Genomic DNA, 113,031 nt, shown 5'->3' on the forward strand with positions numbered 1-113,031 from the left:
CTGGCCTCGAACATCGTCAAACACGCCGGCGAAGGGACGATCACGCTCGTGCCCACGTCGTCGGACGACCATCACGGTATCGAGATTCACGCCGAGGACTCGGGGCCGGGAATCGGCGACGTCGATCGAGCGATCACCGACGGCTATTCGACGGCGGGGAGCCTGGGGTCCGGCCTCGGGGCGGTCGATCGCCTCATGGACGAATTCGAAGTCGTTCCTCGCCCCGATTCACACGCCGGCACACACATCGTCGCCAAACGCGAATTTCGGACTCGAACGCGTTCACAGAAGCCGTTTCCGCTCACGTTCGGAGCGGCGACGCGTCCCCGTTCGCGCGGCGATCCGAACGGCGACGCGTTCGTCATCAAACGGTGGGGACACAGCGCCCTCGTCGGCGTGATCGACGGACTGGGGCACGGACGGGATGCACACACTGCCGCGGCGGCGGCAAAACGGTACGTCACGAGCCACTTCGACCAGTCGCTCACCGCCATCTTTCAGGGCGTCGAACGGGTGTGTGCCAGGACGCGCGGAGTCGTCATGGCGCTCGCTCGTTTCGACTGGTCCAGAGAGACGATTTCGTACGCCAGCGTCGGCAATATCTCTCACAAGGTCGATGCCCCGGTGCCACTCGAGTTCGTGACTCGACGGGGAGTGCTCGGGAACGACGCCCCGGAACCGCTGATCAGGGAAAACGAGTGGGACCCCGAGTACGCCCTGGCGCTGTATTCTGACGGCGTACGGTCGCTCTGGAAGTGGGACGAATTCGTCCACCTCGTGGACGAACCGAGTTCGACGCTCGCCCACCGACTCCTGGCGGAGTTGGCAGACGAGAACGACGACGCGACCGTGCTGGTGGTCACGAGGGGGTCGCGATGAGCGGCCAGGACGGTGACGAACAGCCCTCGGACGCAGACCAGGACATGATCCAGGCGCTGCAAGCGGAACTCAGGGAGACGAACGAGGGGCTCCTCGCGCTCACCCTCGAGCGGGAGGAACACGAACGGACGCTGACGGCACTCCACGAATCGAGCCGGGAACTACTCCACGCCGAGACCGCCGAGGACGTGTGCGACCTCATCCTCGAGACGACGAACGAAGTCCTCGGCATTCCCGGCGCCGGGGTGTACTTCGCCAGCGAGGACGGAACCCGGCTCTCGCCAGCCGCGACGACCGAGTACGTCGAGAACCGGTTTGGAGCCCTTTCGCCCGTGCGTCCCGGAGACGACTCGGTCGCGTGGCGATCGTTCGCCGAGGGAGAGACCATCGTGATGGACGACGGTATGACCGACCGCGACGAAGGTCTCGAGGCGGCGTTTCCCAGCGGCATCTGGCTTCCGCTCGGGTCTCACGGCGTCATGGTCGCCGTCTCCGACCAGATTGGGGTGTTCGACGCGGACAAACGCCAGCTTGCCGGGCTGCTCGCGGCTACCGCCGAGGCGGCCCTCGACCGGGTCGAACAGGAGAAACGGCGACGCCGGCGTGAGGCGCAACTCGAGGGGCTCGTCGAGGCGACGGGGGAGTTGCTCGGAGCGGAGACGGTACGAGAGGTCTGTGATACCGTGGTCGAGACGGCCGAATCGGCGCTCGGCCTCCCGATTACGATGATCGCGGTCTACGATAGCGAGACGGGGACGCTCAGACCACGCGCACAGACGGCGATGGCCGAAACGATCGTCGACGCGGAGCAGATGTTCGACCCGCAGGCCGAACTGGCGTGGCAGGCGTTCGCCGAGAAACGGGTGACGGTTCACGACGAGATGGCAGTCGCCCCCGGGGCCGACGCCGACGCCGACACCTACGGCGTCGCGATCCTCCCGCTCGGGCGACACGGCGTGCTCGTCATCGGCTCGAGGACGAGCGACGACGTACACGACGAGCGACTGTCGCTCGCCCGGATACTGGCCGCGAGCACGGAACCGTCGCTGGCTCGCCTCCTGGCGACGAACGCCGAATCCTCGCTCGATCGGGCCGAACGGGAACGCCAGTTGATCGAACGCGACGAACGCCTGCACGAACAGAACGAGCGGCTCACGCGACTGAACCAGGTCAACGACGTCATCCGTCACATCGACCAGGCGCTGGTGGCGGCGGATTCGCGCACGGCGATCGAACAGGCCGTCTGCACCCAGTTGACGACCGCCGGACCGTACACCTTCGCCTGGATCGGCGAGTACGACGCGGTACACGACGCGGTGACTCCCCAGGAGTGGGGCGGCGCCAACGAGGGGTACCTCGATGCGATCGATCCGAGAAACGCCGACTCGAGCGAACGGGAACCGACGGAACTGGCGAACGAGACGCAGGAACCGCAGGTTATCGAGGACCTGCTGGGCGAGCCGCCACTCCCCCGGTGGCGTCGCGAGGCGCTCAAGCGCGGCTATCGCGCTTGCATCGCGATTCCGCTCGTGTACCGCGAGATGCGCTACGGCGTGTTGACGGTGTATTCGGACCAGCTCGAGACGTTCGGGGATCTGGAGCGTACCGTTCTCGTGGAGCTCGGCGAGACCATCGCCTATGCGATCAACGCCGTCGAGAGCAAGAAAGCGCTCGTGAGCGACGAGTTCGTCGAAGTCGAGTTCGAGATTCGGGACGACTCCATCCCGTTCCTCTCAGTGACTGCCGAGGTCGGCTGTGTCGTCGAACTCGAGAGCGTGGTCGCCCGCTCGAACGGTGGGTACCGCGTCTTCTTCACCACCCACGAGACGCCGCCGGAACCCGTCCTCGAGCACATGGAGCGAGCGTTCGCGGTGGACGACACGCGACTCATCTCGGAGAGCGACGAGGAGTGCCTCTTCGAATGTACGGTCGACGAGTCGAGTTTCTTCGGAACGCTCCTCGGTCACGGCGCCATCCCCCAGCGATTCAGGGCGAAAGGCGGCGAAGGAACGATCGCCGTCGCCCTCCCGGAGAGCGCGGACGTTCGGCTGTTCATCGACACGATCCAGGCGACGTACGACCACTCGGAGTTGCTGGCGCGACGCGAACAGCCCCGAGAGAGGGACCGCCGAACGACGAGCGGGTTCACGGCGGACATGGACGAGATACTGACCGACCGGCAGCGAGAGGTGCTCCAGACCGCCTACGAGAGCGGATTCTTCGAGTCGCCACGAGAACGCACTGGCAGCGAGATCAGCGAGGCACTCGGCGTCTCACAGCCGACGTTCAACAATCACCTCCGCGCCGCCCAGCGAAAATTCTTCGAACTCGTCTTCGAATCGGACTGAGACTCGAGCATCGGTTTTGCTATTCTAGCCACTGACAACGATTTGCATGGCTTCGTGACTAGCTACGCTCTCTTTTCCAGTAGAACCAGTACGTATAATTGAATTTCATGACTGGAATAGCAAACGAACGCGACCCAGACGATGGGCGATCTACCGACTTTGAACAAGCATCTGACACCGACACCGACACCTATCAGCCAGGGAGGCGGACGTTCGTGAAGGGTGCGGCCATTGCGGGTATCTCTGCGCTCGGTCTCTCTTCGACCGCCGCGGCCTCGGGCTCGTACACGAAGTACGACGGAGAGTACCGACACGTCGTCAACGTCGTCGAGGCCGGCGCCGACAACACCGGGAATCGATCGATCACCCCCGTACTCAGGAACATTCGGAACGACAACACGCTGTTTTACTTCCCCCCTGGGCGCTACGCGATGGACAGCCAGCTCCGGTTTACCGGCTTCGATAACGTCGCCTTCATCGGCAACGACGCGACGCTCGTGCCCGCGAACCACTACAACTTCGACGGCCCGAAGTACCGGCTCTTCCGTCTCGGCGTCGGCTACAGACCAGGACGGCGCCTGCGGTTCGAGGGATTCGACGTCGACCAGACGGCCCCCGACACCGGGATTCGCGTCATCGAAGCGCACGTCTCCGACCGCCTCGAGGTGCGCGACATCAACATCAAGGGTCAGCACGACAGTGGAACGTGGGGCCCAGGTCTGTTCAACGTCACCAGTTCGAGCGGCTACGGGATCGTCGAGCGCTTCAGCGCTCCCCACGGCGGCGAGTGGATAAACAATACCCCGACGGCTGGCGAACGCTGGCGCGGTCCGACCGGCATCCTGGCCAACCAGAACGCTGGTACCCTCGAGTTCAAACACTGTACGATCGGCGCGTTCCCGGACAACGGGCTCTACGCCGCCGGCGGCACCGGGAAGATCATAGTCAGCGGCGGCACCTACCGGAACAGCAACGGCGCGAACATCCGCGTCGGCGGCAACGGCAGCGAGATTAACTGGCCGACGGTCACCGTCGACGACACCCGTCCGGAGGACGAGGGCCAGCGCGGGATCCGCATCGAGAACGGCCAGAACTTGCGTATCAAGGGAGCGGCCGTCAACATCACCTCCCCGATGCCGACCAGTCACGCGATCTCGACGATGCCCACCTGTGAGAGTGCTCGAATCGAGCGCGTCCACATTGACATGCAGGGCAACGACGTTAATCACGGCATTGTCGTCTCCCCTAACTGTGGGGAGGTCACGATCGTCGATACGAAGATCAATCACGAAACCGCTGGCGGCTACCCGGTGTGGATCCGAAACACGAGCGCGACCGACCGCGTGCTCGCCGAATACCTCACGATCACCGGCAAGGCAGGCGACGCCTCCGGACTCCGCGACGGCATCCGCGTCGGGCGAGACAACTGCCGATTCAACGCGATCGAGGTTGACCAGCCCGGGCGGAATGGCGCCACCCGAAACGCGATCACGTCGACCGCCGACGACCTGACGGTCTGGGAGAGCACTCTTCGCGCAAGCAAGTTCCCCATCGTCGAACTCGGTTCCGATTCGCTCTACCTGGACGTTGACGCCGAGTCGACCGGCGGCAAACAGGCAGCCTGCCTGTACGATCAGAGTCACAATATCACCATGCGCAACAGTCGGCTGGTCAACGGCGTGCGCGACCTCGGCTCCTCGAGCCTCGAACTGTCGAACAACACGACCTACTGATCGCGCTGGTGAGGGTGCTGCGGTGCAGTAACCGCATCGAAGCGGCCATCTCCCCGTCGGAATTTTCGAATTGGCGTCGCTGTGGTGTTTTCTGATTCCCGAGACCCACCAGGGAAACACTTTACCTCTGTTCTTTCCCACGTAGCCCATGGAGCAGTTCGAGAAGTACGTCTCCTCGGCGACGCTTCGCGAGGAAAACGAGTCGATCAAGCAGTACCAGAACACGGTCGGTCTGGCGTGTCCGGCCTGCGACCAGCCGTTCGACGACATGGTCGTCTGCAAGGACGAACACACGAGCCTGAACCAGACCATCCCGCTCGACATCTGTACGGGCGTCGAGGACGGGAAGCCGGTGTTGTTTACCCACAAGCCCTAGTACCAGTCGACGCCTGGAAGGGGACTGGCCGATCACACCGTCGGCCGACGCCTCTCGAACCCCTTAAGCGATCGCCGTCGCCTACACCCACGACATGGACTTCGCCACGTTCGCCGACCACGCCGCCACCATCGAGGCCGAGCCTTCTGATCTCGAGACCGTCGCGCATGTCCGGTCGCTCCTCGAGGCGGCCAGCCCGGACCTCGAGGTCGTCGCCCGCTTCGTCCAGGGGCGGGTCTTCCCCGCCTGGGACGCCCGAAAGCTCGATATCGGCCCGCGGACGTGCTACGAGGCGATCGCTCGCGCGGCCGGGACGAACGTCGGCCCGGACGACGTGGAGGACGCCGTCGCCGAGATCGGCGAAATCGGCGCCGTCGCCGCGAGTTACGAGTTCGGCGGCCAGCGGGGGCTGGGGGCGTTCGCCGGTGGTGGTGGGGGTGACAATAGCGGCAGTGGCGGCGGCCAGGACGAACTCACCGTCGCGACGGTGTCCGACACGCTCACAAATCTGGCCGAAACAGACGGCTCGGGCAGTCACGACACGAAAGTCGACCTCCTGTTCTCGCTGTTCAACCGGTGTGAGGCCGACGAGGCCCGCTACCTCGCTCGCCTCGTCCTCTCGGAGATGCGCATCGGCGTCGGCGAGGGGACCGTCCGCGACGCCGTCGCGGAGGCGTTCGACGTCCCCGCCGACCGCGTCGAACGCGCGTTACAGGTGTCGAACGACTACGGCCTCGTCGCCCTCGTCGCGCGAGACGAAGGGCTCGAGGGACTGGACGCGCTCACCCTCGAGGTCGGGCGCCCGGTGCAGGCGATGCTCGCCCAAGCGGGGAGCGTGACCGACGCGCTCGAGGCCTGGGACGAGGCGGCTGTCGAGTGGAAGTACGACGGGGCGCGCGTCCAGTTACACTACGCGCCGGACGGCGTCGAGACGACGGGTGCCTCCAACAGGATATCGGGAGACGAACGCTCGACGACGCGCGTCTTCTCGAGGAACATGGAGGACGTGACCGACGCGCTCCCGGAGGTCGTCGAGTTCGCCGAGGCGACCCTCGAGGTGCCGACGATCCTGGACGGCGAGGTGGTCGCCGTCGACGACGACGGAAACCCGCTCCCGTTCCAGGAGGTGCTCCGGCGGTTCCGTCGAAAACACGACGTGGCGAAAGCGCGCGAGGATGTGGCCGTCCGGCCGGTCTTCTTCGACTGTCTCCACGCCGACGGCGAGGACCTGCTCGACGTCCCGCTCACGGCGCGCCACGGGCGACTCGAGGCGGTGCTCGCCCCCGGGGTCGACCCCAAAACGAAGACGGGCGCGTCCGAAGCGCCCGAGGACGCCGCCGAAACGGGAGCGACCGAGACGACAGGGGACGAGACGCCCGAGGGCCTCTCACTCCTCTGGCTCACCGACGACCCCGACGAGATCGAATCGATCGACGCCGACGCGCTCGAGGCCGGACACGAGGGGATCATGCTCAAGGACCCCGACTCGACGTACTCGCCGGGCCGGCGCGGTAAGCACTGGCTGAAGCGGAAACCCGACGTCGAGACGCTCGACTGCGTCGTCACCGGCGCGGAGTGGGGCGAGGGTCGACGGGGAACCTTCCTCGGCACGTTCCTGCTGTCCGTGCGGGCGACGGACGCCTCCGGAGATGGCGTGTTCGAGACCATCGGCAAGGTCGCCACGGGAATCACCGACGAGACCCTCGCGGACCTGACCGAGCGCCTCGAGCCGTACATTCGTGCCGAGGACGGCAAGGACGTCGACCTCGAGCCAGCGGTCGTGTTCGAGGTGGGCTACGAGGAAATCCAGACCTCGCCGACGTACAGTTCGGGCTATGCGCTCCGGTTCCCACGGTTTCTCGGGATCAGGGAGGACAAGACGCCGTCCGAGGCGGATTCACTCGAGCGCGTCGAACGGCTCCGGTCGCCGTGACCGAAGGCGTCTGTGGCCGGTCACGAAGTGTTTTCGGCGGTCCCCATCGACTCGCCGTCGATTGATACGGCGACGGCGTCAGGTTCCTCGCTCTCCTCGTCGGTAATTTGGATCGCAATCGAATGGACTGCGGCATCGTCGACGGTCGGCTCGTCCGAATCGGAGGCGATAAAGACGTGAATACCGTCTTCGGTTCGTTCGATTTCCTGGACCTCGAGCCAGTGCTGGCTCGACCAGGATCGTGCCACCACGATGATGAGATACGATCGGTCGAACTCGGTCTCCGCGACGAATTCCGTAATCTCGTCCTCGTCCTCGTTCTCGTTTCCGTCACCGTCTCGCATCCGCTCTCGAGCCGTCGGTCGGTCCGTGATAATCGTCTGATACGAGTGGGGTCGCTCTCCGGACGGGTCGAGACCGTCGTCAACCAGGTGACTGCCGACGCGATGGTGCGTCTCGACCGTCATCCCGTCAGGGAGGGCAGGGCTCTCTCCCGCCCCCAGACACCCCGCGACGCTTACCGACCCCATCGCGACCCCGGTGAGGAATCGGCGGCGGTTCATATCTCCCACTCTCGTCGGCCGCACATATGTTTTCCTGGTGACGTCTACTCCCGAGGTAGACGCTCGGCCGAACTGGGTTTGTTTCGACAGTGTGGTCAGCGTACGAGTACCCAGTTTCTGCGTTTCCGTGGTCTGATGTCTCGAGTGACCCCGAACCGGCATCCATTTGACCGTTCGTCCACCGAAGACGAGGTATGAGCGAACGAGAGGAGGGCCTCGAAGTAGGGTCGCCAGCGGATCGTGCCGCGGTCGCCGCTCGAGCGGCCGAGGCCGGGTCCAAGGTCGCCCACGACTCGTTCCGGAAGGACATTCCGGTCGAGTTGAAGGGCGGGAAGACTGACGTCGTCACGCAGGCGGACCGGGACGCCCAGCGGACGGTCATCGAGGTGATCCGGGAGACCTACCCCGACGATCCGATCGTCGGCGAGGAGGACGACGAGCGAAAGACGGTCCCGCCGGAGGGACCCGCCTGGATCATCGATCCCATCGACGGGACGAACAACTACGTCCGCGGGATCCGAATCTTCGGGACGGCTGTCGCCGCCGTTGTGGACGGCGAACCGGTCGGGTCGGCGGTCGTCATGCCCGCGCTGGGCGATACGTACTGGGCAGGGCCGGACGGCGTCACCCGCAACGGCGAGCCCATCTCGGTCAGCGACCGCGACGACCCCGAGACCTGCGCGGTCTGTCCGACCATCTGGTGGGACTTCGGCGAGCGCGACCAGTACGCTGCCGCGACCAGGGAGATCGTCCAGCGCTTCGGCGACATGCGCCGGTACGGCTGCGCGCAAGCGGCCCTCTCGATGGTCGCTGCGGGTGCACTCGACGGCGTCATCACGAACCTCAGGGCGAACCCCTGGGATTCCGTCGCCGGTGTCCACCTGATCAGAACGGCCGGCGGAACGGTCACCGACATCGACGGCAAACCCTGGCGCTACGATTCTCGAGGGCTGGTCGCCTCCAACGGAGAAGACGAAGTCCACGACGAGGTACTCGCGGCGACTCGAGCCATCGAGACGTAGCGACTTGCAATCGGCCTCGAGGGGCAGACTCGCTACCGTTCGACCGCCACGTCCGCAGAAGTGGGGAGTGAGACGGCGAGCGCGTTCCTGGTCAGGCTCCCCGTCGCGCGGCGCAACCGCTCGGAGACGGCGTTCGTTGAGATGTCGAGGGCCGCCGACAGGTCCTCGATCTGAGCATCACGAGGAACCTCGAAGTATCCCATCCGAAGCGCGGTCACGAGCACTTCTCGCTGTTCAGGCGTGAGGTCGTACTCGCGTTCTTTCGGCGCGGAACCGGGATACATCCGCTGGAGTTCGAACGCGTAGCCTTGCTCGTGAAAGAACATCTGGAACTCCTCGAGCGCCTCCCGGTCGACGAACTGAAGTTTGAGGTACCAGGTGCCGTTCGCGGCTTCCGCCTCCTGCATGACGCCGTGGCGGTCGACGATCTGGTCGACCAGGTGTTGGACGGGTTCGGCCCAGTCGACGTTGAAGTAGTGGACGTTCGAGTCCGAATCGAGCAGGGTGAGTTCATCGACGGAAGGATCGTTTCGAAGCGTCGTCTCCAGGGTCTCGAGGTCGTCTTCGTCAGTGGCCACCCACAGAAATGGCATCACCCACTCCCTGCTGTGGGTCGCGAGGCGTTCGACCTCCACGGTCGCGTCCGTGAGGGTCTCGAGCGTGTGCTCGAGCGCGAACGCGTTCGCAGGAACGGTAAACTCGGTGATAACGCTCATACGACGAATCTCGAGTGAACACCCATAAACAGGCCGACATTGGTCGAGTTGCGGATGTACAAAGAATTTTGTCGACCTGACGTCCATCGATAGTATGGACCTCGACGACACTGATCGGGCGATCCTCCGGATTCTACAGGAAAACGCCCGTACGCCGTTCAGCGAAATCGCCCGCCAGATCGACATGTCGAGCGCGACCGTCCACGACCGGGTCAATCGCTTAGAGGAAGCGGGCGTCATCGAGGGCTACCACGCGCAGGTCGAGCCGAAATCGATCGGGCTCGGCATCTCCGCGCTCGTCGGTCTGCGAGTCGAACAGGGGCGCGAACAGGACACCCTCGAGCGACTGACCGACATCGAGGGAGTCCAGGAGGTCCACCTCACGACCGGTGAGTGGGACGTCATGATGCGCGTCTACGCCGCCGACGCGGATGCCCTGCGCGAGTTGATGTTCAACCAGATCGCACAGATGGACGGCTTTTCGCGTTCGCAAACCATGGTTATTCTCGGGACGACCTACGACAGCCAGGAACTGCCGATCGCGCCGGACGGGAACTGACGCCGTCTCGGCCGACGTTTGCTCGCGCAGCGAAAAACCGCAAACGGTAAGCGACGACCACTCCGGTGTGGTGGTATGGAAGCGTACGTCGACCGCTACGGCGCAGGACGAATCTGGCTAGCGGTCGTGGGGTCGCTTGTCGCGTTGATCACGCTAGCGGCGGTGGTATTCCCGGATCGAGTCGCCGCCGAGATCCTCTGGCACTACTACTGGGGTCCAGTCGCCGCCGACGCCCAGAACTACGGCTGTATCGCCTGGAACGGTGGGTCACCGACCGAGTGCGGGCCGAACACGACTGGACCGGAGGCCAGCCCGGGCTACACCTGGCAGTCCTACGCGGGGTACATTCCGACCCTCGTGCTCATGCTCGTCGGGATCATCCTCCTGATCAAGCACCTCGAGATCGATCGCTACCGCGCGGGCTTCTACGGCCTGTTCCCATTCATGCTGTTCGGCGGGGCGCTGCGCGTCGTCGAGGATGCCAACGTCCGCGCGCTCGTCGAGACCGGTGAGATGCAGATGGAATTGCCGTGGGTAGCGGCACTCATCAGTCCCTTCATCTACGGGACCGTCTTCTTCGTCGCGGTGCTCGCCGTCGTCGTCTCGGTCTGGCTCGACCGAAACGGGTACGTCTCGGGCTACGAGTACCCCCTCGCCGGAATCGGGACGGCCGCGCTGACGGTGACGGTGGCCTACCTCGGCTACTTCGCAGCGACCTACGAACTGGCGAGTTTCCACCCGCTCATCCCGCTCATCACGCTCGTCGGGGCGACCGTCGTCACCGCCGTCACCTACGGGGCGATCACGCGGTTCGCACCAGATCTCAACCGGGGCACCGGATTCATGGGAGCGGTCGTCATCTGGGCGCACAGCGTCGACGGCATCGCCAACGTCATCGGCCTCGACTGGGCCAGCGCGTTCGGCCTTGGGTACGATCCGAAACACCCGGTCAACGCCTGGATCGTTGCCACGACCGAAGCGGTGCTCCCGGCGTCGATCGTCGACGTGATCGGCGCGGCGTGGCCGTTCCTCATCGTCAAAGTCATCGCTGCTGTGTTCATCATCTGGGTATTCGACGAGTCGATCTTCGAGGAGAGTCCCCGGTACGCCATCTTGCTGTTGATCACGGTGGTCGCCGTCGGTCTCGGGCCGGGAACGCGAGACATGCTTCGAGCGACGTTCGGGATCTAAGCCCTGCGGGTAGTTCGTTGACGGGTGATCGGGTCAGTATCCCGGTCCCGTCCGTCGCCAACACTCGTCGAAACTCGAGGCGAGGTCGGCGGCAATTCCGTCGTCCCGGAAGTTGACGACGGCGAGGAGGTCGTCGGCGTGAACCGGATCGAGGATCTCGACGCAGACCTCCCGGTCGTCGATGACGACGAACCGCTGGTGAGGAACAGTCTCCGTTCGACGAATGCGTACCCCGGAATCGAGCAACCGCGTGAACGGTGGTGAGGCCGGATCGAACTCGGTCGCGAGGAGTCGGACGTCGATCCCGTCGTCGAGACAGGCCTCGAGCTGTGTGACGAAGGCGTCGCAGATCTCCGACCGGAACGCGACCGAGTCGACGTAGATACGGATTTCGATGGCCGCCGATCCGAAGCGCTCGACGAGGAGATCGCGGGCGGCGACGTCGTGAAACGCGCTGGTCGCGAACTGTTCGGTCTGTACCTCCTCGACGAGCGCCGTCAGGTTCCGGCGGGCGCTCGAGGCCGTCCGTTCGTACTCGCCGCGTTTCGTCTCGAGTTCGTTTCGACGGCGCCCGAGGACGCGGTCGATCGCCATCGACGGCTCGACGTGGGCGTACGTCCGCGGGCGGCCGTCGTCCGCTCTGACGAGTGATCGATCTGCGAGGGAGTTGAGCACGTCGTAGATCCGCCCGATCGGGACGTCCGCCTCGGTCGCCACGTCGTCGACCGTCATCACGCCGTTTTCTACGAGAGCGACGTAGACTCGAGCCTCGTAACTCGAGAGTCCCAGTGTCGTCAACTCGTCGACGTACTCGTCCATGTGAACATTCGTGACGTTCTGCCTCGGGTGACTTAGGGGTTGCGTTCGCCAGTATCTCATCGAAAAATGCGTTCAGTGCGGTTTAGGTCGGTTGGAAAGAGGGCCGGGTTTTCGGTCGATCGCCGTCAGGTGCGTGGGACGAATTACTCGGCGAAGTGGGGCACGAACGAACGTCGACGGAATGAGCACGAACGGGACGCTCCACGAGTGAGCACGAACTAAACGCTCCACGAACGACGACCGCGCCCACGAGTTGAAAGAGTTAATCGGAACCGGCCGAAAGAGGAACCCATGAGTGGCGATGGGTGGTTCGTCGACGGCGATTTCGAGGCGTCTCGAGCGCGGATTCGGACCGGAACGGCCGCCGAACCGGCGGACTGGCCGACCGAGGCGGTGGCGTCAGGATTCGCCGCCGACCGGTCGGCGTACTACGACGCGCTCCACGAGGCGACCGTCGAGGCGACGACGGCGGCCGTCAGGGAACGCGAACGAGCAGACGACCAGCAACTAGTCCACGCGATCAGGGCGCTCGACGACTGTCGGCGGACGGCGAACGAACTCGCCGAACGGCTCGCCGAGTGGGCCGGGACGGTCGACCCCGACGCCGGGTCGGGCGTCGAGTACGCGCGGTCGCTGGCCGGAGATGAGCGTTCCGGGGACGACGTGAGCGATCCAATCCAGTCACTGGCCGCCCGCGTCACCGACTTGGCCGACGAAGCCGACTCCCTCGAGGCGTACGTCGAGCGCCGGGCACCGACAGTCGCCCCCAACCTCTCAGCGCTCGCCGGGCCCCTGCTCGCCGCCCGGCTGCTCTCGCTGGCCGGCGGCCTCGAGACGCTGGCGAAGAAACCTTCCGGGACGGTGCAGGTGCTCGGCGCCGAAGAGGCCCTGTTCGCCCACCTTCGGGGCCACGCCACATCGCCCAAACACGGGATCATCTTCACCCACGAAGCCGTCCGCGGGACCCGCCTCGAGGACCGCGGCTCGGCCGCTCGCGCCCTCGCCGGCAAACTCACCATCGCGGCCCGGATCGACCACTACTCCGGGGACTATCGCCCGGAACTCGAGGCCGAACTCGCCGAGCGGCTCGAGACGATTCGGGCTCGAGCGGAGGGCGACGGGGGTGGTGGTGGAGATGGAGATAGAGGTAGAGGTGAGGACGATGAGTGACGCGTCGCCACCACTCCCCGATGGCGTCGAACGCCGCGAGATCGGCGGCCAAGAACGGCTCGCGACGCGCGGCGAACCCGTCTATGGCGAGCCGACCGACGGCCCGTGGCGGGCCTGGGACCCGTCCCGGTCGAAACTCGGCGCGATGCTCGAGCTGGGCATGGACACGGGCCTCGAGGGTGGTGAGACCGTCCTCTACCTGGGGGCGGCCAGCGGCACGACGGTGAGCCACGTCGCCGACTTTTCGGGGCCAACCTACGCCGTGGAGTTCGCCCCGCGCCCGACGCGGGATCTGCTCGAGGCCGCCGCGTCCCGTCCGCGGCTCTTTCCACTGTTGAAGGACGCCCGCAAACCGGCGACCTACGCCCACGTCGTTGAATCGGACGTCGACGTCGTCGTCCAGGACGTCGCCACCCGCGGACAGGCCGACGTCGCCACGCGGAATCGCCGATTTTTGGCCGAGGACGGACGACTCCTCCTCGCGGTGAAAGCCCGGAGCGAGGACGTGACCGCGGATCCCGACGCAGTGTTCGACCGGGTTCGCGAGGAACTCGAGGAGTCCTACGAGGTGCTCGAGGTGCGACGCCTGGATGCGTACCACGTCGATCATCTTGGGGTCGTCGCCCGACCACGATTGGAGTGAGGGCCAGGATTCGGCCCTTTAGCGGGCTCGAAACCGAAACCGCCCCAGCGTGCCGACTCCAAACGGTATTTACTCCCGGATGGATAACAGTGGGGCAATGGAACGCGGGTCGCCGGAATCGTTCACGCGAATGGGGACGCTGGGGATCGAAGAGGAGTACTTCGTCGTCGACGATCGCGGGCGCCCGACGAGCGGCAGCGACGAACTGGTATACGAACACGATCCTCCGGACATACTCGAGGACCGCCTCGACCACGAACTCTTCAAGTTCGTCATCGAGACCCAGACGCCGCTGATCGAGCACCCCGCACAGGCTGAAGACGCCCTGCTCGAGGTGCGTCGGGCGCTCCTCGAGCACGCTCACGATCACGGCTTTCAGATCGCCGCCGCCGGCCTCCATCCACTTGCGCGCTGGCGCGAACTCGAGCACGCGGAGAAGTCGCGCTACCGATCGCAACTGGATCGCATCCAGTACACGCAACACCGGAACACGACCGCTGGCGTCCACGTTCACGTCGGCGTCGACGACGCGGACAAGGCGGTGTGGATCGCCAACGAACTGCGCTGGTACGTCCCGATCATGCTCGCACTGTCGGCGAACTCGCCGTTCTGGGACGGGTTCGACACCGGCTTGCACTCCGCTCGAGCCAAGATCTTCGAAGGATTGCCGAACACCGGCATGCCGACGTACTTCGAGGACTTCGAAGCCTTCGACGCCTACGAACGGCGGATGCTCGAGACCGATTCGATCGGGGACCGCGGCGAACTCTGGTTCGACGTGCGCCCCCACACGGGCCACGGGACGGTCGAAATTCGCACGCCGGACGGCCAGGCTGACCCCGACGTGGTAATGGCGTTCGTCGAGTACACCCACGCGCTCGTGACGAGTCTCGCCGAGGCCTACGAGGACGGCGACCCTGGCACGGCCCGCCGTCACCGGCGCGAACTACTCGACGAGAACAAGTGGCGAGCGATTCGCCACGGTCACGACGCCGCGTTCATCGACCGTAACCTCGAGGGAACCGTCTCGCTGGGCGAACTGGTCGACCGGGAGTGTGAGCGACTCGGGATCGACGGCATCCAGCGAGTGTACGACCGCGAGAGCGGCGCCGAGCGACAGCGGCGGATTCGCGAGGAGGAGGGTGCCGACGCGCTCTGTGAGTCGTTATTGATCGAAGCTTGAGCCGTCACACCGCCTCGCGCCTGCTCCGATCTGGACGCCATTCAGCTACTCTCGACCTCGAGACGGGAACGATTCGAGACCGTTCGTTCTGAGTGGTTACGCCACGGTCGCCTTCGTGAGCAAGTACTCCATCGAGACGCAGTTTCGGTGCTCATCGAAGTAGTGCTCGATCGTCTCGACGGTTTCGTCGCGAAGCACAGGACGGTCCGCCTGGTCGACGTCCTCGAGTGCGACGATGAACAGTCCGGACTCGGTCGTCGCGCGCTCCCAGTAGTGCGGCGGTGAGAGAGCGGGGATCACCACCGAGGCGGTTTCGAACGTAGTCTCGTCGACTCCGCTGCCAATTCGGTCGCGAACGACGGTGGGATCGCCCCACAGTGACGGTGAGTCCGGGGCGTTTGGATTCGGGGGGAGGTACTCGCGAATCACGGCACCCATCGCGGGGACGACACTCGAGGGCGTCCACGAGGTGAACCCGACGGTCCCACCCGAACGCGTGACGCGAAGCAGTTCGCGTGCGGCAGCGTCGGGCGGGTCTGCAAATACGTGGCCGACACAGGAGAGCGTCACATCGAACGCACCGTCTTCGAACGGCAGATCCGTTGCGGATCCCTCGTGCCACTCGACGTCGACGTCAGCGATCGTCGCGTTCTCTCGAGCCACCTCGAGCATCGTTGGAACGAGATCGAGACCGGTCACGGTCGCCCCGCGTCTGGCGGCGGTGAGGGCGACGTTCCCCGTTCCACACGCGACGTCGAGGATGGTATCGCCCTCGGTGACGGCAGTGGAGTCGACGAGGTGAGCCGCCATCGACAGGAAGTGTGGCGCGATGTCGGGATAGGAGCCCAGCGACCACACGCGCTTCGCTCGCTCCTCTGAGGGTAGTGGTTCTGTAGTCATACTCGACGTATGTGCTTTGGTAGCATAGAGCTGTGCCTCGAGTAGACGGAGTCCCGAAGCGGTGTCAATACCCCGCAAACGTTTAACAGCGCCGTGACCGTTGTCCTAGCCGAGAGGACACATGACTTCCGACAATACCGATGAGCGTCGGGTACCCGACGAATCCGACGCCCATCTCGAGGCGGGCGAGGGCGAGGCGACCGACGCGTCGCCACGGGACTCGACGGCGCCACCTGGCGACACCCCCCGGAGCGAAGCGGACGTCACGGATCGAACGAAGACCGCCGACGAAGTCGACCAGCGAATCGTCGACCTCCTCTCGTGGATTCTCGATACCGAGACACGAGCGAAGATTTACATTCACCTGCTGGCCAACCCCGGGAGCACGTCGGAGGAAGTGTCTCGAGGGACGGGACTGTACCCGAGTACGGTTCGCGAAGCGCTGGCGGAGCTGCACGACGAAGACCGCGTCAGCCGGCAGAAACGGGCGAGTGGCGGCGCCGGCAACAACCCCTACGAGTACACGGCGATTCAGCCGAGCGAACTCGTCGGCGGCGTCCTCGATCAGGTCCAGCGCGAACTCAACACGATATTCACCCTCGACCGTCTCCTCGACCGCGAGGGGGCGAACGACGAGGCGGTGACTGACCCCGTTACGATCGTCGTCGACGACTCGAGCCACTCGAACAACTCGAATAACTCGGACGAATTGGCCGACTCGAGCGACTTCGAAGGCAAAACGGGACGCGAGAAGCAGTACTCGAGTCTCGACGACGAACGCGCCCAGGACGGCGACGATATCGAGGACCGCGACGGGGACTCGAGCGGTGCGAATCCGGGGAACGGTCGAGAACGGACCGACGAGGGGGAGTGACGAGTCGCGATACCGTTCCTTCCGCGGTTCACTGTCCACCTCGCGTATCGTTCTCCTCGTGCGATAGCCCAGATCTCACGGCCTCGAGTCCCCGCTCTCGAATTCCCGTCTCACAATCTATTTCTGTCTGATCCCGGTACAGCCCCGTGATGCTCTCTGCCGTGTTAGTCGTCGGCGTCGTCGCCTCGTTGTTCGTCGGGTTCAACATCGGCGGGTCGTCGACGGGGATCGCCTGGGGGCCCGCCGTCGGTGCTGGACTGCTCAAGAAAACGACCGCCGCGGCACTGATGACGTTCTTCGTCTTTCTGGGCGGGACGACAGTCGGCCGAAACGTGATGGACACCCTCAGCGAAGGAATCATCACGACCGAGATCAGCCTCGAGGCCGGCGTCGCCGTGCTCTTCTTCATCGGCTTCGGCATCCTCGTGGCGAACGTCTTCGGCGTGCCCGTCCCCACGTCGATGACCACCGTCGGGGCCATCGCCGGCCTCGGATTGGCGACGGACACGCTCAATTTCGCGACGATCGGCGAGATCGTGACCTGGTGGATCGTCACCCCAGTCGTCGGCCTCTGGGTCGGGGCAGTGCTCGGCCGCTACGTCTACCCGGAACTCAATCGGCGGTACGCAATTCGAAAGACGCCGGGGCCGTTGCTCGCCCTGGACCGGAGCGGCTCGTTCCCCAAGCCCGCCCTCGGACCGAACACGACTCGGCAGGAACTGGCCGGGACGGTCGTCGTCTTCGTCGTGGGCTGTTACATGGCGTTCAGCGCCGGTGCCAGCAATGTCCCGAACGCCGTCGCCCCGCTCGTCAGTAGCAACGCTCTTCCGGACGACACCGCGATCATCATCGCCACGATCGCGATTGGGATCGGCGGCTTCACGATCGCCAGACGGACGATGGAGTCAGTGGGGAGCGAACTCAGCGACATCCCGCTGCTGGCGGCCCTGATCGTCATGATCACGGCCTCGACGATTACGACGACGCTGTCGTACATGGGCATCCCGATCAGTCTCGTCATGGGGTCGGTGATGACCATCGTCGGCCTCGGCTGGGGGCGAGCGACGCGTCCAATCGCCGCTCGAGACGTTATTCGCGGAGACACCGATGTCGAAATCGAGATGGGTGCGTTGACCGCGGAACCGGAGACGCCGGTGACGAAAATTGGCGAGCGAGAGCCCCCAGAGGTACTGAACGCGGGCGATCTGTTCAACCCCCGAGCGATCATGAAGTACGTCTCGATGTGGATCATCGGCCCGTCGCTCGCGACGATTCTCTCCTATCTGTTCTTCGTCCTGGTTCCGATTAGCACCTGATAGCGTTGGCTCCCCCTGAACGTGTCGACGGAACAATGTCAATGTATTTGATCGCCCGACTCGGGCGCCTTTTATCCGGATTCCCACCGTAGGATCGGGCATGATTTCGCGCATTCTCGTCCCGTTCGACGACTCAGAGATGGCCGAACACGCCCTCGAGCACGCCCTCGAGGTGTACCCCGACGCCGAGGTAACGGTGCTGCACGTCGTCGGCGAGCCGTCGCCGATGTTGGGGGGGGGGAAGCGGCCGGACTCGCGCTGGCTGACGACCTCGAGGCGGCCGCCGAGGCGTGTGCGGAACCGGTACTCGAGCGCGCGACGGCCGTCGCGGCCGACCACGGTCGAGAGATTACGACGACGGTGCAACTCGGCCATCCCGCGCGGGCGATCGTGAACCAGGCCGAAGACTACGACGTCGTCGTGCTCGGGAGCCACGGCGGGTCGCTCGTGGATCGAGTCATCGTCGGGAACGTCGCCGAGACGGTGTTCCGGCGGTCGCCGGTTCCCGTGACGGTCGTCCGGTGACTCGGTGAGTTCGAGGCTCGAGAGACGGCCAATAGAGGAGTGATTCAACCGGGACGTGGGTGAGCAGGGCCCAGTCACTCCAGAACCGTTCCGCGGACACGGCTTAAAGTCAGGACGAACGTTTATCCATGACATTGTGGTCGTGACAGCATGCGACTCGTGGAGCTTTTGATCCCGAAGCAAAAGCGTGAAGCCGTCGAGGAGACGCTCAAAGACGAAGATATCGCATTCACCCTCGTTGAGGAAGGGAGTCGTGATGAGCCCTCGGTCGTCATCACGTTCCCGTTGCCGGCTCCCGCAGTCGAATCTGTCCTCGATGAACTTCGAGACGTAGGGATCGACGAGGAGTCGTACACGGTGATCCTCGAGGCAGAAACCGTCGTCTCAGAGAAGTACGACGAGCTCGAAGAGCGGTACGCGCAGAACACCGCGCGCATCTCCCGTGAGGAGCTCCAGGCTCAGGCGAAGGACCTCACTCCCCGGTTTAGCACGTATCTCGTTATGACGGTTATGAGTGTGGTCGTCGCGACCGCCGGCCTGTTACTCGATTCACCGGCGGTCGTCGTCGGGTCGATGGTGATTGCGCCGTTGATCGGACCGGCCCTCGGTGCGAGCGTCGGCACGGTCATCAACGATCGCGCGCTGTTTCGTCGCGGGATCAAGCTCCAGGCGATCGGGCTTGGCATCGGCGTCGTCACGGCCGCCGTCTTCGCGTTCGTCGCCCGGACGACCGGACTCGTCTCACCGATGATCGAAATCTTCGAAATTTCGGAGATCCAGGGGCGGCTAAGCCCCGATATACTCTCACTCGTCATCGCGGCCGGCGCCGGGGTAGCGGGAGCATGGACGCTCACTGCAGGCACGTCCGCCGCCCTCGTCGGCGTCATGATCGCAGCGGCTCTCGTTCCGCCACTGGGTGTCGTCGGCATCGGTATCGCATGGGGCCTTCCGAACGTCGCACTTGCCGCAGGCGTCCTCGTTCTGGTCAACATTCTGGTGATCAATATCACAAGTCTCGCTGTTCTCTGGTACAAGGGCTATCGGCCGGAGAACTGGTTTCAGCAGGACGAAGCGCGCGTTACCACCAAAAAACGCGCCGTCGTGCTCGCCGTCACGATCGTCGTGCTTTCGGTGATTCTCGGCGGGGTAACCTATGATACCTACCGAACCGGGATGTACGAAGAGGACGTCACCAACGACGTGGCCGCCGTGCTCGATTCGCCCGAATATGCCGACCTCACGCTCATCGACGTGACGGTCGAATACACCGATCCGGTCCCACCCCGTCAGCCGGAACGCGTCGTCGTCATGGTCGGCTACCCGGTCGGCACCGACCCGCCACAGGTCGCCGAAGCACTGGAATCTCGAGAGAGTATCCACACCGAATCAGCGATACGCCTTCCGACGGGGTCGCTCGTCGAGTCCCAACGTACCGAAGTGGTGGTATATTACAGGGAGGAGGGGTAGACCCAACGCACTCGTTCTGCGAACTCGAGGCGCCTACGCGTCCTCATCGTTCGTCCGGTCGTCGTTCGCCTTGTCGACCGACTCCTCGATCAGTTCCTCGACCTGGTCCTCGCGCGGTCGCCGGTCGACGCGCTCTTCGACCGACTCGACCTGGGCCTGTACCTCGCTCACCTGCTTGCCGACGGATTCCTCGACGGCCGCCCCGACGCTCTTTTCGACCTGCTGGCCGACCTGCGCCTCGACTGTCTGCTCGACTGTCCGTTCGACCTGCGGAGTGACCGTTTTCTCGACGGTCTCCTCGAGCGACGCTTCGACTTGTTGGCCGACTTGCTGACCGACTGTCTCCTCTACTGTCTCGCCAACCGTCTGTTCGACCGTCTCCTCGACAACCTGGGTCATCCACTCGGGGTCGAACCGGGCCATCTTCCAGACGACGTGGATGACGTAGGCCACGAAGACCCCGATCCCGAACGCGATCCCAATTCGCGAGTTCTCGAGCATCGCGATGAGGGCGATCGCCAGGAAGATCAACACGCCGTAGGCGATGTCCACCGCGGCGTCGATTTGCGTCGGTCGCATCGTCACCGACCCTCCTCAACTCGAGCATTGGTCGTCGATGCGATGGGGGTAATCGGACGCGAGGCGACTCGCCCGGCGAGTCCGCGCTGCGGAGCGCGGCGACGAACACGGCGATTCATGTGCTCGAGACGAACGTCACGAACGGAGGAAACGTTTTGGGTATCCGTCGGGAGCAGGTCGTTGGAGCGGTCGACGTCGGTCGAAAGCGGCAGGCGAGGCACGGGCATCGAATTATTAGTATAGATTTTATAGTATTAAGGCGAGTCGAATCACCCCAATCTGTCGTTCACCGCCTCCGTGGCGTCGTGCGAGCGGACGATTTTTGCCCCCTGCCCGCCCACCTCGAGTGAATGCTGCGCAAGGAACTGCTCCGCGTCTCTCGGGCCGGCGGCGGCTACCACCTCCAGTTCGCCGACCGGGAACACCGTCCGCTGGCCGCCCGCGTCATCGGGACGTTCCAGGGTCACGTCGGGGAGCAGCGGGGAACGCTCGAGGACGCGCTGGCCGGTCTCGAGGCCGACGCACCCGACTTCAAACTCGTTCGGGGATTCGCTGCCCTGTGCGAGCGGGAGGCGACCTTCGAGACGGAGGCGCCCTTCGATCCCGAACGGCTTCGCCCGGCGGTGTTCGAGGCGGCCGAAGCCGTCGGCGTCGTCACCGAAGACGAGCGGGCGATGGCCCTCGTGGGCGCCGCGGAAAGTCGCGACGTGTCGGCGGACGACCTCGAGGCGGGTCTGTTCTCCGACCTCGAGGAGCGCCAGGTGCTCGCCGACCTGGACGTCCCGTGGGATCCGGACGGTCTCCTCGCCCAGTACAACCTCTCGCTGGCCCAGACGGCGTTGTTCGACGCGACCGAGGTCAACGTTCGGTCGTCCGATCCGAAGGCGCTGATCTCGGCGGTCAAGCGGCTTCGCCTGATGTACGAGATCGAGGTCCCCGATACTGGAAACCGGATCGTCGTCGTCACCGGGCCCACCGCACTCTTTCGAGCCACCAGACGCTACGGGACCCGATTCGCGCGCCTCCTGCGTACCGTTGCGAAAGCCGAGGCGTGGTCGCTCGAGGCGACGATCAACGACCGGGGAACCGAGCGGATGCTCACGCTGTCGGACGCCGATCCAGTTCGGGTGCCCGACGCCGACCCGGTCGCCGAGGTGTCCTTCGACAGCGGCGTCGAGGTCGACTTCGCCGCCCGGTTCACGAACCTGGACCTCGAGTGGGATCTCGTCCGCGAGCCCGAACCGCTCTCGACGGGGACGCGGGCGATGATCCCGGACTTCGCGTTCGACTACCGCCACGACGACTTTCGGCTCTACTTCGAGATCATGGGCTTCTGGACGCCCGAGTACGTCGAGAAGAAACTCGGCCAGCTCGAGGGCCTCGAGGACGTCGACATGATCGTGGCCGTCGACGAGTCACTCGGTGCCGGCGAGGCCATCGAGGCGAGAGACCACCGGGCGATTCCGTTTCGCGGAACGGTTCGCCTGAAGGACGTCGCCGACGTGCTCCGCGAGTACGAGACGGATCTGGTCGCGGCGAGCGCGGCGAGCCTCCCGGACGAACTGGTCCCGGACGAGGACGTGATCTCGCTGGCCGACCTCGCCGCCCGCCACGGCGTCGGGGAGGACGCCCTCAAGGCGGTGGCGTTTCCCGACCACGAGCGCGTCGGGCGGTCGCTCGTTCGTCCCGGCGTGCTCACTGAGCTGCGGGAGGACCTTGAGGCCGGGCTCTCGCTGGCCGAGGCGGAGACGGTCCTCGAGGGGGTCGGACTCGCGGAGACGAGCGCCGCCCTCTCGCGGCTGGGGTATCGAGTCGAGTGGGAAGGGCTGGGCGGTGGGGTATTGCGCCGAAGCGAGTAGCGTGTTGAGTCGGAGTAAGTGACGCGACTCACACGGGTTGCGCTGTCAGGCTGATCAGTCGTCGTCGCCGTCACCGTCGCCGGTCAACTCCTCGAGCGCATCGAGATACCGCTCGCGAGGCACCTGATACAGTTCGCGGAAGTCGATCTCGCCCACAGCAAAGCGCTCGGCGAGGTCGAGCGTGCAGTCGACGGCCTCTTCCCTCGTCGGGTATCTGTTCGTCTCCCGGAGGTGGACCTCTGGCTCGAGGTAGAGGGTGACGTGCCAGTCGCGTTCGGCGGACCGGTCGCCCGGATTGACACCCGGACGGCGCGACCGTTTACCGTGAGTGAGATACAGCGTCGGGAGACACGCCGCCGGATACTCGTCAGCGTCGAACACGTCGGGCCGATAGGCGAGGACGACTCGACCGTCGTCCTGGTCGCTCCAGACGACCCAGCCCTCGGGGAGGTCCGCGAAGTCGCTCATTGTCTCGGTGTACGCACACGAGCCCTAAAGCGGTACTGACACCGACCGGTGCTTGAACGCGGACTCGAGAGCGCGATGTCAGAGCGTGCGCGCGAGCAAAATTGGCTCACTGGCGCCTCTTTACTTATATACGGCTCGGCACTATTCGATCATGTTCCGTGTCAACATACAATCGTTCGTGAATAGAATTGCCGGAAAAAGGTCCTGGTAAATATCTTTTGGGGCTATGCTTAAGTGTCTCGAATACACACTCATTAAACACTATCGATATCCGACCGACGGATCGATTCACTTCACACGGTGCACTGTCGACACAGGCGATGAACGAGTCGCCGCGTCGACGGAGTGGTGAAGGTTCACACATGACAATCCCTGCGAACGCCGCCCGCGCGACTTCGCCCATCCGACCGGTACCGAGAGCGGCGAGTCTCGACGGATCGAAGCGCTGTCGTCGCCCGGGAGACGACCGACGACCGAGTCCGAACCCGAGTGCCGACCGCCGGTTTCGGTCGCCCAGTCGGACCGATCGAAACGTGAACCGAATCGGTGCAGACGGACCCGCCCGTGGTTCCCAGCCCAACACAATCCATGACTAGTGACATCGAAACCCTCGAGACGCTGAGCAGCGATTACAAAGCATCCGTGCCCGAAGACCTTCGGGAGACGCAATCCTTCGACTGGTACCTTGAGGCGTGCTACGAAGACCCGAAGATTACGCGAAACGCCCACCAGCGCGTCGCGGACATGTTCGACTTCTACGGCACGTCCTACGACGAGACCGAAGGCGTCGTCGAGTACCTCCTCGCGAGCGAGGATCCCCTCGGTGACGGCGAGAACACGTTCTACGGGACCGTGATCCACCAGTCGATCCACGAGTTCGTCAACAAGGTCAAATCCGGCGCCCGGCGTCTGGGTCCGGAACGACGGATCAAACTCCTGCTCGGCCCGGTTGGCTCCGGGAAATCGCACTTCGACAAACAGGTGCGCAAGTACTTCGAGGACTACACGCTCCGCGAAGAGGGTCGCATGTACACCTTCCGCTGGACCAACCTCGGCGACGTGATCCGCGACCAGGACCCGACCGACGACACGGTCCGTTCGCCGATGAACCAGGACCCGCTCGTCCTCCTGCCACTCGAGCAGCGCCAGACGGTGATCGACGACCTGAACGAGCGACTCGACGCGCCGTACACGATCCGCAACGAGCAGAGCCTCGATCCCGAGAGCGAGTTCTACATGGACAAGTTGCTCGCTCACTACGACGACGACCTCCAGCAGGTGCTCGCGAATCACGTCGACATCGTTCGCCTCGTCGCCGACGAGAACAAGCGCCAGTGTCTCGAGACGTTCGAACCCAAGGACAAGAAGAACCAGGACGAGACCGAGTTGACCGGCGACGTCAACTACTCGAAGATCGCCATCTACGGGGAGTCCGATCCGCGCGCGTTCGACTACTCTGGAGCGTTCTGTAACGCGAACCGCGGCATCTTCTCCGGTGAAGAGCTCCTGAAGCTCCAGCGGGAGTTCCTCTACGACTTCCTGCACGCCACCCAGGAGATGACGATCAAGCCGAAGAACAACCCCCGGATCGACATCGACCAGGTGATCGTCGGCCGGACGAACATGCCCGAGTACAAGGACAAGAAGGGCGACGAGAAGATGGAGGCGTTCAACGACCGGACCAAGCGCATCGACTTCCCGTACGTCCTCTCCTACGAACAGGAGTCCCAGATCTACGACAAGATGCTCGCTAACGCCGACGTGCCCGACATCAACGTCGAGCCCCACACCCTCGAGATGGCGGGCCTGTTCGGCGTCTTGACACGGATCGAGGAACCCGACACCGAAACGGTCGATCTACTCTCGAAGGCGAAGGCCTACAACGGCGAGATCGACGAAGGTGACGACCTGGACATCAAAAAGCTCCGCGAGGAAGCCGCCCGCAAAGCCGAAATCGGCGAGGGAATGGTCGGCGTCTCCCCGCGGTTCATCGGCGACGAGATTGCCGAGGCGATCATGGACTCCAAGCACCGTTCGCGGGGATTCCTCTCGCCGCTGACGGTGTTCAACTTCTTCGAGGAAAACCTCGAGCACCACGGCTCGATTCCGGAGGAGAACTTCGAGCGCTACTACCGCTACCTCGAGATGGTTCGCGAGGAGTACAGGGAGCGCGCCATCGAGGACGTCCGCCACGCGCTGGCCTACGACGTCGACGAGATTCAGCGCCAAGGCGAGAAGTACATGGACCACGTCATGGCCTACATCGACGACGACACCATCGAGGACTCCCTGACGGGCCGCGAGCAAGAGCCCGACGAGACGTTCCTGCGCTCGGTGGAGGAGAAACTCAACGTGCCCGAGGACCGCAAGAACGACTTCCGCCAGGAAGTGTCGAACTGGGTCTCCCGGCGCGCCCGCGAGGGCGACACGTTCAACCCGCAGGACAACGAGCGTCTGCGCCGCGCCCTCGAGCGCAAGCTCTGGGAGGACAAGAAGCACAACATCAACTTCTCCGCGCTGGTGAGCGCCAACGAGTTCGACGACGACGAGCGCAGCGCCTGGATCGACGCCCTGATGGAACAGGGCTACTCCGAAGCCGGCGCGAAGGAGGTGCTCGAGTTCGCTGGCGCGGAGGTCGCCAAGGCCGAAATTGAGGACTAACATGCGCGGCACCGACTACGTCGACGCGGCCGACCGCACGCTCGAGGAGACCTACGAGGAGCCGATGACCCTCGCGGCGTACGTCGACCGGATCTTCGAGACGCCGTCGACGGCCTCTCACGCCTCGAAGTACCTGCTCGAGGCCATTGAAGCCGCCGGAACCCGGGAGGTGATCGAGGAGGGCGAGGAGAAGCGACGGTATCGCTTCTTCGACGACCCCGGAAACGACGGCGAGCACGCGATCCTCGGCAATACCGAGGTGCTCAACGAGTTCGTCGACGATCTGCAGTCGATCGCCGCGGGCCGGGCGAAAGACGAGAAGATCATCTGGTTCGAGGGGCCAACCGCGACCGGCAAGTCTGAACTCAAGCGGTGCCTGGTCAACGGGCTTCGCGAGTACTCGAAGACGCCCGTGGGTCGTCGCTACACCCTCGAGTGGAACGTCGACGCGACCGACCCGGACGAGCGGGGGCTGAGCTACGGTGGCAATCCCGCGCCGTCCGACGACGACCACTGGTACGAGAGCCCGGTCCAGGTCCACCCGCTGGCCGTCTTTCCCGAGCCGGTCCGGGAGGAGCTGCTCGCGACGCTGAACGACCGGCTCGACGACCACGTCCCGATCTCGGTCGACACCCGACTCGATCCGTTCTCCAGGGAGGCCTACGACTACCTCGAGGAGCAGTACCGCCGCCGCGGCACCGAGGGGCTGTTCTCGGCGATCACTGACGAGAGTCACCTCCGGGTGAAGAACTACGTCGTGGACGTGGGATCGGGAATCGGCGTCCTCCACGCGGAGGACGACGGTCGCCCGAAGGAACGGCTGGTGGGGTCGTGGATGCACGGGATGCTCCAGGAACTCGACTCCCGCGGCCGGAAGAACCCGCAGGCGTTCAGCTACGACGGCGTCCTCTCGCAGGGCAACGGCGTCCTGACGGTGGTCGAGGACGCCGCCCAGCACGCCGACTTGCTCCAGAAGCTGCTCAACGTACCCGACGAGCGATCGGTGAAACTCGACAAGGGCATCGCGATGGACGTCGACACCCAGATGCTCATCATCTCGAACCCCGACCTCGAGGCCCAGCTCAACCAGCACGCCGACCGAAACGGCATGGACCCGCTGAAGGCACTCAAGCGCCGCCTCGACAAACACGAGTTCGGCTACCTGACGAACCTGAGCCTCGAGACCGAGTTGATCCGCCGGGAACTCACCGGCGAGACGACCATCTGGGAGGCCGAGGACTACGACGACGTGGCCGAGAAGATCAGGGCGCCGATCACCATTACAGTCAAGGAGAGCGACGGCGAGTTCCGGGAACGCGAGTTCGCTCCGCACGCGCTCGAGGCGGCGGCCCTCTACGCAGTCGTCACACGCCTCGACGAGGACGGAACGCCCGCCGGACTCGACCTGATTGACAAGGCGCTGCTCTACGATCGGGGGTACCTGCAGGAGGGCGACACCCGCCGGGACAAAGACGAGTTCGAGTTCGACGAGCACAGCCACGACGGTGAGCACGGGATTCCCGTCACCTATACCCGCGATACGCTGGCCGAACTCATCCAGCACGAGGCGGACCGCCATCACCCCGACCTCCCGGTCGCCGACGTGGTCATGCCGCGCGACGTGCTGAACGCGATGGCCGAGGGACTGGCCGACGCCCCGGTGTTCTCGACGGGCGAGCGCTCGGAGTTCGAGAACCGGGTCGTCCCCGTGAAGAACTACGTCTACGACCAGCAGGAGTCGGACGTCATCGAGGCCATCATGCACGAACAACGCGTCGACGAGGCGACCGTCGCCGAGTACGTCGAGCACGTCTACGCCTGGGAGACCGACGAGGCGCTGTATAACGACCGCGGGGAAGAGATCGACCCCGACCCGTTGAAGATGAAGCTCTTCGAGGTCGAACATCTCGGCCGATTCTCCGAGGAGGCCTACGAGTCGAACCTGCCGCGAGAGATCGTCAGGGAGTTCCGCCGCGAGAAGGTCATCACCGCACTCAACCGCCACGCCTGGGAGCACCGCGACGAGGACTTCTCCGTGTCTGACGTCGACCTCGCGTCGATTCCCGTCATCAGGTCCGTCCTCGAGAGCCACGACTGGGACGACGTCAGGCGGACCTTCGAGGACCTCGACCCCCACCAGTGGGACGACCCGCCGAGCGGCACCGAGACCGAGGCCGTCAAGGAGGCGACGCTCGAGCGCCTGGTCGCGGACTTCGATTACTCCCCGGCGTCGGCCGAGTTGACCAGCAGACACGTCATGGGACAGGTGAGTTACCGATGGGACTGAGAGACGACCTCGATCGATTCCGCGAAGTCGGCGAAGAGCGCCGCGAGGACCTCTCGGAGTTTATCCAGTACGGCGACCTGAGCGGTGGCAATCGAAACGACATCCAGATCCCGATCAAGATCGTCTCCCTGCCGGGATTCGAGTACGATCAGCGCGACCAGGGCGGCGTCGGCCAGGGCGACGGCGGCACCCCGGACGTCGGCCAGCCGGTCGGTCAGCCACAGCCCCAGCCTGGCGACGGTGACGATGGCGAGGAGGGCGAGCCAGGCGAGGAGGGCGGCGAACACGAGTACTACGAGATGGACCCCGAGGAGTTCGCCCAGGAACTCGACGAGGAACTCGGCCTGGACCTCGAGCCGAAGGGCAAGCGCGTCATCGAGGAGAAAGAGGGGCCGTACACGGACCTCACGCGATCGGGCCCGGACAGCACCCTCGACTTCGAGCGCATGTTCAAGGAGGGGCTCAAGCGCAAGCTGACGATGGACTTCGACGAGGAGTTCGTCCGCGAGGTCTGCAAGGTCGAAGGGATCACTCCCCGGGAGGTCTTCGAGTGGGCCCGCGGCGAGAACCTCCCCGTCTCGATGGCCTGGATCGAGGACGCCCACGCCGAGGCAGCCGACGCCCGCGGAAAATGGGCGTCGATCGAGGACGTCGAGGAAAACGTCGAGCGCGAGACGATCCACGAGCAGATTCGACGCGACGGCATCAAGCACGTGCCGTTCCGGCGCGAGGACGAGCGCTACCGCTACCCCGAGATCATCGAGGAGAAAGAGAAGAACGTCGTCGTCGTCAACATCCGGGACGTCTCGGGGTCGATGCGTGAGAAGAAGCGAGAACTCGTCGAGCGGACGTTCACCCCGCTGGACTGGTACCTCACCGGGAAGTACGACAACGCCGAGTTCGTCTACATCGCCCACGACGCCGACGCCTGGGAGGTCGAACGCGAGGAGTTCTTTGGCATCCGCTCCGGTGGGGGAACGCGCATCTCGAGTGCGTACGAACTCGCCCGGGAACTCCTCGAGGAGTACCCCTGGAACGACTGGAACCGCTACGTCTTCGCCGCTGGCGACTCCGAGAACTCGAGCAACGACACCGAGGAGGGCGTCATCCCGCTGATGGAATCGATTCCGGCGAACCTCCACGCCTACGTGGAGACCCAGCCCAGCGGGAACGCCATCAACGCGACTCACGCCGAGGAACTCGAGCGCCACTTCGGCGACACCGACGACGTCGCGGTGGCGTACGTCAACAGCGAGGAGGACGTCACCGACGCGATCTACCGTATCCTCAGCACCGAAGCGGGTGATTCAGATGAGTAATTCGGATCGATTCCACAAGCAAGCGGTCGCCGCCGACCTCGAGGAACCAGTCCGCGAGGCGCGCAACCTCGCGCAGAAACTCGGCCTCGAGCCCTACCCGGTGAAGTACTGGATCGTCGACTACGACGAGATGAACGAACTCATCGCCTACGGGGGCTTCCAGTCGCGCTATCCCCACTGGCGCTGGGGCATGCAGTACGACCGCCAGCAGAAGCAGGGTCAGTACGGCGGCGGCAAGGCCTTCGAGATCGTCAACAACGACAACCCGGCCCACGCCTTCCTCCAGGAGTCGAACACGACGGCCGACCAGAAGGCCGTCATCACCCACGTCGAAGCACACTCGGACTTCTTCGCGAACAACGAGTGGTTCGGCCTCTTCACGGGGGAGGCGGGCGACGGCGACGTCAACGCCGCCGCCACACTCGAGCGCCACGCCCGGGCCATCGCCGACTACATGGCCGACCCCGAGATCGACCGCGCCGAGGTCGAGAAGTGGATCGACAACGCGCTCGTCCTGGAGGACACGATCGACCAGCACGCGGTCTTCGAGCGTCGCCTCGAGATGGACGGTCCCGAGGAGGGCCTCGACGACGACCTCGCCGAAAAGCTCGACCAGCTGGGGCTCTCCGACGAGGTAAGAGGCGAGGTCTTCGACGACGAGTGGCTGGCGGGACTCGAGGATTCGGATGCGGGCGCCGAATTTCCGAGCGAACCGCAGTCCGATGTGCTCGCGTTCGTCCGCGAGTACGGCAAGCAGTACGACCAGGAGTCGGGGAAGGCCCGCGAGATGGAACCCTGGCAGCGCGACGTCCTCGACATGATGCGCACCGAGGCGTACTACTTCGCCGCCCAGAAGATGACGAAGATCATGAACGAGGGTTGGGCGGCCTACTGGGAGTCCACGATGATGACCGACGAGGGCTTCGCCGGCGACGACGAGTTCCTCAACTACGCCGACCACATGGCGAAGGTGCTCGCCTCGCCGGGGCTCAACCCCTACAGCCTGGGCATGGCCCTGTGGGAGTACGTCGAGAACACGACGAACCGACGGGAAGTGCTCGAGCGCCTGCTCCGCGTGGAGGGGATCTCCTGGCGCAACCTCGCAGACGTCGTCGACTTCGAGGACGTGCTCGAGGCGCTCGAGCCGCCATCCGCCATCGCCTCGATCACCGGCGACTCACTCGATGCGCTCGAGGACGTGCCCGAGTCCTGGGTCGACCGGGAGGCTCTCGAGGCCGCTCGCGACGGCGAGATCGACGTCGATCGCTACCCGTGGAAGGTACTGACCCACGAGGGACTCGCCCGGCGCCACTACTCGCTCGTGAAACCCCAGAATCGCGGGTTCCTGGCTCGCGTCAGCCAGAACGACCTCGAGTCGATCGGACGCTACCTGTTCGACGACGCCCGCTACGCGTCGGTCGAGGAGGCGCTCGCGGACGTCGACTTCAGTGCCGGCTGGGATCGAATGCTGGACGTCCGGGAGAGCCACAACGACGTCACCTTCCTCGACGCCTTCCTGACCCAGGAGTTCATCACCGCGAACGACTACTTCACCTACGAGCACTCGCGGGCGACCGGCCAGTTCCACGTCTCGAGCGTCGACGCCGAGGACGTCAAGAAGAAGCTCCTGTTACAGTTCACCAACTTCGGGAAGCCGAGTATCGCCGTCTACGACGGCAACTACGACAACGCGAACGAACTCCTGCTGGGCCACCGGTACAACGGCGTGATGCTCGACATTCCGCAGGCGACAGCCACGCTCGAGCGGGTGTTCGAGCTGTGGGGTCGGCCCGTGAACCTGCTGACCATCGTCAAGGAAGTCGACGACCACGACGTGGAGGTGGCCAGGCGACGAAATCGGGAGCCCGAAGCTAAAGAGGTGGGCAAGCGCATCCGGTACGACGGCGAGGAGGTGACGGTGGAGGACGTACCCTGGGAGGCCGTCGAGCACCTCACCGCCGACGACGTCGACTACGATACGAAGCCCGAGGAGTGGCTGGCCTGAGCGAGGACGAGGCTGGGACCGAAAACCGTCACGAACGGCGACTCGAGCCAGGGATCCAGCATCCGCAGCGGTGCCAATCTCCAGTCAATTGTCTCAGAGTTCGACACCCTACAACGAATCCCCGTAATACCGCTCACACAGTCTGAGGAACTCCTGCGACCGGTCGCGTTCGCTCCGTAGCGTTCGTGTCACTACTCTCGCGTACTCCGTGATGTGGCTATCACCCGGTTCCGGGATGCGATTCTGGACCACGCCGCTCAGCTCACGAACCGGTTCCCGAACGTTGCTGACGTCTTTCGACGGGAGCGGGCTGCGTTCGAACGGCTCGATCCGCTCGATGGCGTTCTCGAGATTGGTCACCTGTGCGGAGACGGATTCGTACCGCTCTCGCGAGACGGCTACCCCATTCGGCCGCGGAGTATTGAACACGTGAATCCAGACGGTTCCGTTTCGATGTTTCTCCTCGAATTCGTCGATTGTGTCGCAGTCGAAGGCATCGCGGCGGGTCACGTAGCCGCCAAAATTGTACCGTCGCCAACACTTCTCGCCCGCCACGTACACCGGATTCGTTCCGGTATCCGGTGCCAGCTGGATGGTCCCCGGTTTCGGGTCGGGTTCGTCACCGGGTTGCCAGCCCACCCACGCGTCGTCCCCGGCCTCGTCGGTGGCGAGTTCGCCACAGGCGCTACACACGGGATTTGCGTAGCCGACGGGCAGGTTGGTCGCGTCGTGTTCCTGAATTCCGCAGACGGCACATCGCAGGACTCGAGGTGGTGCCTCGTCGTCTGGTGGTCCATAGCGGTCGGACGAAATAATCTCGTCGGGGGGTTGGGCGTTGGCCGTCAATCCCTTGAAATCGAATCGTTCGAGATTCATAGTCGACCAGTCTTCTCCACATATTTCATTTCGGTATAAAAACTCTCGTTCGGGAATCGTGGTCGTGATCAGTCGAAGCTAACGGTCGAGGTGGGGTGATTTCAGCTCATCTATACCGAGAATCGCCCGCATCAGTGGTTGTAGCAACTGGCTCGAAGGAGACGTTGTGGGACGCGGACACCGCATCGGTCGACAAAGTTGCATAGTACCAATCTGGGTGCCGATTTCAAACCGAACGTCACAGCAATCGGAACGGTGTCGAACGTGTCTTCGAGAGAGACCCCTCGTTCAGCAATAGCGTCAATCACGTCGTTCTAGCAATCGCCGACATGTGGTCACAAGCCTTCGCCATCTGGTGGAATTCGCCTACCTGAACACGATGGTATGACCAGACCCTATTCATTCCGGTGAGTGCAGACACCAGTACTGCCACAGCAGGAAGGTTTTTAACCTTCGTTACAAAGTCAATAGTAGCAGTTCATCGCGTCTCTCGACGGCGTTGACCGGGCGCTCGGTACTCGATTGACCGATTCTTCCTGGCAATTTCGGCCAGTTGGCCCGTCGATCCCGAGTACGCCGCTGCCGTAGACCACCCAGTGGATTTCGGTCACATTGCGACGAGACAGCGATCCTCTCCCCTATGAGCGACGATACGACCCACTCAGACTTACACGAACGCATTGTCACGCAGGTGCCCTCACATCTGGACGTTACGGAAGTCCAGTACGAGGGCCCAGACCTCGTCATCTACACCGAGACCCCCCGCAAGTTCGCTGAAAACAGCGACCTCATCGGAGACCTCGCACGGACACTCCGAAAACGGGTGACGATACGGCCAGCGCCGGGGGCCCAGTCGAGCCCATCGGAAGCGGAGACGAAGATCCGTGAAATCGCTCCTGACGAGGCCCAAATTCGGGATCTCGAGTTCTATCCGACGATCGGGGAGGTGATCGTCGAAGCCGAGAAGCCAGGGCTCGTCATCGGACAGCGAGGAAGTACCCTCCGCGAAATCACCCGGGAAATCGGCTGGAACCTGGAAGTGGTTCGAACACCGCCGATGGAGTCCTCGACCGTCGACAACGTCAGGAACTTCCTGACCCAGGAACGCGGGGAACGACGCGAGTTCCTCGCAAAAGTCGGCGAGAAGATTCACGGAGAGCCCGAGAAGGACCTCGAGTGGGTGCGGATCACGACGCTGGGCTGTTGTCGCGAAGTCGGTCGCGCGAGTTTCGTGCTCCACACCCCGAATACGCGGATTCTCATCGATTGCGGCGACAAACCCGGAGCCGAGGGAGAAGTACCTTACCTTCACGCGCCCGAGGCGATGCCGCTAACGGGTATCGACGCCGTCGTGCTGACCCACGCTCACCTCGACCACAGCGCGTTGCTTCCGCTGTTGTTCAAGTACGGCTACGACGGGCCGATTTACACGACGGAACCGACGCGGGATCTGATGGGGCTGTTGCAACTCGACTACCTGACCGTTGCCTCGAAGGAGGGGCGAACCCCGCCGTACTCGAGCGAGCAGGTTCGACAGGCGATCAAGCACACGATTCCGGTCGAGTACGGCGACGTCACCGACATCGCCCCGGACGTCAAACTGACGATGCACAATGCGGGCCACATTCTGGGAAGCGCCTCCGCTCACTTTCACATCGGAAGCGGGTTCTACAACGTCCTCTTCTCGGGCGACGTTCACTACGAGCCGACTCGGCTGTTCAACGGTGCCGTGAACAACTTCCCCCGTGCGGAGGCGATGGTCATGGAGTCGACGTACGGTCGCCGTGGCGACTATCAGACGGACACCGAGGAGAGCGAAGCGAAGGTCCACGAAATCATCAGGGAGACGTACGAGGAGGACGGGATCGTCGTCATCCCCGCATTCGCGGTTGGTCGGTCCCAGGAACTCATGTTGGTCCTCGAGGAGGCGATGCGGGAGGGAACGATTCCGACGATGCCGGTCTATCTGGACGGGATGATTCGGGAGGCGACCGCGATTCACACGGCGTACCCCGAGTACCTCAGAGATGGGCTACAACAGCGCATTTTACACGAAGACGAGAATCCGTTCGTCGCAGACCAGTTCCAGCAGGTGGACGGTGGACAGGAAATGCGCGAAGAGATTGCGAGCGGTGAGCCCTGCGTGATCCTCTCGACGTCCGGGATGGTGACCGGCGGGCCGATCATGTCCTGGCTCGAACTGCTCGGACCGGACCCGGCGAACACCCTCATGTTCGTCGGGTACCAGGCCGAGGGGACGCTCGGGCGCAGAATCCAGGGTGGGAACGTGGAAATCACCCTTCCTGGACGGGCCGACCGCGCGAATCGCCTGACGCTCGAACTCAGGATCGAATCGGTGAGCGGCTTCTCCGGTCACGCCGACCGAGCCGGGCTCGAGCAGTACGTCGGCGAGATGAATCCACGACCGGAGACGATTCTGTGCGTCCACGGCGACGAACAGGCGACGGACCAACTCTCCTCTGCACTGTACCAGAACTACAACGTCAGGACCTATCAGCCGAAGAATCTGGAGACGTTCCGGTTCCCCTGAAACCCGCTCTTCGTTTTGAGGCGCTCAACAGCGCGAACCAGTAGTCAGCGTTCCCCATGAACTAGCCCGTACCCAACGAAATAGCCAAACCCAACCACTATCGTTCCCCACACCGCGATAATCGCAACAGGCACGATCGCTCCACTGGAGGGGACACCGTCGTTCGTCACTACGTGCGGCGGTACGAGGCCGAGCGTGAGTATGGCGTAACCCACCCCAACGAATCCGAGATAGACGCGGAGGGGATACATTCCACCTGATACACCGAGAAAAACGGCAAGAAAGATGCAATACGGCCACGCGATCAGGTTCGCTATAATAAGCTGGCCCAGAAAGGACTCCGACGATTTCCCAAAGATACCCGGGTAAAACGGTGCGACGAACAGGGCAAGGATACCGACGACAGCAAGAGCGTACGTGATCCGAAGACGAGACCACCGAGACATATTCTATTCATCTGTATAATGTGTGAATACTGTAATGGGTGTTTCGATGTAGAACCTTTCTCCAAAACCGTCACTCTGGGAACCGCTCACTACCGTGCAAGTGTGCTACTTGAGCTCCCGAAGTCGGTGCAACCAACGTTACTCGATCCACCGAATCTCGTACTCGAGTTCGTATCGCTGCTCGCTGGTTTCGGAATCGGTGAATCACTCGAGTTCGACCTCGAGCGTCGTCGTTTCGGGAATCGTCACGTGCTCGTCCTCCGTCGCACTCTCTAAGTGGACGGAGCCGGTTTCGATCTGTTCGGCAGCAGCAACGAGGGCCTCGGCGACCTCTCCTCGAGTTCGCGATTCCTCCGTTTTGAAGAGTTCTTCTTCGGGCATCGGCCGATACCACTTCGACCAGCGCGTGATAGCCCTTACCCACTTCCCACGTGCTGGAAACGGCATGTACTCGCGAGCCCCTTTCTGGTATCGGTGGAATGCACACCCTGCGATTATCGAAATGTCTTTACTCGGATCGTCAAAAATCAGGGTGTGGACGACAAACGAGCCCAATTTTGGGTGCTCTATCTCACACGGTTCGCGGAAGGATTCGGCTTCATTACGCTGATCACGCTGCTGCCGTACTACATCAACGCGCTCGATCCGTCGAGTACGACCATTCTCGGGATAACGATTAGCGCCGGTCTCATCATCGGACTGTATACGACCGGGTTCACCCTCGCACAGACCGTCGCCATCGTCCCGCTCGCCTGGGCGGGTGACCGCTTCGATAAACGGCTCGTCCTGCTCGTCGTCCTCGGCGTCGGCGTTGGCGTCTACGCGCTGTTTCCGGTCGTCGACTCGAGCGCTTCCTTCATCGCGATCCGTGCGCTGCAGGGGATCGCCGTCACGGGCACTGGTCTGATGACACTGTCGCTCGTCGGCCAGATTGCCGACGTGGGAACGCGAGCGAACTACATCGGAAAAGCAAACGCGGCGAGCTTTGGGGCGTCGATACTCGGCAGCATCAGCGCGGGCACGCTCTACGACGCGTTCGGGTTCGGTCCGATCTTCCTCGTCATCGTCTGCATTATGGTCGTCGCCTGGGTCGGAACGTTCTGGTACCTGGACCCGGACGAAACGCGGATCGAAGGATTCCCGTTTTCGGGTTTGGCACTCAATCGGCGCATCCTGACGCTCTCGACGTTTCGCTTTCAGTACGCGTTCGCTGTAACCCTCGTTCGGACGTGGGTGCCGATCTTTGCCGGTCTCTCCGCTGCTGAAGGCGGACTCGCCTACGGCGGCTTCGCCGTCGCGCTGACGGTCGTCGCTGAAAAGTTCACTAACATGTGCTGCCAACCGTTTACCGGACGGCTCTCGGACGGATACGGACGGGCACTGTTCGTCTTTGCAGGTGGGGCGGCCTACGGACTCATCGCGTTGGTCGTCCCTCTCTCACCATGGCTGGGGGCAATACTCGGACTTCCATCTGAACTCGTCGTAGCAGTTCCCGGTGTGCTCGCCGGAAGCACGCTCCCTGCGTGGCTGCCATACGACTCGGTTACCGATCAACTCGTCCTGATTGGCGAGGTATCTCCGGCATTTTTCCCGCTCGTTTTCCTCTCCGGACTCCTCGGCATCGCGGATAGCTTTCGTGAACCAGCAAGCATGGCGTTGTTCGCCGACGAAGGCACCGAGGAAGGTGGTGTCGCCTCGAGTTTCGGTATCCGCGAACTCGTCTGGCGTCCGGGAAGCGTGATCGCTCCGCTGCTCGGTGGTTGGCTGATGATTGAGGTGAGTATGGCGTCGGTCTTCTACGTCGGTGGTGCGTTCGCGCTGACTGGCGTGACGACGTTTCTCGTTATTCTCGTGCGTTTCCATGGACGAAGCGCGCTCATGGAGTGGTGAAGAAAATCGATTCGAATTCTCGTTGTCTCCCGTAGGAATCTTACAGGAGACCGTGAGATACTCTTGCAATTGACTGTATAGGTAGCTTGAAGAAAAGCAAGATCAGATGCCACTGAGTTGTTCGTGTACTCGCCGGTACTCCGCCGAAATTGAACCATCCGTTCGTTCTTCAATCCAGACGATTCCATCGACGATCTCCCTCAGTGCAGAGAGCGTGGCCTCGTCGTGTCTGGTGTACTCGAGACCGAGGACGACGAGCCCCGAGTCAGTCCGCCCCTCGATGAGGTGTTCGAGGACACTGATAGTGCGTTCCAGACCCTCGTCTACGAGTAGCGGCGTGAGTGATCGAATCCCAAAATGGGTCGTCCGGCTATCGCTCGCCATCGAGGCTTCTAGCTCCCAGAGTGCGAGTACGAGCCGAGTCAATTCGACCGAGTGCGGTAACGAGACGACTGGATACTTTTGAAACGGGGAGGAAGGATGGTTTTGCGGAGTCGCATCGACGACCCCGAATCGACCCGATTCAGGTGATGCGAGAGCTGTTTGCTGGCGGATCGTTCGTTCAGCAGAAATAGCCGTCGTGACGACAATTCGGCGTTCTTCGGGAGACGTATAACGATCCAAAATCCGGTGCGAGACGGCGTGCTCCTCCAGTGGAGCAGGTTTTGCGACGAGGATCACTGAATCCTCGGTAAGACTGTCTGGAAGTCCCTCGAAATCGATTGTTCGGAGGTGTTCGTCGGAGTTGGGTGTTGGCATAGGTGTTTTTCGAATCTGGGTTAGTCACTCACTGTTCGATTCTGGAGTCGATGACTGATCGAGCGTACGGAGTGTCTGTTCGGGGTAGTACCGTTCACCACTCGATTGGCATACTGTGACGACGGTCGAATCAGTCGTCGTCACTGAAGCCCCCGCTTCCAACGGGTCAACCATCGCTTCTTCGAGTTCACCCCCGCGGGCTGCACAGGGAAGGTCACGTTCTGAAGTCATGATTCACAAGATACGTCTGGTAGACCGCTCAGCGGAGATCAACGGAGCGGTCTCGAGCAAATGTGCGGCCAAACCGATCAGATCCGATATGGGGCAGCTACGAACGGTGAAGATAACCTGGCCGCACTGAAGCTGAATTCTAGTTTTCTAGCGACGCGTAAGTATTTTTCGTCCATTTTTGACGTCCCTTCATAACGACATAGTTGAACCGCTGGAACTATACCACTGGGCTCTCATCCTGTTACTATGGGTTTTGGAAGCTACGATGAGTCTGAGCAACAGCATCAAAACGCGGATACAGAAGATGACGAAGATGCTGCCGTGAGTGTCCACGAACACGAACACGAGGGAACGATTACTGTCGAAAACGGTAGTTCGACCGACGACCTACTCGGACAACTCAAAGACATCAAAGACAAGAAGGCACAGGACGACGAGTGAAGCCGCTGTTGGATCGGCCTACCGTTCAGTGAAACTATATTGCTAATTTACACAGCAATAAATATCGCCCGCAGATATTTCAGGAGCGAATCACTCGACCGGGTGGGTCGTGCTTCAATTCAAACGAGCTGGATGATATTCCCGTTCGACGTGACGTGAATATCGCGCCCGAGTGCATATCCTTGATTCGAGGCGAGGTCGACGTATCCGGAGAAGCCTTTGAGATCCTGGTGAGCGGGGATGATGTGCTGGGGCTGAAGTGCGTCGAGCATCGTGTAGTGGCCCTCCTGGCAGAGGTGACCCGACACGTGAATATCGGAATACACGCGGGCACCCTGCATGCCGAGCAGTTTCTCGGCCTGGTAGCGCTGGCCCTCGTTGGTTGGTTCGGGGATGACGCGAGCGGAGAAGACGACTTTGTCGCCGTCGTCCAGTTCGTAGGAAGTCTCGCCGCGGGCCATACGCGTGAGCATCGCGCGGGGTTCGCCCTGGTGGCCCGTCACGATGGGCAGGAAGTCCTCTTTGCCATCGTTCATGATCCGTTCGAACGACTGATCGATCGATCTGCGGTAGCCGAACATGCCCAGGTTGTCCGGGAAGTCGACGAAGCCGAGTCGTTCCGCGGTGCCGGAGTACTTCTCCATCGAGCGCCCGAGCAGGACGGGCTGACGGCCGATGTCGTCGGCGAACTCGACGAGGCTCTTCACGCGAGCGATGTGTGAGGAGAACGTGGTGGCGACGATGCCGCCGTCGTAATCCTCCATGCTGTAGAGGACGTCCCGGAGGTGTTCGCGAGCGACGTTTTCGGAGGGGGTTCGCCCCTTCTTGTTCGCGTTGGTGCAGTCCTCGATGTAACACAGGACGCCTTCGCCCTCGCGACCGATCTCGCGGAAGCGCTTCATGTCGATGGGGTCGCCGATGACGGGCGTGTGGTCCATACGCTTGTCCAGGCCGTAGACGATGGCGCCCTCGGGCGTGTGCAGGACTGGGTTGATCGCGTCGATGATCGAGTGGGTGACGTTGACGAACTCGAGTTCACACCCGTGGTCGCCGATGGTCATCGACTCGCCAGGGTCCATCTCGACGAGTTCGCTGTCCGAACTGAATTTGTCCTCGTCTTCGAGTTCCTGTTCGACTAACGCGAGCGTAAATGGCGTCGCGACGACCGGCGCATCGTATCGATGTGCCAGTTTGGAAATGGCACCGATGTGGTCGAGGTGGCCGTGGGTCGGGACGATCGCCTGGACGTCACCGTCGAGGTCGCTCATGACCCGATCGTCGGGGATGGCGCCCATGTCGATCAGGTCGAGGCTGTGCATGTTCTCCGTCTGGATGTTGTCGTGAATGAGGACCTTCGAGAGGTTCAGACCCATGTCGAAGATGACGATATCGTTTCCTGCACGTACGGCAGTCATCTGCCGTCCAACTTCCTCGTAACCGCCGATGGTTGCAATTTCGATTTCCATAGTTTAGCCGATCATAGCGGTCCAGCCACAGGGAATGGAATAGAGCGAGTACAGCGTCAGTGAGAGGCGTCGGTCGCGGTAACGAGCGTGCTCGTCGTCTTGACGGTCACCCGCATCCGTGTGAGGGACAGCGCGTCTTTCGGTTATATGGGTAGTGACTCCTCGAGCCTATATACTTCGGGGTTCGTGCTCGAGGAGCACACCCAATAGGCGACTGGCGCTCACTCGAGGTGGTTCTCATGGACGACGAACGGTTCTAAAGAGTCCGACGCCGTCTGGTCAAGATTACAGCGTGAGGACGGGGGTTGGACAGATTTGAACCGAAGGAAGACGTTCTTGCTCGCTCACTCCGTTCGCTGTGCGAACTGCGACTTTCAGGGTTCAAATCTACCCGTGACAACTTTTCAACGACGAGCGACTCGCTACACTCACGACTTCGTCGTTCGCATTTCCGTGGCGCTACGCGCCACGCTACGCTCGTCGCGTTGTGTCGCTGAAAAGTGGGTTGGGGCAGATTTGAACTGCATGAAAAGTCGTGAAATAAACCGCATTTCACGCCTTTTCTTACGTTCGAGGATCGCTCGCTCCGCTCGCTGCACCTCGAACTGCCGGGCCTCCCACGGTTCTCGGCGCTTGCGCGCCTGCGCTTCCGTGTCTGGAGGTGTATCGACCATCGCAGTTGACCAACCAGGCAGGCATCGCAGACCCGTGGCGATCACGCCACCGCGCGCTTGCACTCAATGCGGTCGAGTCACGTGGGTAATTGGGTGATGCCGTCGCAGCGTGGGACTCACAATCTCGTGGTCGCACGACCACTATGACACGACAGCTAACCCCGAAAGAAGCCGCGGAACGCTACATCAAAGAACGCGAACCCGACGTCGCGCGCGCCACACTGTACAACCACCGATCGCTCCTGAAGCAGTGGTGGCACTGGTGTGACGACCAGAACATCGAGTACGTGAACGACATCGACGGATTCGATATTTCCGATTTTCGACTTGAGCGACAGCTCGAGGTCGGCGAAGTCACGCTCTATAACCAGATGACCGTTCTTCGTGTGTTTGTTCGCTGGCTACAAAGCCGAGGATTGGTCACTAACGGTCTTGCCGATGGAATGACAGTCGCGCAACCCGACGACGCAAGTCGTAACTCGAAAATCACTGTCGAGACAGCACAACAAATCCTATCGCACCTCGAGAAATACGAATATGCGTCCCTTCGACACACCGCTTTTGCGTTCCTCTGGCACACTGGGATGCGACTCGGCGCGCTCCGATCAATCGATTTGGATGATTACCATCCCGAAGATCACTACGTGGAGTTGCATCATCGGCCCGAGACAGAAACGCCGCTGAAAAACCAGAAGAACAGTGAACGCGAAGTCAATCTGGCACTCTGGTGTTGTTCGTTCTTGGACGACTACATTGATGGTCGACGTGATGATGTCACAGACGACTATGACCGGACACCACTCTTCACTACTGAACAAGGAAGAGCGAGTCACTCAAATCTTCGAGATCATGTGAACCAGATCACTCGCCCATGCGATTACACCAATGAATGTCCTCACGATCGTGAAATCACTGAGTGTGAAGCCACAACACGTCTGCACGCCGCGCGCTGCCCGTCAAGTATTGCCCCGCACGATCTCCGCCGATCCAGTGTGACGTATCTGCTGGATGAGGGGCATCGGGAAGAATTGGTTGCAGATCGGGTCGACATGTCGGTGCGGACAATGAAGGAACACTACGATCAGCGTACAAAATCAGAGAAACGTAAGCTGCGACGAGAGGAATTTGGGATTGATGGTTAGCATCTAACCAGCACCTACTTACCGGGAAACACCCCATTCCTCGATAACTTGCATCCTCACGAACCAAACGAAGATATCGGCGAACTACTCGATACAAGACCTGAGGACGAAGACTACGCTCGACAGAAAGGAAAATCGTCGGTACAGTTCACAAGACGTTCGTCGAAAACGAGGGTAACAGTAGATAGTAGCACGATTTCGTTATTCAGTCTCGCACCTGAAACTGAAACAGGTGATTCGGTAACTATGTCTGCAAACTGACCGCTGGAATTCCTACCAATCAGCGTATCTCTTCGAGAAGTCGTGCTGAATAGACAGCGCGAATGTTGCATGGGATATAGCCCAGTTTACGAAGGGGTGATCGCTCAGTCCAGTAGTTTTATTTGACAGAAATTAATTGACATGGTATGGTCTACCCGGAAAAAAACGGCGACGAAATAGAATCCGAATTGAAAACCCGATTCGATCCGGATAGCTCCGCTCTTAATACCGTCATGGAGAAAATTAGAAAGGCCCAACAGATGGAAGAGTTCAGCAATTATTCTCACTGGGATGAGCCAGAGAAATTGGCTGATCATTTGAAGGGGTTCTCACAAGAGCAAGGAATAAAAGCAGGATGGAACAGGTGGATTAGTATGCAAGAAGGGTGCAAACCACATCTGAAAATAGATTGACCGCAGGCACGTATAGTGGGTCGATGATTCACTGATTTAATTGTACAACAGACGATGTTGTCATGCTGCATACACGCTCTACATTGATTTCGCTAACTGGGTTGTGGACTGGGCTGATGATCAGGTGTTCGATTTCGAATGAGGAAGAGAAGTAGAGCCTCGTAAACGAGGACGGCAAGTTTTTCGGCAGGTGATCTCGGATGTCATCCACACCGATAGCGTCTCACCGACCCCTCGATTTCTTGCATAGTATGCCCCACGAGAAGTTCTCATCCGCCGGCCAGCTCGTGCCGCCATGCCCGCCACCCAAACCACAGTACTCCGAGAACAAGCCCGGTCGTATGCGCCGACACCGCCACGCCATCAGGTCGTGGCTCAAGACCTACGAACCGCTGGACTGTAACCCAAGAGTCTGCGGTCAGGTAGACCAAGATGAGCAGAATTCCGAGTCCGACGGCCACTTCCCTGGCATCGAACTCAAAGGAGTCAATGTGCCCCACAAGGAGGACGAGCAAGACCGGAACAATGTATCCAGTCAACGCCATAGTCAGCCCGCTCGCACCTCTCGACAGTTCGCCGTACTTGAGCACTACTGGTAGATAGAGGGCGAGGTAGGGAATCATCACCGCGAAAAATAGGAACGTGACCCAGCCCACACGCCTCTCAACCCACGTACCGACCAGAACGAATACGAGTAGGTTCTGCCACAGGTGGTTAAAACTCGCGTGCATCCACGGGGCGAGAACAGTGTAGGAAAGAGGCGTGATAGCGGGCGAAACGAAATAGATGACCACCATCCCCAGCGTGAGGGCAAACGTGATCCACGGTATGTCGTCAATCGTCACTACCACGTTAATTGATTCATCCTTGGCAAATATTTCTCGGTCATTCTTTGAGCAGACTGCTATCTCGGTGAAGGCATGTTACCAGACAAAACCTCACTAGACCCAGCACTAGGTACTCAAAGTAGTCTGGAAAGTAAGTGGAGATCGCTTTTGTAGGTATTGACAAATATGGAATGGGTATTTAAGTTGGATGGGATAGATTAGGAAATTGAAGATGAAGAAAATACGGCAGAGTTAGTGGGAGAGGGGGTCAAAAGTACTAGTCGGTCGGGTGTGCTGTTAATACTTGTATCGAGAGTTTAGTCCGATAGATTTTGACAAAGAATTAACGCTGAAGTTTTCGAGAGGGATCAATCATCTTTGTCGGCTTGGCTGTGTTTGTTATATCAGCTGATTTTCGTTTTAATCTTTTTGAATACTCTATTCACAAACGTTTATATACTCATATATCTAAAAGATACTGTAGGCTGTCCTGCAAGGTAGAGAGAGGAGAGGTACGAACCGAAGGCTGCCTTCCGAGACGTTCTCCGGTTGCGTTATCCGAGATCTAGTTTTGGCGCGTGCGGTGCTGTAGTAGTCGGATTCCTGAGAACCCCCTGACCCCTCTGCCTACCTATTGGCCAGTATCTCCTTCATCTTCAGTTCTCTACCAAGTCCCATCTAACTTAAATAGCCGTCCCACTATCTCGTCCTACTTGAGTTGAATCAAGCGATGTAAGTGAGTTCAGATTATTCAGACAACTGTTTCAGTTCGGATACCTCATATAATGCCGGTCGTGAGTTGTGGGACACTAATGGGGTCGTTGAAGCGAGATTGAAACTGAGTGTCTAGTTGAGCATCAGTTGACGTTTGAAAGTCCTTATATTTGGTAGAAGGCTTGGTAGACTCGATTAGGTATGTCTGGAAAACCTAAGCGTCGGCGGATCTCCGCTGACGCTGCCGAGATCGTCGATACTCATGCTGAGCAACAGGGCTGCTCGAAACGCGAAATGCTTGAGAAGATGATTTCTGCCTATGACGACCGCGGCGAGCTACTGAAAATGAACCAGAGGCAGACAGAGCAGCTCGATAGACTATGTGAGGCACTACTGGACGGTACGGATACGGCCAGCACGAATAACAGTGCTGAGTCGAGTAAGACCGATGAGAGTAGGAATACAACGGGCAATGCTGATGGTGCCGAGCTGGAAATAGATCCAAACAAGCTGCCCGTCGATCACGACCTCGAGCTTGACCCCGACGCGCAAGATTGGAACGAGATAGTAAAGGAACGAAAGGAGCCGAGTGTGGCGGCTCTACGTGGATTTCTGCATCATCGGTTGGCGAACCTTGACACCATTCCGGAACGGTTCCTTGACGAGGCTATTGATGCTCTTGATCGGCATTCGTCGTCCAAGCGCCGGTACAAATTTCAGTATGGTGAGGATCTCGATGTTTGGTATCCGCACCCGTCGATTGATCCTGATTTCAAGCCGAACAAGGCTTATGATCGGATTATTGAGGAAAAACAAAAAGCGACGAGATTTAACAAGTCGAAAGTCACCGATGAGCATCCAGATTTGAAGTCGTGCTTCCCAAAAGCAACTGATGGATTGAATGATGGAGAAAAGGAATCACCTGTGGTCAAGAAAACCGTGTTCTATTCTAATATCGATAATCGTGACAGTATGTTGATTGGGATGGCCGACCGGACGACAAACTATATGACGACGCATGGATCAAAAAGAGCTGGCGTGATCTATCTCTCGTATCTCATTCACTTTGCGGAGGAGAAAGATATTGGAAACGAGTCCTGGCGTTCGTTAGTGCGAGATGAATGGGCTGACCACAAGTACTGGGTTGAAGACTGGTAGAACAGCGCTAACTGACGAGTGTTGGTTATTATTGACCTATGCTAAGAATATTCACTCGTCAAACGTTATCCTGGCGAGAAGTGGATATTCCATCCTCTGACGAAGATTGGTATCCAGCGCAGGCAGGAGCTCAATATTGGGATGAACTATGTCTATGAGGTTTTCAAGCACAACGGTGACCTGCCTGTCAGTAAGTTCTCGAAGGTCACCACCAGAAAGCAGCATCTTTCTGTCCATATCTGCGATCAAGTACTGGTCGACGACGTGAATGCTCTCCTCGTCCTTTCGATGCCTCTCTTCTAAATTGAGGAATTCCAACTCTGTTCGGCTTCGATACCACTCGGAAACAGTGTCAAGTTGAGCGCTTGTGAGCCACTCAACGGGCTCTCGGCCCGCTCGAAGGTCTCGTTGCCGTTGTTCCCTGATTGCCTGCTGGATAGCCTCCTGATCTGCTTCGGGGACATCGTACGACCAAGTCGTCCCAAAATCTTTGATTGCGAGTTCCGCATGATGGCGCTCGTAGGACTGGTCGGTCGTCTGAGCCACGTAGTAGTACGTTCGGTTGTTAACATCCGTCCGAGCAAGTTCGTAGGTGGTATGGTGGCCGATCGCTTTCGTTTCACCACCTGCGAGTGTAAGAGATGGACGATTCGATACGTGTGCCTTCCCAATTGACGTCGCCAAGGCCATTCGCTGATTACTAGCCGATTCTTCTCGCTCCTGCTCGTCAGAGGTTCGAGTGGTCTTTTCACCGAATTTTGATTCAGATGATTGCTGTGGATTCTCGGCAGCATCAGATAGTATTTGTTTGTGTTCAGCTCGCTCTCGAAGACTTGTTTTTAGCAAACCCTCGAAGGTCATCTCCGTCTCGGTACTGTACTTCCCGTCGTTTTCATCGGCGCTATCGTACGAGTCGTCAGTCATGAATGAGAGTCTATTCAAGAGTAAGTTCCTGGAACACGTCTGGGCGCCGATCTTGTGCCATTGCCCGGACGTTATCCGCGGTGTTCACTGAGGTGATGATCGGGCTTTGAAGCGTGGGGACAGTCCCATCTGAGGCCTCAAACACTCGTTGGAGACGCTCCATAGCACTGGTCGTACTCAAATCCAGTGCGTCACCCCACCCAGGATGGCCAGGTGGCAAAACGATTGCTCCATCCTGAACCAACGTGTGGAGCAGTCTGTTGACGTCCTGCTTACGATATACCACCCAGTCACTGTCGCCCGGGAGCGCCGCTTGAAGGCGAGCGTCATCTGTGACGTGGGCTCGGTCACCCGGTCGCATCTCGATCTCACAGGTTGCGTACACTGAACCGTTCTCGTTGTAGGCAACCATATCGTAGACTTTCTCTTCGAGGTTTTGAGAAACGTCCGCGACGTAGTCTGCTTTGACGTACGTTTCCACCCGCTTGCCGGAACCAACGTATGTATGTTCAGTAAGGCGGAGGATGTATCGATGGGCGATCCCTTCGTTCGCATCAGATCGGAGGGTAGCGGTTTCTTCATCAAACCCCCGAATCGCCTGCATGTCGAGGTGCTTCTTCGCCATCGGGCCCAAGTCCCAAAGAGTTCGTCGCGCAATTTTGTGACGAGGAACCTTGATCGATCCATCGTATATCGTCGGGGATTCGATGACATCCAAGGCTTCTGCCCGTTCTAATGTGCTTGGTGAAATGAGCTGATTTAGATCACTATGTCCTCGGGCGAGGTCAATAGTAGTGGTCTCAGCTTCGATTGTCGTGTATCCTCGTGCAAAGTGGTCTGCAATACATTCGGCGAGGAGACAGATGTTGACCGCTTCATCGGTGGTCGTTTTCTCAGCGAGAGTATTGAGTAGCCGTGCAAATCCGTCGAAGTCGTGTTGGCTGTCTTCCCAGAGTTCTGGCTGCCGATCTTGGGTCGTTGTTACCGTCGACAAACGATTTGGCCGTTCTGAAGCAGGTGGTTTGGAGGGACTATTCAGCGACATCTATTCAGATTAATACATCCGAAAATAAAACTCTTCTCTATGGAAACTGGTCATCCGGTTTCAGTCCAGCTCCTTTCACTCCTCGTGCTTTCACTACTGTATCTTGCTTTCGAGGGGGTTACATCCGTATTGACGCGATAAATCCGGATTTTCAGTCCAACAAGAATAGTGGTGTAGGAGTATCAAATGGAGACCGAATAACGATCAGTTACTGGTGGTGCTGGCGAATGCCGATCGCTCTTCGGGGTCGAAATTGCAGACGACCCTCTCGCTGACCTCGTCCGAACTTCGTGTCATGCGATGACGACTCTGCTGCTCTACAATCGTGTATTCGGAGAGTCCCTCAGGAATCGTCGAGCACGAAACCATCCAGTCATTCTCAATATCGCGGAGACAGTCGACGAAGACGTCATGGTCGAATTCCCCATTGTATTGATCTTCTCCACCAACATAAGGAGGGTCAGCGTAGTAGAGGACATCTACAGCGGAATCATCGTATTTCTCAAGGATTGCCTGGAAGTCCTGACTCTCGATAGTGACTTGATCGAACCGGCGAGCAAGTGAGTGGATTCGTTTTCGTGCATTGTCGAACGTACGTGCGGGTGACCGGCGTGCGCGTGTTTTGAAACCATTTGGTGTTGATGCGATGCCGAGAAACTGCATATAACGCAGTGAGAAGAATCGGCCTGCACGTGCGATTGGATCTTCTGGACGCACCCCGTTATAAAATTCTGCTACCCATTGCTCGTACTGCGCCCGTGAATACGGAACTGCCCGAAGCCATTCGGATAGTTCATCAGGTTGGTCTCGCAGGACTGTAAAGAATTGCGTCAGATCTTCGTTGTGATCGTTATAAATCTCGTACTTCGACCGGGGCTTGTTGAACATAACACCTGCTCCACCACCGAACACCTCGACGTACGTATCGTGAGCTGGCATCGTGTCGACAATCCAGTCGGAGATCCCTCCTTTCCCACCGGGATACGGAAACGTACCTGATTGGGTACTTTCTCGGGGCGTGTATCCAGAGCTCACCTCTGCTGGGCCAGGGTCTTGAGGATAGTATCGGTGTGGAGCGCTTCCAGTTCCACCTTCACTTCCGAGAAGACCCAGAGTTTCCATCGCATTGAGAGTGTTCCGCACTGTCCGTTCGGAAGGTGGCTCGCCGTCAATGGCGTCCCGAACATCAGAGGCGGTAAACGATCGTTGGAATTCAATCAGCTGTAGCGTCGTAGACCAGATTCTGTCACGGAGTGTTGGCAACCTATGAGTGGATATGTTCCAATAAGTAGGCGGTTTCGATCGAATCGCGATATCCTTTTCAGCCAACAGCTCCGGAATCCTGAACAGTAATTCCCTGTAGCTTTAATTGCATCATGGCGGGCCTCGTACCGGAGAGACTCGTTCAATCACGCCCTCTCGAATATTCTCCTGAAATTGGACTTTTTGCCAAGGAGAACGCTCAGGAAGCGTCTGCTGACCGTTTTCAAGATACCGACTTGCGTACAGTTCTTCGCTGCCGGGCTGGCGAAAGATCGCCACACGGTCACCATCGACCACGAAGTCACCATGGTCAAAACAGTCGACCCGTCGGTTGTAGGTCGGAACATACAGTTCGTGCCGCCCCAGCCATGGATCTGGTGAAGAGAATTCATCCCAGACAATTGGAGTGCCCAGCGCGAGTTCGCCGTCCGCAAGCGAGGCAACGCCCAGTGACGGCCTCGTGGTCATAAATTCGGCCAAAAGATCCTCTACCTCCCGTCGAGCTTCGTGAGCAGCTATAGTGAATACCCAGTAAACAGCGTATCCAAACCGGAGATGGTCAATAGTAGCTCGCAACCGATCTTTGTTCGACGCGGGAGTTTCGATCTCGACGACAAACCGGTGCGGCATATCGGGTGGAGACTCGGAGAGCTTACAGCGGATATCTCCAATCAAATCGGACGTTTTCTTCTCCGTCTCGATGGCACCCACGCAAGCAGGATCTGAATGGAGTCTGTCGCTGATTGCAGCCTTGATTGCCCAATGCTGTTGTGATTCGTTTTTTCGCTCGACAGTATGATCCAACTGTAGTGTTGGGTGAATATCGACCAACGAGGACATCTTATTGAGTATTGCCCTCCACCTGTATAGCTAGACCCGAACAAAACAATAGGTTGACATTTTTAGACCAACTCTATGTATCGAGGTCATCCTGTAATAACGCTTAGACCCATCGTATAGATACGCTATCGATACTAACCACATGTATGCCTTCGACTCCTCAACCAGCAGAACTAGTGATGCTCAAGATCGTCGCCCACTACGATCCAGTCGACTATCATAAGCTCAAGCGTCTCGTCGACAAGCGTCTTGATGGAGAGTACGATACCGAAAGACATCGCACCGTACTGAAAAACCTGAAAGAACTGGGCATGATCGAGCAACCTGGGATCGCCCACGAATATGTCCACATCACTGAGCGGGGTTGGTCTCACCTTGGTGGTAAGACTCCTCGACACCCCACTGATGTCGAGACACGGGAAGCAGCGGTTTGTGAGGTGTGCGCGACAGATGAGTTGGTCGAGTCTGGTTGGTGGAAAGAGTCTCCTGGTCTTCGCTTTTATACCAACGCATTGAGCAGTTGTGGATAGGAATCGCTTGATGCAACTGCTCAAACGCCTACGAGACGCTATCGAACCACAGCCTAACCAGTCAGCTAGTAAAATCGATCCTGCCTATGCCTACGACCTCCTCGCAAACGAGAGGAGGCGGCGCATCATCGAGTTTCTCGTTGAATTTGAACCTGGTACCATAGTCGATGTCAGGGACATCGCAGACGCCATTTCTCAGGGCGACAGAAATGCCTGTTACGTGTCTCTCATTCAGTCACACCTGACCAAATTCGACAATAGCGAGGATGACAACAGAAATTGTCTCCTCGAGTATGATGAACGAGCGAAAACAGTGAAAATCAGGCCTGAACTACATGCAGTGTACCGGGCTCACGAAGCGTTCGCCAACGAATTGGATTAGTACTTGTGGTCTATCGGATTCAAGACACATATCATCTGAGAACATTATTTTCCTACGATGATGTACCACCAGCATCCCAGTGTGTCTAGTTTTATGTATCCCTGGTAGAAGTTTAGCCCATGGATACACTCCAGCAGATTACAGCGAAGGACATCGCTGGCTGGGATTCGCTCTCCGATGTCGCCTCTACCTTCGAAAAACGTGGTCTGAAAGTCCGTGAAAACCTCGGTGAAGACAACGAACTCGTCCTCCAACTGACCGACCGAGAGTTCATTGTGCTCATCGAGGCTGGTGCGGGCGAATCTGCTTCAGATTTCAAACCAGACGACCGACGCCGTCGAACTAACCTCGTCGCCACCAACGACTACGAGGAGTTCACATTCCTCACTCGCATTCGAGCGCTCGACGGACAACAACACGGGCGCATCAAGCACCAGAAGCTCTCCTTCACGAAGGAACAGATGACCAGCGAAGGCGGCGAGAAGAACACAATCCTTCAGAAGCTCAACAGCCTCGAATACGGCTCAGCAGCTGCGATATATGACGACCTCTACGACACCAAGCAGGTCGTCAAGGAGTTCTACCAGCAGTTCGAGACCCTTCGAACCGACCTCGTGCAGGAAGTCGCCGGTATCCCTGACGACCGTGGTGACGCCAAGCAGCGGTACGTCCAGGTCACCCTCGACCGGATGATCTTCCTTTACTTCATCCAGGAGAAACGCCTGCTCGACCGCGACCCGAACTATCTCCACGACCACCACAATCAACGCGTAGACGAGGCTGAGGACGTCTACGAGGAGTTCTACGAGCCGCTGTTCTTCGATTTCCTCGCCGAGAACAAGAAGAGCACGGAGTTCGGGGCACTCCCGTACCTCAACGGCGGCCTGTTCTCGAAGAACCCAATCGAGGAGGAGTTCGAGGACGCTCGCCTCGGGGATACGACCGAGCGCACCAACGAACTGTTCGGTGACATCCTAGACTTCCTCTCGGACTGGAACTGGAACGTCGACGAGCGGCTCGACATCGTCGATCCGAAGAACCTCTCGCCGGCCATCCTCGGCCATATCTTCGAGCAGACGGTCAACCAGAAGGAGATGGGGGCGTACTACACGCCCGAGGAGATCACCGGGTTCATGTCCCGACGTACGATTCACCCGTATCTTCTCGACCAGCTCAACGAGGAAGTTGGCGCCAACTACGAAGAGATAGACGATGTGTTTGGGTTCCCCGCTCCGGACGCTGAGAGCTGCGTGGAGGCACTAGCCGATGGGGGAGTGGTCACGACGCAGGTTCCAACCGAGAACGTCGAGACACGGCACGTGGAGACGCTGTATCACGACTTCCTGAAGGAAGCTCGAATCCTCGACCCAGCGGTTGGGAGCGGGGCGTTCCTGCTCGCCGCTCAAGAAGTGCTGCTGGACATCTACATGCAGTGCATCGAGTTCTTCCAGCAGATGGACGACGAAGGGAAAACCTGGGAACTGGAGGAGCGCACTGTCGAGGAACTGGAGACGATTGGAGAGGGACACGGGGGTGCTTCCCTGTACGCGAAGCGATCAATTATCCTCAACAACCTCTACGGAGTGGACATCGACGACGGAGCGGTCGAAATCTGTAAGCTGCGTTTATGGCTCTCGATGGTTGCTGACATTGAGGATGAGCCCAGTGAGGTGGAGCCACTGCCCAACATCGACTTCAACATTCGTCAAGGGAACTCCCTGATCGGGTTCACCGATCTGCTTGAAATGACCGATGATGGAGATGCCTCGCTTACTAATTGGGGTGGGGGAACCGGAACTAGTGTTCAGGAGCTTTATGAGGACGTAATAGAGGCGATTGAACGTCATCGGAAGGCAACCAGTGGGACTGAAGCAATGAATGCACGGCACCTCGCAGAGTCGTGCATTGAGGCCCATAGTGAGGAATTAAACCAGAAAATTCTGGAGCAATTCCATTCTGCGGGATTAGAGAACGTTGGTCTAAACGAGCTTGCTGATTTCAACCCGTTCCATTGGGTGCTGGAGTTCGCTCCTGTTTATAAAGACGGTGGGTTTAGTGTTGTAATAGGAAATCCCCCGTGGGATCGCCTCAAGCCTCTTCGTGACGATTACTTTTCCAAGTTTGATGAAACGTTCCGGACACGACCGCCGGACGAGAAAGATAAGAAAGAGGAGGAACTTCTCTCTAACGAGGAGATTTCGGAGGGATGGCAAGAGTATCAGGAAGAAATGGAGACACGGGCAGAGTACTTCAAAAACAGCCCTGAATACACTCTTCAAAGGCCCGAAATTGACGGTCGTGTCAAGCCCAATCCAAACGACCTTTCGTCACTATTCTTTGAACGAGTGTTTAGCCTAGCTGGGGAATCCTCGTATGTCGCCCAGATTCTCCCAGGAGCCATTTTCAATGGCGCTTCGTGCAAAGATTTGCGGAACAACCTATTAAACAATACCAGGTTAGACGTACTGACTATCTATGAGAACCACGGTATTTTTGATCAAGTAGACAACCGGTACAAATTTGGAATCGTTACCTTCAAAAATCAAGGTTCGACCGACTCTGTTGCTGGTAAGTATTCAAAAGGAGACTTAAGCATTCTCGAGAGCTTCGATAGTAAAGCTATAGAAATCCCGCGAGCTGTGCTTGAACAGTATTCACCCGAAGCAGGCATATTTCCCTATATTGAGTCCGATCGTAAACTCGAAGTTCTACAACAAATCATTGAAAACCCCCCACTTGGAGACAGAGAGGCCTCAGGTTGGTACATGGAGCCATATCAGGGGCTTCGACGGACAAGCGACTCCGATCGCTTTGTTGACGAAGAGGAGGGTGAGTATCCCGTCTACGGAGGCAAAAATATCTACCAGTACAGCTACACCTCAGATTTCATAGATATCGCCACTCCCGAATTCTGGAGTGTGGAGGAGTCAACCGATCCAGAACGAAGTGCCAAGCAACGAATGCGTGAAAAGACAATTCGTGATCTCAAAACAGCCATCTACGAAGAATTCGATGGCACTGGCTCGCAGAAGGGATTTGTAAACCAATTACTGGAAGACCATCGAGACAAACCCCTTTCCGAAGATGATGTGCGGTTGGACTGCACGGAGTACCGAATCGTTCTTAGAGATATTACTAATGCGACTAACGAGCGAACCCTGATTGCAGCTGTAATTCCAAAGGGAGTCGTCTGCCACAACTCGCTTCGTACAATCCGGAACTATCGAATTGAGCCGTATGAAGAGGGACTTGGCGATGAGTATCTACACGAGTTCTACACGAAAATATTCACAGACCGTGAACTGTTTGCGGGCTTGGGATTGATTAACTCGCTTCCGTTTGATTACCTCCTGAGAACCAAGGTGGACACTCACGTTGTCACTTATAAATTTAAAGAGTCTCAGGTTCCTCACCTGACGGAGAGTGACGACTATTTCGAGTATATTTCCACGCGTGCTGCTCGTCTGAACTGTTATGGTGACGACTTCGCGGAGATGCGTGAACGACTCGGTGCCATTGAGCCTGCGACTGACCAACAGGAACGACATGAGTTGCAAGCCGAGATTGACGCTGCTGCATTCCATGCATACGGATTAGAACGACGGGATGTAGAATTCATTCTTGATGATTTCCACCGAGTATCGAATCCGCGCATGATGACCGAGGAGTACTTCGATATGGTGTTCGAGAAGTTTGATCAGTTAGAGTCGGACGGGCCGTTCAAATAAAACCAACAACAACACTGTTCACCAACGAATGGTCTATCATGTTAACAATGAAGGTGTCACAGCACTCGAACCCACTAGCTTCGGTGCCCTCAGCCTGACCGAGGCCGATATTGAGGAATGGATCATTAAGACGCCGTCGATACTCGGCGAAGACCTACTTGTGGTTGCCTCCCAGTACGCCAAGTTCGACCGAACTGCCGAACGCCCCGACGTGTTGGCGCTCGACCCTGATGGGAAGCTCGTCATAATTGAACTTAAGCGAGACAGTGCAGACAAGACGACTGACCTCCAAGCCATCAAATACGCGAGCTATTGCTCAACTATCAGTGCAGAGGAACTCCAGCAGGATTACCGGGCGTTCTGGAACAACCGCCGCGATAAGGACGACCAGCTCACACCCGAGGAGGTGGGCGAGCAGTTCAGGGAGTTCCTCGGTGAGGATGTCGCCACCACCGAAGACGGCTACGCCGACTTCGTCCTAGATGACCGACCACGGATTTTGCTCGCCGCGGGGAGCTTTGGCCCCGAGATCACAACCCCCGTCGTCTGGCTTGAACGCGAGTACGGCATGGACATCACCTGCATCGAACTAGACATCCACCAACGCGGCGAAGAGGCCTTCGTCAGTGCCCGTCAAGTGCTCCCCATCCCAGAGGCCGAGGAGTACATGGCCAAGCGCCGACAGAAGGAACGTCAACAGAGCCGGTCATCGAGTCGAGCCGAGAGGGCAATCACTGTCCTGCTTGAGGCAGGTCTCGTCGCGGAGGGGGACATCGTCCTGTTCGACGATGAAAGCCTACCCGACGACGCTGAGCGCGAGTACAACCCAAAGGACGACTTCTGGCGAGGCCGGATCACTGGGAAGACGGGACGGAGTGACAACGTCGAGTGGCTAGAAAACGGTGTAGAGTACTCGTTCACTGCTCTCGCCCAAGAAGTACTCGAACAAGCGACCGGTCGTGAATTCAATGTCAATGGATACCCGTACTGGCTACACTCTGGACACGAGATGAGCCTGTCCGAATCCGACGGTCAGAGGTTGGTGATATCGACTGGTGAGTTCGAGTATGCAAAGTATCAAAACTGGGGATAGAGTGCGAATTGATATCCCCGATAAGGACGATCCGGATTACCGGCACCACGGTGAGCATGGAGAAGTTACTGAGGTACTTCTGGACGATGCAGGCGCTTCCACTGGTGATGAGCGGGATTCGTTCCTCTACCGTGTTCAATTGGACTCAGGCGTACAGTTGGATTTTCGGTGGCGTGACTTACGACCGCCCCTTGAATAGAACCGTGTTTGTGCTACGTCCGAATCGTACAGTACTATCTTCCAGAAACACCCTCATCTGAGTCGTCAGAGGAAAGCCAGAGCCCCAGAGCACCCCCAATAGCAGCACCAACTGGCCCACCAGCAGCAAACCCTGCTAATGCTCCACCACCCGTTCCGAGAGCTTGTCGTTGTTCCTTGGGGAGCTTTTCGTGCGCTCCTTTCTCAACTACTCCACTCGCGTCACACTTTGGACACTGATTGAACTGGCCATTCTGGACGAGGGAACCACTCCCGTCGCACCGCGGACAGAGCTTCGTATCAGCCATAGTTATCGTTTGAGTGTACAGTGTTAAAGTTACTCCGCTGGACGTTCAAAACGCATTTTGCCATAGTTCCCACGACCAGGGCCTGTGTAGTAGATTCCTTCTAAGACTTCGCAATTGCCTTCTCGCTTCCGCTCTAAGTTCGCTGTACCGTAGTGCAGTACCATCTCCCCCGGTGTGTCTGGATCTGGTTCGTTTTCGTACTGGTATGATAGCGAGGGCCACTTCCCATCGTCCGTAAGAATCGTTGCCCCAGAACTATCCGACGACGAGGACTCAGTTTCCAACCGAACGTTGAGCTTACGCCAATTTTGATCGATTTCAATTGCCGCGGTCAGTTTGGTCATATCTGTCTCTGGGTTGTTCAACTCGTGGAGAGCAGCATCGGGGATGTCGTCTCCCTGGTATGATGTCTGAATGTATCCCTCCCAGCGTCCATTCAAATTGGGAACTCTGACGAGGTTAATCCAACGAGGTACGCGAGTCTTCCAACCCCAGAAATTAAAGAGAGCAAGAGCAACTCCGAAGAGGAGTGTCCAAGTTACACCAATGCCGGCTACGATAGGTAGGTATGCAGAGAGTTGTGTGATTAGCGATCCAACGAACCCGAGGGCAAGGTAGGCAGTGACACCGAGAATCGCGTATACCAGTGGCCGTTTGTCGTTGTCAGTAGAGTAGGTATGCATCGTCAGTCACTACCTCTGCCAAAGGTCAGTGAGTTTGTACACGAAGTTGTCTGCATGTTGAGTGCTCCATTTTGTATCCCCACTGCCGAACAGGTCTGTTACACCATTCTGGCATTCCCAATTGGAATAATCTGTGACCTGAAGATAGCTGAGAATCTTCTCAAATCGGTCGCGTTTGTCGTAGGTGTATCTTCCGTCTGGCACGTTGTAGAGCAAGTTCTCGAGGAAGTACGACGCTACGGTGTCTTTGTTGAGTTCGCTCTGCTTCACGAGGTAGTTTCTGGCACGTTTGAACATACGAACTGTTTCTTTAAATCGGCCTCCAGTGTCGGACTCTTTTGAACTGCCTCGTCCAATATGGCGCTTTGGATAATTAACAACCTGGTTTCCACTAGTATCCCAGAAAACGACACCCTCGTAGTAACCGGTAGGATATGAGTAGTACTTACGGTACTGTTGACAGACCAGCACGTCAGCGTTCAGGGGAAGCGCTGAAGTGTTCACCTCAATAGCCTTGTTGCCTTCTTTGATTGCACCCCTCCCATACCGATCTTCGAGCGTACCAACGACATCTGACCGGAACTCCTGCCAGCTGTAGCTCACCCCAGTTTTCTGGTTCTGCCATCGTTGTTTCTCACTGGCTGATAGCCCAGAGAGATCTGCCCGGTAGCTCGAGGTGAGCTTAGCCACTATATCAACGTCACTTGAGCCGCGCACAATGGTGTAGTTTCTGTACGAGCCTTGCAGGAAATCGTCGAAATCATTGCTATCCAGAGAACGGCTTCCATTGAGGACGTTTCGAATGCGCTGATGAGTCGTTTGAGCCGATTGTATCGCGCCGCTCTCGTAACTCGCCCACGAATCGAGTGTAGCGGAGTCTATTGTCATAATACCTTATAATTCGGCGGGGTGTATTAGAAACCTCGATACAGAGTGGAATTAGCCTCAAGACACAATGGCTGACTGAATCGCGAGTGCGCTACTGGCTACATTATTGGTATAAGTTATTGGCCGATAACGCCCCAACAAATGAGCCGAGCCTGGACGGCACTCTCACCCACAAGAGTGGTCTGGTACTCCGCAGATGCTTCGATATTGTCCTCGATGAATGCCCCTAGTTCGATGAGGAACTCTTCGACCGGCCAGTCGCCGAGCGAAGTGTAGTCGGGGTGTTCCCGGAAGGTCTCCCGCAATACTCTGTCTTCGTCTGTGTGTTCCAGCTTCACTCGATCGAGTTGGTCGAATAGCGCATTCGTCCACTCCCCAACCGTATCGTGCTCATCTACGGGTGCGGGTTGATCACCGTACTGTGGCAGGATTCGCATCTGCATCATATCGAGGAGCATCTCCTGCGTGGCGGACTGGCCACCGCCACTGAACACCTCCTCAACCTGGCCTTCACGTATCTCTTCTAACCGCTGGGAGAGATGCTCCTCGACCGACTCTCTGTTCGCAATCACTCTGTCGGTGTTCCCGGAAAGCTGCTCACCTTGGGTTTCCGGTGTGATGGCCAATGCACCAACAGGTCGCTCCTTCAGATCACCACTGAACGGCTTGTAATACAACGCTCGCCGCACACGCCCGAGCGGCGCATCTTCGGGTTCTCCAGTCTCTTCGTTCTCGAACCACAGATGGACAAGGCCGAACACACCCGGACGTGGGCCACTATTGTGGCCAATGGCATTCGTGTAGAGGAACTCTCGCTCGTCGGTCTGTTCCTCGAAATAGTCCTCCGCAAACTCGAAGTCTTCTGAAGAGAGCCCATAGTCGTCGTTCAGCTCTTCCTTGAGTAGCACACGCTCGAATGCCGCGTTCTCGTCACTACCGGCGTTCCGTAGCAGCGGATTCTTTGAGGTATCATCCAATTCGTTGTAGTCGGTCGCTTCACGGGACTCTCGAATTGACGACTCGATCTCCTCGATCTCCAGTTCCCCGATTGTCTTCTCCGTCTCGACCCCCGCCTTCTCCAGCACCGCATCCTCGTTCGGGTCGAGGATGTTGTTCTCCTTGCCCACGATGAGCGCGATGTCATTGATCTTCGCCTGCAAGCGCTGAAGGAGCTTAATTGCAGCCTCGATATCTCCGTCGGGGTAGAAATTGTGCACGTATTTGTCCGCCGTCGAACCAATGCGATCGACACGACCAACACGCTGAACAATTCGCATGGGGTTCCACGGCAGATCGTAGTTTACGACCACTGAGATATCTTGAAGATTCACACCCTCACTGAGAGTATCCGTGGCGACGACGTACTGCAACTCTGTCTCGTCACTTTCAGCCAGCGTCTGCTGGTATCCTGACGCCTCTGGAGCGAACCGTTTGATGATGTCTTGCTTGTTCTCGTCACCGCCCTTCACCACGGCACTGTTCTCCATCGTCATCGGTGATGACTCGTTGTCGACGAGTGTTCGGTGAACGTAGTCCGCAGTCGCGCGATACTGGGTGAAGATGAGTACCTTCTGGTCGTACCCGTTCAGGACATCAGCTAATCGGTCAATCTTGGGGTCACGGAACTCGCGGAGCGTGAATACGGCCTCGTAGAAGTCCAGGGTGGCGCTATCGGCTTCGCTCAAATCATGCCGGGGATAGAGGATAGGGTTTGGGTCGTCTTCTGGCACGTCTGGAAGAACCGCGGCACCATGGTCAGCGAGCCACTGTTCCAGCTCGACCTCCATGTCCGCTATCGCCCCGGAGTCGCGGGCTACACGACCGATGAACCGGGTGAGGAAGTACGCGAGGAGTGTCAGGTCTTCGCGGATGTACGTTTTTACTTCTCCCACTGTGGCATCGGCTAGTTCGTCGTCTGCATCGCCCCCATCTGCCTGGAGGGCACCACTATCGAAGCCGAACTCCTCAAGCGTTTGCTCCAGATCTTCAGCTGCGTCAGATCCTTCAACGAAATCCTCTAGCGTCGATCCAGGCTCGTCGGTGCCAAACGTACGTAGGACGTCGATATCTTCGTCCTCCGGTAACCCATCTAGGAACCCAAGGAGCGCCCGTTCACTCTCGTGGAGGGTCTGCACCGATTGGACGAACGCGTAGGTAGACGACTCAAGGCGTTTCAAGAGATTGAGTTTGTAGAGTGCTTTCAGTGTACCCCCTGCTTGTGGATTCTTGATGGTGATGTGTGGAAGGTGGAGCGCATCCATCACGTCCGGCAACATTCGATAAATGGGCTGGTATGCGGGAGGAAGCGAGTACTGTTCCTTGTGGAGTTCTGGCGGCTTGAAGCTCATATCGAACTCGTCTTGATCTGTCAGCGTCTCTTTGACGTGCTTTCGAGTTCGGAGAACCATCACCTCGTTTAGTATCTCGGATATCTCATCCGAGTGGCGCTTCAGTTGCTCTGTCATCTGGCGCTGCTCCTCCTCAGAGGCCTCCTCTTTTCCGGCAGCAACTCGCTTACGCTCCGCAGCGAGGTCGATATAGTCGTCAAAAGCACTGAATTTCAGCGATGCCTTGTTCATCAGCTCGTTTTCGTCGGTGAACAATCCGATGAGGTTCTTGAGGTCGCTAGCTGAGTTGTTGATCGGCGTCGCAGTCAGCATGATCATCGTGTTGTTCCGGAGAAGACGCACGTTCGCATGCCGACGAGTTCCCTTGTAATCGTCGTCGTCAACCGGGTTTGGTCGCCACTTCCCGTGGTTCCGGAATCGGTGTGCCTCGTCGATGAGCACTACATCGAATCGGTCGTCGAGAGTGGTCACTTCTTCATGGGTGAGGTTCTGGAATTTGCTGATGCTCATGACCTGCAAGTGTTTTCCGTCAACCTCGAGTCCGAAGAACGGGTCTCCGTCTTCGTCTGTCGCGTCTTGAAGGAGATCACGCCACTGGTCGGTCAGGTTGGCCGGGACGATAAGGAGACAATGGTCACCTTGTTCCCGGTAGTCGTAGAGGAGTTCGCTTCCGATGAACGACTTCCCTAGGCCGACAGAATCGGAGATGATGCAGCCGTCATATTGTGATAGCTTGGTTTTGGCACTTTCGTAGCCAAGCGTCTGGAAGTAGTAGAGTGGGCTGTCGCGGACACTGACGTTGCCGTTCAGCTCGTCGTACGCAAGGAGCTTGTACATCTCGAACGGTTCGAGATACGTTCCGAGATTTGCTTTATCCTCGACTTCATCATCGTCCTCATCCTGCTGTTCCTTCCACTGTTGGTAGCGATCGGTCTCCTCGATGATGTTGATGATTTCCTCGGAGAATTCCTCGCCGTTGGCCCATTGGTTGTCGTACCATTCTTCAAACGCTTCTGCGTCGCTTCCGTTCTGACTGGTCAGGTTGAGTTCAACATTGTGACGGTGGCCTGACTGTGAGAAGTTCGATGATCCGACGATAGTGACGGCGCCTCGCTGGTCGCGGTCACCGTTGCGTAGACTCGGGTCGTCCGTCGCACCGCGGAAGCAACCGCCTTTCGCATGGAAATATCCCGAGTCGGGATTTCGAACGCGAACATCAACGAGCCCCTCTGCAATGAAGTCTCGCAGTCGGTCAAGTCGTTCAATTTGCGCGTTGTTCAGATCTTCAACGTCTTCCTTCACTTCCTGCTCGAACTGCTCGTGTAGCGTTTGGCCTTCGCTGACTTCGTCGACGGTACGTTGGTCAGTCTTTCGCCCCATGAGGATACGAAATGGGGCTTGTTCGAGTTCTTCCGGATCACGGAGATTTTCGAGATCTTCTTTGAAGAGATCGAAGCCAGATAAGTAGAAGTAGCCCGTTGCGATGCGGATTTCCTCGCATTCGGGGACGACAGTCTTGTAAACGTCTTCGAGCGTGTTGTTCGAGTTATCTACAAGCGCGTCAAGCGAGGGTAACATCAGTTGAATAGTCTCTCTAATTAAGATGTCTTCATACTTTCCCTATTTCAGCACTATGTACGTGGTGTAGTTTCTGCATTTCATTACAGAAGCACAGGCAGCATAGCGAGTGTCTCTGACGAGCCATCAAAACCCTGTTTAAAATACATACAGGGGCTAACCGTCTACGCGTCACCCCAGTGCGTCCGGATAACCATAATCTCAATCACCAGAAAGGTTATGCCATATGAATTCCTCCTGCGGGCTATGCGGCGTAGAGACGTCCTTGCCACCATCACCGGCGTTGGCACGGCCCTCGTCGCTGGTTGCTCGGGAAGAGACGAAAATCCTGACACCGACATCGAGACGCCGGACATCGAAAAGCCTGATTTCGACATTCTGAGCAAGGAGACTGGCAAAGATCCTCAACTAAGCGATGTCATCGCCTCGCCAGTAGGCATCATTAATAAAAATCATCTCTCAGTCATCTTCTACTACGACGTGGCCGATCATTCCAAAGAATATACTGCCCACATACGAGTCGATTCCGACGAAGACACGAACGAGACTTCGAAACAACTCAAACAAGTCCGTGATTGGTATCCTGGCCTCGACGGGTTGGGAATCGAGCTCCCCAAGGGTGCAGAGGATACCTTCATGCCTACTTTATCAGTTACCCTTCTTGAGGACGGCGAAGAAGTGGACGTAGAGGAGGAACGGATTCGACTCTAACCCTGCTCGAGCGGCAACACGGTCTCCTCCTCAGAATGACACCCGCGCACTGTTGCCGTCCGATCGGCTCCTCGGGAGAACATCGGTTCCAGTGGAAGTTATGAGAACAGGCGGTACAGCAGAAGGAATCTGGGGTAGTCAACAACAGCCACAGCAGTCCGCGTATCAAATAGAATTCACATCAACCACCCAACAAACACACACAGAGTGTCACTTCCAGTCTGAGCGTTCTGAGAGGGGGTGGGGAGTGAGCCACGGTGGTTTTCACGTGCAAAGACCTTATTACAAATCACAACCAACGTTACCGTAGTGGGTAGAAACGAGCGTTAATTTCGCAGCTTGGTGCGTAGGTTGTTGTCGCTGACTATCCTGAGAAATCCTGCGGTGCACCCGCCCCCCTTCTGAAACTCCGCAGACTGGAACTGATACACTGTGTGTGTATCCTGATCCATAATCAACATAACAAAAAGAGATAGCGTTACAACCGCAACCAAATATATTGATTACTCACGCCTTGAAATTCGTCGACGACGAGTCGCCCACGCCGGGAGAGAGATCGGTATAGGTGTCAGGACTGGGCAGCAACCGGGGCTGCATATCCTCGATTAGCTCGACGACATCATAGACGTGGATGCCGGTTTTGAACCAGAGCACGTGATCAGCGGCCTCGCCGAAGTCCTCCTCGGCGCAGTCCAATCGCTCCGACACAGCGATCACCAAGTTATCGATATCAGCCGCTCGAATTTTCGATAGCTTCTCTTCACCATCACGCCAACCGAAGTACCCGTACGCATCTGGTCTGCCTACCAAAACTTCTGCGACAGGCTGGACAGCTAGTGCGACGTCTGAGACAGCCTGTGTTGTAGGTTATTAAAACGCAGTGACGAACCCTTTTACGTCCGGTATGGGCCTATAAATCCGGATGACCTACACCCAAAGCGTAGACAACGACAAAGCACACTGCGTCTGGACGAAACACATTCCAAGCAACATTGTCATCGCGGAATACAGCGAACCCGACTACCACCCGCACATCAACAGGGGCGACTTCTAATGCCGCGCGACCTCGAGTCTCTGATCCCGTTGTGGCACACGTGGGAAATCCAGTCAAAAACGCCTAATAAGCGTGTGTATGAGCATTCTGAACGGGTTGCTCGTATCGAACTGGATATGGATGGAGATCTGGTAACCCGCGCAAGTCTACACGAACGACGCGACGGTGAGTGGGTGCAATGCGCCCGCGTTCCTAGCAGAGAATTTGTTAATGCAGCACAGGATGACCACAAAAACGCGCTCGTGCACCATCTCGAAACGTCGTTCTCACTAGATAAGGATAGTTACCAACTCAGAGAATCGGAAACCGATGATACTGACGATAGCGACGATGTAAAAGAAAGCGAAGCTGATGACGGTGTGGTTAACGACAAGACGGAATCAAAGCAGGCAACGTTCGACGGCATTGAACACTTATCACACTAACGATGAGCGTGTCATGCAATAATTATCAAACAGAATAGAATGATGATACGACCGCTCTGAAACCACGCGTACGTCGACATGTCTCAAACCGCTACGTCGACCGACTCCTTGATGATGCTCTTGCGCTACTCGATGACCAATCTACCAACCAGGGGTACTTCCACGCACCGTACAACCTCGCGACAGTATGGTGGTGCCTGTGGCATCGAAGGAATCAAACCGGCCCACAACTACCCCTGCGTACTTCTCGACGCACTAGCCGACCTCAGAGGCGAATACGTTATTACTAACATCGGACAATCTGGATGATTCACCTGTGGTTGTGCCGCAATGGTCGGTTGTAGACGCTGATACCAGCGACGAGGTAAGCCGATTCAACAGCGATGACTTCGACAATACTGAAGACCTCCGCCAATGGCTAGATGAGCGATATATGGATTACTGGGGTAGATAACGCCAGTTAGGTTGGAAGCGGAAAAGCTACGAACCGGTATATTCGGAGTGGGGTACTTGTTGCAAGGATCGCCCTTTGACACAGATAGTCAGGACGAATGGTCATTACAGCAACGTTCTCTATCAAGAATGGTCAGAGAACCTATCTAACGGATTGGCGAAAGAACGTTCATCAACGAGAAACCCCGGGGTGGAGCGTTACTTGAGTCCGGCTTCATCCATCATTTCGACGGCCAGATGGTCGGGCTCTTTGCCGAGATAATTTCGACCGGAGGTGTCGCCGCCAGAGCGATTCAATCCTCTCCACGAATCCGGTTGTACACCAACGGGATGGCAATCAACACGATCGCAGAGACAGCCGGGCTCACCCTTCCATCGGCAACGTTCCTCGCAACAACCTCTCCTTGTATGAACTCACCAGTCATGAGCAGTTGAATCCCGATAGCGATAACGAACAGCACTAGTGTAACGTTCGTGTTGACGCTGGAGAGTGCTTTAGTCCGATAATTGGCTGGCATGCCATCTTCGTCAGTCGCCCCTTCCAGCTCGGCAGCCATCATCGCTGGTGAGCGGAGGGAAGACACGAACCCGTTGATTGTTGCGAGAGCGATGAACAAGACGCTGTACACTCCCGGGTTGAGAGTGTGTAGAAGGTCGAAACCGCCGATAAGTACAGCGGCCCAAGCAAACATTTTGAACTTGGGTTCTCGTTCGTATGCTTGGAACAGGGCGATTTCGGCGAGGATTTTGGAGCGGTCATCGACGTCGTATCGTGATTCCGTTTCGACAGACCTCTCGAGGAGAGGGAGAATCCATCGAATCCCTACTCGGCCCTTTGTGGAGATGTCGAACTGATCGTAGAGAGTTTCCCGTAGATTCTCCTCAGATACTACCTCTGGATCGGGTTCCTCTCGGTTCTCCAGTTCTCCTTGCACGATGAACTGTCTCTCCTTTCATCATATAAACTCTAGTCCGGGATCGTGTGTGGTGGAGAGTCTACTTGAGACCGGCTTCATCCATCAGTTGAACAGCGAACAATCCAGTTTCTTGCCAAGATGACCTTCGAAGAACGCCACAACCGAGTGTTCATCGACGCTAGAACAGCCAGCTAAAGCAATTCAATCGCCGCTCACAGTGCTCACCCCTTCAGGCTCAGAAATACGGAGCAAATCCGACACACCAAGTACATCCTCGATGATTTCATGCACAATATCAATGTGCTCCCCCTCAGTAATATCGGAATCTACAGCAACAAGGGTAGATATTGAGTGCTGACGAGAGACCTCGACCGCATCTACGAGGATCTCACAATCATGGCCAATACCGAGATCGCTCCGGAATCGGCTTAACAACTGGTCGTTGCTCTGTTGTGGGAAACACTGGTCAATCAATTCGTCCGGTAGCTGAATCTGGTACAATTCAATGTCCTGAAGGCAGCGACGCAGAGTGGACAACTGCTCTCGCTTCTCCATATCGTACCAACTCATCTGAATATCGTTCCGGAAATGTCGCCGGTCATTCCGGCTGACGTGGACATCTCGGTCGCGCGGGTCGTACTCAAAAATATCGTTATCAGTATCACGAAGGTACGAAACCACGTCATCGTAGAGATTGTACCGACGTTCACAAAGTGCATCGAACTCCCCATTGGCCTTCCCACCAATCACCGTGTAGAACGACTCACCATCGATGAGTCGCTGACATCCCCGATCCTCTTCGAGATCCCCAGGAAGTTGAGAATACACGTAGTTCACCACCACTGACGTGTCCAGATTGAGCTGGGAAGCTCCGCTCATTCAACCCCCTCCAGAACTTCCCTCGCCATCTCGTGCAGATGGGCCATCTGTTCTTCGTCTACTTGCCGGGAGTGATGACCAGCACGCGGATAGAGACCCGCATCGGTACATCGCTCACTCAACCGAGAACGCCTCGACAGCAGTTCTTCGTGGAAGTCCGTAAAGCGGTCTGCATGTTCCCCAATCAAGTGGTGCCGATTCGGGCCCTCTGCGGTTTGGGTAGAAATATACATTGCCGGGTAACGCCAGACGCTGTAGTAGAAGTACGGTGCGAGATCCTGCAACACAACGTTTTGTTCGCTTGATATCGATTCGAGGGTAGTGAGCTGAGCAAACACCTGCTCAATCACATCTGTTCCTCGAGTAACTATATCCACTATCTCGGACAGCTCATCTATTTGCGAAAGTTCCAGATGGAGGTCGGAAATGAGCAGACGAAATTCTCGTTCGTCCGACTCAGAAAGTAGTCCCTCTTGAGATCCTCCGCCGAAATCCGACAGCGAACGGTTCGTTGTTTCCTGTTCAATTGTCTCATCAAGGGTTTCGAGATGCTCTCGAATATCCGTCGATGTGAGATACAGGTCGGTGTACTCGTCGGGAGCGCATTCCCGGTAGAAATCGCGGAGGAATTCGAATTTCCCAGTGTACCAAACTTTTCGTAAGTCGTAATCGTCGAAGAAGACTTCTGACGCGAAGTAATCTCGGTACTGTTGAACGCGCTCATCCTCGCCATGATCACGTTGAATCCCTGCTGTGTTGGTGGTAATTCGTCCGGGGGCGTTATCAGGCTCGCCGGCGACTTTGGTGTAGGCTCCAGCAAGGTACCAGCTGTAGGTGACCGGGATGTCGAACTCTTTGATTGCGAAGTAGCAGAGTTTCTCTTGCTCTGTTCGTGTGACATGTCGGCCTGGGTCGTCGAAAACGTCCTCTACTGCAAGCTCAATGCCTCGTAAAAGGGCGTCTGCATATAGTTCCTCCTCACGAAATGGGTTGTTCGAGCCCGGTGTGGGAGGAGTCATGATTGGAATATACTCGCTATGATGCCGATATGTTTTGTGGTACTGGTTTGGGAGAGTTCGATACCTGCTGGTGAGTGCTGTTCTTACTATCGTGTTCAGCAGGGACGGTGAAAGGTTGTTGCCTCGGACTGAAAGTGAAGACCAGCCTGCCTCTTGTGGCACAGCCCCTTCTTGAGAAAGAACCTGGAATCCGGGTCTCATCTGACTCCGGCTTTAGCCATTATTCCGACGCTTGGATGGCTGGCTTCGTCACTCAGAATGTCGGGAGTTTCTGAGTGACCACCACTCTCCCTTAAGCATATAAAGATAAGGCATGTAGTAATACACAGAGTAAGGCAAATTCGAAACGGCCCGAAATCACCCTCCAAACATGAACTACAGTTCAGACTCAGTCGTGTACACCCTCACCGAAAAGATTTCCTACGAAGGCACCACCATCCACGGAGTCTACTCCGACAAGAAAGACGCCCTCGCCGACGACCACGACGCCGCTCATGAGCAGCAAACCGGATACGACGAAGACTACAGCATCTCCCACTGGAGCGACGGCAGCAAAAGCTTACAGATTGATGATACTACCTGGATCGTCACTCCCGAGGAGGCAAAATAGATGACCAACGACCGAATCTGCTACAAAACCAAAGCCTGGCCACGTGGCCAATCTTCGGTCGCATCAACCATACCGAAGCAAATCCGGATGATCAAGGGCGCTCCCCCAGCTGAAGACCTCGAACTCAGGTGGAGCATTAACCCCAACACCGGAGTCGTCGAGGTCGAGTTCCACGAACGCGAAAAAGAGGACGAGGACGATGAGTAAGGCGCTCGTCTGGATACGCAAATCCAAAGGTAGCGATGACGACATCGGCCTCGAAGACCAACGCGAGAAAGTCAAAGCGCTCGCCGATGAAATCGCCGACGAACGTGAGATCCTCGACCTCGGCGTACACACAGGTTTCAGTTCGATGACTCGAGACGAACCAGCAGGCCTGCTTGACCAGAACGACCGCGTTACAAACACTGTTGAACGCATTCGGAACGGCGAGCACCAGTACCTCGTCGCATGGGACGATCGGCGGGTCTGCCGTGACGAATACTTCACCATCATCGAATACGCCTGCAAGCAAGGTGACTGTGAGATTGTCTACTACGCCGACGTGGACGAAGACGACCTCACGTTCGACCTGAAGCGTCGTATCGAACGCGACACCAAGGAGGAAGAAATTCGGAAGGCGAAGCGTGCCCTCAAAATCAAGAAAGAACGAGGTGACGACTTCGGTCGTCCCCGGTTCGGGTATACCTACAACGCGGAGAAGACACAGCAGATTCCGGACACCCAAGAGTTCCAACGAGCGCTCAGAGTGATTCAACTTCGTGACCGGGGAAAGACGTATGCAGCTATCAACAACGAGACTTGCGTGCCTGAAGGAACAATTGCGAATATCCTTGGCCGGCGTGACGAATACCTCAAAGAGGCCGAAGAACGTGAGATCATTCTTGACGCAGATACAATATCTCCCTAGCCGTCCAAGCGGTCGGTCGGACATCGTCGTCTTTTCCTCGATATTCAGGATAATCGACACACAAAGCCGTCTATCTCGTACTCTGACCATGATTTCCCCACCTACAGACCTGGCAAACCCGGTTCCGGAATAGAGTGTCTACGACGCCAGCCCGCCCTACTTCCAGACCCGCGACCAACGCCTCATCCGCGCTCTCTACACATGGAGGGCTCCGCGTCTCTGAACCCGGCACTCTCGACATCGATCACGTCGACTTTGATCACAACGGACTCCGCGCACCCCGACGCGCATTCAGGAAGATTACCCCTCTGAGCGGTCGCCACTCTTCGAGATCATCGTCCTTCCACCCAAGGTGTCGCCGAGGTGCGCGACTCTCTCCGCGACCGATAGAAGAACACTCGACTCTGTTGAAACCCTCTTTCTTAGACATCTACTCTTGTGAAACTACTACCCATCACATATGCGAAGAGAATAATACCTCTAAATTATACCATGACGGTTTGAAATCTCCTACTATCGAATCGCTTTATAGGCTTAGTGAGAGTTCATCATAGAGTATAGATATGAATCAAGGTCTCCTCCAAATCCTCCGTAAGGACTTCTCACCGAATCAATTTGAACACCTCATTGCAGACCTATGGACTCTCCAAGACTGGAATACGCAGGTCACCGCTCAAAGTAATGATAAGGGAATCGACGTAGTAGCAACACAGGATTTCCCATATAAGCAGAAAATATTAATCCAGGCTAAGAAATACGGAGAAAGGAGTCGGGTGAGTAGTCCAGAAATGCAAAAATATGCTTCCCTAAAACAACGTGACGAGGTCGATTCAGTTATAATTGTAACGACAAGCGAATTCACTGGGGAAGCAAAGTCAATCGCAGAAGAGTTCAATCTTAAATGCATCAATGGGAAACAATTGCTCAAGTTCATCCACCGTCTGGAGGCAGAACAGTTGGTAAGGGATTATGCCTCAGAGGATGCACCCTCGCCTACAGTTGAACGCCCGAGTTATCCCAGTCAGGAATCAAATGACCAACAACTCGGTGAAGTTCCAACGACGAGTACCCCTGAACCCGTCTCCGTAACGGCTGAAGGCGTCGATATTTCAATGAAGGCTGTTGGATTATCGCGGGGCCGTTCTCTTGAACACTATCTGACTCACGATATTTCAGTGGTGGAGGAGAAGATAAGTTTGGGTGGAAAGAAGACCTTTGAGGGCAGGGTAGTAGTATTCATAGAGATCACTAATATGGGTGACAAAGTAGATGCTCGAACCAAGTACTTCTCCTTCGAAACTGAGGATGACTACCAGTATTCAGTTGCCAGTGACACTGTAATGGCAATTACGTCCGTCCATTTCAAGGATAAGTGGAATTCATCGAAATTCGAAATATCCCACGGCCAGACTCAATATTGGGCGATAATCAGTGAACCAATACCCCCCAACATCGACCTACATAGACTCACCTATGCGAATAGTGGTGAAAGATTAGAGATTGAGTTCGGTGATGTGCGCGATGCACTACACGAACAGAACGCGTTAGCTTTCAGCTCCTAACGAACGAGCTTAATCAACTATTCTAGTATACCGAATGATATGGCGTTCCATTACACTCATCGATCACTATCAGAATTTGTTATCCGCTGAGGATTTCAACAGAGATGGACACTCACATTGTTTGTCGATCGGTCGTCTCCTCGAGAGAACATCGGTGCCAGTGGAAGTCATGAGAATAGGCGATACAGCAGGCGGGATCTGAGGCAGTCAACAACCACCGCAACAGCCTACGTGGCAAGTAGCGGTCACATCACTCGCCCAACAAACACACACAGAGTATAAACTGTGGAATGCTAATCCACAAAATCCGCCTGGCGGGTTTTAGTTTGTGGGACAATCAGTCCAGCACTTCTTCTAGAATGATACAGTTCAATTCCTCCGTCGGATTGCCGGCATAGATACTGACTAGCCGAGGGACGTGACTCATAGCCTCTAGTATCCGCCCGCGCTGCCGGTCAATTCGAACGCGGCGGTTGACATCCACGGGTAGCTTCGTCATTGTTGCCAACCCCGGAGTATCCGAGTTTTCATCGGCAACATAGTACATCTGATGTGTGTATACCTCGTCTTTGTCTTCGGGGTGTTCGATGTCAACGTAGAAAGTCGTCGTACCTTCAGGGCCAGGAATTTCGGGTGTGTGCCTTACATCAATGTCCCAGTCTGGCACGTCTTCGGTGCAAATTAACTCATCCAACTTGCTCTCGAACATGCTCACGATACCCTGCCCTTCGAACTTGGAAAGTTCCCAGATCGGAGTGGGGGAGTCCCCTTTGGGGTCGATGTCTAGAATTTCGGCAAGTTTCTGTATTTCCTCACGATCGGAGTCCTCGCCGAGAACGAACTCTTCGAGTTGGGCGATCATCTCCTCGGTGATCTCCGCGTCCTCAGCATCGAGATCTCCGTCAATTCCGGCACCAGACGGTTCAGAGTCACCAGTCTTGAGCAGCCCCACATCATACATCGCCCACTGTAGTTGGGATGGAATACGCGGGCCTCGCTCCACATTGATGATTCCAGGGTCGTAGGCCAATCGGTCGAAGAGTCGCTTACCCATATCGGTTGCCCGCATAGTATAGTTGCCTTCGCTGGAGCCACCGTAGAGGAAGTAGCCCGACTTGGTGTTGGAGGCGGCGTACTGGTAGAGTCGTGCCATCTGTTGTCTGATAATTCATACAACCAAACATTACACTGTCGGTTCACACCTACGCATCACAGTTACGCATTTGTCAAAACACTAGAATTACCAGTCATAGTTACGCCGACATCGGTCAGGCTCACAGCTACTTTTACTGACTTCAGAGCCACGCGACTGGCTGTCACACTTGGAAAGCACACCCCGGCTCAACAACCGCCAGTATCGTCTTCGACGGAGCCGGAGTCAGAACTGCATCCACAACCAACAGTAGATGGTGTATCTGAATGCTTCTCTTTGAGCCGGAGCGTCTCCTCAAGGCATTCCTCAGTTACCTCCTCATAACCGGCAAAGTGGTCAAGGATGGTCTCCATCTCGGCTTCTCCGAGTTTTGCCTCACTCCGGGGGCTGACCCCGACCTCATTCACCGGGATTGCATCTGCGAGGCCGTACAGCTTCACGGGGCCAGTCACCGCATATCGATCGCCCATATCCAGGTAGTCTCTCTTTTCAATGTACCCAACAATCTGCTTCCCGCCAGACAACTGGTCGGGGTTCGTGATGAGCACAAGGAACTGCTCATCGGAGGTGAGGAATGATGCAATCGCTTGTGGCACGCAGCTGTGGTGATAGTTCTCTGCGGCAATGATCTCACCATCGGTGTTGAGGCCTTGCTCAGCGCCGTACTCGATGTTCGGTTCGGTCTTCCCACGATCGGGGATATCGCGTACGGGAAGCGCTGAGCCGGAGCAGTGGTGGAAGAACTGCGTCCGTCCGGTTAGGGCGGCGCTCTCGATCATGATCTGCTCTTCAGGCGGGTAGGTTGGTCTGGATGACATATATTGAATCTGGTTGACAGTGTTCACTCGATTCGGAACAGGTCAGCAAGGATCGTCCGCCCGAGGATGACCTCCGCGAGCAATTGCATTCCGTGCTGATACTCATTTCCGGGAGTCTCCAGCGTTCGCTGTGGTGTTTTTCGCCCCGTGGTGGTGCGGATGTCTTCCGGACTGATCGTTGACTCCTCTCCGAGCACCCCGAGCCACTTCACAGGGACGTGGTACTCTCGAAACTCCTCCTCCCCAGGATTGTACAGGTTCTCCTCAGCAGGAACTCTCGAGCCGCTCCACGAAGCCTGCACGACGCCAAAGGCCCGTGCTCCACCGTCGTACTTGACCGAAGAGTCACTCACGTACGATACGACACCATCACCTGGCTCTAGTTCGCGGAGTGATTCTCCAAACCGTTCGGCACCGTACGTCGCGACGACTCCATTGGAGTAGATCTTCGTCCCATCTCCGGGCACGTACTGGGCGTTGGTATTCACATAGTGGATAGTCGATGTCTCAAAGTATCGTTCGAGCGCCTCCTCAATCGTCTCAGACATGTTTCCATCCTCCTTGAGCTTCTCTTTCAGCGACGTGGGCAGCGTAATGCTTGCCCGCTCTCGTTCTTCAGACATTGGCTTCGACTCATGCGTACTCAGACTATTCACTTAATGATTCCCCTCTATGTGCACAAAAGTGGGTTCAATGTCAAGCAACCAGTTAGCCTCCATCGGTCGCATTACTCCTGAATTAGACAGTACACCGTGGGTGATACTCATTCCACGATCAGTTGCCAAGAACAACATCTGTTCAAGAGGTTCCCACCCCGTGAACAAGAAAACGACCCACAAAGCACGATCTCGCCTTATCGCACTGCCCGGCTAGTACGCTTCCCCAAGTGAAACAGAAGCCAGTAGTTCACATTACATGCCCCCGAAGGAGGCTCTCAGGAGATCCCTCCTCAACCATCTGTTCCACATCCTCTCGAGTCAATCCAACCATCTTCGGATCTCGCTTCGACTGAATCAACTGCTCAGCCCCAATATTTCGACTTGATGTGAATCCACCCATACTGATGAAGTAACAAACTTTGCAGGATACAGTGGCCATCCCCACCTTGTCATGGAACACGCTGATATCGTTCGTCCCAGTCGCATCTCCACGCCACTTATTCTCCAATAGGGTTGCGTCTCCTACTAGCCGATGCAGCCATTCGGGTGCATCTAGACATGTGACAAACACATCAACCTCCCCTGTCGCCACCTCCCGGCCAATCACTACGTCAACACCCGGCAGTTGATTGAACAGCAGTCCCACAAAGTAATCGAAATACCTGCCTCTCGTTGCACTATTGTCTAGACTTTCCAGCTCAGAGAACTTTGTCTCAAAGTACTTCGGGTTCAAATCGCTAGAAGACTCTATGAAGGTTTCAAACTCCAACTTGAGGTTAGAAAAAAATCGGGGCTCTCCGTGAACTCGTATACAACAGACCAATTTGTCTTTTCATGAGGGCGAAACTCCTCCCCACAGAAGCACCGCTCAGACTCCGTTGGAACACTATCCTGAGATGCGAATGTCCCATGATCTTGACCACAATATGGACACCGCACCTTGATTTTCGCTGCTAACGCACCCTCATCACACAACTCGGATAAGAAGACAAGGACTTGTGACTCATCAACTCCAGACCGTTTTGCTAACGTCGTCCGAGTGAATCTCCCCTGCTCAGCTTGAATCTCGCTTAGAGACGTTTCCAAATTCTTGTAATTTTTGCTGGGGATATCCTCCACTTTGTCCGAGAACATCGTTAATGAGTTCCTCTATCTTGTTAATTCGTTCTTCGCGTTCGTAACTTCTGAACCAAATTTTACTCTGCGGGCGATTCAGGTCGAAGGAGAAACCACCTTCTTTCAACTTGACGTAACCCCGTGAGATGTTCCCATCGCCTTGGGTGAGTTCGTTCTGAACCTGTTTGTCATCCCGGAGATCCATGTACTTTCCATCGTCGGACTTCTGTGATGTGAATCTAACTGATCCAGCAGTCCGATCCGAGGACTCGTTGATATGGAGACTCATATTGATGTACTTCTGGATCTCATCACCCAACTCCTCAATGAACTGCTGGTCGAAGTCTGGTTTGTACAAGACATCGTCCCGAGTGACATCGATACCGACTGCCCGTGCGACTGTTTTGCAGATTTTCCGACTTAATGCGACATCCGCGGTTCTCACGTGTACCAGGTCGGTATCTCGGTTTATCACCGCGATGCACTCGTCCGGGTAGAGTTCTCGTTGTGGTTCACCAGTCTCAGGATCAGTCCACTTGGTCGTAACGTGCCGACCCAAGACGAGATAAAGTCGGTCATTGAACTGACGTGCATTAGCAATGAATGGTTCATTCTTCATTCCCTCCACTTCTTCTGATCGAGGGAATTGGCGGATAACCTTCGACTCTAAGTCATCAAATTCGTTGGAAATGCCAGTGATGACGAAGAAGTTCAGGCTCTGTTGGCCTCCGAATCGGAATTGGCGTTTGAATTCCTTGAACTCGTCTTCATCTAGTATTTTCGCAGTATGTTCCCGAACATCCTTTTCGTAGTCAGGAACCTCCTTGTCAATGCTTCGCAGGTAGTCCTTGATTGCTACCTGTCTGATTTCTTTGGCCCGAATCCAATGCGTTCGTTGTTGGATAGTTTCCGATGAAGGGCCAATTTCCTGGCTACTCTCACCCGTACTCATTCTTATACCTGACTGACAACCCCAGTATTATAAACCTAGGTGTCAAGAAGAATCTCTCTATAGCACGGTTCGGAAAGACTGCTACCACTGAACTACCCGGTTCTCAAGTAAAACGAGACTTAGTAAACGTCGTCTGGGGAGATCACGACTGCACCAACAATCGAGAGAGTCCCATAGATGACTACACACGCGACAAGCATCCACGTCGGGGTTTCCAGAACCCATCCGTCCAATTGAGTCCACAGGTGCGTGCCTGCACTCCCGGTCAGGATTCCCATCGCTACGAATAGGAGGTTGAAGGCTGCGCGGTCTTCGGTTACTGCACTGCCGTTCACTATCGGTTCTGCGTCTGCGTCTGTTTCTGACATTACAACTAAAAATACGCCCTACAGTCGTTTAAACAAAAGAAGTAAGAGAAACTACTGAGTCGGCCACTCTGAGTCTATCTGCCGGATCAACTCGGACGCAGGCATTCCCTGCTCTGCTGCGATCACATCAATCAACTCCCACGCCCTCTCTTCTCGAGGCGACGATATCTGGGTGGGGTTGCCAGCTAACGTCACCAGCGCTTCCGCGATGATCATCCAGTCCTGTGGGTGCAAATCCTGTGTGGAATCAATGCACGTTGGCATGGACTGTGCTGGCCGCGGCTTCACTGATAAACCCTCGTACCTCCAGTCGGTTTTTGTTGCCCGATGAGACTGTGCATGACGATGGCCACATCTCCCTGGTCGATACCATCTTGAAGCAACCCCACAAACACCTATTCATGACCACCGACCCACAGTTCGACGAAGAACACATCGAACAAAAACGTGAAGAAATCCGGAATGCCCTATCCGAAGAGGGAATCACCAAGAACGATCTCGAGGAGATGACCCCGGACGAAGTCCTTGACGCGGTCGGTACAGCGATGATAAAACAGCAGAACGCCGAGGATGACGATTTTGATGTTAATGAAGAAGCTCGGAAAATCATCGAGGAGTCACGAGAGATGGGCGACAGTATGGCAGACTCGCCTCCGGAAGGGCAGACGTGTGAAAGAGAGGGGTGTGACCGTGATGCAGTTCGCGGGCCAGGCAAGGAGTGGCTATGCGAGAAGCATCAGAAAGAATTCTTCAGGCAACGTCACGGGTGAAACCCTCGCCGACACCATTTAACAGGGGTGCGCACGTACCTCAATATGGATGCAGGCCACGCCCTTGCCTTTGAGGCGGGGACTGGCCTGACAAGCACGTGCGGTCACAGCGCACGCGTGTTGACATCCGGACTTCTGCGGTTCAGTTGGTAAGCTAGAACTCGAAATCCATCTCGCTTAGCTCATCCAGAGCTTCGTCCGATGCATCGATATGACGGAGCGCTACCACAGTCTCTCTCGCTTTCTCAAACTCCTCACCGAAGAACTCCCGCGCTTCTCTCTCGCTCACCTCCCCATCTTTGTACTTAATGATCATTTCATCGTACCGCTCTGAGTCTACAGGTGGGGTGTCGGTCATGCCTGATATTTCAGTGTCGAAGGTCAAAACAGTTGATGGGTCAGAACTCGTCGAGCGTTCGGTGCTCCGCATCCTCAGGCCAGTCGTCTGGGACTGTCAGTCCGGGACTGGGCTCTTCGCGCTCCTCTACAGCGAGGTTGTCGGAGAACTCGTTGTAGAAGGCGTCGGCCAGTGATCGTACGACGATGGCCATGTCTTCCTGGTGCTCGATCTCTCGTTGGTCGCGGAACTGCACGCCCTCGAGCGTGTCGTGGCTGGTGTACAGTTTCGCGATTGCCCACGAGGTCTCGTCGACATCGAACAGACCCTCCGAGTTAGCAGGTGGGCACACGTCGATGAAAGCCGTCATCGAATCGTGTTCGAAGCAAGCGTAGCGAGCTGTTCGCATGGCCATGCCCGGATTCCGGCGCCAATCTGACGGGAGCATTGCAGTATCGTTCATCATACCTAAACATACGAGAACCACCCGTTTAAAGCTGGAGAGCAGCCCTGCCACTACCGATTGTTAGTCGTTATCCACGTGATCAACCCGCAGTTTAGATACGTTCGCTTCAGTCACCGAGTCACCAACCCACTCAGGCGCATCCTCGTCAGCATCGACCTTCCACGCCCAAGCATCGTACACGTGCACATCATCGGTGCCACGCTCACGAAGTCGAATATCTATATGATCAGCTTCGTCTTCAGACTCCCCACTGGGGAGTCGTCGGGCAGCCTTTAGTGCTGCTTGACGCGGAGAACTACCGCTAAAAACGCTGGATTCGTTACCATCACTGTCGCGCAACACAAAGTTTCGCTTGTCGTTATCAGCCATTCTTCTTATCTGAGATATCCCATTGACAAAGGCGTGTGCATCCTGGTCTTTGCCTTTAGCCGAACCGGGTGCGGGTCGCCCCGACAGTAGGCAGGTAGTGCGTCGGGACGACCCGCGCCCGAGATGACACCAATGAAAATGCAATCACTCCGCAATCCACTTAGTCGCATCCGAGAAGCCATCACACGCGCACGTCACAGTCACACATCACAGTCACACGTCACACCCATCGATCCCAATGACGCGATGAACATCCTGTCGTCCGACCGGCGCCGCTGGGCAATCGAACATCTGGCCGACCAGCCCTCGGACAGTACCGTCACAGTGTCCGACCTGGCAGAGGAGGTGGCCGCGCGCGAAAACGACTGTACAATCTCGGAACTTAGTTCGAAGCAACGTGAGCGCGTCTATATCGCCCTTTACCAGCAGCACATGACGACGCTCGAGAATAGCATTGTTGCCTACGATCAGGATCGGAAAACCATCACACCGACAGAGACACCCGAGAGGATCTGGAGTGCCTACCGCGCATTCTGCGACTCGCTGGACGGCTAGCGTCGCTACTCGAAGACGTGGAATGCTGGCGCAAATACTCATGTCCGTTGAGTCGGTTACCTGACCGCCTGCGCCAGCACTCGACACTCACCACCGCTTTCGTAAATACCCGCGGAATCGTGCCCGTGAGACACGTCGGGATCGCCTCAGCTCACAAACTACCCCGGGTCGGCGTCACCAGAGCAGCGGTTTGAAAGCCGCGCGCTGGTGCATAGTTTTATCACTCTGTCACATTTCCTTGAGAGTGAACCACGAGACGAGACGACGATCCCACACGAACAACGGGCATCCACCTGAAATGACTCACCCACGAAAAGCGACTACTAATAAAGAACCCGACGGCGTCTGCTCATTGAGTTAACAGCGCGGAAGAAATGGGTTGGGGCAGATTTGAACTGCCGGCCTCCTCCATGTCAAGGAGGTGTCATAACCAGACTAGACCACCAACCCGTCCGGTTCGTGTCTTCGTCCTGCAGTCAATCGTTGCCCGCCACCCTAATTGAAGGTTTCGAATCGGTGGCCGTGCGCGAGATGTCACCACGGACGAGGCTCCGACACGCTTAAGTCGATGTACTTGTTTGATCATTACAAGACAGACTCATACATTGGTGTCCTCTATGAAACCATACGTCGAACACGTAACTGACGGTCACGACCTGACGCAAGCCGACGCTCGAGCCGCCTCTAACGCGGTCTTCGAGGGTGCGACCGAGGCCCAGATCGGTGCGCTGTTGACGGCCCTGCGCGCGAAAGGCGAAACGGAAGCCGAGATCGCGGGTTTCGCGGAAGGCATGCGAAACGCCGCACGAACGATCGACCCCGACCGCGAACCGCTCGTCGACACCTGCGGCACCGGTGGCGACGACTATGACACGATCAACGTCTCGACAACGAGCGCCATCGTCGCCGCGGGCGCGGGCGTCCCGGTCGCCAAACACGGCAACTACTCGGTATCCTCCTCGTCCGGTAGCGCCGACGTGCTCGAGGAGGTCGGCGTCACCATCGACGCCGAACCGCCGGCCGTCGAGCGGACCATCGAGGAAGACGGCATCGGGTTCATGCTCGCACCGGTCTTCCACCCCGCGATGAAGGCCGTGATCGGGCCACGCCAGGAACTCGGCATTCGGACGATCTTCAACGTCCTCGGCCCGCTCACGAACCCCGCCGGCGCGGACGCCCAGGTCGTCGGCGTGTACGACCCCGACCTGGTTCCGATCCTCGCTCGCTCGCTCGCGCGAATGGACGTCGACCGCGCGCTCGTCGTCCACGGCACCGGCACCGACGAGATCGCCATCCACGGCGAGACGCGAGTCGCCGAAGTCGAGGGCGAAACGGTCGAGGAGTACACCCTCGAGCCGGCCGACCTCGGTCTCGAGCGCCACGCCATCGACGACATCTCGGGCGGTACGCCCGCGGCAAACGCCGCCGACCTGCGCGGTATCGTCGAGGGAGACGTCGACGGGGCCAAACGCGACGTCATCCTGGCGAACGCCGGGGCTGCCATCTACGTCGCCGGCGAGGCGCCGACCCTCGAGGCCGGCGCTGACCGCGCGCTCGAGGCGATCCGGAGCGGAGACGCGAGCGCGACGCTCGAGCGACTGTGCGGGGTCGCCCCGGAGGTCCGGTGACGTGACGCGCGTCAAGATCTGCGGCCTCACTCGAGAAACAGACCTCGAGGCGGCCGTCGACGCCGGTGCTGACGCCGTCGGAATCGTCTCGGACGTCCCGATCGACACGCCGCGCGAAGTCGCTCCCGAGCGGGCGGCCGACCTGGTCGCCGCCGCGCCGCCGTTCGTGACGACCGTCCTGGTAACCATGCCGACCGGCCCGGAGCGAGCGATCGAACTCGTTGAGCGGGTCGACCCGGACGCGATCCAGATCCACGGCGGGATGCGCCCCGGCGACCTCGCGTACCTCCGTGCCAAGGCCGACGCGCAGGTGTTCCTCGCGGTCGACGCGGAACGGGTGACGGCCGCCTCGCGGTACGACGACCTCGCGGACGCGCTGGTCGTGGACTCCGTGGACGACCAGGGAGCGGGCGGGACTGGCGAGACGCACGACTGGGAACGGACCCGAACGGCGACCGCGGACCTCGAGTCGCCCGTGATCCTCGCCGGCGGGTTGACGCCCGACAACGTCGAGGACGCTATTCGGACCGTTTCGCCGTACGCCGTCGACGTCTCGAGCGGCATCGAAGCGCGTCCCGGCGTCAAAGATCACGACGACGTCAGGGCGTTCGTCGAGCACGGTCGACGAACGGCGCTGGCGCCGAACGAACCTCGCCAGCGAGTGGTCGAGCCGTGAGAAACGCCAGACGAGCAGTCACGAGGAAGCGATGACGGATTCAACGACGACGACCGCGACGAAATCCGCCGAAACGGTGACGCTCGAGACCGACCGCGAGAGCTTTCGTGCCTACGCGAACGCTGACGACCGTACGGAACGGCCGGCCATCGTGCGCGTCGAGGCGACGCTGGAGGTCGAGACGACGCCACTCGCCGCCTACGCCGCGCTTACCGGGAGAACGGCGACGGACCGGATCGAAGGCAGTGAGGGCACCGAAGCCGACGAAGGCGACAGAGCAAACGAGCGAACGCCCTACGCGTTCCTGCTCGAAAGCGCCGAGAAGACGCCCTCGAGCGACCCGGACGGGGCCTTCCAGCCGAATGCGAGCACGGCGGAGCGCCACGCTCGCTTCTCGTACGTGGGCTACGATCCCGACGCCGTCGTGACGGTCGGGCCCGAGGGAGTCGAGGTAGAGGCGCTCTCAGACGAGGCGCCGCTCGAGGCGATCGAAATCGATAGCAGCGGGGCCGGGTCCGGGGTCAGGACCGAGACCGGGACCGGGGCCGGTGACACCCTCGACGCGCTCCGGGGCGCACTCCCCGACGTCCGCCTCGAGAACGTGCCAGACCGGGACCGCCAGCACTTCGACGGCGGACTCGTCGGCTTCCTCGCCTACGACGCCGTCTACGACCTCTGGCTCGAGGAGGTCGGTCGCGAGCGACCCGAGTCGCGATTCCCGGACGCCCAGTTCGTCCTGACGACGAAGACGCTGGCCTTCGACGAACGGGACGGGTCCGTTTCACTCGTGTTCACGCCGGTCCTCGAGGCCGACGACGATCCGGACGCGGTGTACGACGAACTTCTGGCCGAAGCGACGCGCGTCCAGGAGACGCTGGAATCGGCGACGGCACTCGAGACCGGGGGTTTCCGTTGCCGGGGCGAGACCGCTGGATCGAAGGAAGAGTACGAGGCTCACGTCGAGCAGGCCAAAGAGCACGTCCTCGACGGCGACATCTATCAGGGCGTGATCTCCCGTCGGCGGGAACTCCGCGGCGACATCGATCCGCTGGGCTTTTACGAGTCGATGCGGGCCGTGAACCCCTCGCCGTACATGTACCTGCTCGAGCACGACGACCTCACCGTCGTCGGTGCGAGTCCGGAAACGCTCATCTCCGTTCGCGGGCGCGAGATCATGTCGAACCCCATCGCGGGCACCTGCGACCGAGGCTCGAGCCCCGTCGAGGACCGTCGACTGGCCGGCGAGATGCTCGCTGACGGGAAAGAACGCGCCGAGCACACGATGCTGGTCGACCTGGCGCGAAACGACGTTCGACGGGTCGCCGAGGCGGGATCGGTCCGCGTCGACGAGTTCATGAACGTCCTCAAGTACAGCCACGTCCAGCACATCGAGTCGACGGTCACCGGCACGCTCCGGGGGGACCTGGACGCGTTCGACGCGACCCGCGCGGCGTTCCCTGCCGGGACGCTCTCGGGGGCGCCCAAGGTCCGGGCCATGGAGGTCATCGACGACCTCGAGGACGAACCGCGCGGGCTCTACGGCGGCGGGGTCGGCTACTTCTCGTGGACGGGCGACGCCGACGTCGCGATCGTCATCCGGACGGCGACGGTCGAGGAACGGGACGACGACCAGTTGATCACGGTTCGGGCGGGCGCGGGACTCGTCGCCGACAGCGACCCGGCCGCCGAGTACGACGAGACCGAGAAGAAGATGGGCGGCGTAGTGAGCGCCCTCGAGCGCATCGACGCGGACTCGAGTGCGAGCGGGGGGTCGGAGCGCGGCGGCGAAGGCGGCGACCGGGATCGGTGCGAGCGGGGCAAGTATGGTGAGCACGACGAGCAGGGCGAACACAACGTGCAAGGCGAGCACAACGAACAGGACGACCACGATGAAAACGCCGTCGCGGAGGCTCGCCGATGAGTTCCTCGCGCGACGGTCGCGACGTCGGTGCACCCGCCGACACCGAAGCCGAGCCATCCCGCCCGCACGTCCTCGTCGTCGACAACTACGACTCGTTCACGTACAATCTGGTCGAGTACGTCAGCGAGCACGCCGAGACGACGGTCCTCAAGAATACCGCTTCGCTCGAGGACGTCCGCGCGGTCGAGGCCGACGCGATTATCGTCAGCCCCGGCCCCGGCCATCCGAAGAACGACCGGGACGTGGGCGTCTCGATGGACGTCATTCGGGAACTGCGCTCGACGGTTCCGATCCTTGGCGTCTGCCTCGGCCTCGAGGCCGCCGTCTACGCCCTCGGCGGGACGGTCGACCGCGCTCCGGCGCCGATTCACGGGAAGGCCTCACCCGTTTCCCACGACGGGCAGGGCGTCTTCTCGGGGCTCGAACAGGGGTTCCAGGCCGGCCGGTACCACTCGCTCGTCGCGGTGGACGTGCCCGACTGTCTCGAGGTGACGGCGACGGCCAACCACGACGGCGAGTCGCTCGTGATGGGCGTTCGCCACGCCGATCCGGAGGTGGCGCTCGAGTGCGTGCAGTTTCACCCAGAAAGCGTGCTCACCGCCGTCGGCCACGACGTCATCGAGAACTTCCTCGACGGAATCGGTTCTCAGAACGGAAGGACGTCGAGATAGCCGACGGTGTACAGTCCGGCGAGGACGACGGCGGCGACCAGACCGACTCGGATCGCCATCTTGATCGCGAACCTGACCGCGGCGACGACGACGAAGAGGACGACGAGTGCCGCGAGCACCATGAGCACCGGTGAACCTGTAATCGGATCTAGCATACCTACCTACGCACGCTAGAGACACCTAATACTTCCGACCATCTTGACAGTAATTCGGAGGTGAACGTTTCGTCGGCGACAGCCGGTCGAGTCGCTCGAGGTACTCGAGTCACTCTATACGACGTAACGCGTCGAAACCACGAACCGGCTAGGCACCCCACCGTGTCGTGTGTTCGCGAGACCGCCATCTCCTCCAATCGAAAAACTAAAAACCACCGTACGTCGCCGTTCTGAACGGGAATTCGATCACTTTCGGTCCACTCTGGAAATCGTTAAGGCCGTTGGGTCCGTATCGACTCACAGACGCCACGGCGGCAGTCTCAGTCGCCGGTTTCAGTTGCGAACACCGACTGGTATAAACACAACTGAAATTGCGTTCTTACAACTCAGGTAGATTTATAGGGTTGGGAGAACACCAAACCGTCGTCACTACTCATGGAACGGAACACTCAATTTTCGGGGAAACTCGCGTCAGGAGACTCCTGCGTGCTCGAGGTGGCACGCGCATGAGCGAGTCCGAACTCACCGCGGACGACCTCACGTTACCGATCAAGCGCACCGAGGGAGAGACCCTCGAGGAGCGAATGACGGCCAACGCCTACCAGAACATCCTTCCTGCCCGCTACCTCCGGAAGAACGCCGACGGCGAACTCACCGAGACCCAGGAGGAACTGTTCGAGCGCGTCGGGAAGAACATCGCGCTGGCTGAAGCGTTGTACGAAGCGAACAACCAGGATCTCGAGATCACGGTTACGCCCGATCAGCTCAAGCCGGGTCACCCGCGACGGGACGAACTCGCGGCGGAGGTCTTCGGGGAGGGGACCACCGTGGACGACGACAGCGAGACGACGCTGACCGAGCGGAACGTCAACAAGTTCGCCTACGACACAATCGTTCCCGAACTGCCCGAACCCGTGCGCGAGCACGTCGAAGACGTCGCCGAGACGTTCATCGAGGGGATGGAGAGCCTCTCGTTCATGCCGAACTCGCCGACACTGATGAACGCCGGCGACGAACTTCAGCAGCTCTCAGCGTGTTTCGTCATGAGCCCCGACGACGACCTCGCAGACATCCACGAAACCGCGAAGAAGGCCGCCGAGGTCTTCCAGTCCGGCGGCGGCGTCGGCTACGGCTTCTGGCAGCTTCGCCCGTTCGGGGACAGCGTCGGCTCCACGGGCGGCATCGCCTCCGGACCGATCACCTTCATGCGGACGTACGACCAACTCTGTGAAACCATCGCGCAAGGCGGGACGCGGCGAGGCGCCCAGATGAGCATCATGCGCGTCTCGCACCCGGACGTCATCGAATTCATCCACGCGAAGAACAAGGACGTCTCGCTGGCACACACGCTGCGGCTCAACGATCCCGACGACTACACGTATACGACGTTCGCCGAGGCGCTCGAGGAGGCCCGCGAACTGATCGACGACGACGGGAAGGTACCGAAACACCTGCGCAACGCCGTCGAGGGCCACCTCTCGAACTTCAACATCTCCGTGGGCGTCACGGACGCGTTCATGGAGGCGGTCCAGAACGGCGAGGAGTACACGTTCACCAACCCGCGCACGGAAGAGCCCCACATCGCCACCGAGGAAACCAAGGAGATGTACGGCCGCTACGACCTCGGCGAGTACGTCGAGGTCGGCGAACCGCTCTCGGTGCCCGCCGAACTCGTCTGGGAACGCATCGTCGAGGGTGCCCACGAGAACGGCGAACCGGGGGTCATCTACCTCGAGCGGGTCAACAAGGAACACTCCTTCGACGTGGAGAAGCATCCGGACCACCGAATCCTGGCGACAAATCCCTGCGGCGAACAGCCGCTCGAGGAGTTCGAGGCTTGCAACCTCGGTCACATCAACCTCTCGACGCTGGCGGACTTCGACGCCCCCGACTGGCGGGTCTGGTCGGCCGAACACGCCGACGAGTACGACTCCCACCAGGACGCCGTCGCCGCGTTCCTCAAGGACGCCATCGACTGGGAAGAATTCGACGAACGCATCGAGTACGGGACGCGCTTCCTCGAGAACGTCGTCACCATGTCCGATTTCCCGGTCGAGGAGATCGAGGAGACCGTTCGCCGGATGCGCAAGATCGGACTGGGCATCATGGGCCTCGCTCAGCTGTACATCCAGCTCGGCATCAAGTACGGCAGCGACGAGGGCAACGAGGTCGCCCGCCAGCTGATGACCCACATCAACCACGGCGCGAAGGCGACCAGCCACGAACTCGCCGAAGAGCGCGGCTCCTTCGCCGACTGGGACGACTCGAAGTACGCGAACCCGACCGAGTACCGCGAGTGGTTCGAACACCAGACGGGCGAGTCCGCCGACGACTGGGCGGACGGCTACCCTATCCGAAACCACAACGTGACGACCATCGCGCCAACCGGGACGACCTCGATGGTCGGCAACACGACCGGCGGCTGTGAGCCCATCTACAACGTCGCCTACTACAAGAACGTCACCGACGACGTCCAGGGCGACGAGATGCTCGTCGAGTTCGACGACTATTTCCTTCGGACGCTCGAGGCCAACGACGTCGACGTCGAGGCCGCAAAACGCGAAGCCCAGGAACAGATGGCCACGAACCAGTTCGACGGCGTCGACGGCCTCGAGACGGTCCCGAATGCCATCGGCGAACTGTTCGTCATCACCGCGGACCTCTCGGCGAAAGATCACGCCGCGGTCCAGTGTGCCTGCCAGGAGGGCGTCGACTCCGCGATTTCGAAGACAGTCAACGCGCCCAATGACTCCACGCTCGAGGACGCCAAGGACGTCTTCGAGTGGGTCTACGAGCACGGCGGCAAGGGCGTCACCTACTACCGCGACGGCACCCGGACGAAGCAGGTGTTAACGACGCGAGCCGACAACACGGAGTTCGCCGACGAGCAGGAAGCGGCCGAAGCGTTGCTCGAGCAGATAGACGACATCTTCGGCGGCCTCGAACAGTTCTTAGAGAGCGCGGACGTCCGGGACGTACTCGAGGCCGACGGGGCGACCCTCGGCGACGAGGACGAACCCGTCACGGTCGACTTCGCCGAGAAGCGCGAACGCCCCGATTCGCTCCAGGGCGTGAGTCAGCGGATCGACACCGGTTACGGCAAGGTGTACGTGACGATCAACGAGGACCCCGAGACCGGCCAGCCGTTCGAACTCTTCGCGAACATCGGCCACTCCGGCGGCTTCACGAACTCCTTCACGGAAGCGCTCGCGAAGGTCATCTCCACCTCACTGCGCTCGGGCGTCGATCCCGAGGAGGTCATCGACGAACTCTGTGGAACTCGGAGTCCGAAAGTCGCCTGGGACAAGGGCGAACAGATACAGTCGATCCCGGACGCCATCGGCACCGCGATGCGCCGGTATCTCGACGACGAGATCGACAAGCCGTACCCGAAACAGCAGACGCTCGAGGAGTCAGCGGACGCCGAGACTGACGCTGACGCAGACGCTAGCCTCGAGACCAACGTGGAGACCGTCGACGCGGACGACCACGAGACCGACGGTGGGGCGGCGACTGCGGACGAACGGGACGCCACGCAGGACCTCATCGACGCCGGCGAATCTCCGGAGTGTCCCTCCTGTGGGTCACTCTCGCTTTACTTCTCGGAGGGCTGTAAGACCTGCGAGTCCTGCGGTTGGAGCGAGTGTTGATCGAGTACGAATAGCGTCCGACGCCGATTCGGATTTGTACCTTTCCGGATTTTCGACGATGGGTTCGACTGTACGGGTGGATTGACTCTCGAGCCAGCGGCCACACCGAAAATCGAATCGTTTCTAACGCCTACCGCGCCCGTCGAGAGGTTCTCGAGATGATCGGCGAACGTCCGTGTCAGGCCTGAATCCGACGACGTGACTGACCTGCGGGGCTCCGTTGAATACTTGCCAAGTGATACTGCGGATCTGGATGCGGTCTACCGTCGGTATAGTTGGTACAGTCGATACCCTACTCGGGCGGGTCTGCGGAGTCACCGAATCCGTTTCCATACGTTTCGATGACTTCCGTGATGGTGACTTCGTACGCGTCGTACCACTCGCTCCACCGCTGTTTCGCTCGTTTGTGGTCTGCATCCACACCAAACGCCTCGAGCGCGTCGAGTGATTCCCAGTAGTAGACGACGAGTACCTCGTCACCCTCTGGGTCGTTCCACGTTCGTTTGCCGCGAAACCCGTCCGTCTCTTCGGCAACGGCCTGGATCGAGTCGTTCAACTCGTGGAACTCCGCATCGTACTCCCCAGGATCCAGGCGAAACGTAACCAGGTACATCGATACCTGTACCCAGGCGTTCGCGGTCAAAAAGATTCGCTTCCGCGAACACGATATGCGGCGGAGACAACCCCTAACTCTACGCACCATTTACGCAAAAGACGCGAGAAACAGCCTTCAACGGTGCCTCCGACGGAACACTTAGCATGCCCGACGCCGAAAACTAGCCAATGACCGACGCTGGACCCGCGTGTCCCAGTTGCGGGGCCCACCTCTACAAACGTCACTGCAAATACGTCTGTCCGCAACACGGCGTCGTCTACGATTGTTCCGATCCGTTTCGATAGTCCCACATCGGCGGACGACTCACCGACTGAGTTCACCGAAACGACTACCCCCTCGAGTGCCCCACGTTCTGACGATTCCCGTCGCATGGCCACCAAACCGACGATTCTCGTCGTCGACGACGAGCGCGAACTGGTCGACCTCTACACGAGCTGGATGCGCGACAGCTACGCCGTTCGCACTGCCTACACGGGTCGCGGCGCGCTCGAACAGTTGAGCGACGAAGTCGACGTCGTGCTGCTCGATCGACAGATGCCCGACCTCACCGGCGACGAGGTCCTCGACGAACTCCGCCGTCGAGGCCACGACTGCTGGGTCATCATGGTTACCGCCGTCGACCCCGGACTCGACATCATCGACCTCGACGTCGACGACTACGTGACGAAGCCGGTCTCGCGAACGACGTTGACGCGTCTGATCGAAGCCCTCCGCGCGAAATCGCGATACGGTCAGCACGGTCGCCGCGAAGTGGCGGCCCTCTCGAACAAGAAGGAAGCGCTCGACAGTTCCCTCTCGATCGACGACCTGGAGGGAACCGATCGATATCAGCGCCTCGAAGCGGATCTGCAGGAACTCGGTGACTCGATGGGAGATGGGTTCGCTGAAGGGGAATAGCGCAGGAGTTCGCTGAGGACGAGACCGTAAGGATTCGCCAGGGACGGGTAGCCCGAATACCGTGAATAGGCGCGTAGACGACGTGAACGGAGACGCGTCTTCATTCACTCGAGCGACGTTCTCGCGGTCGGCCCAGTCCGGAGAAGGTTGTAGATCGACGGTGCGAACAGTGCGACGGCGACGACCGCTGCCGACCCGGCGAGGACGAGCCCGTACTGACCGACTCCGTCGATCAGGACGTCGTTCGTGAGCCTGGCCGCCGAGGCACCGACGAGAACGGCTGCGACCGTCCACGGCAGCTCGCCGAGGGCCGTTCCGACGACGAGGTGTCGAAGCCGGACCCCGCTGACGGCTGCAGCGGCCGTCGCGACGTCCGATGGAATCGGGGCGAGTCGCGACGTGACGACGCCACGAACGGGACCGACGGCGTCGTAGTATCGGTCGATCACGTCACGACTCCGCCCGAGGACGCCGGCGAGCGGGCGTCCCTCGCCAGCTGACCGGTCGCTTCCCCCGACGAGCCAGCGAACCACGAGGAAGGTCGGAATTACGGTCAGCGAGACGCCGAACAGGGCGACGGGGAGGCCGAGAACCGCGCCGTAGCCGTAGCCGACCAGGACGGCGAGCGGCGTCGTCGGCCACGCGAAGAGGGGCCGGACAGCGTACAGGACGACGACGGCGAGTCCGAATCGGTACGGGTCGCCGGAGACTGATTCGAGCACGCCGATCGTGATCGACGGCGAGACGAGCAGGCTCGCGAGGAAGACGAGACTCACGAGTCCCGTCCCGAGGAGGGCTCGAGTGGTGATCGGCGACGCCATCGATTGACCGGAGGTTCGAACGCCGGGGTTGAAACCTTTCTGTCTCGTGACGTTCTCTCGAGGTGATAGCAGCGGTTCCATTCCTTCTAATCTCCGTGTTCTTCGGTAACGAGAGCACCAAACCGGGCGACAGGGCCGAGCGTCGACACAACGTTTATCACCGTCCACGGAACACTCCAGAGCGAGCACGATGGCCGAAGACGACCGCGTCGACCTCGGACTCGCTCTCCTCGAGCGACTCGAGCACGAGTCGCTCCCGCTCCCGGCGGTCGTCGACCGAATCGAGACGATCACCACGGATCCCGCGGTGACGCGAACGATCCTCGACGAGGCGGAACTACGTGGCATCATCGACCGGGAGGACGGTATCGTTCGCGTGAAGAGCCGCCAGTACGTCCGGTTCGAAGAACAGGTCGTCACCAAGGAGGGCGAGTTCTCCTGTCGACGCTGTGGCGCCGGACTCTCGACGGGTCACTTCATCAAACTCGAGGCCGGCGAACTCGGGCCGTTTGGCTCGTCGTGTATCAGGAAAGTCACGGGGCGGGAGTGAGGCCGGTGGTCACGTCTGAAACGCCACTATAACGCTACAACTATACGGTTTATAGTTGCTATTTCTTCGATAGCTACTATACTCTCGATAGCTCTGTCAGCAACGATTATCGACCCTGCCGAAGCTCCTCGATCAACTGCTCAATGGTCGCCTGTTGGGCCTCGAGCAACTCGGTCTGGGCCTCGACGGCCGACTCGAGCGACTCGATCCGCTCGGGCAGTTCCGGGTTAGCTGAGGACGAGTCGGCCGTCGCCACATCTTGAACTGCGCCGGTCGAAGCCGAGGATCGATCAGTCACACTTGATTCGTCGTGCAGGGGGTCGTCGGCGGTCTGCTGCTGGGCCGTCTGCCCAGCCCCCTCGTCCGTGTTTGACCCTAAATCGAAAGCGCTCGAGGAGCCGAGCGGGTCGCTGGATGAGTCGGTCTCGGTCGGTTCCTGGCTCGCCGCCGTCTCTCCGCCGAGGTCGTCTGGTTCCGGCGGGTTCGCATCCAGTGGGTCGACGCCGATGCCGAAGTCGACGCCCGACGGCGACTCGGTGGTCGGTTCGTCCGCGTCGTCCTCGTCTGTTGCGAGGAGTGCGTTGAGTTCCTCGAGCGTCTCGACGTCGTGGAATGAACAGAGCGCGCGCTTGAGGCGTTCGGCAACCTCGTCCGCCTGGTCGTTCGGGGCTTTGATCCGCTGCTGGCGACCGTCCACCTCGAGAACGACCTGCGTGGCGACGCTGCCATCCTCGAACGAGAGGTTCGTCACGTCGGCGTAGTGGTACTGCTCGAAGTCGCTGTCCCAGACGGCCTCACCGATGTGCTTGACGAGTCGGTCGCTCGTGATGATCAGGGTGAGTTCGCTGAACCGGAACGTCTTGAGGACGGACTCGCCCGAGTCGGTGATGTCGTTGCCGGTGAGGACGCCGGCGAGCACGGGGTGGAGGACCTCGTCGGTTCGATTTCCCGGAATCGTGAACTCACGTTCGCCGTCGAGGGCGTACTCGAGCGTAAATCGGGTCTTTCGGCGGCCTTCCGAGAGCGAGAGGCGGTCGGCGTCGTGCGGGAACGTGTCGACGGATTCGTCGCTCAGCAGTCCTTCGGCGCGATAGATGATGGTCCTGGAGGGTGTGATGAACAGTTCGTCGTCACCACCGAGTGGCACTCGAGCGGCGATTTCCTCGCCCTCGAGCGTCGACTGGACGATACCGGGAACGGTCATGCACCGTGGTTCGTATGGGCTGGTGATAAATCCGTGGGTAGGGATTACACGCTGTCGGCGAATGGGAAGGTTAAAGAAACACAGCGAACAACCCCCTACTGCAGCAAGCCCGGGTGGCTTAGCTGGACATAGCGCCGCACTCATAGGGTTCAGAGATTCGGTGCGGTTTCGCCTTGGAAGCCTCCGTGTCCCTCGAGGACTCTGCCGAGCCTCGAACCTGGGACATGCGGAGATCGAGGGTTCGGAGCCCTCCCCGGGCATACTTAAAAAGGGTTCAACACCCTCCTGCGTTTCTCCTATTTAAACAACCGTACAATACACCACGTGAAGAGTTATTGGCGGTGTATCTGAAACCCAACACTTTGAGCGGTAGGATGTAGTGCATCAATGATACCGGTGTGAACGAGGAGGCGAACGACAAGGTTGAGATTCACCAGCTTTTTTTGCTAGACCGTGAAAGTCAACAGCCGAAATGAGTACCATAGGGTCAGTACCTTCTCTATAACTGCGTCCGACTGTTAGCTTATTTGTCATAGTGTAAGCTACATAACATTACCCCGAATGAGGATAGAACGTGATGACGCAAAATAAGATCACACGACGCACAGTGATAGCAGGAATCGGTACCATAGGTGGAGTCGGAGCAATGGGAATAGGGGCGACAAAACAAGGAGATCCAGACCAATGGAACGGTCCCGAAGAGAATGGACCAAAAGGGAAATCCGAGAAGATCATTTCAAATCAGAATGGAACAACAATCCGAATGTGGACTGGTCAACTTGAACAGCATGTACGGATAACAGGAAACCCCCATCAAATCCACGTTATTAAGGTATATTACTCGTTTGGGGGAGGTCCAGAACTACGGACATATGAAAACCCTGAACTGCCGTTCTCCACTACTGATGGCGGAGAGGGAATATATTGGATTGAAATATATAACGAGAACGAAGATTTAGTGAACTCATGGTATCTGTAACGCTCCCATGAACAGTCGCCCCGTTATACTTAAAAAGATTCAACGCCCTTTGCCATTTTTAGTATTTAAAGGTTAGTCTATATCGTATCGCCGTCGTGCCAGAGGTGTAATTGAACTGCCACCAGATGTGCTCGACGATCATATACGGTAATTCATCATTCGTTAGTATCTACCTCCGCGGGCTCGTCGAGGTAGTAGCTGGGGACCTCAAGGTCTTCGAGATTGAGATCGGCATTCCGGTGGGTCGGCGGCAGGTCGGCGGCCTTAAGGACCTCATCCCACGAGCCAAACCGTAGGCGCAGCGTCCGCGTCGAGTGGGTTCCGAAATCTTTGTAATCGTCGTGAGATGGTGACACGCCAAGGACAGCCGCACCACACCGCACGTCGTAGAGTAACGCTTCATCCGGGATTGGACCTCCGCGTGGCCTTCCCGGCCGAGGGTCGAACCCAGCGGCCTTAACCGCCTCGTTCCATGAGTCGAAGCGATCGACGTATATCCCCGAACTGTATCGGCCCTCCGCATTCATTTCGTGAGTCGTCGGCGGTTCATCACCATCTGCTAACCGATTGATCTCCGTGAGGAGTTCCCCTGTGGAGGGATTCTTTCGTGTTGCTTGCTCACCGGGCCTCCGAGGATTGAATCCAGCAGCTTCGACTGCCGCGTTCCACGAACCAAAGCGGCTCTTTATTGTTCGGGGGGAGTAGGCGCCCTCCGCAGTCATTTGTATCTGTGTTGGTGGTTTGTCTCCGTCAGCCAACTGTTTGATTTCCGCAACCAGATCCTCATTCGGAATCCGTTCAGAACTACGCTGTGGTTCGAGGCCAGCTGTCTCGACCGCTTCGTTCCACGAGCCGAAACGCTCTTGAAACGTCTTCACAGAGTAGGCCCCTTTATTGTTCATCTCCTGCATCGTTGGTGGCTTGTCACCGTCAGCCAACCGCTTGATCTCCTCGAGCAGATCCTTGTTCGGAATTCTCTCGGTCGGCGATCGCGGCTGGAACCCAGCGGCCTCAACTGCCGCGTTCCATGACCCAAAGCGGCGCCGATACGTCTCTACGGAGTAAGCGCCATCTTCTTCCACCCCTTTCACCGACGGCGGATCCTCGGGCCCGCCACCGAGATGGATGAGTTCTGCCAGCAGCTCGAGTTCCGCGATTTGAGACTGATTGCTGTCGTCGGTCATGTTGTGTTTCAACCTCCCCTGATTCTGCTGAAACTCCGGTGGAACGGTAGTACTACGACTCGGCGTCTCTTTAACCTAACATGCGAAGTGTTCGCAGTGATGGCGGTAGTCTGGGCAGAGCTGTCGCTCTTCCATTGGACCACTTCGGTTGTGGTCATCCTGCTTATCCCGGTGTTCTATGCGGCGAGACAACTCAACCGAGACGACGAATAACGCTTCGTACTGGGATCCCCGTGTCGCACACTTTTACCTCGCTATACCCAGGTCCCTCTGAGAGGATCTATGGCGAATTCCACTCACAGAAGGGCCCCGGCACGCTTTTCATGTGTAACGCTATGAATAACTCCCTCCTCGGGGGAGGCCTAGCCCCTCACAATGCAGCAGGCGCGACAGTAACGCTGCTATGTTACAAGTCCCCACCGTGAGATCAGTCGCGCACTGTGATCGTCAAGAAATGGGCCGAAACTGCAACTCTTTCCGGTTGGCAGGCGCCTCGTTTGGGACCTCTTTGTGGTTGAGTAGCTGCTCAGGATACGTATCGTAGACCAACCCGATCAATAACGCTTCCACCTCTGCTAGAGGGAGAAAACAACCGTTCCTGTGGACTGTGACCTGGGGGTACTGCACAACAAGTATTCACTCATCGCCGAAGGATCTCCACCTATTGGCCGACTCACGAACTCACCTTGATCCCCTACTACAGATCTGTGGGTGAGAAGACCAACTGACTACTGTGCTCTTTGAGCCACTCTGCGTGGGTGACGTACTCAAGGCCATGCTCGGCACCGGAACTCGCAGAACTCCATGAACCGGTCGTTCGCTTGGCCGAATCCGAGTGACTCCTGGACCCAATAGCCTGGCACACCTATCAAAGGTATTCACGACGCCGTGAATCAGTCTTCGGCGTGCGGACAGATGTTTCTAAAGTCACATTCTGCACACTTCTCTTCAGACGGCTGAGGATAGAATTCACGGTCGGCAATCTGGTTGACCCGATTCTCTACCACAAGCTCGACCTGATCAAGGTTCGTATTGGAGAGATCAACCGGTTCTCTTCTCTCGTTCTCTTCCCCGAGCGTCCCATCTTCTTCAGGATTCTGCTGCAGATAATGAACATACCCCTCTGTCGTATCAGGATCGAAATCACTGCGAGTCGCAACGCCATAGAGTCGCACCTGGAACGCGTTCTCCTGAGCTTCAGTAGTGTTCTCCTCCGGCCGCTCACTGGTTTTGAAATCGATTACATCGACTTCACGAACATCCTGGGTCTCCGGATCCTTATGCTCCAGAAGATCAATCTCTCCAGAGACTAACGCGGTGGCCCCATCATCGTTATCTTCTCCGACCAGGATCTCGAACGGGACTTCTGCACGATACGCGCTTATCATATCCTCCCGGTAATTCTGGGCATAATTGATGAGCATATCTTCAGCGGCCGACCGGAGATTATCTTCAATCTGACCAGAGGCATAACGTAGATGGAAACGATCCTCGTCTTGGACGCGTTCACGTATCTCTCCCGGCGAAATAGGGAATTCGTTATTATCTTCCGTGTGTCGCTGATGCATCTCCCGAAGCAGATCGTGAACACCAAAACCAAATCCGAACGCCTGATCAATCGGCGGCGCAAAGCCGTAGACCTGTCGGAGCTTATAATCATACGGGCACCGCTGATAATATCGAAGATCACTGAACGACGTCGGATACACAATCTCCCGACCGGTTGCTGGCAGATCACGCACCTCCCGCGGTGCTGGATCCGGGAGAGGGTCGCGCAATACCGCCGGATGATCAACAGCCTCCAGCTCATCAAAGAACTGTGACGGCGAGTGATTCTGCTCGTACGTCGGATTCGATTCGGCACCCGTCACAGCAAGATACTTTTTCGCACGAGTAAGTGCCACATAGAACAGCCGTCGAAGCGCTTCATCGCTGTCCTGGTATACACCGTAATCGAACACGCCATTGTCAATCCACTCCGTGTATCGAGCGAAATTCCTTGACATACTCTGGCCCGCGTTCGGGAATCCGTAGGTGAACATCGCCGGGATAAACACCGCCGCATATTCCTGCCCCTTGGAGCCGTGAATCGTCGTCAAATCGACTGCATCCACCAGCGTAGGATCGTCGACCTGTGAACGACCATAAAACGAGGAAAGGTCAAGGAACTCGACCAGATCGGTTATCTGATCTGGGAAGATTATCTCGTTCACCGATTCAAAATCCTTGATGAGCTCGCTGACGAGGCCAAGCGAGTACATAACCGGTTCGTCGAAACCTTCCGCGACCCTTTCATCAGTTTCGCCTGCCTCGTTGATTCCCATTGCCGACAGGATTTTATGGAGTTCCGCCTGCGGTTCGATTCGCCGACTGGACGGGTCTTCATACCATTCTTGAAGATCATCCAACTGTTCGATGATTTCGTCTTCACGGTCTCGCAGCGCATCAATACCGTTGATTTCCCTGCGCAGTTGCTGTTCCGTTACTTGGACCGTCTGAATATCGCCCTGATTTGCATTGGAGGCGTCACCGTCGATGATTTCGAAGTCCTCGTCGTCACCTTGAGCTACGTATCCGAACGCCAGTCGAACGAAGTTGGTCATCGGATGCGCAAACAGCCCGTTATCCCCCTGCACAGTATATGGGATATCTCTGTCACGGAGACCATCCTGGATCCGCTCCATAAACTTCTTTTTCCGGAAGAGAATCCCGACATCTCCGTATCGAATGGTGTGCCTGTTTCCTTGCTGATCCTCGTAGACTGTTCCCACGACTTCCTCGATTCGGTTGAGGATGAAGTCAATCTCTTCATCTTGCGTATCGAAGAAACACTGGTAGATGTCGCCGACCTGTCCGCCCTGGTCGGTTTCCATCGGTTTCTCTACACGATCATTATTCCGCTCGATAACTGCTCGAGCCTGATCGACAATTGGTTCCGTGGATCGGAAATTTTGAGCGAGAACCTCCTGTTCTGCATCGTAACGATCGGTGAAATTGATGAAGTTCTCCGGCTGTGCCCCACGCCAACCGAAAATGGACTGATCGTCGTCGCCGACAACACACAGGTTCGGATCGTCCCCTGTGAGCAGTTCGATTAAATCCTCCTGAATATTATTGACATCTTGATATTCGTCGACGATGAGATACTGGTATTGTTCTCGGACCGCTTCACGAATTTCACGGTCATTTTCCAACATCTGGACGGCTCGGTAAACGAGTTCCTGGTGATCGAAGAAATGGTACTCGTCCAAGAGTTCCTGGTATGCTTGATATGCTTCCATTAATGCCTGAGTGTCCTCGTCTTGTGACGCCTCGGCATCGCCGATAATCCGTTCGCGGCGAAGGGTATCGATATCCTCCATGAACCACTTCACTTTCCGATAATTGTTGTTTGGATGTCTCGGCTCAATTTGGTGGAGATCAAGGTCGAAGAAGTGGTTCTGGATAAAGGCACGACGCTCATTATCTCCCATGACATCGTAGCTGAGAGTCTCCTCTCGGTACTCGTGGAGAAGATGCTGGCAGAACGAGTGAATCGTGTCGACGAACATGTCGCCGAGGGATGGATCCTCGAGATCGGCTTTGCTCATCCAGTCTCGAATCCGGACTTTGAGTTCCTTAGCGGCATTCTCTGTGAAGGTGAACGCGACGATATTCTCTCGAGGAACTCCGTTGGAAACCATGTACGCAATTCTGGCAGAGATGGTGTGCGTTTTTCCTGACCCTGCGCAGGCAGCAACCTGAATCGGACCACTTTGATGCTCGATAACCCGTTGTTGAGCGTCTGTCCAGTCGATATCGCCATCAAGGATACTCGGCATTATTTTCGAATCATCACATTGTACTTACAAAAGTTTACCGGAACTTCACTACCTAAAATATATAAAAAATTTCATTTATACCCTGTCATAGATTGCTCTAAAATATGTAAAAAAAAAAGAAGCTAGGGATCAAGCCTAACACTCTAGGGTCCCCTTGTTCCTGACTACGAAATTCTTATCAGTCAGTATATCTATGTGGAGTCTACAAAATCTGTTACACGCACCTCTATCGACTCTTTAGTCATCACTGGCACCCATCTTTCATTCCACAATGAATTTGGATTTTGATTGAATAAACATTCACAAGTATTAATCCCCCTACCGTACACCACTCTACTTTCACTCCGGTTAACAAACCATTTTGACCCCCCGGTACAAACAGTCCGGATACCAACGGAGAAAGGGAAACCCATTAGCCGGATCCCACTGAAAACCATGTTGAACGACCATACAATGATCTCGTCGGCAATTTCTTTCGTGCATGAGTAGGACGCCGTACAAAGTCGTCGATCTCTTCAGCGGTGCAGGTGGTATGTCAATCGGCCTTGAAATGCCGGAACGCCTCAACGGCCTCGGTAACCTGGATTACGCCGATCTCGGTTTCGACGAGCAGGCATTCGAAACCACACTAGCCGTCGAACTCGACGATGAAGCCGCCGAAAGCTTCCGCATGAACTTCAATGCCGAAGTACTCGAAACCGACATCCGGGAAATCGAGTCCTTCGGAGAATGGGGCGATGCCGATATCGTTGTCGGCGGACCACCATGTCAGGGCTTTTCAAATCTCAACAGCGTCAAAACCGACGAACTAGACGACGAACGCAACACGCTGTGGCGACACTTCATGCGGGCGGTCGAAGAGATCGAACCCGATATATTCCTCATCGAAAACGTACCGCGCTTCCTCAAATCCACCCAGGGCGCCCGCGCCGTTGAAATCGCCGAAGACAACGGGTACACAACCGTCGTCGACACACTGTGGGCACACGACTACGGGGTCCCCCAGAAACGGAAACGCGGTTTCATCCTCGGCAGCAAACACGGTGTCCCGTTCTTCCCAGAACCACTCGACGAACCCGAGCGCACCGTAGAAGATGCGATCGGTGATCTCCCAGAGGAACCGTCCGGAGAGAACTGGCATGTCTCCCGGAAGCACGTCACAGAACTCAGTAAAAACCGGATGGAAGAGGTACCACCCGGCGGCAACCGATTCGACATCCCTGAAGAACTTCTACCGAACTGTTGGAAAAACAAGCCGACCGGCGGCACCGATCTGTTCGGCCGGCTGTGGTGGGACCGTCCCTCCGTCACGATCCGCACCGAGTTCTACAAACCCGAGAAAGGCCGGTATCTCCATCCCGAAGCAAACCGGTCGATCACCATCCGGGAAGGCGCCCGGTTACAGACTTTCCCCGACGACTTCGAGTTCTCCGGTGCCCGCACCCGAGTTGCTCCACAAATAGGGAACGCTGTCCCACCGAAACTGGCATACCACCTCGGTCAGGCGATGAAGATGCATCTCGAGGGCGAAGAAAGCCAGATCAAGCACGATGCCGAAACCGAGCACGAGATCTTCAAGAAGTCCTTTCCGATCGGTGAAGGCAAACAGTCGCAGCTGGCCGCGTTCGAATAGTCACTTCTCACGGAGTCCCCGTTTCTTCTGCCGTATTGGTCGACACTACTTTGTGCTGTGACTGAGTGTCATTCCGTGTGACAAACGATTATCGGGAGTTCGTTGAGGACTATTTTGCAGATCAGGAGGTGGAAGAGGACGATGCCTGGCAGCACGTATACAAGATTCTATGGGACAAATACGACACTGTTGAACACGAAACAACGAAGCGGAGCGAGGAGGTCGAGAACATTCCAACCATCAAGGAATCATCAACGATCGAGAGCTTCAAATGGATGGACCGCGGTGTCCGAGCCCGCAACTACATCCAGGACGCAATCGGCGACGCCTACGACGACGATTTCGACCTTCTGTACAGTGGACTTGGCGGCGACCGTCAGAATACGCGTGGAAACGGTTTCGAGCATACAACCTCGTATCTCATCGAAACATTCTGCGGGGTCGAACCAATGGTCGGCCCACAGCTGTCCGGCGGCACCAATGCACCGATGCGGGGATACGAGATGATCCAAGAAGGTGATGTAGAAACTCTTGACCTGGCATTGTTCTCTCCCGGCGAGTTCCGCATGGTGATCTCGACCAAATGGACGTTGCGCCGCGATCGTCTCAAACAGTACCTGTTCGAAGCAGAATTCCTGAAAGAACGGACACCGGACCTCAATATGACCGTCCTCACCAACGATTGTGACGAGAACTACCTGACCACGTTGATCGACCACCATGCAATCGACCGCGTCTACCATGTCCACAAACCACTGGTCCTCGAGACCATACGCCCGTTCGACGAAGAATCGGGCTCCCTTCTAGAACTGGTCGAGGACGCATCACCAACAGATATCACGAAAGCGTACCGGTATTTCAAACTCCACGAAGAAATGAAGGACTTCACCAATCTCATCGACGACATCAACAACATGATTGAGTCCCGGCAAACCAGCGACGACGGACCGTAGCAACAGCCACGCGAGAGGCAACTGATTACTCGCTTTTCGGGCCGTCTTCGATCCGGCCGCCACGTCTGCGATTCGCAATATTGTCTGACGCGCTCTTCCCGTGGTGACACTCGTTGCACAGCGTCCGGAGATTGGACGGGTCGTTGACCGCTTCCGGATCATCGTAATCGACGAACGACTCGATATGATCGACCTCCATGTACCGGACCCCTTCGTTCTCCTGATCCCGACCACACACCTCGCAACTTCCCTGCCGCTCCAGCTGCTCGAACCGTGTCTGGGCAGTGATCCGCGACTTGACGTCCACGTCCTGGACTTCGACCATGAAATAGTCGTTCTGTCCCAGTTCCGCTCGCGTCCGTGTGCTGTCGATCACGAACCCTTCCTCGTTCCGCAGCTCACGCACACGACGTGCGTACTCGCTGATCCCGCTGATCCGGGCCAACCGATCGGACTTCACCGGCTCCCCGATCTTATCTCGGAGGTATTCACGGATACGGCCTTTGCCGCTTGTTTCGTCGAAAATCGCGGCATACATATCTTTTTCAACGTCTTCCAACTCGTCAAGCGCCTCCATGTAGCCCGCGAACTGGTCTTCCCAGTTGTCACGCGTCACCGATTCTGTATCAATTTCCTCAAGTTCTTCGACCATCGTCTGCGCGTTCTCCAGCACTTCGGCGTACGCCTCGGCGAAATCCTTCGACATCTACTTCGGGAAGAAACACTCAACTAACACGAATGTTTGTTACGTGGGAATGTTGTCGGCATCGATAAACAGCAACTTGTTACAAAGTCTTATTGTCTAAATCAGTATATCGTAACGAATATCAAAGTAAGACTGAATGTTACTAGGAACAGATGGATCCGGAGGCAGTCGCAAATGCATTGGCGAACGATACCCGCAGGAAAATTCTACAGCTACTGCTGTCGGATCCAAAAACCGCGACCGAAACACACGAACAGTATCTCGAGGCGTATGAAGACGAAAAACACCGAGAAACCATTTACCGGTACCTCGAAACCCTGGTGGAGGCCGGGATTGTCGAAAAAGAATACCGCCAGAATCGCGGCCTAGTCTATTCGGTTCCTCATCACCGTCTTGTACTTGATATTGAAGCGTGGACGGTAGATCCGATCGACGATGATTCAGAACCGTCGTAGAATCTGTTTCAGGGGGACAGGGCCTTACGCCGAGTCGGGCTGTTGCTGCAACGCATACAGACAGCAGTCGTTCAACGGGCAGACAGCACACTCCGGATCGGTCGCAGTACAGACTGCTGCACCGACGTCAAGAATTGCAAGGCTGTAAGCACGAGCTGCTGCTGGCTCATCAGGCACCAGTGCGTCACACAGGTCGTATACCCTGCTGCTCTGGTGCGGCCGTGACGGCATATTATAGCCGAGAACACGCCCGATCACTCGAGCAAAGTTCGCATCCACCAGCGGCTGCGGCTTACCGAACGCAAACAGAAGCGTTGCACGCGCCGAATAATCACCGACATACCGCGGCTCCATGAGCGTATCAAGCGACTGTGGAACCCGGCCGTCGTATTCGGTGCAGAACAATTCGGCTGCATCGGTCAACGATGTCGCCCGTTTCTCACCCAGTCCCAACGACTCAACGTCCTCTCGGACAGTCTCAAACGTCGTGTCACGGAGTACGGCGGGCGACGGATATTTCTCGACGAACTCAGGGTACACTGCTTCTACCAGATCGGCGCGTGTCCGCTGAAGCAGGATTTCGGCTATGTAGACTTCCCACGGATCCGTGGTACAGCGCCACGACAGGTACCGGCCCTTATCTTCTAGCCAGTCTACCAGGCCCGGGATCGCCGCCACAAACTCGCCTACGCGGGCTTCCGGGTCGGTAACGCCGCCTTCTGCGGCGAGTTCCACTGCCCGGTCGATGTCGATCAAATCGGCTGCCTCTTTTGGATTGAGATCGGTTTGACCGAACGGGAGCGAAACAGTATCAGTCATCTCCAGAGTCACCTACTCCAGGGCCGCTTCGCGTTCGGCAAGATTCAGAATCGCCTCAAAGTTCTCCCGGTCTATCTCTGTAATCCCGTGCTGCGGTACACCGCGAAGTCCCTCTCTATCGGCAAGCATCGGGATTTGTTCCTTTACTACCCGGGCAGGGATCGGAGGGTCAGATGGGCAGTAATCGTCGATATGTGCATAATAGTTGATCATCGACGGCGGAATGTCGTTTTTGGGTTGATCCTCAAACGCATCCGGGATCCGGGTTTCGATCTGTGAGATCTGCCCGGTCCCGGTAAACGATTGAATCTCCGGTTGATAGTACACGAACCGGCAGTTTTCGCCAATGATTTTATATCCTGGAATACCACCGCGAAAATGGTAGACCTGTCCGTGTGCATCACTGTACCCCGAGTTCTCCTCCGACTTTTGATTGAGCCAGAGAAACGTGGATACGGAGTCCAATTCGTCCGTACTATCGCTTGTAGCGTCGGATCTCTTCATTGCTGTGTTTCAGAGCGTTCTTCGGATAGGTGTTTATGAATCAGCTTCAGGTCCGTCCGTATGAACTCGTACGGATAACTGGAATGCAGTTCTGAACCCAATGCTTCCATGATAAGATGATTCAATTCTGTTCGAAGTAGCTCGTCTCCGGGTTCCCCGGTGATTTCCTCGTAAATCTGACGACGCTCCTCCTTGGTGAACGATGCTCGATACTGTGAGTTGTAGCTTGCAGAATTGTATGTATCGATGCCGACCATGTCGGCGATCTCATCGGCCAATTCATCGTCTATCATAAAATCTCGGCGCGGCCTTATATCCGACATATCAATGCTCTACTGGTCTTGCCGTAGATTGCAATCGCATAGGCATAAATCGGTTGTTCACCCCTCCATGGGACGGCGACGAAACGCTATTAGCACCGGTCGTGGCAATCACCGGTATATGCTGAAAGCATCCTACCAACCGCGGACCAACGTCATCACCTTACCAGCCGAGATGATCGAGAAGGATGTGGTCAGTATTGACTCACCGGTCTTCTGGGCCTACGATTCATCTAACACTGCGGCAGTGTTCACGCAGTGGGGTGACGAACTTCGGGCTGCCGACGACCTGACCTATCTCGAGCAGAGTAAAATTACGCGCAACCGGGTCACATCGGTTCCGACCGAAATCCTCGATCAGATGGAGTTCTACGTGATGGTGGAGGTTGCAATCACCGACGACCTGATTGGGAAGCCGAGCGGGGTAATTTCGACCGATGAAGACGCGTTCTGGACCAACCTCATTGAATAATGAGAAGCGCTATTCGTCCGGATCTTCGACCGGTAACGCTCTGTACAGGTTGATCCTGACATCACGGATGTCCACTTCTTGTTCGACAAGATTCTCGTCTCTGAGCATGCTGAGCGCATGGCGTACCGTCCTCCCGGAAAGCAGCGTGTGGCCTTCAAGTGCTTTACGCGACATTTTCTGCTCGTTGGCCAGCACCAAGTAGACCAGCTTCGCACTCGGCGACAGATCTTCTAACCGACTATACCCATCTTTCACGGATTCACAGTCGGAGGAGTTCGATGTGACCAGCGATCCGGATCCCATAATATCGAATAAGCAGGCGACGACCGGCATAAAATTACCCCTGGCGATAGCTCACTCCGATTCTTTGTTCGAAACGGGCGGTCGCGGCGAAACCAACATCGTATCGAACGGCCTCAAAATCGAGTAATTAAGCCAGTGGAGGGATTTGAACCCTCGACCTAATCCTTACGAAGGATTCGCTCTGCCGGCTGAGCTACACTGGCACGACGTAATCTACGTACGCCCGATAGCCTGCATAAGGATTACGAATCCGTACTGACACACTCGATATCTTCAAAACCATTACCTCGGGCCCAGCGAATCCTCCCTCCACCCTCTTCTGGAGACCGCAACGGCACTTATACTGGTCCGAACCCTTCGAGTATCGTGTCTCTTCTCCTCCAGAAATTGACGGTGATCAAAATATAATATATGGTGTGCATTTCCTTACATTCGATCCTTTGATCGCCCGCACCCCCGACGAACTGGCACCGAACAAATGACTAAACTCCCAGAGGACAAGTACACTCTTGTCGCGGTTATCCGCGACACGAGACAAGTCTGCTCACCTTTTGACGTTACCCGTCGCTGAGGCTTCGTATCATTGATTGGAGTCGAACATACCATTCTTCTTCCCATTCCCGTCGGGCGTGTTCAAGATCAGCTACAAGCGCATCGTACGTATCGTGGTGCATCCCCATCGGTTGATCGGGAATATACGGGACGAGATCATTGTTTGGGTGCGGCTGCCGCCCTTCTTCGTCGAGCTTCGCATACGCACGCCGATACCGTAACTCGGCTTGTTTCATGTCGTCGCCCGACGTCCGGCTCGACGTGTATCCGAGGTCGTAGCAGTGCCGACAGCGGTAGCGATCGGCCATCGGCGGACAGTAGAGTTTGCCGACGCGACGGTCACAGGGCTCACTATCGCTACCAGGACATCGAAACCAGGGGCGGACACCCCCGAAATTACACTCGGTGTACTCGAGGGCGATCGGGTAGTCGTAGTCACGTCGCTCACTCGTTCGACAGTCGGTGACCGTGTATCTGAGGCGAATCCACGGGGCGTGATCTCCCTCCTCGGGGGAGCCAACGTCGACGGTCGAACTCGCGTCGGGGTTTTCACGGCGTCCCCACCAGAGGGTCGTCGTCTCCCCCGGCGAGGTAACTAACTCAGTGAGTCGGTCAACGTTCAGGTGACGACACTCCTCGACGGTGGGGGTCGCCGCGTACTCATATCGGCCGGAGCCCAGTCCACCCATGATCTCTCAGTAGGTGAGTTCATCGAACATCCGTTCGGTTCGAGTCTTGGGATCGACGCCGCCGACGTTCTGTTCGGCGGCTGTGGTGGTGACCTGCTTTGCTTTCGTCACCCCAGCACGGTCGAGGATGGCTTCGGCGGCACGAATCTGAACGCGCTCATCTTCGGCGTCCAGTAATTCGCGGAGGGTCTGGGCGGCTTCGGGGACAGCGGCCTGGAGTTCGTCGCGGGCGTCGTCAATGGGAGGGCGATCAGTGGCGTCGGCGGGTGCCATACTATATCTCGGGTCTGTTTTAACATAAATCGTTAGGCTACATCGAGTGACTTCACCATACGATTCCACCGCCGTCTGCCGGTTCGATGGCAATGATCATCGGTTGTCGCCGCTCGTCTCCTAATTGGAGTGATGTGGCTGTCATATTATCGGCTCCCGTCACCGGAACCGTAACAAACCGCCGTTGTTACACTTCAATTGTAACAGAAAACCACGGGACTGCAGCGTGAGAATTCGATTGTGACGATGTTACGGATTCTGGAGGGATGTGTATCGTGGAGGTACGGACGCTTCGTTGTCACGTCACGTACACACGCTCTTTGAGAAACCGCAACATCGTAACATGAAGTGTGAATAGAAGTGGAATCGAAGGATTTCGCCGGGTTTCGGCCTGTTACGGCTTTCTCGAACTACACCGTAACACAACGTAACGGGCGTAACCAAGACCGTCGATTCTGGCGATCGCTGAGGATGGTAACCAGTCACCGTTGATCGGTCGTTACGATAGTTGGGTCTATTGAAACCCTCAACAGTTGATATAATGAGTGTGCTGAATATTGAGGGTGAATATCGCAAGGAGGCTTTAGCAGTCAATCGGGAACTCCCAAAAGAGGTTTTCTTGCCGAGATCCTTTCCAATCCATCCGCTGCAGGATCTTTTCCGACTGATCGCAGAACGTGTCTTTTGACATATTCTGCTCGTCACTATCCCGGCGCGTCAAGAGATACAGTGGAAAGTTTGGTGGTTCAATCGTAAACTCATTCGGTGTCCCTGCGAGCTCCTGTTGTGTTCGCTCTAGTAATACTGCAGCACCTCGGTCGAATAACAAGATGCTGGAGATCTCTTCATATTGTCCGAGAGCGATGCGGACAGATTTCTCCCCAGCATCAGGTACGCCACTGTTGGGCGCGCCTGGGATGTTCACCCGAGTCGGGTACGCGATTTCACCGTCTTCGACGTAATCCAGGATTCTTTCTGCGGATTTTTGTAACCAGTGAGAGCCACCGTTTCTGGCTTTATCTCGAATCTCACGGAAACACGTCCATGTCGTACTGACGGCGATCTCGGAGAACACCGTATCCGCATATTCCTCATTACAAGCGGCTAGCCCGATCAAGGCTGAAGAATCCGCGAGAATCGGCTGAACTGTCATCCGATCACTTGGTAAACTCTTCGGGATCTAACGACTCATACTCACGTGACTGCATATTGGATCGGATGCTTTCGAATGCCGCGTCAACAGCCTCGGCATCTGGGTCAGCAGACTCTTCAGCGTCAACCATAATTGACTGCTCCAGCACCGCAGGAACCAATCCTGCGTCTTCGCAACTTTTCCTGAGCGCTTGTAGCTCGTCAGTGTAGTTCTTTTCTAACGAATCCAAATCACTGACGGCCCCACCGATCAGATCACGTCTACTGGGACCGCTCGCAGTTTTTTCCGAAATACCGAGCGAGACGTACTTCCACGCATGCGAATAATAGAACTTGAGTAATCGCCTGAATTTTTGAAACTGTTTCCGGGATAGGTCAGTCGCTTGGTTGTCCAGATTGTTGATAACCTGCCGGAGGAGGTCTGTATACGCCGTGAGTGCGTTCTCTTCATCAGCCTCAATATGGCTGTTTAGGAGAATCTGGTGATCCAAATCCCGCAGTTCTTCTTCAATAGTGTCCAGACACTCAGTAGAGTTCTCGTTGAACTCCCCGGTATTCATGTCTAGTATTGTATCCAGAGACTTCTGCAATACCGCCGAGGCAACGTAGAGATCCCGATATTCTTTAGGGGCGTAGCCGGTGTAGAACTCACGTAGATAGGATTTCGTTTCCTCTTGGAGGATTTTCGTGAGCTCTATGTCGCTCTTGAAAAAGTATGCATACTCCTCTGGAGAGGGGTAGTCCCAAGAATTCCCAATGCTCGGCTCGTCAGGTGAAGGTAGGTCGGCAAGCGCCCGTGGTTCGACAGAATCGACGGCGACGTCGCTCTGACCACCACTGAGACTGGCACCATATTTGTACCAGCTGTATGTGATTGGTAGATCGAATTTGTTGACGGCTAAGTAGAGCAGCTTGTTCAGCTTGATAGAGGTGAGATTAGCGATGTCTGCGTCCTCGTCATGGATCGCCACACCAAGACCATCCATGATATCAATGAGGATCTGATTCTGCTCCCAAGGCGAAGTCATACTGATCGTTGTATACTACTCACAGAGCCTCTTTCTTAAAACTACGCTTCTTCGACGGTCTTTGTCACATGGTTCTATAATTGATTCCTTGTGCTGATCTGATGAGTATGCGCTTTGTATTCAGCATGCTCTCAGAAACCGGTCACCACTTGAGGGGTTCAACAAAACTAAAATTGGGTGTTTTCGAATGGATTCAGCCCGTTGCCTGTTCTTCTCCACTTTCGGTCGTAGGCGGAGTATATCTATCCAGCGTCGCGAACGCGGGCGTATGAAATACGCCCAATGTGAGGAGTGGCACGACCACTGGTTCAACGTCAAACTCCACCATCGACAGAACCAGCGCGTAGAGTACTACTGTGAGCGCCACGCACTCGACCGGATCGACGAGGCGAGTCGCGATCCCGATATCGAGATCCTGTCGAAGACGGAGCGGAGGACTCAATGACGAACAGAGCGAAACGTAGAGCGATGCCACCACGATCGTTCGTCTGCCCGTCACCGGACTGCTCGTTCTCCACTGGCGGCGCTGCCGAGCTCGCCGAGCACGTCAACACCGACCATCCAGGCGAGTTCCGGCGCAAGGACTGGCCAGCGACCAACGCAGGCCAGAGGACGCGGACTCGAGATCGAGATGGGGAGTAGAACAGGAAAGACTGCCCTCCGACCTCAAGGAACTCACGGGCAGCGAAGACCGCGGCGATCCCCTCCTCGAGGGTAACGGTCGACGAGAATTGGTCAGCGACGTCCTCCAGGGCCGCACGTTCGCTTCCTGGCGTCTCGTCCCCACCCGGCGGGTTTTGGGGTCGGGTTCGGTGTCAGCATCCCCAGCGGCCTCCTGGGGGCTCTCACGACGATCGGGATCGGTCACCGGGCTGGTGGGTCGACGTCGGGATCGTCGGTGCTCGCAACGAGCTGGCGGAGGTCGACCCCGAGGTCGTCGGGTACCCACCATACTCGCGAGCGTCCACCAACCTTTTTCGAGGCGAGCACCCCGCGATCGACGAGCTCCTCAAGCTTCTTGTGCGCGGTCCGCCGCGCGATCCCCGCGTGGTCGGCGACCTCGGACGAGCCCAGCGGCTCGGCGCTATCCTCGCGCTCGATGAACGCGGCCAGGCAGTCCTCGGCCTCGACTCGGTAGGGACGGGTCATTGCTGTCGTGTCCAGTCTATGCCAACAACGGCTTTAATCCTTGCCTTCAACGGCAAGGCCGTTAACGGTCTATCACCGAAGGCGATAGTCTGGAGCGTCGTGAAAGCTCTTTATGATCTATTCCGTTGTAGGTATAGATGAGGACGGACAGTCCCCTCGGGGCGTCGAAACGCCCGGGCGCTGGAACGCCCGGACTGGCCGTTTTCAGGTGTTCAAGCCATGTCAACGACCAACGCGACCTACGCCCGCGACCACCGTAAAGCCGACGACCACAACGTGACCGCGCGCCGCTACCGTGGTGTCACCCAGGAGATGTCGGTTCTGGGGCGCCCGGTCTACCGCCACCTCGCTGACGGCGAGTACCGCATCGTGAGCGTCTCGGGGCGGGAGTACCAGGTGGACGTCCTGGCCGACGAGCCCGCCGACCGATGCACCTGCCCGGACGCGAAGAACGAGTGCCGCGGCGACGACCGGGGGTGCAAGCACTACTATGCCGCGCTCACGGCGACGGGGCGCCTCCCCGTTCCCGCGGGCCTGGAGGACGACGTCTGCCCCCAGCACGGCCAGCACGTTGACGGCGAGCCCGTGTTCGCCCGTGACCTCCGGGCGGCCCGCGACCTCGAGCGGATGGCGCCCGCAATCGACGCCGAGGCGGAAGCCGTCGACGCCCGCCTCGAGATCGAACACGAGGCCGGGCTCGACGCCGCGAGAGAACGGGTACTCGAGCGCCGCGGCGGGTGGGCATGATGACCGACGCGATCCCCCGGAACTGCCGGGCGTGCGGCGGCGCCGTTCGGTTCGTCCGCGCGGACGGCCTCAACGCGCACCGCGTGCTCGAGCACTTCCGATGTGACGCCTGCCGCGAAGGCGGTCATCTGGTACGCAATCGCCGGTATGACGGTGTTGAGGTGTTCCAAGGCCCCATCTTCGAGGGTCAGACCTCAGGGGTGACACGCTCATGACGGCGTCGTCAACGTGTTTCGCTTGCGGACGGGCCCTTTCGCTGGTGCCCCAGGACGAGATTGGCCGTGCTCGAGAGTCGCTCGGGTTCGGCCAGGCGAACGATCGAATGCGCGAGTTCTGCGGGCTCCGATGCCGGGCGCGGTGGCGCCACGTCGACCCTGTGCTTGAGGAGACTCACCAGACGCGGCTTGAGGCATGGACCGCTGGTGGAATCGATCTGGAGGCACCAGGGGCGATCATATGTAGATGGTGAGATTCGCCCCAGTCAGGAGTCGGTCGCGCTCGTCATGCTGTCGAACGGAGCCGTTTGTCCATCTCGCTGGTTCCAACCCGAAAAGACTCCCTCATGGAGGGTATTCGTGGAGTTTAAAACCGGCGGCGAGGGTAATCGGTCTCGAATTGAAAGAGCGATACTGGGACTTCCTCTCAGAGGCTGAACCTTGAATGTAGGGAACTGCGATAGCTCAAAGTAGAGTCTGTCATAGAAACGATCCCAGGAGATTACTTTCATCCAGGTCAGGCTGAACTAGGCGCTCAGTGGATATGCTAACATAGCGATGGACTGATACGGCTGGTAAGTCCAAAGGTCGCACAATGGAAAACATCCCCCAACCGTCGAATGATCCGTACTCTGTCGGAGATAACGTCCAGATTTATCTCGGCCCTGACGACCCTGATGATCGGTATCATGGTACCATATGTGAAATCGTTGAAATTCTTGTAGACAGTCTTGGCGAGGAAACCGGGCGAGCCACAGATGCATACTCATATACGCTTTGTAACGTAGAAACCAACGAAGAAATCCCTCTCTCGTTTCGTCATCACGATTTAGTCCCAGTTGAGGGCGATCAGTAGTTCTCCTATATTGAGCAGTCACCGCCCTCGCAAATTGACCAGAATATCATGCTATAGTCGCGCCCTGTATTCAGCACGGCTGCTGAAACCTATTACCGGTTAAGGGCCTCAACAAGACCGGTATTAAGGGGTCACAGTCGGACCATTGTTCGGCCGTCGACATCGTCGGTCGTTACACGACCTTTCGACTCGAGTCGGCCGACAGCGTTGCGGACATCGTGGGGAGAGGTGTCGCCGTTCCCGATCGCCCCTGCGAGCTGGGCGATCGATACCTCACCGCTGTTGCGTCGTAGCGTGTCCATCACGTTCGCTTGCACACCAACGTACTCACCCGACGGGGGCACGAGGTCGGCGGCCTGCCCCTCGGCGCCTGGGTCGTCGGTCCCAGCGCTGGGATCGGCATCGACGTCGGTTTCATCTCCATCGCGATCGTCGCCGCGGTCACCATCATAATCCACCTCCCCGTCGCGATCGCGTTCGAGCCCAGTCTGTTGCGTTACCGGTTTGACGGTGGTCGCTCCAGGGCGTATCTCGACGACTCTCACGTCGTCCTCACTGGTCGTGACGCGGGCGTTCTCGAGTCGGTAGCGGTCGCCCTCCTCGAGTCGCGGGACGTCGCCCGAACCGCTGCGAATCACATAGTCGACGACCCCGGAGCGGTCGCGAAGCGTCCCTTCGCCTTGGAGCCACGGCTTGGGATCGAGGACCGACTCGATGGTTGCCTCGAAGGTGACGTACCCCGGCCTGAGATCATCGATGGTGGGGTAATCACAGTCTCGGTCTCGCCGGGCTGGACTGTCGCCGTCGTCGTCGATGAACATCCCGAGTTCGAACTCGTCGACCGTCTCGTCGGCGATCGCGACATCGATCCCGATACAGCGGGTTTGCGTCGACTCGTTGAGTCGGGTGTTCTGCGATGTCGTGGTCACGTAGCCGTCGAGACGGTCGGCGTTATCGCGAAGCCGCGCCCGGTAGTCGTTTACGGTGTCGAGTAAGTCCTCGCCCTGTACGTCGTGATCGCGAGCGTACCGTCGAACCTGGTCGAATGCCGTCGGGAGCTTCACCCGGAGTTCGCGGGTGCCGTTCACGCCGTCATCGACGACAGTGTAGTGTTCGCCGAGAGCGAGGTAGTCGGCCGACGCTGCCCGCCCGAGCAGGCCGACGAATCGATCGAGGTGTGAGACGTGATCGGCGCCACCACCCTCGCCCGCGACGTATAGGATCGCGTCGTCGACAGCGGCGGGCGTGACGGGCGTCGTGTCGGGATCAACTCCAAGGTCGGCCGCGAACACGCGGTAGATCGTACACCCGAATCGAACGGTCTGGAAACCTTGGGCCACCATATCGTCAAGCACGTCGGCGTCGACCTCCCGCCCGTCAAGTAGTTCGGTCACACGTTCGCGAGACTCTCGCCACAGGTCGCGAAGCTCGTCGGTGTCCTGCTCGAGAAGCCACGTGTAGTACGCGAGCGCGTGATCTTCGAATGGGAGGCCGTCGTGGTACTCGTCGCCGTCCTTCCCACCGACGAGCCGAGCGAACGCCCGACTCTGTGGGGTGTCACCGACGACGACCGACCGGGTGAACGTCGTCATGATCGCTCGGCGTTCTTCGGCCGGTCCCTGAATCGGCTGCTCGCCAGCGAGACACACCGGGGCGTGGAGGTGGTAGTTGTCGGTGGTTCGGTCGGCGTTCCCCTTCGATTCGATTCCGCCTTTCGTCGACGTCCGAAGATACCGGTGGAGCTTGTCCTTCCGGTTCGGATTCATGTCGGCCGGTTTGTACTCGTCGAACACGACAGGGAGCGCGTTCGTCGACGCGAGCGCGGTGAGCATCGTGAACGGCGTTGACTCGGCGGTGAGTAGTTCGCCGTCCATGCCGAACAGCCGCCACATGGTTTCGAGGGTGGCGGTCTTTCCGGCGCCGGTGTCCCCGAGGACGTTCAACAAGTTGAACTCGCCTTCCCACTCCTGGATCAACGGGCGAAGGGGAGCGGCGTAGAACCACCCTAGCACCGGGAGGAATCGCGTGGGGTCGCGGGTTCGTGGGAGTAGGTTGAGTATGTCGGCGACGGCGTCACGATCTACATCGTCAGGGTCGGCCGTCTCGGGCGTGAGCTGCCACAGGGGAATCAATTGGGAGCTGTCGTCGGTGTAGATGACGCCGGGCTCGTCGGCCCATCCGTCGGCCGTGAGCGATCCCGCCGGCGTCACGAATTCGTCACCGTGGAGTCCGATCTGTTTCGTCCCGCGGCGGATCGGCGCCTCTTGGCCAGCGACGAATTCCTTCAACTGGTTGAGTCTTTTCTGCCCGCCGACGAAGGTTACAGACCACCCTTCGAGGACGTCGCGACGGAAGGTTCGCAGCTCATTGAACGACGACGGTTCGACGTCGACGAAATAGGGCTCGCCGTCGCTCGGGTGAACGCGAAGGTGGTACTCCCGGCGGCCATCATCGTGGGCGAGCCGGGCCAGCACCTCGAGCTGGAAGTTCGTCACACGCTCGTAGTAGCCATCACCGTCACCGTCTCGCGGCGGGTGGTACTTGTAGTATCCACCGTACTGAACATCGAAGGCCTCCGGCACCGGAAGGCCGAGGTCGTCGGTCATGGACGGCGATCGGCCTGAACCGGGTTCGTAGAAGTCAGTTTGACCTTCGACCGCCTTCTTGATCGTTCGTTCGCGGTAGTCGTCGCGATCCCACTTCTCACGATAGAGACCCGACTGTCGAAAGAGTCGGTCGATTCGGCCACGATCGCCGCCAGCCCAATACGCGAGCAGCCCACAGAGTGCGAGGTCTGCCTCGCTGTGACTTCCGTATCCGGTGGTATTCCCGCGCCATAGGCGATCGAACTTGTCGCCGTTCTCGGCGGTTCGAGCACGGTCGAGCAGGTCGTCGTCGGTGAGCGACTCCGTTTCGTGACCGTCACCCCATGGGTGTGACTCCGGAGAATGCTCTTCTACACCACCGTTGTCACCCATTTCCGTCGAGTTCCGGTCTGGTTCGTCGTCGGCGATATACTGAGCGTGAACGTCGGCGATTGCGTCGTTCACCTGCTCGACGTCGTCGGGCGAGCCGTCGATCTTGTGGCCGGTCACGGTGAGATATCGATCGGTTTCGTACATCTCGAGGTGTCCGTCGGCGCTGTCGACGTCGGCTCGCGTCCCACCGTCGGGAACGAACCCGAGCCCGAACAGTCGGGCGCCGGTCCCGCTCGGCGACACCTCGGCGTAGGTCGGGACGTCCTCGAGCAACTCGTTGGCCCACGACGCAAAGGTGCCGGTGTCCGGGTCGCGACAATCGTCGAGATCAATCCCGACGAGCAGGTCGTCGTCTGAGACGACGAACCCGAGCCCGTCCGTGTCGGTGTCGTCGCGTCGGTGGTACTCGAGCGCGTCGTCGAACGACGTCCACGTGTTGGGGTCAGTCGACTTGGCGAATCGGCCGGTCATCGCGTTGATCGGCACCTTCGTCCACTCGTCGCGATCAGTATCGAACGTGTACCGCCATGCGACCCACTGTTCGCGTTCGATCAGCTGGTCGGGAAACGACGTTGGTTGGATCGAAAGAGACGTTGGCCGAGGCGGACGATCACCGATCATGGGACGGGCCCTCGCCCTCACGATTCGTGAGTACGCGGTCGGTGATGATCTCAGCGTGGTACGAGCTCGCACGGGGCGTCAGCTTCACCTGGAGCACCCCCACGGGGAGATCAGCGGTGATGCCGACGATCGAGCCATCTCGATACTCCTCCGGCGAAACTGTTTTGTGCGCGTCCCCGTCGAGGACAGTGAGCGATTTTACGTCAGCTTCTGAGTGTGCGAGGAGCCGGCGCATAAGCCCAGCTTCGGCGGTGAACATGCGAGCTTCCTCGTCGTGTTTCGCGAAATGAATCGACGTCTCCTTTTCCACAGGTGTGAGGGTGCTGTCCTCGGTGACGGCCTCCATTAGCCGGGCGGTCTCGAGCGTCGAGTCATCGTCACTCATCTCAAGCACCTCCAACAGGAGCGAGTCGTTCCACGGGGCAAGTGTAGAGGTCAACATTCAACATTTGTAATTGGGCAGCAAGGTTGTGGATCGGAACCGAGGACCAATCGGGTGCATACGTCTCGAGGTCGGCGACGAGCGCGACAGTCGCGACTGATTCATCAGGCGCATAACTGGGGTTGACGTCCGCAACAGTGGCCCCGAAGGTGTCGATCGGGTAGTGGTCGGCTGGCGTATCGTGGAGAGCGACGACGACTGCCTCGGATCGGACAGGAGACAGGGCCTCGCGATCG

Annotated in this window: 106 protein-coding genes, 3 tRNA genes and 2 pseudogenes (2 of these 111 only partly in view); 59 read left to right on the forward strand and 52 right to left on the reverse strand. The window is 58.0% G+C overall.

Annotated elements, in window-relative coordinates:
• The 5 genes from ACFQS4_RS11620 to ACFQS4_RS11640 all read left to right on the forward strand — a co-directional run.
• A protein-coding gene (locus ACFQS4_RS11620; RefSeq protein ID WP_497901668.1) for an ATP-binding protein crosses the window boundary here: on the forward strand, nt 1-879 show its 3' portion. 141 nt of this gene lie to the left of the window's left edge; 879 of the gene's 1,020 nt are visible here — the last part of the coding sequence; the start codon falls outside the window, past its left edge; its stop codon occupies nt 877-879.
• Entirely contained in the window at nt 876-3,227 is a 2,352-nt protein-coding gene (locus tag ACFQS4_RS11625; protein ID WP_497901669.1) for a bacterio-opsin activator domain-containing protein, read from the forward strand. The genes ACFQS4_RS11620 and ACFQS4_RS11625 overlap by 4 nt, the downstream gene beginning before the upstream one ends.
• Nucleotides 3,228-3,334: 107 nt before the next feature.
• A complete protein-coding gene (locus ACFQS4_RS11630) occupies nt 3,335-4,960 on the forward strand; it encodes a right-handed parallel beta-helix repeat-containing protein (RefSeq protein ID WP_497901670.1) in 1,626 nt (541 codons plus the stop codon).
• 148 nt (nt 4,961-5,108) lie between these two features.
• A complete protein-coding gene (locus ACFQS4_RS11635) occupies nt 5,109-5,336 on the forward strand; it encodes a DUF7385 family protein (RefSeq protein WP_253435531.1) in 228 nt (75 codons plus the stop codon).
• A 94-nt stretch (nt 5,337-5,430) separates the two neighbouring features.
• Nucleotides 5,431-7,269, forward strand: a complete 1,839-nt coding sequence (locus ACFQS4_RS11640; protein WP_497901671.1) for an ATP-dependent DNA ligase — start codon at nt 5,431-5,433, stop codon at nt 7,267-7,269.
• A gap of 20 nt (nt 7,270-7,289) precedes the next feature.
• On the opposite strand, the gene ACFQS4_RS11645 is transcribed toward ACFQS4_RS11640, so the two are convergent.
• The gene (locus ACFQS4_RS11645; protein ID WP_497901672.1) at nt 7,290-7,832 is read right to left on the reverse strand and encodes a hypothetical protein; all 543 of its coding nucleotides are present in this window, start codon (nt 7,830-7,832) and stop codon (nt 7,290-7,292) included.
• A 194-nt stretch (nt 7,833-8,026) separates the two neighbouring features.
• Between ACFQS4_RS11645 and ACFQS4_RS11650 the strand changes: the two genes are divergently transcribed.
• The gene (locus ACFQS4_RS11650; RefSeq protein ID WP_497901673.1) at nt 8,027-8,854 is read left to right on the forward strand and encodes an inositol monophosphatase family protein; all 828 of its coding nucleotides are present in this window, start codon (nt 8,027-8,029) and stop codon (nt 8,852-8,854) included.
• A 32-nt stretch (nt 8,855-8,886) separates the two neighbouring features.
• Here the strand turns inward: ACFQS4_RS11650 and ACFQS4_RS11655 are convergent, their stop codons facing one another.
• Entirely contained in the window at nt 8,887-9,570 is a 684-nt protein-coding gene (locus ACFQS4_RS11655; protein ID WP_497901674.1) for a helix-turn-helix domain-containing protein, read from the reverse strand.
• Nucleotides 9,571-9,664: 94 nt separating this feature from the next.
• Here ACFQS4_RS11655 and ACFQS4_RS11660 point away from each other — a divergent pair, with 94 nt between their 5' ends.
• Together ACFQS4_RS11660 and ACFQS4_RS11665 are read left to right on the forward strand one after the other, a co-directional pair.
• On the forward strand, nt 9,665-10,129 hold the full coding sequence (locus ACFQS4_RS11660; RefSeq protein ID WP_497901675.1) for an Lrp/AsnC family transcriptional regulator: 465 nt from the start codon (nt 9,665-9,667) through the stop codon (nt 10,127-10,129).
• A gap of 75 nt (nt 10,130-10,204) precedes the next feature.
• Nucleotides 10,205-11,320, forward strand: coding sequence for a DUF63 family protein (locus ACFQS4_RS11665; protein ID WP_497901676.1), 1,116 nt, complete (start codon nt 10,205-10,207; stop codon nt 11,318-11,320).
• 33 nt (nt 11,321-11,353) lie between these two features.
• Here ACFQS4_RS11665 and ACFQS4_RS11670 read toward each other — a convergent pair whose 3' ends face one another.
• Nucleotides 11,354-12,139: a TrmB family transcriptional regulator gene (locus ACFQS4_RS11670; protein WP_497901677.1), complete on the reverse strand. Its 786-nt coding sequence runs from the start codon at nt 12,137-12,139 to the stop codon at nt 11,354-11,356.
• 291 nt (nt 12,140-12,430) lie between these two features.
• On the opposite strand from ACFQS4_RS11670, the gene ACFQS4_RS11675 reads away from it, so the two are divergent.
• The 3 genes from ACFQS4_RS11675 to ACFQS4_RS11685 all read left to right on the forward strand — a co-directional run bounded on the left by ACFQS4_RS11675 (nt 12,431) and on the right by ACFQS4_RS11685 (nt 15,135).
• A complete protein-coding gene (locus tag ACFQS4_RS11675; protein WP_497901678.1) occupies nt 12,431-13,309 on the forward strand; it encodes an NOP5/NOP56 family protein in 879 nt (292 codons plus the stop codon).
• Nucleotides 13,302-13,952, forward strand: a complete 651-nt coding sequence (locus ACFQS4_RS11680) for a fibrillarin-like rRNA/tRNA 2'-O-methyltransferase (protein WP_497901679.1) — start codon at nt 13,302-13,304, stop codon at nt 13,950-13,952. Before ACFQS4_RS11675 ends, ACFQS4_RS11680 begins: the two co-directional genes overlap by 8 nt.
• Before the next feature lie 97 nt (nt 13,953-14,049).
• Nucleotides 14,050-15,135 (forward strand): glutamate--cysteine ligase, encoded by a 1,086-nt coding sequence (locus ACFQS4_RS11685; RefSeq protein WP_497901680.1) that lies wholly within the window; start codon nt 14,050-14,052, stop codon nt 15,133-15,135.
• A gap of 96 nt (nt 15,136-15,231) precedes the next feature.
• Here the strand turns inward: ACFQS4_RS11685 and ACFQS4_RS11690 are convergent, their stop codons facing one another.
• On the reverse strand, nt 15,232-16,035 hold the full coding sequence (locus ACFQS4_RS11690) for a class I SAM-dependent methyltransferase (RefSeq protein ID WP_497901681.1): 804 nt from the start codon (nt 16,033-16,035) through the stop codon (nt 15,232-15,234).
• A gap of 121 nt (nt 16,036-16,156) precedes the next feature.
• Here ACFQS4_RS11690 and ACFQS4_RS11695 point away from each other — a divergent pair, with 121 nt between their 5' ends.
• From ACFQS4_RS11695 to ACFQS4_RS11710, 4 genes and pseudogenes are all read left to right on the forward strand, one after another.
• On the forward strand, nt 16,157-16,909 hold the full coding sequence (locus tag ACFQS4_RS11695; protein WP_497901682.1) for a helix-turn-helix domain-containing protein: 753 nt from the start codon (nt 16,157-16,159) through the stop codon (nt 16,907-16,909).
• 149 nt (nt 16,910-17,058) lie between these two features.
• The gene (locus tag ACFQS4_RS11700) at nt 17,059-18,225 is read left to right on the forward strand and encodes an inorganic phosphate transporter (protein WP_497901683.1); all 1,167 of its coding nucleotides are present in this window, start codon (nt 17,059-17,061) and stop codon (nt 18,223-18,225) included.
• A 100-nt stretch (nt 18,226-18,325) separates the two neighbouring features.
• Nucleotides 18,326-18,750: pseudogene (locus ACFQS4_RS11705) on the forward strand (universal stress protein).
• A gap of 150 nt (nt 18,751-18,900) precedes the next feature.
• Complete coding sequence (locus tag ACFQS4_RS11710; RefSeq protein ID WP_497901684.1) at nt 18,901-20,217, forward strand: TIGR00341 family protein; 1,317 nt, start codon at nt 18,901-18,903, stop codon at nt 20,215-20,217.
• A gap of 33 nt (nt 20,218-20,250) precedes the next feature.
• Here ACFQS4_RS11710 and ACFQS4_RS11715 read toward each other — a convergent pair whose 3' ends face one another.
• Nucleotides 20,251-20,796: a hypothetical protein gene (locus ACFQS4_RS11715; RefSeq protein ID WP_497901685.1), complete on the reverse strand. Its 546-nt coding sequence runs from the start codon at nt 20,794-20,796 to the stop codon at nt 20,251-20,253.
• Nucleotides 20,797-21,146: 350 nt separating this feature from the next.
• Here ACFQS4_RS11715 and ACFQS4_RS11720 point away from each other — a divergent pair, with 350 nt between their 5' ends.
• Complete coding sequence (locus tag ACFQS4_RS11720; protein WP_497901686.1) at nt 21,147-22,655, forward strand: DUF790 family protein; 1,509 nt, start codon at nt 21,147-21,149, stop codon at nt 22,653-22,655.
• 54 nt (nt 22,656-22,709) lie between these two features.
• On the opposite strand, the gene ACFQS4_RS11725 is transcribed toward ACFQS4_RS11720, so the two are convergent.
• Nucleotides 22,710-23,123: a DUF5820 family protein gene (locus ACFQS4_RS11725; protein WP_497901687.1), complete on the reverse strand. Its 414-nt coding sequence runs from the start codon at nt 23,121-23,123 to the stop codon at nt 22,710-22,712.
• 588 nt (nt 23,124-23,711) lie between these two features.
• Here ACFQS4_RS11725 and ACFQS4_RS11730 point away from each other — a divergent pair.
• Genes ACFQS4_RS11730 through ACFQS4_RS11745 form a run of 4 tightly spaced genes read left to right on the forward strand, consistent with a single transcriptional unit; the run spans nt 23,712 to nt 31,395 of the window.
• Nucleotides 23,712-25,784 carry a PrkA family serine protein kinase gene (locus ACFQS4_RS11730; protein ID WP_497901688.1) on the forward strand — a complete coding sequence of 691 codons (2,073 nt, stop codon included), beginning with the start codon at nt 23,712-23,714 and terminating at the stop codon, nt 25,782-25,784.
• A gap of 1 nt (nt 25,785) precedes the next feature.
• A complete protein-coding gene (locus tag ACFQS4_RS11735; RefSeq protein WP_497901689.1) occupies nt 25,786-28,071 on the forward strand; it encodes a PrkA family serine protein kinase in 2,286 nt (761 codons plus the stop codon).
• Nucleotides 28,062-29,390, forward strand: coding sequence for a YeaH/YhbH family protein (locus tag ACFQS4_RS11740; protein WP_497901690.1), 1,329 nt, complete (start codon nt 28,062-28,064; stop codon nt 29,388-29,390). Before ACFQS4_RS11735 ends, ACFQS4_RS11740 begins: the two co-directional genes overlap by 10 nt.
• Nucleotides 29,383-31,395: a SpoVR family protein gene (locus ACFQS4_RS11745; RefSeq protein WP_497901691.1), complete on the forward strand. Its 2,013-nt coding sequence runs from the start codon at nt 29,383-29,385 to the stop codon at nt 31,393-31,395. The genes ACFQS4_RS11740 and ACFQS4_RS11745 overlap by 8 nt, the downstream gene beginning before the upstream one ends.
• Nucleotides 31,396-31,503: 108 nt before the next feature.
• Here ACFQS4_RS11745 and ACFQS4_RS11750 read toward each other — a convergent pair whose 3' ends face one another.
• Nucleotides 31,504-32,271 (reverse strand): hypothetical protein, encoded by a 768-nt coding sequence (locus tag ACFQS4_RS11750; RefSeq protein ID WP_497901692.1) that lies wholly within the window; start codon nt 32,269-32,271, stop codon nt 31,504-31,506.
• A 640-nt stretch (nt 32,272-32,911) separates the two neighbouring features.
• Between ACFQS4_RS11750 and ACFQS4_RS11755 the strand changes: the two genes are divergently transcribed.
• Nucleotides 32,912-34,822 carry a beta-CASP ribonuclease aCPSF1 gene (locus ACFQS4_RS11755; protein ID WP_497901693.1) on the forward strand — a complete coding sequence of 637 codons (1,911 nt, stop codon included), beginning with the start codon at nt 32,912-32,914 and terminating at the stop codon, nt 34,820-34,822.
• A gap of 44 nt (nt 34,823-34,866) precedes the next feature.
• On the opposite strand, the gene ACFQS4_RS11760 is transcribed toward ACFQS4_RS11755, so the two are convergent.
• The gene (locus ACFQS4_RS11760; RefSeq protein WP_497901694.1) at nt 34,867-35,268 is read right to left on the reverse strand and encodes a hypothetical protein; all 402 of its coding nucleotides are present in this window, start codon (nt 35,266-35,268) and stop codon (nt 34,867-34,869) included.
• A 204-nt stretch (nt 35,269-35,472) separates the two neighbouring features.
• Nucleotides 35,473-35,649, reverse strand: coding sequence for an amphi-Trp domain-containing protein (locus tag ACFQS4_RS11765; RefSeq protein WP_497901695.1), 177 nt, complete (start codon nt 35,647-35,649; stop codon nt 35,473-35,475).
• Nucleotides 35,650-35,802: 153 nt separating this feature from the next.
• Here ACFQS4_RS11765 and ACFQS4_RS11770 point away from each other — a divergent pair, with 153 nt between their 5' ends.
• Nucleotides 35,803-37,158, forward strand: coding sequence for an MFS transporter (locus tag ACFQS4_RS11770; protein ID WP_497901696.1), 1,356 nt, complete (start codon nt 35,803-35,805; stop codon nt 37,156-37,158).
• Between the two features lie 102 nt (nt 37,159-37,260).
• On the opposite strand, the gene ACFQS4_RS11775 is transcribed toward ACFQS4_RS11770, so the two are convergent.
• Nucleotides 37,261-37,917 carry a DUF7504 family protein gene (locus ACFQS4_RS11775; protein WP_497901697.1) on the reverse strand — a complete coding sequence of 219 codons (657 nt, stop codon included), beginning with the start codon at nt 37,915-37,917 and terminating at the stop codon, nt 37,261-37,263.
• Nucleotides 37,918-38,394: 477 nt separating this feature from the next.
• On the opposite strand from ACFQS4_RS11775, the gene ACFQS4_RS11780 reads away from it, so the two are divergent.
• Entirely contained in the window at nt 38,395-38,589 is a 195-nt protein-coding gene (locus ACFQS4_RS11780) for a DUF5786 family protein (protein ID WP_254156513.1), read from the forward strand.
• A 119-nt stretch (nt 38,590-38,708) separates the two neighbouring features.
• Here ACFQS4_RS11780 and ACFQS4_RS11785 read toward each other — a convergent pair whose 3' ends face one another.
• Nucleotides 38,709-40,055: an RNase J family beta-CASP ribonuclease gene (locus ACFQS4_RS11785; protein WP_497901698.1), complete on the reverse strand. Its 1,347-nt coding sequence runs from the start codon at nt 40,053-40,055 to the stop codon at nt 38,709-38,711.
• Nucleotides 40,056-40,872: 817 nt separating this feature from the next.
• On the opposite strand from ACFQS4_RS11785, the gene ACFQS4_RS11790 reads away from it, so the two are divergent.
• Nucleotides 40,873-41,871 carry a tyrosine-type recombinase/integrase gene (locus ACFQS4_RS11790; protein ID WP_497901699.1) on the forward strand — a complete coding sequence of 333 codons (999 nt, stop codon included), beginning with the start codon at nt 40,873-40,875 and terminating at the stop codon, nt 41,869-41,871.
• 407 nt (nt 41,872-42,278) lie between these two features.
• Complete coding sequence (locus ACFQS4_RS11795) at nt 42,279-42,545, forward strand: hypothetical protein (protein ID WP_497901700.1); 267 nt, start codon at nt 42,279-42,281, stop codon at nt 42,543-42,545.
• Nucleotides 42,546-42,814: 269 nt separating this feature from the next.
• Here the strand turns inward: ACFQS4_RS11795 and ACFQS4_RS11800 are convergent, their stop codons facing one another.
• Nucleotides 42,815-43,390, reverse strand: a complete 576-nt coding sequence (locus ACFQS4_RS11800; RefSeq protein WP_497901701.1) for a rhomboid family intramembrane serine protease — start codon at nt 43,388-43,390, stop codon at nt 42,815-42,817.
• An 897-nt stretch (nt 43,391-44,287) separates the two neighbouring features.
• Here ACFQS4_RS11800 and ACFQS4_RS11805 point away from each other — a divergent pair.
• Nucleotides 44,288-45,244, forward strand: coding sequence for a hypothetical protein (locus ACFQS4_RS11805; RefSeq protein ID WP_497901702.1), 957 nt, complete (start codon nt 44,288-44,290; stop codon nt 45,242-45,244).
• Nucleotides 45,245-45,295: 51 nt separating this feature from the next.
• Here the strand turns inward: ACFQS4_RS11805 and ACFQS4_RS11810 are convergent, their stop codons facing one another.
• From ACFQS4_RS11810 to ACFQS4_RS11825, 4 genes are all read right to left on the reverse strand, one after another.
• Complete coding sequence (locus ACFQS4_RS11810; RefSeq protein ID WP_497901703.1) at nt 45,296-46,168, reverse strand: hypothetical protein; 873 nt, start codon at nt 46,166-46,168, stop codon at nt 45,296-45,298.
• A 10-nt stretch (nt 46,169-46,178) separates the two neighbouring features.
• Nucleotides 46,179-47,213 (reverse strand): hypothetical protein, encoded by a 1,035-nt coding sequence (locus ACFQS4_RS11815; RefSeq protein WP_497901704.1) that lies wholly within the window; start codon nt 47,211-47,213, stop codon nt 46,179-46,181.
• Between the two features lie 204 nt (nt 47,214-47,417).
• Nucleotides 47,418-48,335, reverse strand: a complete 918-nt coding sequence (locus ACFQS4_RS11820; RefSeq protein WP_497903188.1) for a DNA adenine methylase — start codon at nt 48,333-48,335, stop codon at nt 47,418-47,420.
• 252 nt (nt 48,336-48,587) lie between these two features.
• Nucleotides 48,588-49,316, reverse strand: a complete 729-nt coding sequence (locus ACFQS4_RS11825) for a hypothetical protein (RefSeq protein ID WP_497901705.1) — start codon at nt 49,314-49,316, stop codon at nt 48,588-48,590.
• Between the two features lie 179 nt (nt 49,317-49,495).
• Between ACFQS4_RS11825 and ACFQS4_RS11830 the strand changes: the two genes are divergently transcribed.
• From ACFQS4_RS11830 to ACFQS4_RS11850, 5 genes are all read left to right on the forward strand, one after another.
• On the forward strand, nt 49,496-49,846 hold the full coding sequence (locus ACFQS4_RS11830) for a hypothetical protein (RefSeq protein WP_497901706.1): 351 nt from the start codon (nt 49,496-49,498) through the stop codon (nt 49,844-49,846).
• Nucleotides 49,847-49,856: 10 nt separating this feature from the next.
• Nucleotides 49,857-50,228, forward strand: a complete 372-nt coding sequence (locus ACFQS4_RS11835; protein ID WP_497901707.1) for a DUF7344 domain-containing protein — start codon at nt 49,857-49,859, stop codon at nt 50,226-50,228.
• 119 nt (nt 50,229-50,347) lie between these two features.
• Nucleotides 50,348-53,956 (forward strand): Eco57I restriction-modification methylase domain-containing protein, encoded by a 3,609-nt coding sequence (locus tag ACFQS4_RS11840; protein WP_497901708.1) that lies wholly within the window; start codon nt 50,348-50,350, stop codon nt 53,954-53,956.
• Between the two features lie 28 nt (nt 53,957-53,984).
• Nucleotides 53,985-55,049, forward strand: a complete 1,065-nt coding sequence (locus ACFQS4_RS11845; RefSeq protein WP_497901709.1) for an endonuclease NucS domain-containing protein — start codon at nt 53,985-53,987, stop codon at nt 55,047-55,049.
• On the forward strand, nt 55,024-55,248 hold the full coding sequence (locus ACFQS4_RS11850) for a DUF8139 family protein (RefSeq protein WP_497901710.1): 225 nt from the start codon (nt 55,024-55,026) through the stop codon (nt 55,246-55,248). Before ACFQS4_RS11845 ends, ACFQS4_RS11850 begins: the two co-directional genes overlap by 26 nt.
• Nucleotides 55,249-55,584: 336 nt before the next feature.
• Here ACFQS4_RS11850 and ACFQS4_RS11855 read toward each other — a convergent pair whose 3' ends face one another.
• The 3 genes from ACFQS4_RS11855 to ACFQS4_RS11865 all read right to left on the reverse strand — a co-directional run bounded on the left by ACFQS4_RS11855 (nt 55,585) and on the right by ACFQS4_RS11865 (nt 61,052).
• On the reverse strand, nt 55,585-56,238 hold the full coding sequence (locus ACFQS4_RS11855; RefSeq protein WP_497901711.1) for a Cap15 family cyclic dinucleotide receptor domain-containing protein: 654 nt from the start codon (nt 56,236-56,238) through the stop codon (nt 55,585-55,587).
• A gap of 9 nt (nt 56,239-56,247) precedes the next feature.
• Nucleotides 56,248-56,928: a nucleotidyltransferase-like protein gene (locus tag ACFQS4_RS11860; RefSeq protein ID WP_497901712.1), complete on the reverse strand. Its 681-nt coding sequence runs from the start codon at nt 56,926-56,928 to the stop codon at nt 56,248-56,250.
• 314 nt (nt 56,929-57,242) lie between these two features.
• The gene (locus ACFQS4_RS11865) at nt 57,243-61,052 is read right to left on the reverse strand and encodes a helicase-related protein (RefSeq protein WP_497901713.1); all 3,810 of its coding nucleotides are present in this window, start codon (nt 61,050-61,052) and stop codon (nt 57,243-57,245) included.
• Nucleotides 61,053-61,298: 246 nt separating this feature from the next.
• On the opposite strand from ACFQS4_RS11865, the gene ACFQS4_RS11870 reads away from it, so the two are divergent.
• Nucleotides 61,299-61,763: a hypothetical protein gene (locus ACFQS4_RS11870; RefSeq protein WP_497901714.1), complete on the forward strand. Its 465-nt coding sequence runs from the start codon at nt 61,299-61,301 to the stop codon at nt 61,761-61,763.
• A 507-nt stretch (nt 61,764-62,270) separates the two neighbouring features.
• Here ACFQS4_RS11870 and ACFQS4_RS11875 read toward each other — a convergent pair.
• Nucleotides 62,271-62,525: pseudogene (locus ACFQS4_RS11875) on the reverse strand (DUF790 family protein); the annotation flags it as partial.
• A 160-nt stretch (nt 62,526-62,685) separates the two neighbouring features.
• On the opposite strand from ACFQS4_RS11875, the gene ACFQS4_RS11880 reads away from it, so the two are divergent.
• The gene (locus tag ACFQS4_RS11880; protein ID WP_497901715.1) at nt 62,686-62,817 is read left to right on the forward strand and encodes a hypothetical protein; all 132 of its coding nucleotides are present in this window, start codon (nt 62,686-62,688) and stop codon (nt 62,815-62,817) included.
• On the forward strand, nt 62,817-63,242 hold the full coding sequence (locus tag ACFQS4_RS11885) for a hypothetical protein (RefSeq protein WP_497901716.1): 426 nt from the start codon (nt 62,817-62,819) through the stop codon (nt 63,240-63,242). Before ACFQS4_RS11880 ends, ACFQS4_RS11885 begins: the two co-directional genes overlap by 1 nt.
• 746 nt (nt 63,243-63,988) lie before the next feature.
• Here the strand turns inward: ACFQS4_RS11885 and ACFQS4_RS11890 are convergent.
• The 3 genes from ACFQS4_RS11890 to ACFQS4_RS11900 all read right to left on the reverse strand — a co-directional run bounded on the left by ACFQS4_RS11890 (nt 63,989) and on the right by ACFQS4_RS11900 (nt 66,510).
• Entirely contained in the window at nt 63,989-64,630 is a 642-nt protein-coding gene (locus tag ACFQS4_RS11890) for a hypothetical protein (protein WP_497901717.1), read from the reverse strand.
• Between the two features lie 183 nt (nt 64,631-64,813).
• Nucleotides 64,814-65,491, reverse strand: a complete 678-nt coding sequence (locus tag ACFQS4_RS11895) for a DUF8169 family protein (RefSeq protein ID WP_497901718.1) — start codon at nt 65,489-65,491, stop codon at nt 64,814-64,816.
• Nucleotides 65,488-66,510 (reverse strand): DUF8098 family protein, encoded by a 1,023-nt coding sequence (locus ACFQS4_RS11900; protein ID WP_497901719.1) that lies wholly within the window; start codon nt 66,508-66,510, stop codon nt 65,488-65,490. The genes ACFQS4_RS11895 and ACFQS4_RS11900 overlap by 4 nt, the downstream gene beginning before the upstream one ends.
• Before the next feature lie 370 nt (nt 66,511-66,880).
• Between ACFQS4_RS11900 and ACFQS4_RS11905 the strand changes: the two genes are divergently transcribed.
• From ACFQS4_RS11905 to ACFQS4_RS11920, 4 genes are all read left to right on the forward strand, one after another.
• Nucleotides 66,881-67,120, forward strand: coding sequence for a DUF7336 domain-containing protein (locus tag ACFQS4_RS11905; protein ID WP_497901720.1), 240 nt, complete (start codon nt 66,881-66,883; stop codon nt 67,118-67,120).
• A complete protein-coding gene (locus ACFQS4_RS11910) occupies nt 67,121-67,327 on the forward strand; it encodes a hypothetical protein (RefSeq protein WP_497901721.1) in 207 nt (68 codons plus the stop codon). It begins immediately after the preceding gene.
• A complete protein-coding gene (locus ACFQS4_RS11915; protein WP_497901722.1) occupies nt 67,320-68,030 on the forward strand; it encodes a serine integrase family protein in 711 nt (236 codons plus the stop codon). The genes ACFQS4_RS11910 and ACFQS4_RS11915 overlap by 8 nt, the downstream gene beginning before the upstream one ends.
• 563 nt (nt 68,031-68,593) lie before the next feature.
• Nucleotides 68,594-69,592 carry a restriction endonuclease gene (locus ACFQS4_RS11920; protein WP_497901723.1) on the forward strand — a complete coding sequence of 333 codons (999 nt, stop codon included), beginning with the start codon at nt 68,594-68,596 and terminating at the stop codon, nt 69,590-69,592.
• A gap of 337 nt (nt 69,593-69,929) precedes the next feature.
• On the opposite strand, the gene ACFQS4_RS11925 is transcribed toward ACFQS4_RS11920, so the two are convergent.
• The 6 genes from ACFQS4_RS11925 to ACFQS4_RS11950 all read right to left on the reverse strand — a co-directional run bounded on the left by ACFQS4_RS11925 (nt 69,930) and on the right by ACFQS4_RS11950 (nt 74,658).
• Nucleotides 69,930-70,745 (reverse strand): hypothetical protein, encoded by an 816-nt coding sequence (locus ACFQS4_RS11925; RefSeq protein WP_497901724.1) that lies wholly within the window; start codon nt 70,743-70,745, stop codon nt 69,930-69,932.
• Between the two features lie 188 nt (nt 70,746-70,933).
• Nucleotides 70,934-71,524 carry a hypothetical protein gene (locus ACFQS4_RS11930; RefSeq protein ID WP_500193415.1) on the reverse strand — a complete coding sequence of 197 codons (591 nt, stop codon included), beginning with the start codon at nt 71,522-71,524 and terminating at the stop codon, nt 70,934-70,936.
• A 62-nt stretch (nt 71,525-71,586) separates the two neighbouring features.
• Nucleotides 71,587-72,186 (reverse strand): hypothetical protein, encoded by a 600-nt coding sequence (locus tag ACFQS4_RS11935; RefSeq protein ID WP_497901726.1) that lies wholly within the window; start codon nt 72,184-72,186, stop codon nt 71,587-71,589.
• A 283-nt stretch (nt 72,187-72,469) separates the two neighbouring features.
• Complete coding sequence (locus tag ACFQS4_RS11940) at nt 72,470-72,955, reverse strand: hypothetical protein (protein ID WP_497901727.1); 486 nt, start codon at nt 72,953-72,955, stop codon at nt 72,470-72,472.
• Nucleotides 72,956-73,276: 321 nt separating this feature from the next.
• The gene (locus ACFQS4_RS11945; protein ID WP_497901728.1) at nt 73,277-74,290 is read right to left on the reverse strand and encodes a hypothetical protein; all 1,014 of its coding nucleotides are present in this window, start codon (nt 74,288-74,290) and stop codon (nt 73,277-73,279) included.
• A gap of 119 nt (nt 74,291-74,409) precedes the next feature.
• Nucleotides 74,410-74,658, reverse strand: a complete 249-nt coding sequence (locus tag ACFQS4_RS11950) for a hypothetical protein (RefSeq protein WP_497901729.1) — start codon at nt 74,656-74,658, stop codon at nt 74,410-74,412.
• 401 nt (nt 74,659-75,059) lie between these two features.
• On the opposite strand from ACFQS4_RS11950, the gene ACFQS4_RS11955 reads away from it, so the two are divergent.
• Nucleotides 75,060-75,428: a hypothetical protein gene (locus tag ACFQS4_RS11955; protein WP_497901730.1), complete on the forward strand. Its 369-nt coding sequence runs from the start codon at nt 75,060-75,062 to the stop codon at nt 75,426-75,428.
• Between the two features lie 154 nt (nt 75,429-75,582).
• Here ACFQS4_RS11955 and ACFQS4_RS11960 read toward each other — a convergent pair whose 3' ends face one another.
• The 3 genes from ACFQS4_RS11960 to ACFQS4_RS11970 are packed head-to-tail and all read right to left on the reverse strand — an operon-like array spanning nt 75,583 to nt 76,600.
• Nucleotides 75,583-75,786, reverse strand: a complete 204-nt coding sequence (locus ACFQS4_RS11960; RefSeq protein ID WP_497901731.1) for a hypothetical protein — start codon at nt 75,784-75,786, stop codon at nt 75,583-75,585.
• A gap of 40 nt (nt 75,787-75,826) precedes the next feature.
• Complete coding sequence (locus ACFQS4_RS11965; protein ID WP_497901732.1) at nt 75,827-76,231, reverse strand: hypothetical protein; 405 nt, start codon at nt 76,229-76,231, stop codon at nt 75,827-75,829.
• Between the two features lie 60 nt (nt 76,232-76,291).
• The gene (locus ACFQS4_RS11970) at nt 76,292-76,600 is read right to left on the reverse strand and encodes a non-histone chromosomal MC1 family protein (RefSeq protein ID WP_497901733.1); all 309 of its coding nucleotides are present in this window, start codon (nt 76,598-76,600) and stop codon (nt 76,292-76,294) included.
• 132 nt (nt 76,601-76,732) lie between these two features.
• Between ACFQS4_RS11970 and ACFQS4_RS11975 the strand changes: the two genes are divergently transcribed.
• Nucleotides 76,733-77,155 carry a DUF7344 domain-containing protein gene (locus ACFQS4_RS11975; protein WP_497901734.1) on the forward strand — a complete coding sequence of 141 codons (423 nt, stop codon included), beginning with the start codon at nt 76,733-76,735 and terminating at the stop codon, nt 77,153-77,155.
• 375 nt (nt 77,156-77,530) lie between these two features.
• Here the strand turns inward: ACFQS4_RS11975 and ACFQS4_RS11980 are convergent.
• Nucleotides 77,531-77,605 (reverse strand) — tRNA-Val (locus ACFQS4_RS11980).
• A gap of 167 nt (nt 77,606-77,772) precedes the next feature.
• Between ACFQS4_RS11980 and trpD the strand changes: the two genes are divergently transcribed.
• From trpD to trpG, 4 genes are read left to right on the forward strand one after another with little or no spacing between them, the layout of a single operon-like run.
• Entirely contained in the window at nt 77,773-78,783 is a 1,011-nt protein-coding gene (gene trpD, locus ACFQS4_RS11985) for an anthranilate phosphoribosyltransferase (protein WP_497901735.1), read from the forward strand.
• A 1-nt stretch (nt 78,784) separates the two neighbouring features.
• On the forward strand, nt 78,785-79,459 hold the full coding sequence (locus ACFQS4_RS11990; RefSeq protein WP_497901736.1) for a phosphoribosylanthranilate isomerase: 675 nt from the start codon (nt 78,785-78,787) through the stop codon (nt 79,457-79,459).
• 31 nt (nt 79,460-79,490) lie between these two features.
• Nucleotides 79,491-81,380: an anthranilate synthase component I gene (gene trpE, locus ACFQS4_RS11995; protein WP_497901737.1), complete on the forward strand. Its 1,890-nt coding sequence runs from the start codon at nt 79,491-79,493 to the stop codon at nt 81,378-81,380.
• A complete protein-coding gene (trpG, locus tag ACFQS4_RS12000) occupies nt 81,377-82,051 on the forward strand; it encodes an anthranilate synthase component II (protein WP_497901738.1) in 675 nt (224 codons plus the stop codon). The genes trpE and trpG overlap by 4 nt, the downstream gene beginning before the upstream one ends.
• Here trpG and ACFQS4_RS12005 read toward each other — a convergent pair.
• A complete protein-coding gene (locus ACFQS4_RS12005) occupies nt 82,027-82,206 on the reverse strand; it encodes a DUF8029 family protein (protein WP_497901739.1) in 180 nt (59 codons plus the stop codon). The genes trpG and ACFQS4_RS12005 overlap by 25 nt on opposite strands.
• A gap of 506 nt (nt 82,207-82,712) precedes the next feature.
• Here ACFQS4_RS12005 and ACFQS4_RS12010 point away from each other — a divergent pair.
• Complete coding sequence (locus ACFQS4_RS12010) at nt 82,713-85,856, forward strand: adenosylcobalamin-dependent ribonucleoside-diphosphate reductase (RefSeq protein WP_497901740.1); 3,144 nt, start codon at nt 82,713-82,715, stop codon at nt 85,854-85,856.
• 292 nt (nt 85,857-86,148) lie between these two features.
• On the opposite strand, the gene ACFQS4_RS12015 is transcribed toward ACFQS4_RS12010, so the two are convergent.
• Nucleotides 86,149-86,469 carry an antibiotic biosynthesis monooxygenase family protein gene (locus ACFQS4_RS12015; RefSeq protein WP_497901741.1) on the reverse strand — a complete coding sequence of 107 codons (321 nt, stop codon included), beginning with the start codon at nt 86,467-86,469 and terminating at the stop codon, nt 86,149-86,151.
• Nucleotides 86,470-86,639: 170 nt separating this feature from the next.
• Here ACFQS4_RS12015 and ACFQS4_RS12020 point away from each other — a divergent pair, with 170 nt between their 5' ends.
• Both ACFQS4_RS12020 and ACFQS4_RS12025 read left to right on the forward strand, forming a co-directional pair.
• Nucleotides 86,640-86,756, forward strand: a complete 117-nt coding sequence (locus tag ACFQS4_RS12020) for an HVO_2523 family zinc finger protein (RefSeq protein ID WP_305882003.1) — start codon at nt 86,640-86,642, stop codon at nt 86,754-86,756.
• 85 nt (nt 86,757-86,841) lie between these two features.
• Nucleotides 86,842-87,369 carry a response regulator gene (locus tag ACFQS4_RS12025; protein WP_497901742.1) on the forward strand — a complete coding sequence of 176 codons (528 nt, stop codon included), beginning with the start codon at nt 86,842-86,844 and terminating at the stop codon, nt 87,367-87,369.
• 104 nt (nt 87,370-87,473) lie between these two features.
• Here the strand turns inward: ACFQS4_RS12025 and ACFQS4_RS12030 are convergent, their stop codons facing one another.
• Nucleotides 87,474-88,271 (reverse strand): TVP38/TMEM64 family protein, encoded by a 798-nt coding sequence (locus ACFQS4_RS12030; RefSeq protein ID WP_500193434.1) that lies wholly within the window; start codon nt 88,269-88,271, stop codon nt 87,474-87,476.
• Nucleotides 88,272-88,380: 109 nt separating this feature from the next.
• Here ACFQS4_RS12030 and ACFQS4_RS12035 point away from each other — a divergent pair, with 109 nt between their 5' ends.
• Nucleotides 88,381-88,740 (forward strand): DUF5830 family protein, encoded by a 360-nt coding sequence (locus ACFQS4_RS12035; protein ID WP_497901744.1) that lies wholly within the window; start codon nt 88,381-88,383, stop codon nt 88,738-88,740.
• Nucleotides 88,741-88,846: 106 nt separating this feature from the next.
• Here ACFQS4_RS12035 and ACFQS4_RS12040 read toward each other — a convergent pair whose 3' ends face one another.
• Nucleotides 88,847-89,944 carry a DUF7115 domain-containing protein gene (locus ACFQS4_RS12040; protein WP_497901745.1) on the reverse strand — a complete coding sequence of 366 codons (1,098 nt, stop codon included), beginning with the start codon at nt 89,942-89,944 and terminating at the stop codon, nt 88,847-88,849.
• A gap of 107 nt (nt 89,945-90,051) precedes the next feature.
• On the opposite strand from ACFQS4_RS12040, the gene ACFQS4_RS12045 reads away from it, so the two are divergent.
• A tRNA-Met gene (locus ACFQS4_RS12045) sits at nt 90,052-90,204 on the forward strand.
• 347 nt (nt 90,205-90,551) lie between these two features.
• Entirely contained in the window at nt 90,552-90,923 is a 372-nt protein-coding gene (locus ACFQS4_RS12050; protein ID WP_497901746.1) for a hypothetical protein, read from the forward strand.
• A gap of 155 nt (nt 90,924-91,078) precedes the next feature.
• On the opposite strand, the gene ACFQS4_RS12055 is transcribed toward ACFQS4_RS12050, so the two are convergent.
• Together ACFQS4_RS12055 and ACFQS4_RS12060 are read right to left on the reverse strand one after the other, a co-directional pair.
• Nucleotides 91,079-92,107 carry a homing endonuclease associated repeat-containing protein gene (locus tag ACFQS4_RS12055; RefSeq protein WP_497901747.1) on the reverse strand — a complete coding sequence of 343 codons (1,029 nt, stop codon included), beginning with the start codon at nt 92,105-92,107 and terminating at the stop codon, nt 91,079-91,081.
• 893 nt (nt 92,108-93,000) lie between these two features.
• The gene (locus tag ACFQS4_RS12060) at nt 93,001-95,928 is read right to left on the reverse strand and encodes an ATP-dependent helicase (RefSeq protein ID WP_497901748.1); all 2,928 of its coding nucleotides are present in this window, start codon (nt 95,926-95,928) and stop codon (nt 93,001-93,003) included.
• A gap of 481 nt (nt 95,929-96,409) precedes the next feature.
• Between ACFQS4_RS12060 and ACFQS4_RS12065 the strand changes: the two genes are divergently transcribed.
• Nucleotides 96,410-97,561 (forward strand): DNA cytosine methyltransferase, encoded by a 1,152-nt coding sequence (locus ACFQS4_RS12065; RefSeq protein WP_500193444.1) that lies wholly within the window; start codon nt 96,410-96,412, stop codon nt 97,559-97,561.
• Between the two features lie 77 nt (nt 97,562-97,638).
• The gene (locus ACFQS4_RS12070; RefSeq protein ID WP_497901750.1) at nt 97,639-98,514 is read left to right on the forward strand and encodes a hypothetical protein; all 876 of its coding nucleotides are present in this window, start codon (nt 97,639-97,641) and stop codon (nt 98,512-98,514) included.
• 25 nt (nt 98,515-98,539) lie between these two features.
• Here the strand turns inward: ACFQS4_RS12070 and ACFQS4_RS12075 are convergent, their stop codons facing one another.
• Entirely contained in the window at nt 98,540-99,220 is a 681-nt protein-coding gene (locus ACFQS4_RS12075) for an HNH endonuclease (RefSeq protein WP_497901751.1), read from the reverse strand.
• Between the two features lie 152 nt (nt 99,221-99,372).
• On the opposite strand from ACFQS4_RS12075, the gene ACFQS4_RS12080 reads away from it, so the two are divergent.
• Nucleotides 99,373-99,675, forward strand: a complete 303-nt coding sequence (locus tag ACFQS4_RS12080) for an ArsR/SmtB family transcription factor (protein ID WP_497901752.1) — start codon at nt 99,373-99,375, stop codon at nt 99,673-99,675.
• A gap of 24 nt (nt 99,676-99,699) precedes the next feature.
• Here the strand turns inward: ACFQS4_RS12080 and ACFQS4_RS12085 are convergent, their stop codons facing one another.
• From ACFQS4_RS12085 to ACFQS4_RS12095, 3 genes are read right to left on the reverse strand one after another with little or no spacing between them, the layout of a single operon-like run.
• On the reverse strand, nt 99,700-100,494 hold the full coding sequence (locus tag ACFQS4_RS12085; RefSeq protein WP_497901753.1) for an HhH-GPD family protein: 795 nt from the start codon (nt 100,492-100,494) through the stop codon (nt 99,700-99,702).
• Nucleotides 100,495-100,506: 12 nt separating this feature from the next.
• On the reverse strand, nt 100,507-100,998 hold the full coding sequence (locus ACFQS4_RS12090) for a hypothetical protein (protein WP_497901754.1): 492 nt from the start codon (nt 100,996-100,998) through the stop codon (nt 100,507-100,509).
• A complete protein-coding gene (locus ACFQS4_RS12095) occupies nt 100,995-101,291 on the reverse strand; it encodes a hypothetical protein (protein WP_497901755.1) in 297 nt (98 codons plus the stop codon). Before ACFQS4_RS12095 ends, ACFQS4_RS12090 begins: the two co-directional genes overlap by 4 nt.
• A gap of 148 nt (nt 101,292-101,439) precedes the next feature.
• Between ACFQS4_RS12095 and ACFQS4_RS12100 the strand changes: the two genes are divergently transcribed.
• Entirely contained in the window at nt 101,440-101,790 is a 351-nt protein-coding gene (locus ACFQS4_RS12100; protein ID WP_497901756.1) for a hypothetical protein, read from the forward strand.
• A gap of 9 nt (nt 101,791-101,799) precedes the next feature.
• On the opposite strand, the gene ACFQS4_RS12105 is transcribed toward ACFQS4_RS12100, so the two are convergent.
• From ACFQS4_RS12105 to ACFQS4_RS12125, 5 genes are all read right to left on the reverse strand, one after another.
• The gene (locus ACFQS4_RS12105) at nt 101,800-102,093 is read right to left on the reverse strand and encodes a hypothetical protein (RefSeq protein ID WP_500193453.1); all 294 of its coding nucleotides are present in this window, start codon (nt 102,091-102,093) and stop codon (nt 101,800-101,802) included.
• 130 nt (nt 102,094-102,223) lie between these two features.
• Nucleotides 102,224-102,296: transfer RNA gene (locus ACFQS4_RS12110), tRNA-Thr, on the reverse strand.
• Nucleotides 102,297-103,340: 1,044 nt separating this feature from the next.
• Complete coding sequence (locus tag ACFQS4_RS12115) at nt 103,341-103,607, reverse strand: hypothetical protein (RefSeq protein WP_497901759.1); 267 nt, start codon at nt 103,605-103,607, stop codon at nt 103,341-103,343.
• 583 nt (nt 103,608-104,190) lie between these two features.
• Nucleotides 104,191-104,760 (reverse strand): hypothetical protein, encoded by a 570-nt coding sequence (locus ACFQS4_RS12120; RefSeq protein ID WP_497901760.1) that lies wholly within the window; start codon nt 104,758-104,760, stop codon nt 104,191-104,193.
• Between the two features lie 4 nt (nt 104,761-104,764).
• The gene (locus tag ACFQS4_RS12125) at nt 104,765-105,787 is read right to left on the reverse strand and encodes a DUF8098 family protein (RefSeq protein ID WP_497901761.1); all 1,023 of its coding nucleotides are present in this window, start codon (nt 105,785-105,787) and stop codon (nt 104,765-104,767) included.
• Between the two features lie 268 nt (nt 105,788-106,055).
• On the opposite strand from ACFQS4_RS12125, the gene ACFQS4_RS12130 reads away from it, so the two are divergent.
• Both ACFQS4_RS12130 and ACFQS4_RS12135 read left to right on the forward strand, forming a co-directional pair.
• On the forward strand, nt 106,056-106,232 hold the full coding sequence (locus tag ACFQS4_RS12130) for a hypothetical protein (RefSeq protein WP_497901762.1): 177 nt from the start codon (nt 106,056-106,058) through the stop codon (nt 106,230-106,232).
• 23 nt (nt 106,233-106,255) lie between these two features.
• A complete protein-coding gene (locus ACFQS4_RS12135) occupies nt 106,256-106,429 on the forward strand; it encodes a hypothetical protein (RefSeq protein ID WP_500193459.1) in 174 nt (57 codons plus the stop codon).
• Between the two features lie 222 nt (nt 106,430-106,651).
• Here the strand turns inward: ACFQS4_RS12135 and ACFQS4_RS12140 are convergent, their stop codons facing one another.
• Nucleotides 106,652-106,936 carry an HTH domain-containing protein gene (locus ACFQS4_RS12140; RefSeq protein WP_497901764.1) on the reverse strand — a complete coding sequence of 95 codons (285 nt, stop codon included), beginning with the start codon at nt 106,934-106,936 and terminating at the stop codon, nt 106,652-106,654.
• Nucleotides 106,937-107,155: 219 nt separating this feature from the next.
• Here ACFQS4_RS12140 and ACFQS4_RS12145 point away from each other — a divergent pair, with 219 nt between their 5' ends.
• From ACFQS4_RS12145 to ACFQS4_RS12155, 3 genes are all read left to right on the forward strand, one after another.
• The gene (locus tag ACFQS4_RS12145) at nt 107,156-107,683 is read left to right on the forward strand and encodes a hypothetical protein (RefSeq protein WP_497901765.1); all 528 of its coding nucleotides are present in this window, start codon (nt 107,156-107,158) and stop codon (nt 107,681-107,683) included.
• Complete coding sequence (locus ACFQS4_RS12150; RefSeq protein WP_497901766.1) at nt 107,683-107,898, forward strand: hypothetical protein; 216 nt, start codon at nt 107,683-107,685, stop codon at nt 107,896-107,898. The genes ACFQS4_RS12145 and ACFQS4_RS12150 overlap by 1 nt, the downstream gene beginning before the upstream one ends.
• A gap of 595 nt (nt 107,899-108,493) precedes the next feature.
• Nucleotides 108,494-108,754, forward strand: coding sequence for a DUF8139 family protein (locus ACFQS4_RS12155; protein WP_497901767.1), 261 nt, complete (start codon nt 108,494-108,496; stop codon nt 108,752-108,754).
• A gap of 131 nt (nt 108,755-108,885) precedes the next feature.
• Here the strand turns inward: ACFQS4_RS12155 and ACFQS4_RS12160 are convergent, their stop codons facing one another.
• The 3 genes in view from ACFQS4_RS12160 to ACFQS4_RS12170 are tightly spaced (at most 1 nt apart) and all read right to left on the reverse strand, a layout consistent with a single transcriptional unit that may run on beyond the window.
• Nucleotides 108,886-112,353, reverse strand: coding sequence for a phage NrS-1 polymerase family protein (locus tag ACFQS4_RS12160; RefSeq protein ID WP_497901768.1), 3,468 nt, complete (start codon nt 112,351-112,353; stop codon nt 108,886-108,888).
• Nucleotides 112,343-112,738, reverse strand: a complete 396-nt coding sequence (locus ACFQS4_RS12165; RefSeq protein ID WP_497901769.1) for a hypothetical protein — start codon at nt 112,736-112,738, stop codon at nt 112,343-112,345. The genes ACFQS4_RS12160 and ACFQS4_RS12165 overlap by 11 nt, the downstream gene beginning before the upstream one ends.
• A 1-nt stretch (nt 112,739) precedes the next feature.
• Nucleotides 112,740-113,031 carry the 3' portion of a hypothetical protein gene (locus ACFQS4_RS12170; protein ID WP_500193467.1) on the reverse strand. The gene runs 65 nt beyond the window's last position, so only the last 292 of its 357 coding nucleotides appear in the window; its start codon lies off the right edge, out of view; the stop codon is at nt 112,740-112,742.

It is taken from the genome of Saliphagus sp. GCM10025317, assembly GCF_042663665.1.
Classification (GTDB): Archaea; Halobacteriota; Halobacteria; order Halobacteriales; family Natrialbaceae; genus Natronosalvus.

What these genes read in the sequence shown, in the direction of transcription:
- ACFQS4_RS11625 (WP_497901669.1), top strand. Translation starts at nt 876, where the DNA reads ATGAGCGGCCAGGACGGTGACGAACAGCCCTCGGACGCAGACCAGGAC.
- ACFQS4_RS11630 (WP_497901670.1), top strand. Translation starts at nt 3,335, where the DNA reads ATGACTGGAATAGCAAACGAACGCGACCCAGACGATGGGCGATCTACC.
- ACFQS4_RS11635 (WP_253435531.1), top strand. Translation starts at nt 5,109, where the DNA reads ATGGAGCAGTTCGAGAAGTACGTCTCCTCGGCGACGCTTCGCGAGGAA.
- ACFQS4_RS11640 (WP_497901671.1), top strand. Translation starts at nt 5,431, where the DNA reads ATGGACTTCGCCACGTTCGCCGACCACGCCGCCACCATCGAGGCCGAG.
- ACFQS4_RS11645 (WP_497901672.1), bottom strand. Translation starts at nt 7,832, where the DNA reads ATGAACCGCCGCCGATTCCTCACCGGGGTCGCGATGGGGTCGGTAAGC.
- ACFQS4_RS11650 (WP_497901673.1), top strand. Translation starts at nt 8,027, where the DNA reads ATGAGCGAACGAGAGGAGGGCCTCGAAGTAGGGTCGCCAGCGGATCGT.
- ACFQS4_RS11655 (WP_497901674.1), bottom strand. Translation starts at nt 9,570, where the DNA reads ATGAGCGTTATCACCGAGTTTACCGTTCCTGCGAACGCGTTCGCGCTC.
- ACFQS4_RS11660 (WP_497901675.1), top strand. Translation starts at nt 9,665, where the DNA reads ATGGACCTCGACGACACTGATCGGGCGATCCTCCGGATTCTACAGGAA.
- ACFQS4_RS11665 (WP_497901676.1), top strand. Translation starts at nt 10,205, where the DNA reads ATGGAAGCGTACGTCGACCGCTACGGCGCAGGACGAATCTGGCTAGCG.
- ACFQS4_RS11670 (WP_497901677.1), bottom strand. Translation starts at nt 12,139, where the DNA reads ATGGACGAGTACGTCGACGAGTTGACGACACTGGGACTCTCGAGTTAC.
- ACFQS4_RS11675 (WP_497901678.1), top strand. Translation starts at nt 12,431, where the DNA reads ATGAGTGGCGATGGGTGGTTCGTCGACGGCGATTTCGAGGCGTCTCGA.
- ACFQS4_RS11680 (WP_497901679.1), top strand. Translation starts at nt 13,302, where the DNA reads ATGAGTGACGCGTCGCCACCACTCCCCGATGGCGTCGAACGCCGCGAG.
- ACFQS4_RS11685 (WP_497901680.1), top strand. Translation starts at nt 14,050, where the DNA reads ATGGAACGCGGGTCGCCGGAATCGTTCACGCGAATGGGGACGCTGGGG.
- ACFQS4_RS11690 (WP_497901681.1), bottom strand. Translation starts at nt 16,035, where the DNA reads ATGACTACAGAACCACTACCCTCAGAGGAGCGAGCGAAGCGCGTGTGG.
- ACFQS4_RS11695 (WP_497901682.1), top strand. Translation starts at nt 16,157, where the DNA reads ATGACTTCCGACAATACCGATGAGCGTCGGGTACCCGACGAATCCGAC.
- ACFQS4_RS11700 (WP_497901683.1), top strand. Translation starts at nt 17,059, where the DNA reads ATGCTCTCTGCCGTGTTAGTCGTCGGCGTCGTCGCCTCGTTGTTCGTC.
- ACFQS4_RS11710 (WP_497901684.1), top strand. Translation starts at nt 18,901, where the DNA reads ATGCGACTCGTGGAGCTTTTGATCCCGAAGCAAAAGCGTGAAGCCGTC.
- ACFQS4_RS11715 (WP_497901685.1), bottom strand. Translation starts at nt 20,796, where the DNA reads ATGCGACCGACGCAAATCGACGCCGCGGTGGACATCGCCTACGGCGTG.
- ACFQS4_RS11720 (WP_497901686.1), top strand. Translation starts at nt 21,147, where the DNA reads ATGCTGCGCAAGGAACTGCTCCGCGTCTCTCGGGCCGGCGGCGGCTAC.
- ACFQS4_RS11725 (WP_497901687.1), bottom strand. Translation starts at nt 23,123, where the DNA reads ATGAGCGACTTCGCGGACCTCCCCGAGGGCTGGGTCGTCTGGAGCGAC.
- ACFQS4_RS11730 (WP_497901688.1), top strand. Translation starts at nt 23,712, where the DNA reads ATGACTAGTGACATCGAAACCCTCGAGACGCTGAGCAGCGATTACAAA.
- ACFQS4_RS11735 (WP_497901689.1), top strand. Translation starts at nt 25,786, where the DNA reads ATGCGCGGCACCGACTACGTCGACGCGGCCGACCGCACGCTCGAGGAG.
- ACFQS4_RS11740 (WP_497901690.1), top strand. Translation starts at nt 28,062, where the DNA reads ATGGGACTGAGAGACGACCTCGATCGATTCCGCGAAGTCGGCGAAGAG.
- ACFQS4_RS11745 (WP_497901691.1), top strand. Translation starts at nt 29,383, where the DNA reads ATGAGTAATTCGGATCGATTCCACAAGCAAGCGGTCGCCGCCGACCTC.
- ACFQS4_RS11750 (WP_497901692.1), bottom strand. Translation starts at nt 32,271, where the DNA reads ATGAATCTCGAACGATTCGATTTCAAGGGATTGACGGCCAACGCCCAA.
- ACFQS4_RS11755 (WP_497901693.1), top strand. Translation starts at nt 32,912, where the DNA reads ATGAGCGACGATACGACCCACTCAGACTTACACGAACGCATTGTCACG.
- ACFQS4_RS11760 (WP_497901694.1), bottom strand. Translation starts at nt 35,268, where the DNA reads ATGTCTCGGTGGTCTCGTCTTCGGATCACGTACGCTCTTGCTGTCGTC.
- ACFQS4_RS11765 (WP_497901695.1), bottom strand. Translation starts at nt 35,649, where the DNA reads ATGCCCGAAGAAGAACTCTTCAAAACGGAGGAATCGCGAACTCGAGGA.
- ACFQS4_RS11775 (WP_497901697.1), bottom strand. Translation starts at nt 37,917, where the DNA reads ATGCCAACACCCAACTCCGACGAACACCTCCGAACAATCGATTTCGAG.
- ACFQS4_RS11780 (WP_254156513.1), top strand. Translation starts at nt 38,395, where the DNA reads ATGGGTTTTGGAAGCTACGATGAGTCTGAGCAACAGCATCAAAACGCG.
- ACFQS4_RS11785 (WP_497901698.1), bottom strand. Translation starts at nt 40,055, where the DNA reads ATGGAAATCGAAATTGCAACCATCGGCGGTTACGAGGAAGTTGGACGG.
- ACFQS4_RS11790 (WP_497901699.1), top strand. Translation starts at nt 40,873, where the DNA reads ATGACACGACAGCTAACCCCGAAAGAAGCCGCGGAACGCTACATCAAA.
- ACFQS4_RS11795 (WP_497901700.1), top strand. Translation starts at nt 42,279, where the DNA reads ATGGTCTACCCGGAAAAAAACGGCGACGAAATAGAATCCGAATTGAAA.
- ACFQS4_RS11805 (WP_497901702.1), top strand. Translation starts at nt 44,288, where the DNA reads ATGTCTGGAAAACCTAAGCGTCGGCGGATCTCCGCTGACGCTGCCGAG.
- ACFQS4_RS11810 (WP_497901703.1), bottom strand. Translation starts at nt 46,168, where the DNA reads ATGACTGACGACTCGTACGATAGCGCCGATGAAAACGACGGGAAGTAC.
- ACFQS4_RS11815 (WP_497901704.1), bottom strand. Translation starts at nt 47,213, where the DNA reads ATGTCGCTGAATAGTCCCTCCAAACCACCTGCTTCAGAACGGCCAAAT.
- ACFQS4_RS11820 (WP_497903188.1), bottom strand. Translation starts at nt 48,335, where the DNA reads ATGGAAACTCTGGGTCTTCTCGGAAGTGAAGGTGGAACTGGAAGCGCT.
- ACFQS4_RS11825 (WP_497901705.1), bottom strand. Translation starts at nt 49,316, where the DNA reads ATGTCCTCGTTGGTCGATATTCACCCAACACTACAGTTGGATCATACT.
- ACFQS4_RS11830 (WP_497901706.1), top strand. Translation starts at nt 49,496, where the DNA reads ATGCTCAAGATCGTCGCCCACTACGATCCAGTCGACTATCATAAGCTC.
- ACFQS4_RS11835 (WP_497901707.1), top strand. Translation starts at nt 49,857, where the DNA reads ATGCAACTGCTCAAACGCCTACGAGACGCTATCGAACCACAGCCTAAC.
- ACFQS4_RS11840 (WP_497901708.1), top strand. Translation starts at nt 50,348, where the DNA reads ATGGATACACTCCAGCAGATTACAGCGAAGGACATCGCTGGCTGGGAT.
- ACFQS4_RS11845 (WP_497901709.1), top strand. Translation starts at nt 53,985, where the DNA reads ATGGTCTATCATGTTAACAATGAAGGTGTCACAGCACTCGAACCCACT.
- ACFQS4_RS11850 (WP_497901710.1), top strand. Translation starts at nt 55,024, where the DNA reads ATGCAAAGTATCAAAACTGGGGATAGAGTGCGAATTGATATCCCCGAT.
- ACFQS4_RS11855 (WP_497901711.1), bottom strand. Translation starts at nt 56,238, where the DNA reads ATGCATACCTACTCTACTGACAACGACAAACGGCCACTGGTATACGCG.
- ACFQS4_RS11865 (WP_497901713.1), bottom strand. Translation starts at nt 61,052, where the DNA reads ATGTTACCCTCGCTTGACGCGCTTGTAGATAACTCGAACAACACGCTC.
- ACFQS4_RS11870 (WP_497901714.1), top strand. Translation starts at nt 61,299, where the DNA reads ATGCGGCGTAGAGACGTCCTTGCCACCATCACCGGCGTTGGCACGGCC.
- ACFQS4_RS11880 (WP_497901715.1), top strand. Translation starts at nt 62,686, where the DNA reads ATGACCTACACCCAAAGCGTAGACAACGACAAAGCACACTGCGTCTGG.
- ACFQS4_RS11885 (WP_497901716.1), top strand. Translation starts at nt 62,817, where the DNA reads ATGCCGCGCGACCTCGAGTCTCTGATCCCGTTGTGGCACACGTGGGAA.
- ACFQS4_RS11895 (WP_497901718.1), bottom strand. Translation starts at nt 65,491, where the DNA reads ATGAGCGGAGCTTCCCAGCTCAATCTGGACACGTCAGTGGTGGTGAAC.
- ACFQS4_RS11900 (WP_497901719.1), bottom strand. Translation starts at nt 66,510, where the DNA reads ATGACTCCTCCCACACCGGGCTCGAACAACCCATTTCGTGAGGAGGAA.
- ACFQS4_RS11905 (WP_497901720.1), top strand. Translation starts at nt 66,881, where the DNA reads ATGAACTACAGTTCAGACTCAGTCGTGTACACCCTCACCGAAAAGATT.
- ACFQS4_RS11910 (WP_497901721.1), top strand. Translation starts at nt 67,121, where the DNA reads ATGACCAACGACCGAATCTGCTACAAAACCAAAGCCTGGCCACGTGGC.
- ACFQS4_RS11915 (WP_497901722.1), top strand. Translation starts at nt 67,320, where the DNA reads ATGAGTAAGGCGCTCGTCTGGATACGCAAATCCAAAGGTAGCGATGAC.
- ACFQS4_RS11920 (WP_497901723.1), top strand. Translation starts at nt 68,594, where the DNA reads ATGAATCAAGGTCTCCTCCAAATCCTCCGTAAGGACTTCTCACCGAAT.
- ACFQS4_RS11925 (WP_497901724.1), bottom strand. Translation starts at nt 70,745, where the DNA reads ATGGCACGACTCTACCAGTACGCCGCCTCCAACACCAAGTCGGGCTAC.
- ACFQS4_RS11930 (WP_500193415.1), bottom strand. Translation starts at nt 71,524, where the DNA reads ATGATCGAGAGCGCCGCCCTAACCGGACGGACGCAGTTCTTCCACCAC.
- ACFQS4_RS11935 (WP_497901726.1), bottom strand. Translation starts at nt 72,186, where the DNA reads ATGTCTGAAGAACGAGAGCGGGCAAGCATTACGCTGCCCACGTCGCTG.
- ACFQS4_RS11945 (WP_497901728.1), bottom strand. Translation starts at nt 74,290, where the DNA reads ATGAGTACGGGTGAGAGTAGCCAGGAAATTGGCCCTTCATCGGAAACT.
- ACFQS4_RS11950 (WP_497901729.1), bottom strand. Translation starts at nt 74,658, where the DNA reads ATGTCAGAAACAGACGCAGACGCAGAACCGATAGTGAACGGCAGTGCA.
- ACFQS4_RS11955 (WP_497901730.1), top strand. Translation starts at nt 75,060, where the DNA reads ATGACCACCGACCCACAGTTCGACGAAGAACACATCGAACAAAAACGT.
- ACFQS4_RS11960 (WP_497901731.1), bottom strand. Translation starts at nt 75,786, where the DNA reads ATGACCGACACCCCACCTGTAGACTCAGAGCGGTACGATGAAATGATC.
- ACFQS4_RS11965 (WP_497901732.1), bottom strand. Translation starts at nt 76,231, where the DNA reads ATGATGAACGATACTGCAATGCTCCCGTCAGATTGGCGCCGGAATCCG.
- ACFQS4_RS11970 (WP_497901733.1), bottom strand. Translation starts at nt 76,600, where the DNA reads ATGGCTGATAACGACAAGCGAAACTTTGTGTTGCGCGACAGTGATGGT.
- ACFQS4_RS11975 (WP_497901734.1), top strand. Translation starts at nt 76,733, where the DNA reads ATGAAAATGCAATCACTCCGCAATCCACTTAGTCGCATCCGAGAAGCC.
- trpD (WP_497901735.1), top strand. Translation starts at nt 77,773, where the DNA reads ATGAAACCATACGTCGAACACGTAACTGACGGTCACGACCTGACGCAA.
- trpE (WP_497901737.1), top strand. Translation starts at nt 79,491, where the DNA reads ATGACGGATTCAACGACGACGACCGCGACGAAATCCGCCGAAACGGTG.
- trpG (WP_497901738.1), top strand. Translation starts at nt 81,377, where the DNA reads ATGAGTTCCTCGCGCGACGGTCGCGACGTCGGTGCACCCGCCGACACC.
- ACFQS4_RS12005 (WP_497901739.1), bottom strand. Translation starts at nt 82,206, where the DNA reads ATGCTAGATCCGATTACAGGTTCACCGGTGCTCATGGTGCTCGCGGCA.
- ACFQS4_RS12010 (WP_497901740.1), top strand. Translation starts at nt 82,713, where the DNA reads ATGAGCGAGTCCGAACTCACCGCGGACGACCTCACGTTACCGATCAAG.
- ACFQS4_RS12015 (WP_497901741.1), bottom strand. Translation starts at nt 86,469, where the DNA reads ATGTACCTGGTTACGTTTCGCCTGGATCCTGGGGAGTACGATGCGGAG.
- ACFQS4_RS12020 (WP_305882003.1), top strand. Translation starts at nt 86,640, where the DNA reads ATGACCGACGCTGGACCCGCGTGTCCCAGTTGCGGGGCCCACCTCTAC.
- ACFQS4_RS12025 (WP_497901742.1), top strand. Translation starts at nt 86,842, where the DNA reads ATGGCCACCAAACCGACGATTCTCGTCGTCGACGACGAGCGCGAACTG.
- ACFQS4_RS12030 (WP_500193434.1), bottom strand. Translation starts at nt 88,271, where the DNA reads ATGGAACCGCTGCTATCACCTCGAGAGAACGTCACGAGACAGAAAGGT.
- ACFQS4_RS12035 (WP_497901744.1), top strand. Translation starts at nt 88,381, where the DNA reads ATGGCCGAAGACGACCGCGTCGACCTCGGACTCGCTCTCCTCGAGCGA.
- ACFQS4_RS12040 (WP_497901745.1), bottom strand. Translation starts at nt 89,944, where the DNA reads ATGACCGTTCCCGGTATCGTCCAGTCGACGCTCGAGGGCGAGGAAATC.
- ACFQS4_RS12055 (WP_497901747.1), bottom strand. Translation starts at nt 92,107, where the DNA reads ATGACCGACGACAGCAATCAGTCTCAAATCGCGGAACTCGAGCTGCTG.
- ACFQS4_RS12060 (WP_497901748.1), bottom strand. Translation starts at nt 95,928, where the DNA reads ATGCCGAGTATCCTTGATGGCGATATCGACTGGACAGACGCTCAACAA.
- ACFQS4_RS12065 (WP_500193444.1), top strand. Translation starts at nt 96,410, where the DNA reads ATGAGTAGGACGCCGTACAAAGTCGTCGATCTCTTCAGCGGTGCAGGT.
- ACFQS4_RS12075 (WP_497901751.1), bottom strand. Translation starts at nt 99,220, where the DNA reads ATGTCGAAGGATTTCGCCGAGGCGTACGCCGAAGTGCTGGAGAACGCG.
- ACFQS4_RS12080 (WP_497901752.1), top strand. Translation starts at nt 99,373, where the DNA reads ATGGATCCGGAGGCAGTCGCAAATGCATTGGCGAACGATACCCGCAGG.
- ACFQS4_RS12085 (WP_497901753.1), bottom strand. Translation starts at nt 100,494, where the DNA reads ATGACTGATACTGTTTCGCTCCCGTTCGGTCAAACCGATCTCAATCCA.
- ACFQS4_RS12090 (WP_497901754.1), bottom strand. Translation starts at nt 100,998, where the DNA reads ATGAAGAGATCCGACGCTACAAGCGATAGTACGGACGAATTGGACTCC.
- ACFQS4_RS12095 (WP_497901755.1), bottom strand. Translation starts at nt 101,291, where the DNA reads ATGATAGACGATGAATTGGCCGATGAGATCGCCGACATGGTCGGCATC.
- ACFQS4_RS12100 (WP_497901756.1), top strand. Translation starts at nt 101,440, where the DNA reads ATGCTGAAAGCATCCTACCAACCGCGGACCAACGTCATCACCTTACCA.
- ACFQS4_RS12105 (WP_500193453.1), bottom strand. Translation starts at nt 102,093, where the DNA reads ATGGGATCCGGATCGCTGGTCACATCGAACTCCTCCGACTGTGAATCC.
- ACFQS4_RS12115 (WP_497901759.1), bottom strand. Translation starts at nt 103,607, where the DNA reads ATGGCACCCGCCGACGCCACTGATCGCCCTCCCATTGACGACGCCCGC.
- ACFQS4_RS12120 (WP_497901760.1), bottom strand. Translation starts at nt 104,760, where the DNA reads ATGACAGTTCAGCCGATTCTCGCGGATTCTTCAGCCTTGATCGGGCTA.
- ACFQS4_RS12125 (WP_497901761.1), bottom strand. Translation starts at nt 105,787, where the DNA reads ATGACTTCGCCTTGGGAGCAGAATCAGATCCTCATTGATATCATGGAT.
- ACFQS4_RS12130 (WP_497901762.1), top strand. Translation starts at nt 106,056, where the DNA reads ATGAAATACGCCCAATGTGAGGAGTGGCACGACCACTGGTTCAACGTC.
- ACFQS4_RS12135 (WP_500193459.1), top strand. Translation starts at nt 106,256, where the DNA reads ATGCCACCACGATCGTTCGTCTGCCCGTCACCGGACTGCTCGTTCTCC.
- ACFQS4_RS12140 (WP_497901764.1), bottom strand. Translation starts at nt 106,936, where the DNA reads ATGACCCGTCCCTACCGAGTCGAGGCCGAGGACTGCCTGGCCGCGTTC.
- ACFQS4_RS12145 (WP_497901765.1), top strand. Translation starts at nt 107,156, where the DNA reads ATGTCAACGACCAACGCGACCTACGCCCGCGACCACCGTAAAGCCGAC.
- ACFQS4_RS12150 (WP_497901766.1), top strand. Translation starts at nt 107,683, where the DNA reads ATGACCGACGCGATCCCCCGGAACTGCCGGGCGTGCGGCGGCGCCGTT.
- ACFQS4_RS12155 (WP_497901767.1), top strand. Translation starts at nt 108,494, where the DNA reads ATGGAAAACATCCCCCAACCGTCGAATGATCCGTACTCTGTCGGAGAT.
- ACFQS4_RS12160 (WP_497901768.1), bottom strand. Translation starts at nt 112,353, where the DNA reads ATGATCGGTGATCGTCCGCCTCGGCCAACGTCTCTTTCGATCCAACCA.
- ACFQS4_RS12165 (WP_497901769.1), bottom strand. Translation starts at nt 112,738, where the DNA reads ATGAGTGACGATGACTCGACGCTCGAGACCGCCCGGCTAATGGAGGCC.